This window comes from Oricola sp., assembly GCF_022763245.1.
Taxonomy (GTDB): domain Bacteria; phylum Pseudomonadota; class Alphaproteobacteria; order Rhizobiales; family Rhizobiaceae; genus Oricola.
On record NZ_JALEGV010000037.1, the window covers coordinates 1 to 111,510 of the forward strand.

A 111,510-nucleotide genomic window follows, 5' to 3' on the forward strand; every position below is an offset into this window, starting at 1 on the left:
AGCACGTCAATCCGAATGGCGGCGCGATCGCGCTGGGCCATCCGCTCGGCATGTCGGGCGCGCGCATCACCGGCACGGCGGCGCTGGAGCTGCAGGCCCGCGGCGCCAAACGCGCGCTCGCCACCATGTGCATCGGCGTCGGCCAAGGCATCGCAATCGCCATCGAGGCGGTGTGAGCGGGATTGCAGGTCCGGTGCCGGCGAGGCGAAGGGATTGAAAATCGCGCCTCGCGCTATAATATGATCAAAATACTCAACAATTAAAAGACGGGAATCTTGATCATGCAGAAAGCGACCGCCCGCTTCGAAACGGCCCATGGGCGAAAATACCTCGCCCAGCTCTGCAAGCACTTCGGCCACAAGACCGAGGTGGAATATTCCGAGGACGAGGGGCGCTGCGCCCTGTCGACGGGCCCGGCTGAGATGCATGCCGACGACGGCGGCATCACCTTCGACGTGCATGCCGAGGACGCGGCCGGCCTGGAGCGGGCCAAGGGGATCATCGTCAGCCACCTCGTTCGCTTCGCCTTTCGCGAAAACCTCGAGGAACTGGCCTGGTCCGAGGCTTGAGCCCTACAGCGCCATCCCGCCATCGACCAGCATCACCTGGCCGGTGATGTAGTCGGATTCCGGCGCGCAGAAGAGGTAGACGCCGTTGGCGGCTTCGTCCGGCGTGCCGGCGCGGCCGAGCGGAATGGAGGCCTTCACGCCCTCGATCACCTTGCTCGGAATGCCGACCGTGACTGTGTTGCCGTCGACGGTGACGGATCGCTTCTCGTCGGAGACCGCGGTCATGCGCGTCTCGATATAGCCGAAGGCGACGCAATTGACGTTGACCTTGTGGCGTCCCCACTCCTTGGCGAGCGTCTTCGTCAGGCCGATGAGGCCCGCCTTGGCCGAGGCGTAGTTGGCCTGGCCCATATTGCCATGCGTGCCCGACACCGAGGAGATGTTGACCACCTTGCGAAACACCTCGCGGCCGTCTCCGGCCTCGATCTCGGCGGCTTCGCGGATCGGCCCGGCGGCGGCACGCAGGATGCGGAACGGCGCCTTCAAATGGACGTCGAGCATCGCCTCGAACTGCTCGTCGCTCATCTTGTGGATCATCGCATCCCAGGTGTAGCCGGCATTGTTGACGATGATGTCGACGCCGCCGAAGGCGTCCATGCCCGCGGCGATGAAGCGGCCTGCGAAGGCGGGATCGGTCACGCTGCCGACCGCGGCCACGGCCTCGCCGCCGGCCGCCCTGATCGTCGCGACGACCTCGTCCGCGGGCCCGGCCTCCAGGTCGTTGACCACCACCTGCGCGCCTTCGGCCGCCAGCTTCAGCGCCACGGCGCGGCCGATCCCCCGTCCGGAACCGGTTACATAGGCGGTCTTGCCCGCGAGTTTCGCCATCGTGTTTCCCCCTCTGGCATGCCCGTTGCGCCGATTGCCGAGGTGCCCCCGGCATCCGGCCGAAGTCAAGGCGCAATTGCGGTCAACCTCGCCTCGCAAGGCCGCGGGCATAGCCGTTGCTGATCAGGCTCGTGAGCCGGTCGCGCTCGGCCTCAAGGAAGTCGTTGGCGATGAGCAGCGCGCGGATCGCGTCGCGTGGGTCGCCGCCGCACAGGACGATCGTCGCGTCGATGGCAGCCTCGATCTCGAGGACTTCGGCGGGGCGTTCCGGTTGGATCGGATCCTGGTCCATGGTCCTGTCCTGCTAATGAAAATTGCGGCCCTTGGGCAGCATGCGCACATTGCGCGGATGCCGCCACAGGCTGGGCGATTGGGTTCGGGTTGCGGCGGCGGGCGCCGACAGCGCCTCCATCAAATCGCCGGTCAGGTCGGTCAGGCGCTGGGCGACGACATGGGTCACGCCCTGTTCCTGCTGCAGCACGCCCTCGATCGCCACCATGCGCGCGCCCATCACGATGCGGCGATGTTTTTCGAAGACCTTCGGCCAGACGATGGCGTTGGCGATGCCGGTCTCGTCCTCCAGCGTCATGAAGATGACGCCGCTGGCGGTGCCGGGCCGCTGACGCACCAGCACCAGTCCCGCCACCTGCACCCGGCGGCGGTTGCCGTGATTGTCCAGCGCCTTGGCCGTGACGATGCCCCGACCGGATATCTGTTCGCGCAGGAAGGCGACGGGATGCGCCTTGAGCGACAGGCTGAGCGCCGAATAGTCCTCCACCACCTGTTCGCCGGGCTGGAGTTCCGGCAATTCGACATGCGCCTGTTCCTGCAGCAGCGCGGCGATGCCGTTGCTGTCGCGGGCAAAAAGCGGCAGGTCGTCCTCCCGGACCAGCCGGCCGGCCATGCCCGCAAGCCCCTTGATCTCCCACAGCGCCGCGCGCCGGTCGAGCCCGATGGAGCGGAAGGCGTCGGCATTGGCGAGTCGCTCCAGACTGCCCCGGTCGAGGCGCGTGCGCACATGAAAGTCGCGCATGGACGTGAAGGGGCCGTCGCGGGCGGCGATCAGGATCCGGGCCGCGTCCTCGCGCAGCCCGTCCACCTGCCGCAAGCCGAGCCGGATGGCGCAGGCATTGCCGCCGAGGCCGGTGGGCGCGGCCGGCCTGTCCAGCGGCTCCAGCGCATGGTCCCATAGACTGTGATTGACGTCGACGGGACGCACGACGCCCTCGTGCTCGCGAAAATCCCGGACGATGGAGGAGGCGGAATAGAACCCCATCGGCTGGGAATTGAGCAGCGCGCAGGCAAAGGCGTCGGGATAGTGGCATTTCAGCCAGGACGAGGCATAGGCGAGCAGCGCGAAACTGGCCGAATGGCTTTCCGGGAAACCGTAATCGGAAAAGCCGCGGATCTGGTCGAAACAGCGTTCGGAAAACTCCGGCGTGTAGCCATTGCCGATCATGCCCCTGACGAAATCGGTCTTGAACTGTTCCACCGTGCCGTGATTGCGGAACGAGGCCATGGCGCGGCGCAGCCGGTCGGCCTTTTCCGGCGGGAAGCCGGCGCCGACGATGGCGATCTTCATCGCCTGTTCCTGGAACAGCGGTACGCCCAGCGTCTTCTTCAACACCGCTTCGAGTTCGGTCGAGGGGTAGTCCACGCTTTCCAGCCCCTGCCGCCGCTTCAGATAGGGATGCACCATGCCGCCCTGGATCGGACCGGGCCGCACGATGGCGATCTCGATGACGAGGTCGTAGAAGTTTTGCGGTTTCAGCCGCGGCAGCATCGACATCTGGGCGCGGCTTTCGATCTGGAAGACGCCGACCGTGTCGGCCTTCTGGATCATCGCATAGGTCTCCGGATCCTCGCGTTGGATGTTCGCGAGCGTGATGTCGGCGCCGTAATGGTCGCGCACGAGGTCGAAACATTTGCGCAGGCAGGTCAGCATGCCGAGCGACAGCACGTCGACCTTGAGGATGTTGAGCGCGTCGAGATCGTCCTTATCCCACTCCACCACGGTGCGGTCCTCCATCGCCGCATTGGCGATGGGCACGACCTCGTCGAGGGGCGTGTCCGTGATGACGAAACCACCCACATGCTGCGACAGGTGGCGGGGAAAGCCGATCAGTTGCGTCACCAGCTTCAGCGTCTGCGTCACGCGGGCGTCCTGCGGGTCGAGGCCGGCCTGGGCGATGCTGTCGCGCGACGGTGCCGAGGACGACCAGCCCCACACCATGCCGTTGACCGCGTTGATGATGTCCGGCGACAGGCCCATCACCTTGCCGACGTCGCGCACGGCGCTGCGGCTGCGGTAGCGGATGACGGTGGCGGCGAGCCCGGCGCGGTGGCGGCCGTATTTTTCGTAGATGTGCTGGATCACCTCCTCGCGCCGCTCATGCTCGAAATCGACGTCGATATCCGGCGGCTCGCCCCGCGCCGCCGAGATGAAGCGCTCGAACAGGAGGTCGATCTCCGTCGGGTTCACCGAGGTGATGCCGAGGCAGAAGCAGACGACCGAATTGGCCGAGGAGCCGCGCCCCTGGCACAGGATCGGCGGCTTGAGGGACCGCGCGTAATCCACGATGCCGTGCACGGTGAGGAAGAAGGGTGCGAAATCCAGTTCGCCGATCAGCTTGAGTTCATGCGTGATCGCGGCGCGGACCGTGTCCGGCAGCCCGTCGGGAAACCGGTTCGCAGCGCCCAGCCAGGCAAGCCGTTCCAGTTCCTCCTGCGGCGTGGCGCTCTGGCCGGCGGTTTCCTTCGGATAGTCGTGTGACAATTCGTCGAGGCTGAATGTGCAGTCGCGCATGATCTCCGCCGTCCGCGCGACGGCGTGTTCGTATCCCGACAAGAGCCGGGTCATTTCGGCCGGCGCCTTCAGGTGGCGTTCGGCGTTCGGTTGCAGGCAGAAACCGGCGTCTTCGATTGTCAGATGGTTGCGGATGCAGGTGAGCACGTCCTGCAGCGGCCGGCGGTCCGGGATGTGGTAGAGCGCGTCATTGGTGGCGACCAGCGGTGTGCCGTGCCGGCGCGCGAGGACGTCGAGGGCGGCGAAACGCGCCTGGTCGTTCGAGCGATAGCGCGGCGCGAGCGCCAGCAGGGTCTGGCGCGCAAACAGCCCGGAAAGCCGCGCCAGCCCGTTCTTGAAGGCCGCGTCGATCTCGTAGGGCGGCATGGCGATCAGCCGCTGGCCGGCGCCGAGCAGCACTAGATCGTCGAAATCGAGATGGCATTCGCCCTTGGGTGCGCGCCGGCTGCCGACGGTCAGGAGCTTGGTCAGCCGGCCATAGGCGGCGCGATCGGTCGGATAGCAGATCACCTCGAAACCGTCGCGCAGCACCAGCCGCACCCCGACCAGCAGCCGGACGCCATGCGCCTTCGCCGCCACATGGGCGCGCACGATGCCGGCCAGCGTGTTGCGGTCGGCCACGCCGATGGCCGCCAAGCCGAGTTTCGCGGCCGTCTCCACGAATTCGCCGGCATGCGACCCGCCATGCAGGAAGCTGAAATTGCTGGTCACGGCCAGTTCGGCATAGGTGATGTCAGACGACGCCGGCATCACGAAAACATCCCGTGGATGAACCAGCGCGGCTGGTCGTTCGTCCGCTCGTAAAGCCCGTCGCGATAAAGCCAGAAGCGCCGGCCGGTCTCGTCCTCGACGCGGTAATAGTCGCGGGTCTGCCGGCTGACATTGCCGCGCAGCCACCATTCCGGCGCGATGCGTTCCGGCCCCTCGGCGCGGGTGATGCGATGCGAGACGCGTCGCCACTGGAACCGTGCCGGCGGCTTGTCGGGCATTTCCACGACGACGTCGACCGGCTCGGGCGTGTCGAACAGCAGCACCGGCCGGGCGAAGGCGGCGTCGTTCTGGCGCGCGCGCATATGGGCCAGCCAGTCGCGATCCGGCCGTGCGTCGAGCATGGAAACCCGCTCGAAGCCGCGTTCGGGCACATAGCTGGCGCGCGGCGCGAACCGCACCACGTTGCGCGGGCCGAAGCGGTTGGCCAGCCGGTCGATCAGGGGCGCGATGTCGCCTGCCTGCGTGTCCTCGCCGGGCATGGCCAGCCCGTGCTGGACGGCGTCGGCGTCCTCGACGTCGAAGGCGGCGAGCGTCGCCGTCTCGAAGCCGAAACCGGCATGGTCGCGGATGCGGTCGAGCCTTTCGCCGAGCAGGCGGGCCAGGTGGTCGGCGTCGCGGCTGAGGCTGGAGGTGCGGATCGCGAGCGTCTCGCGCCAGCCGTCGACCCGGTAGAGTGCCAGTTCGACGCGCCGCGCCGCCTTGCCGGCATGGTCGAGAACCCGCGTCAACTCGCCGCTGAGCCGGCCGATCGTCGTCTCCACGGCGTCCAGCGTGACGATCGGCTCGGCGAAGCGGCAGGCTGCCTGGTAGAAGGGCGGCGCGCAGAGGGGGCCGAAGCTCTCGTCCTCCGATCCGAGCGCCTGGTCGAGCCGCAGGACCGGCAGCGGGCCGAAGCGGGTGACGAGCGGCGCGCGCGGCTTGCCGATCAGCAGGCCGATCCGCTCGAGCCCCAGCCGCTTCAGCCCGGCGACCGTCTCCTCCGCCAGCCGCAGCCCGGCGACGGGCAGCGGCGCCAGTCGCGCGCCGGTCTCGCCGCGGGCGACATGGGTGATCTCCTCGGACCCGAACCGAGCGAGCGCCCAGCCGGCGCCGATGGTCGGCACGACGGCGAGCCGCGCGGTCAGGCCGAACCCCGCGAGCCGTCCGGCCAGGTCTTCGGCCAGCCTTTCCTCGCCGCCGAACAGATGCGCGCAGCCGTCGATGTCGAGGCACAGCCCGTCGGGGGCTTCCATGCGCACCAGCGGGCTGTAGCGCTGGCACCAGAAGGCCAGCCGCCGCAGCGCCTGCCTGTCGCCGGCCGCATCGGCGGCTTCGACGACGAGCGGCGGATGCATGGCGCGCGCGTCGGTCGTCGCCATGCCGGCAAAAAGCCCGAGCGCTTCGGCTGCGCCATTGGCGGCGGTGATGCGGGCGCCGCTTTCGGCCATGTCGGACAGGACGAGCGGGGTCGTCGCGTCAGCCGGCAGCGCGTTGCCCTGTGTGAAGGCCAAACGACCGCTGCGGCGTTCGATCGGCCAGCGGGGCAGCCAGACGGAAAGATAGCGTTTCATGGTTCCACTCGAGATGCCATTGCCCGCGTCCGCCCCTGCGGGATCTGAGAAGATGGACATGCCAGCGCGGCGCGGTGAGGCCCGGAACGGCCTGCCCGGCGCGGGGCGCTGCGATGCCCGGTTCTGCGGCGACCGACCAACGTGTCATCGCCGCGGTTGCCCCGCCCGCCTGCGGGTGCGTGGCGAAGACCAGTGCGGTCACGCCATGCCTTGCCGCCCCCAGCACCAGTCGCCGGCTGGGGGTGAAGTCGTAGAAACGGTCGTTTTCCGGCAGGATGCCGGTGACGACGGACACGGCCCTGTTGGCCAGCGCCTCCTCCAGCGCCCAGAGCATGGTCTGCGTCTTCGGCGCGCTGACATGGATCAGCCGGTCCGGATCGATGCCGAAGGCGGCGAGCCCGTCGGGGTGGAGCGCGCCATGGCTCGCCGTCTGATAGGCCGGCAGCACCCACAGCATGGGGCCGGGCCGCGTGTCGAGAATGCGCGCCGCCATGCCTAGGCCGAAGCCGAGCGCGGCGGGAAAGTCGGCATATGTCGCCGGCAGGACCTCATGCAGCGCGCCGGTGGCGAAGCCGCCTTCGGGCAGGCTCGCGTCGAAATCCGCCGCGCCGGAGCCGACGACCGGCCAACTCCGTTCGTCCGCACGCTCCGCCTGGCCGATCTTCTTGCGCAACTCGTCGAGGAGGGCAGGGTCGTTCATGCCGCGCCCCCGCCGGCAATGGCCCATGCGCGGCCCCATGCGCGCGCGAACCCGGCCATGGCGGGCCGTCCGTGAACGCGAAAAAGCCCGTTCCCGGGCGCAAGGGGCGAGATCGTCTGCATGATCTCATGAAAGAACAAAACAGGAACAAATGCAACAGGAGTCTGCGCCGGCAGGAGCGAAACCTGCCCAAGGGTCAGGGAGCGAAAAGCTGAAAGTCCCTAGAACTCCACCTCGAGTTCGATGATCTCGTCCGGCTCGGCCAGCGCGCCTTCCTCCCACGCCTTCATCAGCGGCCAGTCGAAGACATGGTCGCAATAGGCGGCGAGTTGCGGTTCCAGTTCGACGGCATAGGTGCGGAAGCGGGTGCAGACCGGCGCATACATGGCGTCGGCCACGGTCGGCGTCTCGCCGAACAGGAACGGCCCGCCATAGGTGTCGAGACATTCGCGCCAGATGGCCTTGATGCGCTCCACATCCGGGCGCGCGCCGGAAAATATCTTGAAGGATTTGTGCCGCGCCTTGATGTTCATCGGCAGCGCCGAGCGCAGATTGGCGAAGCCGGAATGCATCTCCCCGCAAAAGGCGCGGCAATGGGCGCGGGCGGCCATGTCGTTGGGCCACAGTCCCGCCTTCGGGCGGATCTCGGCGAGATATTCGGCGATCGCCAGCGTGTCCCAGACCGTCACGCCCTCATTGGTCAGGCGCGGAACCAGCACCGACGGCGACAGGAGCAGCAGTTCCTGGCGCATTTCCGGACTGTCCAGGTCGGCCATCGCCTCCTCGAAATCGAGGCCGGCCATGCGGCACAGAAGCCATCCGCGCAGCGACCAGGAGGAATAGTTCTTGGAGGAGATCGTCAGGATTGCCCGGGACATGCCGTCTTCGTCTCGTTGGTTTGGGTTGCCTCAGAAGACAATCTTCTCGCATTGCAAAAAAATTTGCACTAGCTTTTTGCAATGCACCTTGATCGTCGGTTTTCGGGGCCCCTTTGAATGCTGTACCACGCCTACCAGTTCCAGGACGATTTCATGACGCCGCTGCGCGATTTCGCGCGGATGATGATGGGCGGCGGCCTGCCTTTCCAGAACCTCCTGCCCGCCAATTCGGTACAGCGTCGCTTCGCCGCGGCATGGGAGATGATCTCGCGTTTCGAGCTCAGCCACGAGCGGCCGGATTTCCTGATCGACACGGTGACGGTCGGCAATCGCGAGGTGCCGGTGACGGAAGAGGTCGCGCTCGACCTGCCCTTCGGCACGCTCCTGAAATTCGCCAAGGACGTCGATGCGCCGCAGCCGCGGGTGCTCGTCGTCGCGCCGCTCTCGGGCCACTTCGCCACGCTCCTGCGCGGCACGGTCGCGACGCTGTCGCGCGATCACGAGGTCTACATCACCGACTGGAAGAACGCCCGCGACGTGCCGCTGGAGGCCGGTCAGTTCGGCGTGGAGGATTATGTCGCCTATCTCATCCGCTTTCTGGAGGAGATCGGACCGGGCGCGCACATCCTCGCCGTCTGCCAGCCCTGCGTGCAGGCGCTGGCCGCCGTCGCGGTCATGTCGCAGGAAAAGCACCCCGCCACGCCGCGTTCCATGACGCTGATGGCCGGCCCGATCGACGCGCGCGAAAGCCCGACCGAGGTCAACGAATTCGCGGTGTCGAAATCGCTGGAATGGTTCCAGAGCTCGGTCATCTCGAAAGTGCCGTCGCGCTATCCGGGCGGCGGCCGCGCCGTCTATCCGGGCTTCCTGCAGCTCGTCGCCTTCATGGCGATGAACCTCGAACGCCACAACAAGGCGCACCGCAGGCTCTACGACCACCTGGCCAAGGGCGAGACTGCGGAGGCCGAGAAGATCAAGACCTTCTACGACGAATATTTCGCCGTGCTCGACCTGACCGAGGAATTCTACATCGAGACGATCGACCGGATTTTCCAGAAGGCGGAGCTTGCCACCGGCGAGTTCACCTATCGCGGCAACAAGGTTGATCCGGGCGCCATCCGCCACACCGCGCTGCTGACGGTGGAAGGCGGCCGCGACGACATCTGCGCCCTCGGCCAGACCGCCGCCGCCCACGACCTGTGCCGCTCGCTGCGCCCGCATCTGAAGCGCCATCACCTGCAGGCCAATGTCGGCCATTACGGCGTCTTCGCCGGCAGGCGCTGGGAACGCGAGATCTATCCCGTCGTCCGTAACATGATCCTCGCGACCGAGTGAGCCGGGCCGAAACCCCGCCGCCATCCTCCCGCCACACCGTCACGTGATAGCGCGTGATCGATCACACATGGCTTTTCGCCGTGATTGCTTTAGTTTTCTGCCGAATCGCACCTTGATGCCGAGGACGTCCCGCCGTGTTCCAATCCTTCTTTCCCAAACCGAAGCTGTTTTTCCTGTCCGTGATCGTCTGGACCGCCGTCGCGATGATGGTCTGGTACGCGGGTGGCCATAACTGGGGCTCGTATCTGGGGCTTGGCCAGCCGACGCCGGAAGACGGACAGATTGTCGGCATCCATTATTTCTGGTCGCCGTCCTTCCTCTGGCTCTACGTCTATTACGTCCTCGCGGTGGCGATCTTCACCGCCTTCTGGTTCGTCTGGTCGCCGCATCCCTGGCAATGGTGGTCCATCGTCGGGTCCGCGGTGATCCTGTTCAACACCTATTTCGGCGTGCAGATATCGGTCGCGCTCAACAATTGGCGGCGTCCGTTCTTCGACCTTGTCCAGGGGGCGTTCAACAAGGATGCGGTCACCAACGGGGCCGATTTCTATAATCTGCTCTGGATCTTCGCGACGATCGCCTTCATGGCGATTTTCGTCTTCGTGGCGTCGCGCTTCCTCATCAGCCACTGGATCTTCCGCTGGCGCACGGCGATGAACGATTACTACATGGAGCGTTGGGACAAGCTGCGCCACATCGAAGGCGCCTCCCAGCGCGTGCAGGAAGACACGATGCGCTTCGCCGGCATCATGGAGGGGCTCGGCGTTCAGATGATCGATGCGGTCATGACGCTGGTCGCCTTCCTGCCGCTGCTCTGGTCGCTCTCGCAATATGTGACGGAGTTGCCGATCGTCGGCGCCATTCCGGCGCCGCTGTTCACGGCGGCGATCGTGTGGTCGCTGTTCGGCACGGTCCTGCTGGCCGCGGTGGGCGTCAAGCTTCCGGGGCTGGAGTTCCGCAACCAGCGCGTCGAGGCCGCCTACCGCAAGGAACTCGTCTACGGCGAGGACAATGCCGAGCGGGCGCAGCCGCCGACGGTGAAGGAGCTGTTCGGCCATGTGCGGAGGAACTATTTCCGCCTCTATTTCCACTACATGTATTTCAACGTGTTCCGGTCGCTGTATCTGCAGGCGGACAACATCTTCGCCACGGCCATACTGATCCCCACCATCCTCGTGGCGGGAGCGGTCGGCTTCACCTACGGCATCATGCAGCAGGTGCTGACCGCGTTCGGCCAGGTCTCCAGCTCGTTCCAGATTCTGGTCTATTCATGGACGACGATCGTCGATCTGCTGTCGATCTACAAACGCCTCAAGGCCTTTGAATCCGCGATCGGCGGCGAAGAGCTGCCGACCATCGACCAGGAATGGCTCGCCATCCATGGCGCGCCGGTCCCGGGCGACGATCCGTCCCAGCCGGTCGGCCCCGGCGTCTAGCCCGCACACCCCACGCACCGCGTCGCCATCGGATCGATGGCGAGGCGGCCGTCGGGGATTTCCTCGCCGCATTCCTCGCAATATCCGTAATCGCCGGAGGCGATGCGCCGTTCCGCCATCTCGATGCGCACCAGGTCGCGGGCGCGGGCCCGTTCCGCGGCTTCCGCCATCGCCTGCTGCTGCATCGCATCCATGCGCGACAGCCGGCCGACGGCCACCTGGTCGAGCTCGACCGGCGCCCGCGCCTCCGCGCTCATCGCCCGGTGCGTCCCGATTTCGGCACGCTTTTCCGCCAGGCGCCGTTTTGCCTTTTCCGCATCGATTGTCATATAGACAGGCTATTCCTCGGCGGCACACCGAACAAGGCACAAGGGTTTCCCATGATCTGGCTCATCGCAGGCATCGTCCTCTTTCTCGGTGTCCACTCGATCCGCGTCTTCGCGCCGGCCTTTCGTGACCGGATGATCGCCGAACGCGGCGAAAACGCCTGGAAGGGCGTCTATTCGCTCGTCGCCATCGTCGGCCTCGTGCTCCTGATCTGGGGCTATGGCCAAGCCCGGCCGGAAGCCGCCTTCTTCTACGAGCCGCCGGTCTTCGTGAAACACATCGTGACCGTGCTGATGCTCCTCGCGATGATCCTGCTGGTCTCCGCCTACGCGCCGGCGGGCCACATCAAGAAGCGCGTCAAGCATCCGATGATCACGGCGGTGAAGGTCTGGGCGCTTGCCCATATTCTCGCGAACGGCGACGCCGCGACCCTGCTTCTGGCGATCACCTTCCTCGCCTGGGCCGTGATCGTGCGCATTTCGGAGAAGCGGCGCGGCGATCCGGTCTTCGGGCCGGTTTCCATCGTCGGCGACGTCGTCGCGGTGGTTGTCGGCACGGCGCTGACCGTCTGGTTCATCATGCAGTTGCACGCCTTCCTGTTCGGCGTCTCGCCGATCTGAGGCAGGGGCTGCAGTCAGGCCCCTTTCTTTTGCCGCCAAATCCCGTAAAAGCGGCCCACGCATAAGTGACAGAACGACGGGACATCCATGTCTGACGACAGCTTTATCCGCGAGGTCGAAGAGGAACTCCGCTCCGATCGGATGAAAAGGATCTGGGATCGCTTCGGCCCCATCCTCATCGGGGCCGCGATCCTCATCGTGATCGCCACGGCCGGCTATCGCGGTTACCAGTATTACACCGACAGCCGCGCTTCGGCCTCCGGCGACCGGTTCCTGGTCGCGCTCAACCTGGCCAATGACGGCAAGCCGGACGAGGCGCTGGCTGCCCTTGAGGAATTGGAAGGCGACGGTTACGGCGCCTATCCGGTGCTGGCCCGCATGCGTGCTGCCACGGTGCTGCAGGAAAAGGGTGATTCCGCTGGCGCCGTCGCTGCCTTCGACGCGGTCGCCGCGGATTCGTCCGCGCCCGCTGCGGTACGCGACATGGCGAAGATCCGCGCCGCCTACATCCTGGTCGACACCGGCAGCGCGGCCGATGTCGCCGAGCGCGCCGAATCGCTGTCGTCCGACGAGAACCCGCTGCGCCACGCCGCGCGCGAGGCGTTGGGCCTTGCCGCGTGGAAGGAAGGCCGCCTTGGCGACGCGAAGGTCCTGTTCCAGCAGATCGTCGATGATCCGAGCGCGCCGCGCAACGCCCAGCAGCGCGCCGGCATCATGCTCGACCTGATCACGGCCTCCGGCGAGGTTTCGGAGGGGTGAGCTTCACCGTCGCCATTGTCGGACGTCCGAACGTCGGCAAGTCGACGCTGTTCAACCGGCTCGTCGGCCGGCGCCTCGCGCTGGTGGACGACACGCCGGGCGTGACCCGCGACCGTCGTCGTCACGCCGCCAAGCTCTACGACCTGACATTCGACGTCATCGACACCGCCGGCCTCGAAGTCGGCGATGCCGAAACGTTGCAGGGCCGCATGCGCGCCCAGACGTTGCGCGCCATCGACGAGGCCGATGTCGCGCTCTTCATCACGGACGCCAAGTCCGGCCTGACGCCGGACGACCGCACCTTCGCCGACATCCTGCGCAAGTCCGGCAAGCCGGTCGTCGTCGTCGCCAACAAGGCGGAAGCCCGTTGCGCCGAGGCCGGCCTCTACGAGACCTATGCGCTCGGACTGGGTGATCCGGTCGGCATTTCCGCCGAACACGGTCTCGGCCTTGCCGACCTGCGCGACGCCGTCGTCGCCGCCGTCGGCGAGGAGCGGGCGCTGGCCGAGGACGAGGAGGAGGTGGCCGACACCGCAGACGACCTCGTCGGCGAGGACGTCAACGACGAGACCGAGGAGGACATCCCGGCCTATGACGCGTCGAAGCCCCTGCGCATCGCCATTGTCGGGCGGCCGAATGCCGGCAAGTCGACGCTGATCAACCGGCTGATCGGCCAGGACCGGCTTCTGACCGGCCCGGAGGCCGGCATCACGCGCGATTCCATTTCCGTCGACTGGGAATGGAAGGGCCGCAAGATCAAGTTGTTCGACACCGCTGGCCTGCGCCGCAAGGCCCGTGTCCAGGAGAAGCTGGAAAAACTCTCCGTCGGCGACGCGCTGCGGGCCATCCGCTTCGCCGAAGTTGTCGTCATCGTGCTCGATTCGCAGATCCCGTTCGAGAAGCAGGATCTGCAGATCGCCGACCTGATCATCCGCGAGGGCAGGGCGCCGGTCATCGCCTTCAACAAGTGGGATACGGTCGAAAATCGCCAGGAATCGCTGGCGGATCTGCGCGAAAAGACCGAACGTCTGCTGCCGCAGGTGCGCGGCATCCGCGCGGTGCCGATCTCCGGCCAGACCGGCGCCGGCCTCGACAAGCTCATGCAGGAGATCGTCGGAACCCACGAAGTGTGGAACCGCCGCATCTCCACCGGCCGCCTGAACCGCTGGCTGGAGGGAGTTGTTCAACACCACCCGCCACCCGCCGTCGCCGGCCGCCGCCTCAAGCTCCGCTACATCACCCAGGTCAAGATGCGCCCGCCGGCCTTCGTCCTGTCCTGTTCGCGGCCGGACGCCATGCCTGCGTCATATTTGCGATATTTGACGAACACGCTGCGTCAGAATTTCGACCTGCCCGGCGTTCCGATCCGTCTGATGACGCGCACGAGCGACAACCCCTTCGCAGGCCGGGCCAAAAAGAAGAAATAGGGCTTCCCGTCCCGTTTCTGCACGGCCTCCCGCGCGCATTAACCGGCTGTCAAGGTTAATCAAGCACTGTGATCGGCATACTCGTATTGCGTGGCGTCGATTACGGAGAAGTGCATTGGGTGAAACGAAGTCCCGGACGGCTCGCAGCCTTGCGGCCCGCATGTCCGCCCCGGCGATTCTGGCGGCTGCGTTCTACATTGCCAGTCCCACGACCGTCGCGTTCCAGGACATCTCCGGCCTGCTGACCGGCGCCGACGGGAACGGCGCGCGCTGGCACACTTTCCTGGAGGATTCGGTCGCCGGATCCATCCACCAGGTCGAGGCCCGGTTCAATGTCGACCCGGTGGTGACCGGCTCCATCTCGTCCACCGGCATCGATGCGCCCGAACTGGGTCGGGTCGTCATGGCCCCGCTGAAGCCGGAGGTCGCTGACACGCCGGACGAGGCACGCGTCAATCGCGCCGAGAAGACGGGACGAATCATGTCTGTCGCGCCGACTGCGCCGCCGAAGGGCTTCTCGGCAGGCTCGGTGCTCGAGCGTCACAGCCGCATCATGGGGCCGGCCGTCGCCGACGACACGCTGATGGCCTTCGCCAAGCCGAGGATCGGCGGCAAGGAAATCCAGATCGCCACGGAGTTCCACAAGCGCGCCGATCCAACGCGCGACGCCCAGGTTCCGATCATGCTCGCCAGCCTTGTCACCAACGACAAGGCTGATTCGCTTGCGACGGCCTATGCGCCGGTTGGTCCCGACTTCGCGCGCGAATCGCCCTTTCGCAGCCTGTTGAAAGAGCCGGAGGTCGAACAACTCGGACGATTCATTCCGCCGGTCCCGAAGAGCGACCATCCCTGGGCCCGCACCCCGCTGCCACCTGTAGTCTTCAACGATCGGGAGCAGAAATGCCTCGCCGAGGGCGTCTATTTCGAGGCGCGCGGTGAAAAGGTGAAGGGACAGGCCGCGGTCGCCCAGGTGATTCTCAACCGTGTCCGCAATCCCGCCTTCCCCAACACCATTTGCGGCGTGGTCTATCAGAACGATCACTGGCGCAATCGCTGCCAGTTCTCCTTTGCCTGCGACGGCAAGAAGGAGCGCATCAATTCTCCCAAGCACTGGAAGACCGCGCAGGATGTCGCGATGGCCGTCACGGCCGGCAAGATCTGGCTCGACGAGGTCGGGTCCGCGACGCATTATCATGCCGTTTACGTGCGGCCGCGCTGGGCGCGCACCATGCAGCGCAAGGCCCGTATCGGTCTGCATATCTTCTACCGCACCTATGGCGGTGGCTGGACCTGAGCCTTCGTTCGGGCCGGTTCTTGTGGGCATGGTCGCGTATCGAGACTGCGACCATTTGCTAATCCCAGCATAACGCTCTGATTTTACTGCGAAAAATCAACCTTTTCGCAGGCGCAAACGCGCCTTGACTAGGCAACATGGCGAAACTATGTTGCGCGCGACTTCACCAAGGGTCTCCGTTTTCCGATGCTCCAGCCCAAACAGTCCGATGGCAGGCGATAAGTCGCCGCACAAGCCGGACGAAGAGGCTGGGAAGCGAGCGGAAGGCGGCGCTGGTGCGGTCGGCGATCTGGATTCCCGTCGCGCAGCGCTCAATGCGGCTTTGGCCGAGCGCAAGGCGGATGACGACGGGCAACCGAATCGCAGGACGGGCGGCGGAGCCGGTTTCGCCAACGCTTTGAGGCTGTCGAGCGAGTTTGTCGCCGGTGTGCTGGTCGGAGCGGGGATCGGCTACCTGATCGACCGCATCGCAGGCATTGCGCCGTGGGGCATGATCGTGTTTCTGCTCCTGGGCTTTGTGGCCGGCGTGTTGAACGTACTCAGGTCTGCCGGTCTCGTGGCGGCGCCGGAGGATAAATCAGGGTCCGGCCGCAAGTCGGACGGGGAACAGAATTAGCCGCGCGACGCGCGACAACTGAAGGGTTTTGCGGTGGCAAACGATCCGATCCACCAGTTCCAGATCAACAAGATCATTCCGATCGAGAATGTTGGTGGTCTCGACCTCTCCTTCACCAATGCGTCGCTGTTCATGGTTGTGACGGTGGCCGCGGTTTCCGGCTTCCTCTATCTGACGACCGCCAATCGCGGGCTGGTCCCGGGCCGCATGCAGTCGATCTCCGAGATGGCGTATGAATTCGTCGCCTCGATGCTGAGAGACGCGGCGGGAACGCAGGGGATGCGGTTCTTCCCGTTCGTCTTTTCTCTCTTCATGTTCGTGCTGGTCGCCAACCTGTTCGGCATGTTCCCCTATTTCTTCACCGTGACCTCGTCGATCATCGTCACCTTCGCCCTGTCGATCCTGGTGATCGGGACGGTCGTGGTCTACGGCTTCATGAAGCATGGCGCCAAGTTCCTCGGCCTTTTCGTGCCCGACGGCGTGCCCGGGCTTCTCGTTCCGCTGGTCGTGCTGATCGAAGTGATCTCCTTCCTGTCGCGTCCGATCAGCCTTTCGGTTCGTCTGTTCGCCAACATGCTGGCCGGCCACATCACGCTGAAGGTCTTCGCGGGCTTCGTGACGTCGCTCACCGCGATGGGCGCCATCGGCATCGGCGGCGCCATCCTGCCGCTGGCCATGACCGTGGCGCTCACCGGCCTGGAATTCCTCGTGGCCTTCCTTCAGGCCTACGTCTTCGCAGTGCTCACCTGCATGTATCTCAACGACGCATTGCATCCGAGCCACTGACCCGTTAACCGGCGGCCAGCCGCCAAGTTCATCCGCAAATTCTCATCCAAAGGAGTTCATCATGGAAGCGGAAGCAGCAAAGTTCATCGGTGCAGGTATTGCATGCCTCGGCATGGGCGGAGCCGGCATCGGCCTCGGCACCATCTTCGGCAACTACCTCTCCGGCGCCCTGCGCAATCCGTCCGCAGCAGACGGCCAGTTCGGCCGCCTGATCTTCGGCTTCGCCGTGACGGAAGCTCTGGGCATCTTCTCGCTGCTCGTCGCGCTCCTGCTGCTCTTCGCGGTCTGATCGCACGTGCATCGACACCGGCCGGGTCTCCCGGCCGGATCGCTCCAGGATAAAGCGCGGCACCGCCGCGCCATTCTCCGTTAGGGAACGCCCATGTTTGTAACCCAGGCAATTGCCGAAGAAGCCGCTCATGGCGCTGCAGAAACGGCGCACGCCGCCGCCGACGCGCATGGGGGCGGGGCGTTTCCGCCCTTCGATTCCTCGACCTTCGCCTCGCAGCTCTTCTGGCTCGCCCTGACTTTCGCCTTCCTCTACTGGTTCATGTCGAAGGTCATCGTGCCGCGCATTGGCGGCATCCTGGAAACCCGCCAGGATCGCATCGCCCAGGATCTCGACAAGGCGCATGAGCTCAAGGCCGAGGCCGACGAGGCGATCGCCGCCTACGAGCAGGAACTGGCTCAGGCCAAGGCATCCGCCAACGAAATCGGCAACAAGGCGCGCGACACAGCCAAGGCTGCGGCCGAGGCCGAGCGCCACAAGGTCGAAGCCAAGCTTGCTGAACAGCTCGCCGAAGCCGAAACCCGCATCGCATCGATCCGTGATCAGGCCATGGCCGATGTCGGATCGATTGCCAACGAGACCACGCAGGCCATCGTCGATCGTCTGATCGGCGCGCAGGTCAGCGAGGCCGAGGTGCAGAACGCCCTGGGAGGCGCCAATGGCTGACGCAACATTCTGGGCGCTGATCTCGCTTCTGATCTTCCTGGGCATCGTCCTCTATGTGAAGGTGCCGAGCACCATCGCCAACGCGCTTGACGATCGTGCGGACAAGATCCGCAACGAGCTGGAAGAAGCCCGTAAGCTGCGCGAGGAAGCGCAGGCCCTGCTGGCCGAATACCAGAAGAAGCGCAAGGAAGCAGAAAAGGAAGCCGCCGACATCGTCGACGCCGCCAAGCGCGAAGCCGACATGATCACGACGGAAGCCAAGCAGAAGACGGACGAATATGTCGCCCGTCGCACGGCGCTGGCCGAACAGAAGATTGCGCAGGCCGAAGCAGACGCGTTGAGCGAAGTGCGCGGTTCCGCCGTCGATATGGCGCTCGCCGCCGCGACGCGGATCATCGGCGAGAAAGTGTCTTCGGACACCGCCGGCGACCTGTTCCGCAAGTCGCTTGACGAGGTCAAGGCGCGCATGAACTGAGCCGGTTTTCGGCTGACACATATCAGGCCGGGCCGCCGCGAGGCGCCCGGCCTTTTTCATGGCTTCAGCGGGGAGAAGGTGAAGCGGTGCAGTCGGGCCACGCCGCCATGCGCCATGATCGCTTCGCGATGCACCTTGGAGCCATAGCCCATGTGCCGCTCCAGCCCGTATTGCGGGTGGGTCGGGCCGATCCGCATCATCATGCGGTCGCGGGTCACCTTGGCGATCACGGACGCTGCAGCGATCGACAAAGACCGGCTGTCGCCCTTGATCACGGCGCGAGGCGCAACTGCGAACGCAAGACCCGGCGGCACGTCGCGCCCGTCGAAAAGGGCGCTGGCCGGCGTCAGGGCCAGCCCCTCGACCGCGCGGCGCATCGCCGTCAGGCTGGCGCGCAGGATGTTGCTTTCATCGATCGAGACCGCGCACAGGCTGGCGACACTGACGGCCAAGGCGGCCTCCAGGATCTCGCCATGCAGGCGCTCGCGCACCCGCGCCGTCAGTTTCTTGGAATCGTTCAGCCCACGGGGCACCGCGTCAGGGTTCAAAATGACCGCGGCGGCGACGACCGGACCGGCGAGCGGGCCGCGTCCGGCCTCGTCGACACCCGCGACATGCTTGTACCCGGCCTGCCAATAGGCGCCTTCCAGACGGAAATCGGGACTTGCGGGAAGCTCCACGCCGTCGAGCGGCAGGAGCGGAGAATCGGGAGGCGTGTTCGTGGCTGTCATGGTGCGGCGCGACATACCACGAATTGCGGTCACGCGCTCCCGATTCTCCCTGGAGCGACCCCGGCCAAAGCGGGTTGAAGGGCAGGGCGGGCCATCAACGCGCAGTCGTCGGTCGGGGTCTTGCCAGCGGGCGGGCCGGAGGTCGGAAAGGGGATGCCCCAACCGCCCGCAGGTTCTCAAAGCCGCCCTACAGCAGGCTCAGCTGTTCGGTCTCCGGCTTCGGTGGCACGAACAGCTCGGTGCGCAGCTTAAGCCGGCTCGTATTGAGGCCGAGACGTTTCGTCGCCAGTTCGAAACGGCGCGCGATCTGCCAGGCATAAGGCCCGGTCCCGCGCATCCGCTTGCCCCATTCGGCGTCGTAATCCTTGCCGCCGCGCATCGAGCGGATCAGCGACAGGACGTGGCGGTAACGCTCCGGATAATGGCGCAGCAGCCACTCCTTGAAGACAGGCGCGACCTCCAGCGGCAGGCGCAGCAGCACATATCCCGCCTCACGCGCGCCCATGCCGGCAATCGCATCGAGGATCTTCTCGATCTCGTGTTCGTTGAGCCCCGGAATGATGGGCGCGACCATGCCCGAGGTTGGAACGCCGGCATCCGTCAGGATGCGTATCGCCTCCAGCCGCTTCGTCGGCGCAGAGGCGCGCGGCTCCATGGTCCGAGCCAGCCGCCGATCCATCGTCGTCACCGAAAGCGCCACCTTGGCGAGGCCCTTTTCGGCCATGCGCGCCAGAATGTCGATGTCGCGCGTCACCAGATGCGATTTGGTCACGATGCCTACCGGATGGTTGTGGCGTTCCAGCACCTCCAGAATGCCCCGCATCAGCTTCCATTCGCGCTCGATCGGTTGATAGGGGTCGGTGTTCGTGCCGATGGCGATCGAGCGCACCTGGTAGCCCGGCTTGGCGAGTTCGCGCTCCAGCAGCTTCGCCGCGTCCGGCTTGGCGAACAGCTTGGCCTCGAAGTCGATGCCCGCCGACAGCCCCATATAGGCATGGGTCGGGCGTGCGAAGCAGTAGACGCAGCCATGTTCGCAGCCGCGATAGGGGTTGATCGAACGGTCGAAAGAGATGTCCGGTGAACTGTTGCGCGTGATGATCGTGCGCGGTTGCTCGATCTGCACCTCGGTCTTGAAAGGCGGCAGGTCCTCGAAACTGTTCCAGCCGTCGTCGAAGACGCTGCGCGCAAACGGCTCGAAGCGTCCGGACGGATTGACGGCACTCGCACGACCGCGCGCGCGCTGCTCATGCATGCGCAGGCCGGATTGTGCGATCAGCGTATTGGCACACTCGGTTCCCTGTTCGGCCGAACCGGAAAATGCCATCCGGTCCGCTTCTGCGATCACGTCCATGCTGTCTGCCTCCGGTTCGCTGTGGAATCACTGCGGGGATGACTTTATTCCTATCTCTTGAATCGGAACATAGCAAGAACAAACTGTCGGCGCTTGCAATCCGGTGGGGCTCTGCTAGGCAGACCGACAGGGGGCGAAATGGTCACGATCCTGTTTTTCACACACAATCAGGCGATCCTCCTGGCACGTTCGCTCGCACCGTTGGTGCATGACGCCATCGAGGGGCACGTCGCCGAGGTCGTCGTGATCGACGCGGGTTCCACTGATTCGACGGCGTCGATCACCGATGCGGCCGGTTGCACCGTGGTCGCGGCCGGCTCGCCTTTGCGCGGTATCGTCGAAGCGGCCCGCGCGGACTGGCTGATGGTGCTGGAGCCAGGTGCCCGTTTGGCGGACGGTTGGCACGGCGCGGTAATGGACCACATCATGCGTCCCGATGCTGCGGCGGCCAAATTCAAGCCGAAGACCAACGGAAACTGGTTCACGCGCATCTTTCGGCCGGTCACGGCCGGCCGCGGACCGCTTGCGCCCGGTCTTCTCATTTCCCGGCGACAGGCGTTGGCCAATCTGTCCGCTGAAGCGGCCGGTGCCGAAGATCTGGTGCGCGGCCTGGCGGTGAATCCGCTCGACGCCGAAATCGAGATGGCGCCGAAAAGCTAGACCGCGCGTTGCGCAGTACTTCGCATGGATGGTGTCATTTGTACCTGACCCGACGGAAATTTTTCCCGAAGGGGCGCTAAACCAGCGGTTCTTTCTGCATTAGCCTGAAGGCATTCGACATGTCGGGGAGGGGCTGATGCTGACACTCTTTTTCCTGGGTTTCGTGTTCATGCTCGCAACGGTGGCGTTGTCGTTGCTGTCCTATGCCGTTGCGCGACGCCTCGGAGGAAAGGAACAGGCGAGCGACACCAAGGATCTCGCCGGCTCGGTCATCTTCAGGGTGTCGGCCCTTCACGGCCTCATCCTCGCGCTCGTCTTTGCGCAAGAGATGGTGGAGTACCAGCAACTCGACACCGAGGTCGCTCGTGAGACCAACGCGATCGCCGACCTGTTCTTCGACATGGAGCGTTACGGTCCAGGCAAGGATCCCGCGGTTCAGGTCGCGCTGAAGGACTATGTGGACATTGTCATCGACAAGGAGTGGCAGGAGCTTGGCGATACCGGCCGTCTGGATTCAACGGCATGGTTGCGGTGGGAGGATGCCTATCAGGGCGTGCTCGATCTCAACCCCGCGACCCCGCGCGAAGAAAGCCTGCGCACCCACATGCTCGACCGCATCCACAACATCGGCGAGACGCGCGACATGCGCGAGAACCATGCGGCGAACACCATTCAGGGCATGTTCTGGTTCGCCGCGATCGCCGGTGTGATCCTCATTTCGGTCGGCTACCACACCTTTCCGCCAAGGCGGCACAACATCGTGCTGCTGAGCATCTTCTCCGCCTTCACCGGGCTGATCCTGTTCTTCATCTACTCGTTTTCGAACCCCTACAGCGATCCGGGGGCGCTCAGGCCGCTCGCCTATGAACGCCTCTCGGCGGAACTCAAGGTGGCGCTCGACGGCGGAAGCTGATCGATCAGGCCGATCGGCCGCCGCCGCGTTTGAGATGCTCGTCGAGGCGTGGCATGATTTCCACGAAATTGCAGGGCATGTGCCTGTAGTCGAGCTGGGCCTTCAAAATGCCGTCCCAAGCGTCCTTGCAAGCGCCGGGAGAGCCCGGCAGCACGAAGACGAAGGTCTGGTGCATCAGGCCTGCCGTCGCACGCGACTGGATCGTCGAGGTGCCGATCTTGTCGTAGGAAATGCGGTGGAAGAGCGTGGAAAATCCGTCCATGCGCTTTTCGAACAGGGGCTCCAGCGCATCCGGGGTCACGTCACGCCCGGTAAACCCAGTCCCTCCGGTCGTGATGATCACCTCGATGTCGGCGCGATAGGCCCAATCGGACACATGCGCGGCGATCGCGTCGCGGTCGTCGGTCACGATGGCGCGTTCGACCAGCACATGACCGGCCTCCTCGATCCTGCCCGCCAGTGTCGCGCCGGACTTGTCGTCCTCCAGCGAGCGGGTGTCGGAAACGGTCAGCACGGCGATGCTCACGGGAATGAAGGATCGGCTCTCGTCCAGGCGGGTCATGCTCTCTCCATCGGCGACGGACCTGTCATGCATGCCTTGATCCACCAATCCGGGTGCTGCTGCAAGAGCGTCGCCGCCGCCGACGCTGCATCGGCTCCGCTCGCATAGACGCCGAAACAGGTCGCGCCGGAGCCCGACATGCGGACCATCAGCGCCGGAGTCGCGCGCAGGGCGTCAAGGCAGGCGCCGATTTCGGGTGCCAACTCGATAGATGGTGCTTCAAGATCGTTGCGGGTCTTCGCGGCCAGCCAGCCCGCCCACTCGCGCGGCGTGCGTAGCGACGCAGCGTCCTCGAGTGCCAGCGGCGGGTTGCGCTTCTGCGCAAGCGCGGAAAAGACGGCTGGCGTCGCGACATGCAGCCGCGGATTGGCAAGTATTATGTGCAGCGCCGGGACATTTCCCACCGCTTGAACGTCCTCGCCGATGCCACGTGCGACCAGCGGTCGCGAGAGGAGGCACATCGGCACGTCTGCGCCGAGCGTCACCGCCTGTTCCGCCACCGTCGCGGCAAGGCTTTCGCAGCTCCAGGCTGCCATCAGCGCGTGCAGGGTCGCGGCGGCATCCGCCGAGCCGCCGCCGATGCCGGCGCCGGCGGGCAGGGCCTTCTCCAGGGTCAGCGAAACCGGCGGCGCCTCCTTGCCGGCCCCGGTCGCGATCGCGCGCATCAGCTCGCGGGCGCGGATGACGAGATTGGTCTCTGGCGCCTCGTTGGCAAGAGCGGCCGCTTCAGGCCCCGTTACGGCGAAACAGTCGCTTGCAGCGGCTCTGACGCCGATCCGGTCGCCGATATCGGCGAAGACGGCGAGCGTCTCGATCAGGTGATAACCGTCATCGCGCTGGCCGGTCACATGCAGCGCGAGATTGATCTTGGCCGGCGCCTGCATCCAGCCGATCTTCATGTCAGACTGGATGCTCGTTGCGATATCGCGAAGCCCTGAAACCGGTCGGCCTCAGCCGCCATTGTTGGTTTCCGGCGAGGCGGCCGTCTTGTCGCCGTCGTCGATCTGGCTGACGGCCAGTTCCGGCACGCCGCCCGGCTTGTTGGAGGCGGCGAGTTTCGCCTCGATCTTGGCGGCGTCGGCCGGCTCGATCTCCATGCCCAGCGCCTGCGACCACTGATAGGTCGCTTCCAGTTTCCGCCCGACCCGCCAATAGGCGTCGCCCAGATGGTCGTTGATGATCGCGTCGCGCGGCCTGAGATCGGTCGCCTTCTCCAGCTCCAACACCGCTTCCTCGAAGCGGCCGAGGCGGTAATAGGCCCAGCCAAGTGAATCGACAATATAGCCATCCCGCGGCCGCCGACTGACAGCGTTGCGGATCATCTCCAGGCCTTCGTCCAGGTTGATGTTCATGTCGATCCAGGAGTAGCCGAGATAGTTCAGCACGTCCGGCTGGTTCGGCGAGAGCTCCAGGGCGCGCTTGAAGGCCGGTTCCGCCTTGTCCCATTGCTTGACGCGCTCATAGGCGATGCCCATGCGGTAGTAGAGGGGCCAGAAGGTGGCGTCGTTGGTGTCGATGTTGGCGATTGCGCTTTCGTAGATGGCCGCGGCCTCGGCATAGTCCTTCAGGGAGGCGAGCACGCCGCCGAGCGCCAGGTAGCCGCGATACTCCTCCGGATGGGTCTCGACCGCATGCGACAGGATCGCCTTCGCCTCGTCGTTCAGGTCGAGGTCGGCGAGGTTGAGGCCCTTCTGCAGTTCGGCCAGATGCCGGAACGACGAATCCTCGGAAATCCGGTCGTAATAGCTGATCGCCCGCTCGGCGAGGCCGAGCCGTTCGGCGATGCCACCCAGCTCGAACTGGATCTGCGCATTGTCCGGGGCGAGCGTGCGGGCCAGTTCCAGATACAGCGCCGCGAAGCTTTCGCCGCCGTCACGGTTGAGCGCGGTGCCGATGTTGAACAGGACCTCGGCCGCGCCATGCGCGGGATCGGCGACCCGGAGGGCCTTGGAAGCGAGCGCCTCGCCCTCTCCGGCAAGGGCCAGCAGGGCGGGATTGGCCGGCGCGACCTTGAGCGCCGCCGCGATCGTTTCGGTGGCCTGTTCGGTTTCGCCGCCGCGGGCGAGGAAGCCGGCATAGCTCTCCGCCATGCGGATATAGGTCCGGGGCGAGGCGCTGCCGCCGGCGGTGCTGTTCATGCCGACGGTGTAGCGGTTCTCGGCCTGCTGCCGCATCCCGGCCGCGTCGGCGATCAGCGCGCCGTGATAGGCGGTGAACAGCGTGTACCATTCCGGACCTTTGAGCGAATCCAGAAGCTCTAGCGCATAGTCGGTCTCGCCGCCGCCGAACCGCGCCCAGGCGCGCATGATGCCGGTCAGAAGGCGCTCCAGATCGCTCTCCTGCGTCAGGATGAGCGCGCTGTCGGCCTGAAGGTAGCGCCGGCCGCGAATGGCGTCGATGCCGAGCACGATCCGCGCCACGCGCTCGATCTGAGAGCCGTCCTGCAACTGCTCGGCAAGCGGCAGGGCGTCGTCGAACTGGCCGTTGGTCACGAGCGCCAGCAGCAACTCCTGCTGAAGCGCGATGTTGTCGGGATCGTAGCGCAGCGCCTCGGAATAATAGGTGACCGCGGCCTCGAAATCATTCTCGGCACGGGCCGTTTCCGCGGCAAGGAACGCGCCGGAGAGAGAATCGGCCGGCGTCAGGTTTTCGTCCGGTCCGCGCTCGGCAGACGCCGGCACCGCCGCAAGGCAGGCGGCGAGGAACAGGGCGGGAAGGACGAAAGATCGTTTCATGAAGGCACCAATCCGGGTTTGCGGTACGAAAGCGCAGAATCGCGGCGAAGACCACGCCCCGAGCATGGCCATTTTATGATGCCCGCGCAACGCCGCCCGCCGGCGGACCGGAAGGCAGGCGCCATGCGGATCAATTCACCCGCGAAATGCAGAATTCCACCACATCCAGCAGGGCGTCCTTCTGCGGCGACGGTTTCAGCGGCGCCAGCGCGTCCCGCGCGATCTCACCGAAATGCCGCGCACGCTGGATCGTGTCCGGCAGGGCGGCATATTTCAGCATCAGGCTGCGCGCCGTCTCCAGTTCGCGATTGCCGTTCTCGCCCTTCTCGATGCCGGCCTTCCAGAAGTCGCGCTCCGCGTCGGTGCCGCGCCGATAGGCCAGCACCACAGGCAGGGTAATCTTGCCCTCGCGGAAGTCGTCGCCGGTGTTCTTGCCGAGGTCCTTGGCGTTGCCGCCATAATCGAGCGCGTCATCGACGAGCTGGAAGGCGAGTCCGAGATTGAGGCCGTAGGAGCGAAGCGCCGCCCGTTCCGATTTCGAGGCGCCGGCGATGATCGGGCCGACTTCCGCTGCCGCCGAGAACAGCGCCGCGGTCTTGGCCTTGATGACGGCGAGATACTCGTCCTCGGTGGTTTCCAGGTTCTTGGCCGCGGCGAGCTGCATGACCTCGCCTTCGGCGATCACGGACGCGGCGGTCGACAGCACGTCCAGCGCGTCCAGCGAACCGACCTCGACCATCATCTTGAAGGCCTGACCGAGCAGGAAATCGCCCACCAGCACGCTTGCCTGGTTGCCCCAGATCATCCGCGCCGTCGGTTTGGAGCGGCGCATGTCGCTCTCGTCCACCACGTCGTCATGCAGCAGCGTTGCCGTGTGCATGAACTCCACGCTGGTGGCGAGCTTGACGTGGCCCTCGCCGCGATAGCCGAACATGTCGGCGGCGGCGAGCGTGATCATCGGGCGCAACCGCTTGCCGCCCGACGAAATGAGGTGATTGGCGACTTCCGGGATCATCTCCACATCGGAGCCTGCCTTGGAAAGGATCAGTTCGTTGACCCGCTCCATGCCGCTTTTGACGAGTGCGGAAAGCGCGGCGATGCTCGCGGCTTCCGGCTTGTTTTCACCGAGTGGTATGACGACGCCCAAGTCCTGGTCTCCAATTGCGGCGCCACATTAGAAACTCAGCCTTGGTCGGGCAAGCGGCGAATTGGCACGCAACGGACACGTCTTTTTGACTGTTCGTTGAAACTGCGGCTTGTTGACGGTCGGGCAGGGGCCTATCACAGGCGCATGGAAGAATTGATGCGCACAAATGATCCGGTGACGCTGTCCTTCGTGGAGTCGCTGATGCGCGAGGCCGGCATCGGATTTCTCGTGGCCGATCAGAACATGTCGATCCTCGACGGTTCGCTGGGCATCCTGCCGCGCCGTGTTCTGGTCGAAGCCGACCGCGTTCAGCAGGCACGGCGCATCCTGCGTGATGCGGGGCTTGAAGACGAACTGAAAGGCTGACCGTCATGGACGGGCCTCTCGTCATGGGCGTCGAGACCACCGTCGACGCCTTCCATCGCGGTGGCTTTTACCTTGTTCAGCCGGCCGAAGGCGCGCATCGGTCCGGCGTCGATGCAACGGTTCTCGCCGCCGCCGTGCCGGACGGCTTTGCAGGCATGCTGGCCGATCTCGGCGCCGGGGCAGGGGCAGCCGCGTTTTCCGTGCTCGACCGATGTCCGCAGGCCCGCGCCGTTCTCTATGAGACATCGCCGCTGATGGCGGCCTGCGCCCGCGCCGGGCTGGCGCTTGACGGCAACGGACATTTGAAAGATCGCGCGACGGTGGTCGAGGCGGATGTCGCGCTCGACGGCAGGGCGCGCGAGGAGGCCGGCCTTCCGCGCGATCATTTCGATTGGGTGATCGCCAATCCGCCGTTCAACGATCCGAAGGACCGCGCCACGCCCAAGGCGGAGAAGGCGGGTGCTCATGTCATGCAGGCGGATCTGTTTGCCCGCTGGATCAAGACGGCCTGCGCCATCGCCCGGCCGGGGGGCGGCCTGTCGGTGATCGCGCGCCCGAAATCCGTCGTCGAAATCCTGGAGGCGATGCGGGGCCGCTACGGCGCGATCGTGGTCCTGCCGGTCCATCCGCGACCGGGCAAGTCGGCTATCCGCATCGTCGTCACCGGCATCAAGGGCAGCCGCAAGCAGATGGAATTCGCGTCGCCGCTGTTTCTGCATGACGAGGATGGCGGCACGAAATTCTCCGCCCGCGCCCACGCCATCACCAACGGGCGTGCGACGCTCGAACGCTTTGACGGTTGCGGCGAAGCTTGATGTCAGGACATCTGTGAGACGCGCTAAACCTTGCCCTTGAGCGCGCGGGTCAGCGTCTCAAACGGGGCGCCGGTCACTTGCTGTAGAGGGCAAAGAGATCGGCGTTGGGGCAGAAGTCCGGCGCGGTGTCGCCCTTGCCTTCCAGCCAGTGCTGGCACTCTTCGCTTGCCCGGCACATCAGGCACCGCCGCGCCGCGCTTTCGAGGCCGTCGGCCGCGGCTTCCGTGTTCACGTCGAGCCGCTTCATCATCTCGCCCATCAGATGGGCCTGGCGATCCATTCTCTCGTTGATGCGGGCGAAAATCCCCATGACGCGATCCTTTCGAAATCTCGTGACGCGAGAAAGATCGCAGCTTTCCGGGAACAGTCTTTGATCCATGACAAGGAAATATGTAATTTCATATTTCTGGCCGCAGCTCCTTCCTATTGCCGCGGAAGCGCGGGCAGGGTGGTGTCGTCGAGCGTAAACGGGCTGTCCGATGAGAGCCCGCCGGGCAAGGCCGGAGGTTCGAACTCTTCAAACACGATATCGCCACCAAAGCCCGAAGGAAGGGCAGCGTCGGCATTGTCTTGAAATCTCAAATATTCGTTGTCGTAAGGACTGTACGGTTCGCCAGCGGAGTTGAGCAGAAGCTTGCCGTCCGCGTCGAGGCACAAAGCGTCGAAGTTGCCCGAAACCGTGCGGTCCATGCAGGTGCTCGTGACGGGATTGTAGAAAGCGCATAGGCCCCAATCGACGTCCCGCCCGTCATGATAGTAACCGACGAAGGTCTGCGTGCTGTCTATCACCGTCTCTGCAATGGCGGCTCCGGTTTGAACGGGGCACTCCGGCACTCCCTGTTCGTCGCTGCAGTCTCCGGTGTTGCCGGAACATGCTTCGTCGGGATTGATCGGGAGCACGTGGTTGGTGTCCGGCGCGCCATTCTCGTAGCCGCGCCATCCCTCCCGAGTGATGGCGGCAAGCTGCAGCGGAGTTGCCGGATCGGCGTCCAGCCGTGCATAGGGCTGCTCCTTGCCGGAAAGCGCGACGCTGACACGCACCCCCCGCGCATCGTCCGGAATGCCGCCCATGTCGACAACCTCGACGATCCACGCAGGGGCGGCCTTTCCGGCCTCGCCATGCAGCGGACGCGCGGTCCCGAATGTCAGGCCGTCGGCCTGGAAAAGCGGTGGCTCGAGGATGGGCCTCGAGAAGGTCGCGGTGAGAGACCACCGGCCGATCTTGTCGAAATCGTCGCGTGGAAGCGGTTGAGCGTCCGGCGCCAGCTTTTGGCGGCGCGGATTCGCCTCCTTCAGGGCCTCGAAACTGGCGCGCAACCTCGTCTTGAAGGCCCTGTCGTCCTCGAGCATCTGCCGTGCCGCCACCAGTTCGAAATAACGCGCCTTGTGGACGCCGGATTCGGCGGCGTGTTTCTGCATTTCGCGCGTCCATTGCCCGACCAGTTCGGAATGGATCGCGGTCGTGCCGATCTTCAGAAAGGTGGACACCACCGCCACCCCTGCCGCTGCGGCGCCACCGACCGTCTCCGCGCCGAGTTGCCCCGTGGTGCCCGTCGCGGCGGCTTTGGCCACCTGGTAGCTGTTGGTGAAGTCGTCGAAGCCGTTGGTCACGACGCTTTCCACCACGTCGTTGATGACGATGGGCGAATAGGTCACGGCCTTCTGGAAGGCGTCCTCTCCCGCCGCCCCCGTGATCAAGGCGGCCGACGCGTTCGTGACGTAGCCGGGCAATCCGTAATTCTGCCCCGCCGCATATGTCAGGCCCGCCTTCACCGGTCCCACCTCGGCGATGGCCTTGGCCAGATGCGACGCCGCGCGCTCGGCAAGCGCAGAATCGTAGCGCTGGAACACACTGCCGGCCAGATCCCTTGCGGTTTTCAGATAAGGCTTCTGTGACGCCGACCAGGTCGCCTCAATCAGTTCGGCGGCGATCTGCTTCGACCTGGCTCCCGCCTGTCGGAGAAGGGCGTCCATGCCCGCGCCGGCCGCTGCTTTCCTGGCGGCGCTCGACGACGCCGAGGCTGCCTGCCCCGCGAGCATGCCGATCATGCCGGGCGATGCGGCCGCCGACAGTCCCCCGGTCGCGAAGAAGGCGCCCGCCACGGCCGCGCCCTCGATCGCACCGTTCACGATCGCCAGATGAACGTCCGATTGCACGATGGTGTTGTCGAACTCCCGGGCGATCCGGTCTGCCGTCCGCCAGCCCTTGCCGACCGTGTCGAGCAATCGCGTCAGGTCGTCGATCTCGGCATCGAGCGTCGCGATGTCGTCGGTCAATTGCCCGATCGCCATCTCGTAGCCGCGCCGCATGGCTTCCGGCGTCTTGGCTCCTGGCGACGGGGACGCTTCCGCATCTGGCTGCCATTCGCCCACATACCAGTGCCTCTCGGGGTAGAGCGCTTCCAGCCGCACGAGTTGCGGTGGCTGCATTTGCAGCAGTTCCTTCAGATAGGTCTCCGAAACCGCGTTGAGCCGCTCGCGCGCGATCGCCAGTTCGCCCGCAAGCGGTCGTGCCGTGCCGTTGTTGGAGGCGGATGTCCTTTCGGACAGTAACTTGTTCCGCGCCGTCTCGATCTCGGACCAGAGCGGCTGATAGACATTGGGCGACCGCGCCTTGGTGCGCTTGTAGAGCGCCTCGTAGCGGGTCTGCAGCGATTTGACGTCTTGCTCGGCGTCCGCCACGCGGCGTTCCAGTTCCCGCTCGCGAAAACTGAGCGCCAGTTTCTTCGCGAATCGTGTCGCCTTGCCGATGTCGTCGGCGTCCCCCGGTCCGATGTCGCCGAAGCGCACGGCCTGCATTTCGTTGCGGGTCAGGCGCAGTTGAGCGCGGGCGTCGGCGAGGTTTGCGGTCTCCGCGCCCACCGCGTCGCGCAATCGCCGCAACTCGCCATGCATCGCGTCGATGTCATCGCCCATCGGAGCGCGTTCGCGGTCATAGAATTGCCAGTTGTTCGCCCATGCCGAGGCGGTCCGGTCCGCGCCCGTTCCGATGTTGGCCGCCTCGAAACGGTCCTGCAGCTCGTCGAAATAGGCGCGGAGCTTGAAATAGCTCGCCTCGGCCTGGGTGAAGCTGACCAGATCGGCCCGCACTGAGGCGGACGTGACAAGAAGGGCAAGAAAGGCGAAGGCTATCGCCGCAATACGATGCGTCATCAAATTCCCCAGACTGTCGCCCCTGCGGAATAGACAGCAAAATAGAACCGGTTTGCCAACCGCCGTATCGAGAAAACTTCTGTTTGATTTGCTCGGTCGAGGCTGCGTGCGGGTGCTAGGGACGGTTAGTCTCGCGTTCGATTTCCCGCCAGCCGATGTCCCTGCGGCAAAAGCCTTCCGGCCAGTCGACCATGTCGACGGCGCGATAGGCTTGTTCGAGCGCGTCCGTCACCGTGTCGCCCATCGCCGTCACGTTGAGGACGCGTCCGCCACTGGCGACGAGGTCGCCGTCCTTTTGAGCCGTGCCGGCCTGATAGATCGTGACGCCCTCCGGCAGGTCGGCCGCCTTCGGCAACCGGATCACGGACCCCTTCTCGGCCGATGCGGGATAGCCCGGCGCGCACATCACCACGGTGGCCGCGGCCTGGCGGCTCCAGTCGAGTGTCGATGTGACCAGGTTTCCGTCTGCCGCCGCCTTCGTCAGCGCCAGCAGATCGTCCTTCAGCCGCGGCATGATCACCTGGCATTCCGGATCGCCGAACCGGACATTGTATTCGATCAGCTTCGGCCCGTCGGCGGTCAGCATCAGGCCGGCATATAGCACGCCGGTGAACGGCATGCCCTGTTCCGCCATGCCGCGCATCGTCGGATCGATGATCTTCTCCATCACCTCCGCGATCAGCGCATCCGTCATGATGGAGGCCGGCGAATAGGCGCCCATGCCGCCGGTGTTCGGGCCGGTGTCGCCTTCGCCGACGCGCTTGTGGTCCTGCGCGGTGGTCAGGGGCAGGGCGGTCGTGCCGTCGCACAGGCAGAAGAACGACGCCTCCTCGCCCTCGAGAAATTCTTCGACCACGACCTCGGCGCCGGCCTCCCCGAACGCGCCCTCGAAACAGTCTTCGATCGCAGCGAGCGCCTCTTCCAGCGTCTGCGCGACGGTGACGCCTTTACCGGCGGCCAGTCCGTCGGCCTTGATGACGATTGGCGCGCCCTGTTGACGCACATAGGCCTTCGCCTTCGGTGCGTTGTTGAAGCGCCCATAGGCCGCGGTCGGGATGTCCATCCGGTCGCACAACGCCTTGGTGAAGCCTTTCGAGCCCTCCAGTTGCGCCGCAGCGGCACTCGGCCCGAAAACGGCGATGCCGGCGTCCTTCAGCGCATCCGCCAGCCCGTCGACGAGCGGCGCCTCCGGTCCGACGACAACGAGGCCGACGCCGTTGATCCGGCAGAAATCGATCAACTTGGCGTGGTCGGCGACGTCCACGACCACGCAGGTGGCGGTCTCGGCGATGCCCGGATTGCCCGGCGCGCAGAAGAGCGTTTCGAGAAGCGGCGAGCTCGCCAGTTTGACGGCCAGCGCGTGCTCGCGTCCGCCCGATCCGATCAGCAAAACATTCATGGCGCGCTCCATTGGAAGGTGCGGCTGCGGTACGACCCCGGTCGCCGGGGGTCAAGTCCAACCGGCCGGCCCTTGACCTTTGTCCGCTGCCTTGTCACCTGTGCAGCCATGCAGGACACCATCCAGTCACGCGAAGCTCAGGGCCGGGTCGCCGACGCGCCGTCGGGCCATTGGGTCTATCGCGCCCTTCCGCGCCGCCAGTGGCCCTACGCACAGCTTGCCCGCTGGGACCGGCCGATCGGCTGGTGGCTGCTGCTGTGGCCCTGCTGGCTGTCTGCGGCGCTCGCGGGCCTGGCGGGTGCGGGCGATCCGTCGCTCGCCTTCGCGCCCTGGCCGCATCCGTGGCATCTGGTCCTGTTCCTGATCGGCGCGGTCGCCATGCGCGGGGCAGGGTGCACCTATAACGATCTGGTCGACCAGAAGATCGACGAGAAGGTGGCACGCACCCGTTCTCGCCCTTTGCCCTCCGGTCAGGTGACGCGGCGCCAGGCCTGGGTGTTCCTCGTGCTTCAGGCGCTGGTCGGCTTTCTGGTGCTCATCCAGTTCAATCTCTTCGCGATCCTGTTCGGTATCGCATCGCTTGCCGTCGTGGCCGTCTATCCGTTCATGAAACGCATCACCGACTGGCCGCAACTCACCCTTGGCCTCGCCTTTTCCTGGGGCGCCTGGATGGGCTGGGCGGCGATCTTCGGCGAAGTCGGTTTGGCGCCGGCGCTGCTCTATGCAGGCGCGATCCTGTGGACGATCGGCTACGACACGATCTACGCCCATCAGGACAAGGAGGACGACGCGCTGGTCGGAGTGCGCTCCACCGCACTGCTGTTCGGCGCGAACACCAAGCCCTGGCTCTTCGGGCTCTATTCGGGCTGCCTGGTCTTGTTCGCGGGGGCGTGGTTCGCGGCCGGCGTTCCGGTCATGGCCTATTTCGGCCTCGCGGCCGCGGCGGTGCACATGCTGTGGCAGATCCGCGTGCTCGACATCGACGACGCGGATCAGTGCCTGAAGCTGTTCAAGGCCAATTCGTTTCTGGGCTGGCTGGTTTTCGCGGGCCTGCTGGCGGCCGCGCCGCTCGCCTGATCCCGCTCAGTCCCGCGCGATGATCTCGACGCCGTCGAGAACCATGCGGCAGCCGAGAGACCCCATGCGCCGGCGCGCCAGGAAGCGCGGACGCCGTTCGGCGAACATGGCGTGGTGGCGGCGCGGATGGCTGCGATCCTTGATCACGTTGCGGGCGCTTTCGTCGAGGGTGCGGGTGACCCCGTCTTCATCGACGATGAGCATTGGCAGACCCAGAAGCTCCGACCATTGCTGCCAGTCGCGGGCGATGCCTTCCAGATCGTGGCCGACATAGAGCGGCACGGTGAGTTCCGGATCCGAGTGCATCAGCTCCAGCGTGACGAGCACGCTTTCCGGCCCCGTATACATGGCCCGCGCGGCGACGCCCGAAAAGGCGTTGACCGGCAGGGCGATATTCAAGGGCAGGCCCGACACGTCGAGCTGCCGCTTGAGCACGCAACCATTCTGGTTGACCGTGATTTGCACGTCGCCCGCCTGGGTGCGGGTGGCGTAGATCAGTTTCTGCGGCAGCTTCGCCGGATCGAGCCTGAATTCCTGCCCGGCCCAGACCGGTTGTACGCCAGAAGCCATGTTGGACGCCTCACCTGTTCATCCCTGAGAGCTACGGGCGTTTTCGCCTCTGTCACTCTCGTCCCTGCATGCCGGCCTCTGTCTTTTTGTTTTTGGCGCCGGTGTGGATGTCACATTACGAGGTGTGCCCTGATGCCAGCCTAAGAAACAGCGTTAAAAAAGCCTGATCCGGGAAATGGTTAGCAAATCGGAACCGCGATCGGGCGTATTCGAGGCGAGTCCCGAAACGGGTCAATCGGGGACGATCACCTTGCCCGGATTCATGATGCCTGCAGGGTCGAAGGCGCGCTTGATGCGACGCATCAGGTCGAGCGCCACGGGCGGCTTCACCTCCGCCAATTCGTCGCGCTTCATCTGGCCGATTCCGTGCTCGGCCGAAATCGATCCGCCGAAATCGCCGACGATTCGATGCACCGCCGGTGTGATGACCTCGATCAGCGTCAGGAACACCGCCTTGTCGGCGCCGACTGGCTGGGAGATGTTGTAGTGTATGTTGCCGTCGCCCAGATGGCCGAAGGCGCAGATGCGCGAACCCGGTTCGATCGCGAGCACCGCCTTGTCCGCCGCGGCCAGAAAATCCGGCACGCGGTCCACGGGAACGGAAATGTCGTGCTTGATGGACCCGCCCTCGGGGATCTGGCTTTCCGACATGCCCTCGCGCAGCCGCCAGAAATCGGCGCGTTGCTGGAAGCTCTCAGCGATCACGCCGTCGAGCACCAGCCCGTGCTCCATGCCGTGTTCGAGCACGCTCTCCAGTGTCGCCCGCGCGTCCTCCTCCGACTGGCCTGAGGAGATTTCCATCAGCACGTACCAGGGATGATGGTCGGAGAGAGGATCGCGCACGCCGTCGACGTGGCGCACCGTGAATTCCACGCCAATGCGCGCCATCAGTTCGAAGGCGGTGAGGCCGTTGCCGGCCGCCTCGCGCGCCCGGCCGAACAGGGCCAGCGCTTCCGCCGGCGAGGGCAGGGCGATGAAGGCGGTCGCGAGCCCGGCCGGCTTCGGAAAAAGCTTCAAGACGGCGGCCGTGATGACGCCGAGCGTGCCTTCCGCCCCGATGAACAGGTCGCGCAGATCGTAGCCCGTATTGTCCTTCTTCAACTTGTTGAGCGCGTCGAGCACCTCGCCGGTGGGCAGCACGACTTCCAGCCCGATGCACAGGTCGCGCGCCACGCCATGGGCGAGTGCACCGGTGCCGCCGGCATTGGTGGAGAGGTTGCCACCGATCTGGCAGGAGCCCTGCGCGCCGAGCGACAGCGGGAACAGCCGGTTGTGCTCCATGGCCGCTTCCTGAACGGTCTGCAGCACCACGCCGGCCTCCACCGTGATCGTGTTGCCGGCCGGGTCGATCTCACGGATGCGATTGAGCCGCGACGTGGACAGGATCACCTGCCTGCCGCTCGCGTCGGGGATCTGGCCGCCGACGAGGCCGGTATTGCCGCCCTGCGGCACGATCGCCGTCCCCGTCTCGCTGGCCAGCTTCAGGATCGCGGCAACCTCCACCGTCGATCCCGGCCGGACCACGGCGGCCGTCTTGCCCGTCCAGCGGCCGCGCCATTCCTTCAGATAGGGCGCAGTGTCCGCCACTTCGGTCAGCACATTGGCCTCGCCGACGATGGCCGCGAATTGACCGACGATGTCGTTGTCCGGTGCGCTCATCCCTGCCTCATCCCTTTTCGCCGGTTTCCGGTCGCGGCGCGGCGGCGCGGGCCAGACGGTCGTTGATCGCTTCGCCCAGCCCGTCATGCGGGATCGGCTCGACGGCGATGCACGCCGCGCCATTGGCGTCCAGCCGCGCCATGTAGTCGAACAGCTTCGCCGCGGCCTCGACCGTGTCGCCCGCCTGCGACAGCACGAGCACGGCCGCCGCCTTGTCCGCGCCTTCGATCCGCTTCGGCCCGAAGCCGAGCAGCGCTTCGCCGGGTTCCACGCGATCGGCGTCGAGCCGCATGCGCGCCGTCGGGGCGTAATGCGAGGCGAGCATGCCCGGCGCCTGGATCGCGGCGCCCGTCTCGGCGCGCAGGAGCGTTTGGCCCGCGACGGCCTCGATCGCCTCGGCCGCCACGCCGCCGGGCCGCAACAGGCGAATTCTGTCGTCCTCGACCTTCACGATCGTCGATTCCACGCCGACCTGGGTCGCCCCGCCGTCGATGACCAGGGAAATCGCGTCACCGAGGCTGTCGGCGACGGCCTGCGCGCTGGTCGGGCTGATCCGGCCGGAGCGGTTGGCGCTGGGCGCGGCGAGAGGGCGGCCAAGGGCGGCGATCAGTTCCGCGCCGAACCCTTTTGGCGCCCGCACCGCGACCGTCTCCAGCCCCGCGGTGACCAGCGGATGGATCGCGTGGCCGGGCTTCAGCGGCAGGACCAGCGTCAGCGCGCCGGGCCAGAAGGCCTCGGCCAGGCGGCGCGACAGCGGATCGAACGTCGCGAAGGCTTCGGCCATGGCGATGTCCGTCACATGGCAGATCAGCGGGTTGAAGGACGGCCTTTGCTTGGCCGCGAAGATACGCGCCACCGCCTCGCCATTGGTCGCGTCGGCGGCAAGCCCGTAGACCGTCTCGGTCGGTATCGCGACGGCGTCGCCGGCCGCGAGCGCGGCCTTGGCCTGCGCCATGGCCTCCGGCTCGGCGGGCAGGATCCGGCATGGCTGCGCCTTCACGCTCTGCTCCAAAATTCACTCCAAACGCATGTTCCGGCGGCGATTGCTACACTTCGCTCCTCACCCGCGCAACGGCCCGGAGCGGCCCATAAAATTTGAGTGAAATCCAAAACGGCGTTGCAAGGCCCGCATGCTACCGTTTCGCCGGGTGATGAGAACATTCCGGGCGTCGAGCGCATTCCGGATTTGAGCATGTGGGGAACCGAACCATGACCAGACTTGGACTTGTTGCATCCGCGACCTGCGTTGCGGCCCTCTTGGCGAATGCGCCGGCGCGCGCGGACTACGTCATCGAGGAGGATCCGGCCTTTCCGTCGGTGATCTTCATCGAATTCGACCCGTCGAGCATGCCGAAGATCATCGTCGCGCCGCAGGCCGGCCAGTTCAACATGCCCTCGATCGGCGGACCCGGCCTGAGCCCGGACCAGAACTCGCCCGATCTGCAGAACGCCGACAAGCCGGACGACGACAGCGCGAGCGACGACCGGCAACAGGAGGAAGAGGACGCCGCGAAGGACGACGTGTCCGCTTCCGCCGACCAGCGCATCGAGCAGCGCCTGGAACAGCTTTCGGTCGACACGAGCCAGATCGAGGACGTCATCATCCAGAACGAGATCGACACCCGCATCCTGGAAAACGCTGACCTCCTGCGCTGACCGAAGCAGACGGTTTCAACACCTTGCGCCCGCGCTTGTCGCGGGCGTTTTTGCAAATAGAGATTCCGTTACGTAAGTATTATAAAATCTCGCGGGTTGATAAAGAAATGTAGAATCAATGCATTGCGAGCAAAATAAAGAATTGTTAGCCTTCGAGAAGGAGAATCAATTTCTGCTTATTTTTTGATCATTGAGGGGCATCATGTACAGAATCGTTTCCGCAATTTTCGCGTCCGCCGCTGCCGTCTGCGCTTTGACAGCGTCGGCCCAAGCCGAGCCGGTGGACTATGTCCAGGTTTGCAGCGAAATGGGAGCAGGCTGGGCCAGGATTCCAGGCACTGATCAGTGCGTCGATCTCGCCAGCCAGCCGGACATGAAGGCCGCCTACGACAATATCGCGATCTCCAATTCGCTTGAGGATCCCGATCTGCTGCCGGGCGAGAAGTTCGGCGTGCGGATCAACTGGGGAGCGGCCGGCGAGTCCCATGCTCTTGGCCTGACGGGCTCGGTGGTGCTCAACGAGGCCGCCGGCGGAACCCGCATCACGGCCTCCGGCGGCGTCGGCTTCGCCGGCGAGGAAGTCGGCGGCCGGGCAGGTCTGCAGTTCAGCTGGTAACGCGCGGGGAGCGGATGCCCGGGCCAGCCTCGGACGTTCGTATCCCTGACGTGCCGGCGTGACGCTCGAGGCCGGTTTTTCTCGATGACCGGCCTCGAGCGTGCATGCCGATGAGCGGAGGCGCGCAAGCGGGCCCCGCAGCAAAATCCGTGGTGCGCTTTCACCGGCCGTCACGGGGATCGTTCAGACGATCAGCCGTCCGTGACGGATTGCGCAATGGCCGATGACGGCATTTCCCCCCCGACGCATAGAAGCAATTCGGAAGTGACCGAATTCGCCGGTGCGACCCTTCGCGCGCTTTTCGCGACTTCACCGAAAGGGGCGCTGAACCCGGCGTCGGCCGAAGGGGAGAAAAGGCGAGGCGCGGACGCCTCAGCCAGCGATCTTCGAAAAATCCGCGAGTTTGCGTGTCGTGGCGCGCAGGGAGGAGAGGAGGCGCAGGCGGTTGGTGCGGATGGCGGGGTCGTCGGCGTTGACCATGACGGCGTCGAAGAAGGCATCGACGGCCGGGCGCAGTTCCGACAGGACCGTGAAGGCCTCGGGGTATTCTTCCCGTGTGATGTGGGCGTCGACATGGCCGGCGACGGTGTCGAGCACATTGGCGAGCTCGCGCTCGGCCGATTCGCTCAAAAGCGCCTTGTCGACCGCGCCGTCGAAGGCGCCTTCGCCGTCCTTCTTCTCTTCCGCCGCCAGGATGTTCAGTGCGCGTTTCGCGCCGGCCAACAGGTTCGCACCGGCATCGGTGTCGAGCATCGCGCCGAGCGCTTCGACCTTGCGCACGACGATCAGCAGGTCGTCGTCTTCCGGCGACAGGATCGCGTCGATCAGGTCGTGGCGGGCACCGGAATCGCGGAGCCAGACCTTCAGGCGGTCATGGAAGAAGGAGAGGAGGTCATTCAGAACCCTGCTGCGAACCTCGTCAGAGCGCTCAAATGTTTCGGCGGGTTGTGCGAGATCGCGCTCAATGACCTGATCCATAAGCGAATCTCCGCCAAGACTCGCTTCGAGTTCTCCTGCAATCTGAAATTCGCGATCGAGGCGAGGATCTCGAATGTGGTCCGCTACATCCTCTGCCGCGAAATCAAGAGTGGAGTTAATTGATAACCGCACCCCGTTCTCCAACAAGATCCGGATCACCCCCAACGCTGCCCTTCTGAGCGCATAGGGGTCCTTCGAGCCGGTCGGCTTCTCGTCGATGGCCCAGAAGCCGGTCAGCGTGTCGAGCTTGTCGGCGAGTGCGACGGCGATGGCGACCGGATCGGTCGGCACATCGTCGGTCGGGCCGAGCGGCTTGTAATGGTCCTCGACGGCGGTCGCGACGGCGACGTCTTCGCCCTGCAACTCGGCATAGATGCGGCCCATCGCCCCCTGCACCTCGGGAAACTCGCCGACCACCTCGGTCGTCAGGTCGGCCTTGGCGAGGACTGCGGCACGGCGGGCGTCGGCCGGTTTCGCGCCGACCTTCGGCGCCAGCTCCTCCGCCAGCTTGGCAATACGTTCCACGCGCTCGCCCTGAGTGCCGAGCTTGGCGTGGAAGGTGACGTTCAGCCGGTCGAGCTTGGCCATGCGCTGGTCGAGCGGCTTTGTCAGGTCGAGGCCGAATTTCTCAGCCGAGGCCTCCAACTCGCCGAGGTCGGGCAGGTCGGCCTGGTCAGTCTTCCAGAAATGCAGCGCGTCCGCCAGCCGCGCGCGCACCACCTTGCCGTTGCCGTGCACGATCTCCTTACCGCCGTCCTTCGCCTCGATATTGGCGACGAGGATGAAGCGGTTGGTCAGCTGGCGCGTTTCGGGATCGCGGCAGACGAAGCATTTCTGGTTGGTCTTGATGGTCAGCCGCACCACCTCGTCGGGGATTTCGAGGTAATCGGCCTCGAATTCGCCCATCAGCGCGACCGGCCATTCGACGAGGCCGGAGACCTCCTCCAGCAGGCCCTCGTCCTCGACCAGTTCCACGCCCTGCGCGAAGGCGAGGTTGCGCGCGTCGGTGGCGATGATGTCCTTGCGGCGCTCCGCGTCGAGCACGACCTTCGCCGCCTCCAGCTTGGCAACATAGTCGTCGAAGCGGCGCACCGTGATCGGCTCGGGCGCGTGGAAGCGGTGGCCGCGCGTCACGTTGCCGGAAACAATGCCGTCCACCTCGAAGGCGATGACCTTCGTCTCCTCGGTTTCGGGGCCGAAGGTGCACAGGATCGATTGCAGCGGCCGCACCCAACGCAGCGAGCCGGGCTCGCGCGAGGCCTTGCCCCAGCGCATGGATTTCGGCCACGGGAACGAGCGCACGATGCCGGGCATCGCCTCGGCGATGATCTCCTCGGCGTCGCGGCCGGGCTTGTTGATCACGGCGACGTAGAAATCGCCCTTCTTGGGGTCGGAGCGCAGTTCCGCCTCGTCGATGGAGGCGAGGCCCGCGCCGCGCAGGAAGCCGGCGATCGCCTTTTCCGGGGCGTCGGCGCGGGGGCCCTTGCGCTCCTCGGAGATGTCGGCAGAGCGGGCGGTCAGGCCGCGCAGGTCGAGCGTCAGCCGGCGCGGCGTCCAGTATTCGCGGGCGCCCTCATAGGTCAGGCCCGCATCCACCAGCGCGTCGGTGACGGCCTTCTTCAGGTCGCCCGCCGCCTTGCGCTGCATGCGGGCGGGGATTTCTTCGCAGAAGAGTTCGAGCAGGAGGTCAGGCATGGGAGGTCCGGTGCGGTCCGAGAGGTACAGTCTTGTCGCGGGGCGAATAGCAAGCCGGGGCGGTTCTGTCATCCCGCTTGCCGGCAAAAGCGGCTACCAGCCGCCGCCGCCACCCCCGCCGCCGCCACCGCCGGAAAAGCCGCCGCCGCCCGAAAAGCCTGACGAGGAGGATTTCGGCTTCGGCAGGGAGGCCGTGAAGCTGTTCGACATGGAGCCGGCGAGATTGCCCATCGTGTCGCCGATCCGATCGACGTCGATGCCGCGGCCGCGATACCAGCCGGGCCCGTGATAGGCGACGGCTGCCGCCGCGCCTGCCGCAACGGCGGTGGCGAGCCAGGCCTGGAAGGCCTTCGACCACTGCTTTTCCACGCCGAGCGCGACCGCATAGGGCAGCAGCGTCTCGAAATGCTGTGGCGACATCTGCGGCGCGCCGGCCATGTTCATCCGGTCCTTCTCGGCCACGGTCAGGTAGCGCTTCAGCCCTTCGATCTCGTCGGTCCGCTGGCGGCCGAGCCTCGTCGGCGCGCCCATCAGGAAGAAGAACAGCACGTTGACCATGGCGAGCGTGACCAGGGCGCCGATCACCATCGGGTCGCCGGTCATGTCGCGGACGCTCGTCCCGGCCAAGATGCCGGAATTGACCAGGATCGCGCCGAAGACGAAGAATGAGAAGACGAGCTGCAGCTTGCCGGCAAAGCCGTTGCGCAGCTGCTTGGCGATCGTGATCGAGATGATCGTGACGATGCCGCCGAAGACGGTCGCGAAGACGATCAGGCCGATCGTGTCGTCGCTCAGATTGCCGAGCGCCAGGGTCGCGATCGCCGTGACGGCAGACACGAAGACGCCCGGAATGATCCAGCCCATATTGGCCTTGTAGAAAACCGAGCGGTGCTCGCGCTCCATCGCGCTGCTGAAATTCGAGGCGAGCGACTTCACCTTGGTGCCGTTCGCCTTGTGAACGATCAGCGCCCCGCCATAGCTGGCGATCTTGTTCAGGAGCGCTGCTTCGCCGACGGGGAATTTCTCGCCGGTCAGCGGCTTGTCGGTGCGCTTGATGGTGATGGTGTCGCCGATGTCGCCAAGCTCAAGGTAGCCTTTCACGGCAAGGTTGATCGCCGCCGCCGAGATCGCCGGGAAGCCCTTGCGCTTAAGGCCCTTGTTCCAGATGTAATGCGTCAGCGCCGGCGAGACGCCCTTCGGCAGGTCCCAGCGCGGCACCATCACCCCGGCCGGCGGATCGCGGCCGACGCGCATCCAGGCGAAGAAATAGTAGAGCGTCACTAGCGTGACGCCGCCGACGGCGATCAGCGTGGCGATGTTGTCGCGAAGATACCAGGCGAATTTCTGCTCGTCCGACGGTTCGGCGATGACACCCTTCTGGAAGGCCACGGCCACGGTCAGTCCCTCGCGCGGTCCGAGCGCACGCGTCGTCTCGAAGGTGACGACATTGCCGCCCTGCGACAGGGTGGCGGTCGCGTTCTGCGCCTGCGATCCGTAACCGCCGGTATAGGCGACCGTGTCCTGCGCCGATCCGCCGTCCGGGAGGTCGATCACGGCAATCGCCTTGCGTATCGGGAAGATCCACTCCGTGCCGGTCGCGTTCCAGTAGACCTCGTCGTGATCGTCGAAAAAGCGGACCTGCCGGTCGGTGCGGTAGGTGAGTTGGTAGGAATAGACGCCCGGCGACAAGAACACGTCCTCCTTGCCGAGATAGACGCGCACCATGCTCTCGTTGCTGACGACGCGCGTCGTCTCCGGCCGGCCGTCGCGGGTCGCCGAGATCAGTTCGAAGCCGGCGCGGGCGGTGTTGCCGTTCTCGTCTTCGAACAGCACCGGGAAGTCGCGAAAGATGCCGCGGCGGATGTCGCGGCCCTCGGCGTTGACCCGGATCGTCTCGGTCACGAGATAGTCGCCATTCGCCCGCACGTCGACGTCGGAGCGAAACAGCAGGATTTCCTCGGCCGCAAGTGACGAGGCCGCCGAGGCGGCCAGCAGCAGGCAAGCGAGCAGGAAGGCAGGGATGCCGCGCAGCATGGAACGCTCAGTCCGTCAGGAGAACTTCACCTCGGGTCGCTCGCGGTCCGACGGATCCTCCAGTTCGAAGTAGTCCGCCCGCACGAAGCCGAAGCTGTTGGCGATCACGTTGGAGGGGAAGCTCTCCACCTTGACGTTCAGTTCGCGCGCCGAGCCGTTGTAATAGCGTCGCGCCATCTGGATCTCGCTTTCCAGCGTTTCCAGCGTGCCCTGCAGGTCGCGGAAATTCTCGTTCGCCTTCAGGTCCGGATAGGCCTCGGCGACCGCCATCAGCCGGCCGAGCGCCTGACTGAGCATGCCTTCCGCCGCCGCGCGGCCGGCAATGTCGCCGGCGGGCACCGACTGCGCACGCGTGCGCATCTCGGTCACCTTTTCCAGGGTTTCCTGCTCGTGGCCGGCATAGCCCTTCACCGTCTCGACGATGTTGGGGATCAGGTCGGCGCGGCGCTTCAACTGGACGTCGATGCCGCTCCATGCCTCCTGCACCATCTGGCGCACTCGCACCAGGCCGTTATAGGTGACGATGGCATAGCCCGCCACGGCGATGACGATGATCAGGATGATCAGGGTTGAGCTCATTTCGGGTCTCCGGATTCGCGCGCTGACGGAAGGTTAGCCGAACAATGTGAACGAATGAAGCGTCACGCCGGCATCAACGTCAATCAGTGGTGAACGCTGTCCATCCTGTCCGCCTGCTGGCGCCTACATCTGCGCGGGCGTCATCCAGCCGCAGGCCGAGCCGCTGGGCGACTGCACGATGGCGACGCGGCCCGTGCCGGGCACGTCGAACGGTTCGCGCAGGATCAGCGCGCCGACGTCCCTGGCCTTTTCCACCAGCGCATCGACGTCTTCGACCGCGAAATAGGTGAACCAGTGTTCCGGCACGGCGGCGAACATCGGATTGTCCATGGTGAAGATGCCGGCGACCGTCTCGCCGTCAGCGTTGCACAGATAGTAGGTCACGCCGCCGCCCATCGGCACGGCGTCGAAGGTCCAGCCCATCGTGTCGCCGTAAAACGCCATCGCCCGGTCGGCGTCGTGGGTGTTCAGTTCGGTCCAGTGGACCGTGCCGTGTGCGGTCATGAAAATTTCCTCCGATGGTTGTGTCGCAGGCTAGCAGATCGCCGCGCCGGACACGAATGACAATTTGGTTCGGGTGGCTCCGTAAGGGGTGAGCTGACGCTTCGCCGGACCAGACGCGAAAAAATCATTGAAACGTCACACCAGTGGCGGGGCTTCGGGATTAGGGACGCAAACATGCAACGCGACGGAGACACGATGCCCCGCCCCGAGATGTTCGAGCTGGAGGCCTTTGCCGCTTCCAACAATCCGCAACCGAATCGCTTCGTCGGTGTCCGGCTGAGCCGTGACGGCGTGTTCCTGCCCGAGGCGGGAAACACTGTAGTCTGCCACGTCGTGCCGGGTTCGAAGACGCAGGCCGCGCTGGCCGAGCTGCGCGAGCGGTTGCGCGGCCTGCCCTGGGGCCATCGCTTCGCCTTCACCGATCTGGAGAGCCTGCACATGACGCTCTTCCAGGGCGTGATCGAGACCCAGCGCGAGCCGCAATACTGGCCGCACGACCTGGCGGTGGACACGCCGATTGGCACCGTGACCGACTATTTCGCCGACAGGCTGGAGGATTTTTCGGGGCCGGGGCCGTTCGCCATGCGTATCGCCGAGGTGACGCCGCTCGGCCTGATGCTCACCGGTGCGACCGATGCTGACGAGGCGACCGCGCGTGCCTGGCGTGACGGCCTTGTCGGGCCTTTCGGCCACCGCACGCCCGGACATGACGCCTACACCTTCCACGTCACGCTGGCTTATGTCATCGACTGGCTGCCCGACGCGATGCTGCCCGATTACCGGCAAACGCTGGCCGAATTGACCGAGGAGTTCCAGCGCCGCATCCCGGTGCTGGAACTGGGCCCGCCCGCCTTTTGCACATTCTCCGACATGAACAGCTTTCCGCCGGTGATGACGCTGCCGGGATCGGGGCTCGCGCCGGTCTACGCCGCGCGGCGATAGGAGGGCGAGGCGCGTCGCGACTCAGGCGTCCTGCAGGGGGATCAGTTCCTCCGGACGCCAGCCGATGCGCGTGGCGTGCCGGCCGGTTTCGGTGCGGTCGGAATCGGTGAGCGCGATGATCTCGATGTCGCCCACCTTGATCAGCGACCGGGTCTGGCCGCCAAGATAGTTCTGCGTCTCGATGGAGCCCTCCACCGTGGCCATTGTCTCGTCGGGGCTGAAGACGACGGCTTCCTTGCGCAGCATGAATTTGCGTTTTCCGGCCGTCAGGTCGGACGCGTGGGCGAGCGGAACTTGGGTGCCGTCGGCAAACGTGCCGTGCCAGGTCTCGCCCGATCCCTGAACGTCGAGTTCGATGATGTTGGCGCCGCCCAGGAAGTCGGCGGCGAAGACGGTGCGCGGGCGGCTGTATATGTCCTCGGGGCTTCCCGCCTGCTCGATGCGGCCGCGATTCATCAGGATGACGCGGTCGGCGAGGCCGAGCGCTTCCGACTGGTCATGCGTCACGAAGATCGTGGTCAGGCCCAGGCTTTCATGCAGCCGCTTCAGTTCCACCTGCATGTCCTCGCGCAGGCGCGCGTCGAGGTTGGACAGCGGTTCGTCGAGCAGCAGCAGGTCGGGTTCGGCGACGATCGAGCGCGCCAGCGCCACGCGCTGCTGCTGGCCGCCGGAAAGCTGGCGCGGGAAGCGATCGGCGAGATGGTCGAGCTTGACGAGGGCGAGCGCCTCCAGCGCCTTCGCGCGCTGCGTCTCGCGATCGCCGCCGCCGCGCATGCGCAGCGGAAACCGCACATTCTCGATGACGGTCATGTGCGGCAGAAGCGCGTAGCTTTGGAACATCAGGGCGATGTTGCGGTGTTCGGGCGCCAGCCCGGTCACCGACCGGCCGGCGATGTGCAGGTCGCCGCCATTGGGCCGCTCCAGCCCGGCGATGATGCGCAGCAGCGTGGACTTGCCGCAGCCGCTGGGGCCGAGCAGGGCGATGAACTCGCCCTTGGCGACGTCGAGGTCGAACTTGTCGAGCACCACGAGGTCGCCGAAGCGTTTCACCACTGATTGGACGGACAATTGGGACATGGGACTCTCAGGCGATTCTGGACAGGCCGAAGACGCGGTTGAGCAGCACGACCAGAAGCATGGTCATGGCGATCATGACCGTGGACACGGCTGCGACCGACGGGTCGGGGCTGAATTCGAGCGTGGAATAAATGCGCATCGGCAGGGTTTCGACGCCCGGCGCGCGCATGAACAGCGCGATGACGGCGTCGTCGAAGGAGATGTTGAAGGCGAAGAAGGCGCCCGCCGCCATGCCGGTGCGGCACTGGGGCAGGATGACGAGCAGGTAGCGCTGCCACCAGCGCGCGCCCATGACCCGGGCCGCCTCGTCGAGATTGGGGTCGATGTCGGCGAGATTGGCCGACACGGTGCGGATCACATAGGGCATCGTGATCACGGTATGGCCGATCACCAGGCCGAGGAAGGACGGGCCGGCGGCGTAGCGGCTGAAGACGATGAGCAGGCCGATCGCGAAGATCAGAGACGGCAGGATCAGCGGCGACAGGAACACCGAGGCGATCGCGGCGCGGCCGGCAAAGCGGAAGCGCGTCAGTGCGATGGCAGCCGGCGTGCCGAGGGCAAGCGCCAGCACCACCGTTCCCAGCGCCAGTTTCAGGCTCGTCCAGCCGGCGTTGAGATAGGCGTCGGACCCCAGGATCTCGCCATACCAGCGCAGCGAAAGCCCCGGCGGCGGAAACACCAGGAATTCGCTGCTCGACAGCGAACTGGCGATGACGACGAGCAGCGGCACGAGCATGAAGAGGCCGACCGCGACGAGGAAGAAGGCCGTGGCGCCGAGCACCCAGCGAGGCGTTGCGCCGATCATGTGCGCCCCCCGACCCGGGAGGTGATGACCATGTAGGGCACGATGAGCATCAGCGTGATGACGAGCAGGATCACCGACAGCGCGGCGCCGAAGCCCCAGTCGAAGGAGCCGGTCATCTGCTGGTAGATGCTGCCCGCCATGACCTGCAGGCGCACTCCGCCGACGAGCGACGGCGTGATGAAGGAGCTGATCGACAGCGCGAAGACCAGCAGCGAACCGGAGGCGAGGCCGGGCACGGAAAGGGGCAATGTCACGTGATAGATGCTGCCGAAGAAGCCGGCGCCCATGGTTCGCGACGCTTCCTCGAGCGAGGCGGGGATCTGGCCGATGCTGCCGAGTGTCGTCAACACGAGGAAGGGCAGGAGCACCTGCACCATCGCCAGCACGACGCCGGTCTCGGTGTGCATCAGCGACATGCTCCGCTCGATCAGGCCGAGTTGTTGCAGGGTCCAGCTCAACACGCCGCCGGGCCCCAGAATGACGAGCCAGCCGAAGGTGCGGATGACGACGCTGGTCATCAGCGGCAGGATGATCAGCACGATGAGGATCGTGCGCAGCGTGGGGCCGGCGCGCGACATGACAACGGCGAGCGGAAAGCCGATCAAGAGGCAGAGCGCGGTGATGATGAGCGCGAGCCTGAAGGTGCGCAGCGCCACGCCGGCGTAGAAGTCGTCGACGACGACCTTGGCGTAATGCTCGAGCGTGAAGCGGCCGGCCTCGGCGCCGACGGTCAGGAAGCTCTGCGCGAGAAGCTGGATCGCGGGAAAGAAGAAGGCCAGCAGGAGGAAAAGCAGGCCCGGAGACAACAGGAGCGCGGGCTCGCGGCTCAGTCTCATGGTTCCTGTCGACATTCGTCAGTCCTTGCAGCCGCGACCGAAGGGCGTCGCGGGGAGAAAAAGGGGGAGCCGGCGGGCGGCTCCCCGAAGTGCATGGCCTATTTCGCGATCGCGCGAGACCAGGCTTCGTTCCAGGCGGAACGCTTGGCCGCGATCTCGTTGGCGTCGAACGTCACCAGCTTGGCGACGTCCTCTTCGCCATAGACCACCTGCGACGCCACCTCTTCGGACAGCTCCGCATTCTTGTTGGTCGGGGTGTAGCGCAGGGCCTCGGCCCAGCCCTTGGACGCTTCCGCCCGGATGGAGAAGTCGATGAACTTCAGGGCGAGGTCGCGCTTCTTGGTGCCCGCGACGAGGTTGACCGTGATCGGCGCCAGCACGCCGCCTTCATCCGGCTGAACGAACTTGACCGGCAGGCCGGCCTTGGTCAGCGTGTAGGCGTAGTCCTGCGCATAGGGCGCGATCCTGGCGTTGCCCTGCGCGAAGTTCTGCTGGATTTCCGGCGACTTCGACACGACGGTCGAGGTCGGCAGGATGCCCTTCACGAAGTCCAGGCCCGGCTCGATGTCGTCGAGGCTGCCGCCGGCGACCTGGTTCAGCATCAGGAAGCCGAGCAGGCCGTAGGTGTTGCTGGCAGCGTCGGTGATCAGGACGTGGTCGGCATAGGCCTCGTCGGCGATGTCCTTCCAGGAGGTCGGCGCCTCGGAGATCTCGTCGGTGTTGTAGAGAAGGCCGATGACCGCGGTTGAGTAGGTGGGGCCGATGCCCTTGTCGAGGCCGGCAACCGCGAAGGAATACATCTGGTCGTAGTTGGACAGTTCCGACGGCTCGATCGGCGACAGCAGGCCTTCGGCCGCGGCCGCATGCTCAAGTCCGCCGGAGAAGTGAACCACGTCGAATTGCGGGTTGTCCTTCTGGGCGCGGAGCTGCGCCAGCGTGTCGGCCGAATAGGCGGTCACCACCTCGACCTTGACGTTGTACATTTCCTCGAACGGCGTGATCACGAGATCCCGGTGGGTCTGCTCGTAGCTGCCGCCGAAGGAGTTGATGGTCAGGGTTTCCTGCGCCGAGGCGCCATGCGCGAGCGCGGCGAGCGTGACCGCTCCGATCGTGCTCATCAAAACGCTGGATCGTTTCATGCTTGTCGTCCTTCTCTGGATTGCGGTCGCGTTCGGGTTACGAAATACGGCCAATTTCTAGGGTCTTGATGCCCTCAACGCGGGTCATCCCGCAAGCCTTGGCGAATTCCTCCAGGCCCTCGGTTATCTTTCCGAACATGTTGCACGGTGTCCATCCGAGCGGGCCGTTGATGCGCGCGCCGGGGGCGTAGAAAATGCCGATTTCCCACAATTCGTCCGGAAGGCCCTTCATGGCGTTCTTGCCCTGGTAGAACCACAGGCATTCGCCGGCTTCCGGATAGCAGGTCTGGTTTTCGGCCGGCACTGCGGTCGGATCGAAGGTCTGGGCTTCCGCCGGCAGGCCCATCATGATTTCGGGCCCGGCGAACATCGCGTGGATCGCCGGCATGCGCACGGGCTTCTCCAGGGCTTCCCAGATGGTGCGACTGGTCTCAGGCGCACCGTCCTCATAGAGCGTGATGACGGCACGAGTGCCCGACTCGACGAATTCGGCATAGAGCTGCTTGGCTTGCGGCATGCGTGTTCTTGCGACCTCGAAACTGTGTTGGCTGGATGGGAAGAGTTGCACCGCCGTAATAAATTGTCTAATCAAAAAACCCATTTGATCGATAAAGAAAATTTATCATGAAAGCTCCGGCGCAAACTCCTGTCGAGGCGGGTGGCCTGACCATCAAGAACATGCGCACCTTCTTCTGGCTGGCGCGCCTGCGCAACTATCACGCCACCGCCAAGCAGCTCGGCGTGACCCAGCCGGCCGTGACGTCGCGCATCGCCAGCCTCGAGGACGAACTCGGCGTGCGCCTGTTCTCGCGTGACCGCCAGGTGGTCACGCTGACACCGGAAGGCCAGGATGCGCTCAGGCTCTGCGAAGGCGTTCTCGAAAGGGTCGACGACATCGTGATGCGTTTCTCGGGCACCGCCGAACAGGCCGGCGTCGTCCGCATCGGCGTCGTCGACACCGTCGCGCGAACCTGGCTGCCGGCCCTGCTCAACCGCGTGCAGGCGGAGTTCCCGAACATCGTTCTGGAGATCACCAACGAAAGCACCGTTGAACTGCATTCGATGCTGCGGTCCGGCGGCCTGTCGATGAGCATCACCATCGCGCCCTGTGACGAGGTCGATGTCGCCAACACCCAGATCGGTCGCTACGCGGTCGAATGGGTCGGCAGCGGCGAGCTCGTCGATGGCGACCGGGTCTATTCGGTGGAAGACCTGACGCGCCTGCCGCTGATCGGCTATCTCGCCAACAGTCCGCCGATGCAGCTCATGCAGCGATATTTCAAGGACGCGATTCCGCCGGGCGTCGTGCGCAACACGACCAACTCCATGTCCACCATGATCTGGCTGGCCGAGAACGGGCTCGGCATCGCGGCCATCCCGCCCCAGGCGATCCTGCAGCACCTGCGCGATCGCCGCCTGGTCATCATCAAGGCCGAACGCCGTTTCGATCCGATGCCCTTCTACCTGAATTGCCGGGTCCGGCCCTATTCGCCGGTCGTGCAGACGGTGGAGGCGCTTGTCCGCCAGGAAGCGGCGCGCTTCGCCGCCACGCAGTCCGACGGGCAGGGCACGTCGTCTTGAGGCGATCGCGGGCAGAACCGCATCGGGCTCGACCCCGTCACCGAAGCCCTTGGCCGGCGCGAAGGATCGACCTACGATCCGGCCGTCGAGAACACGGAGACGAGAAATGGAACTCAGTGCGGCCAAGGCCTCGTGTCGCGCCCGGATGCGCCTGTGCGCGCTGATCGCCGCCTGTGTTGCGCTCCCTTTCGGGCCGGTGCAGGCCGAGCCGGACGGCACATTCGTTTCCGGCGCGCGCGCCGGTGTGGTCGCGGGCGGCCATCTGGTCACGGCGGAACCCGACGGAAGCGGGGAGTTTTCCTTGGTCGTGCGCGAAACGGCGACGGGTGCGGAAACCGATCGTCTCGCCGCGCCGTCGCCGGAGTTCGACGCCTGGCCCGTGCTCGACGCGGTCGGCGACTGGATCACCTTCGGCGTGACGGATCCCGAAGTGCCCTGGCTGGAGGGCATGAGCCTCGATGGCGACGAGCGGCCGCGCGGCGGCGTTGCGCCATACCGCATCGGCCCCGACGGGCGCCTCGCGGCGCTGCCCCACCTTGCTCCGGACGATGGAGAGGGGTGCCTCTCGATGACCTTCGACACCGTCTCGACCCCGTCGGGCGCCCGGCTTGTGGCGCTCTGCCAGGAGGGCGGCGGTTCCGTGCTTCTTGTCGACGAGGGTGACGAGCGGGCGATGCGCCGCGTCGCCCGGATCGATCTTGCCGCCGAGACCCTGTTCGGCACTGTCGCCGTGCCCGACGAGGACGCGGATGCCTCGCCCGGGTCCGCCTATGTCGCGATCCGGGGCGCGGAAGGAGACGCCGCTGTCTGGAGCCTCGTCCAGGCGCGAGAGGGGCTCGACGCCCTGCCGATCATCACCGGAGACGACACGATACCGATCCGCGCCGTCGATGGCGGTGACGGTCCGGTGGACACGCTGATTCTGCCGGGCCATGGCGGTCTGGACGGCGCCTATGCTTTTGACCACGCGAGCGAAATCGCCTGGCGCTTCGCGCCGCCCGCCGATGGCTGGGCACCGCTTCTCGCCGCGGTGGACGATGCGGATGTCGTCATCGCATGGGCGCCGGAACCGCCCTCCGCGCCCTGGGTCGGGCAGATAGACGGCATGGCGCAGATTGCGTTCTACGCTGTCACGCCGCGTCCCGATCGGGGGCGCGAGACCTGGCTGGACCCGCGCAAGGTGTTGCAGATCGAGGCGCTCCGAAACCTGTGGCTCGGGCCGGACAGCCTCGTCGTCACGACGACGGACGGCGTGCGGCTGCTGCCCGTGGACTGACCGCCCCTCAACCCGCGAATTGCATGAAGAGCGGCCGCGCTTCCGGCCGCCGTGCTGTCCTGCAAATGGCGCAGCGCCACTCGTCCGCGGACGCGCAGTTTCCCTTGTGTACCTCAAGGTACAGACCCGCCTTTGTGCGGCTCCTAGGGTGTCCTCGTCAGTTCAACAGAGGACACATCCCATGGACAAGATGCGCATGTTCGTCGACACCCACGACCAGGCGAAGGGAACCTTTCCCGAGGGCCTGAGCGAGGCGGAATTCAGCCAGTTCTTCGTCACCTTCGAGGAAGCCTGCCGGCAGGAAGGGGTGGTCATCCTGTCGGCCAATGTCGGCCTTGCCGAAGGCCGCGCCTTCTGCATGACGCTCGCACCCAGCGAGGACGCCGTCCGCCGCGCGCATGAGTGCGTGGGCCTGCCCTACGATTCCATCACCGAGGTGGAGACCGCGACGCCAGGCTCGCTCTTCTTCAGGCCGCAGGCCGCCTGACCCTTCCGGACACTCCAGACAAACAGGACAAACCCATGAAAACCGCTTTCGCGCGCACTGCGCTTGCCGCCTTGACCGTCGCCGCCATGTCGTCCGGCGCGGCCGTCGCCGGCGATCTCAGCGACGCCAACATCCTCGCGATCTTCGACCAGGCCAACATGGCCGACATCCAGACCGCGCGCCTCGGCTACAAGAAGGGGCAGTCGCCGCAGGTGCGGGACCTCGCGATGATGGTCATGACGGATCACGAAGCCGTCCAGCAGATGGGACGCGATCTCGGGTCGAGCCTCGGCTTGGTCGAGGAGCCGATCGACAACGACACGGCGCTTGCCGCCCACGCCAAGGCCTATGACGCGCTGCAGGCCCTGTCGGGCGACGCCTTCGACACGGCCTATCTGAAGCACGAGATCGCCTTCCACACCGCCGTCATCGACGCGATCAACGCGGTGCTGCTGCCCTCCGTCGAGGCGCCCGAGCTCCGCGAACTTGTCGTCACGGTGCTGCCCGGCTTCGAGCACCATCTGGCCGAAACGAAGCGCGTCGCCGCCGAACTCGGCGTCGAATAGGCGCACGATCTGCGAGGAGCCGTCCCATGAATGGCAGCGCAATCCCTGTCGTGGCCTATGGCGCGCTCTTTCTCCTCGGCGGCCTCCTCGCGCTCGCCCTCATCGTGCGCGGCGACCTCGTTCCCGACCGCGTCGCCGGCGGAGGCGGGCGGTTGATGCTCGGCGCGGCGCTTGGCTTCGGACTGGTCTCGATCGCGGTCAAGCTGGCCGTGATCGTCGTCCTGGCGACGTTCCCGCGCCAATTCATCGACGGGCAATTGCCGACCGCCGGGGAGCGCCTGGAACGCGCCGCCCGGCAACACGCGCGATCAGCCTCGCCGCTGATTGTCGCGGCGGCGAAACCGGTGCCTGAAGCGCGCAAATGGTATCCGTTGCCGGCAACCGCGCCCGCACCGCCGGACAATCCGTCGATGCCGGCGAGGGTTGCCCTCGGTCGGCGCCTGTTCCACGACGCCAATCTCTCCGCCGATCGCACCGTCTCCTGCGCGTCCTGCCATGACGTGACCGCAGGCGCGGGCGGCGACGGCCGGCCGGTCGCGCTGGGCGTCGGCGGGCAGGCCGGAACCCGCAATGCGCCGACGGTCTACAACGCGGCGTTCCAGGCGCGCCTCTTCTGGGACGGCCGGGCCGGCTCGCTGGAAGAGCAGGCAAGCGGCCCGCTTCTCAACCCTGTCGAAATGGGCATGGCGTCGCCGGCCGACATCGAGGCGCGGGTGCGCGAGGACGAGGCCTACCGCCCCCTGTTCGACGCCGCCTTCGAGGCGGGCGCGCCCGTCACCATCGACGGGATCGTCAAGGCGATCGCAGCCTATGAGCGCACGCTGGTCTCCAACGACGCCCCCTATGACCGCTTCGTGGCCGGCGACGAGGACGCGCTGACATTCGCCCAGAAGCGAGGCATGGCGCTGTTCCTGTCGCTCGGCTGCAGGCAATGCCACGCCGGTCCGAATTTCAGCGGCGCGAGCCTTGTCGGCCCGAAGGCGGTTTACCGACCCTTCAGTGTCTCCCGCTCGCCGCGCGCCATCGCGTTCGGTCTGGGCGACGACAAGGGGAGGGCCGGCGCAGACGCGGCCTCCGGCGTGTGGCGGGTGCCGTCGCTGCGCAATGTCGCCCTGACTGCTCCCTATTTCCACAATGGCGCGGTGGACGATCTGGCCGGGGCCGTCCGCATCATGGCCGCGACGCAGTTGAACGCGCTTGTCGGCGAGGCAGGCGAGCCGCCGGAGATGGAACTGCGCTGGTCGGCGGCGACCCGGACGCTTGAGACGATCGAGCGCACACGCGTCACCGATCGCGACGTCGCCGACCTCGTCGCTTTCCTCGAAGCGCTCAGCGGCGATAGACTGGCCTCCCGCATGGGGGCGGACGGACAGGCCTATGGCGCAATCAAGTGATCCTTTTTCAAGACTGTCCGACGGCGGACGGCAGGCGGTGGCGCGCGGCGCGCGCAGCCGCGTCTTCGCGCGCGGCGCCGCCGTGATCGAAAAGGGCGATCCCGTCTCTGGCGCCTATGTCGTCACGCGCGGCAAGCTGCGCGTCTACACCATGACGCCGAGCGGCAAGGAGGCGACGCTCTACGAGATCGGCCCCGGCGAAACCTGCGTGCTGGCCATCAACGCGCTGTTCAATGACCTGCTCTATCCCGCCTGGGTGGAGGCCGAAGCGGAAACGGATGTCGCCGTGGTGCCTGGTGCGCTCTACCGCGCCCTCTTCGAGCGCGAGCCCGCCATCCAGCAGCTCACGGTTCACGCCCTGTCGAGCGTCGTGCTGCGCCTGATGACGGAACTGGAGGAGGTCCACTCCCACCGCGTCGATCAGCGGCTCGCCTCGTTTCTTCTCAATCAGGCGTCGTCGGAGGGTGTCGTGCGCAAGACCCAGCAGGAGATCGCCTCGCATATCGGCACGACGCGCGAGGTCGTCGCCAAGGCGGTCGGGGAGTTCGTGTCGAGACGCTGGATCGAAAGCGGCCGTGGCCGGGTGAAGCTCCTGCAGCCGCGCATGCTGGCCGCGCTCGTCAAGCGCAACGAATTGTCGTGATGTTGCGGGGCAGCACCAGGCCGCCCCGAAACGATGGCCTCAGTCCTTGAGCGTCGCCCCGCCGGCATCCGTCAGCAGGAAGGCCTCGCCGCACTGGCGCGACAGGTTGCGCACCTTCAGGATGTAGCTCTGCCGCTCGGTCACCGAGATGACGCCGCGCGCATCCAGAAGGTTGAAGACGTGCGACGCCTTGATGCACTGGTCATAGGCGGGCAGCACGCATTTGTGCAGCGTCTCGCCGGCATCCGCGTCGGGCGTTCCGGCCGCGAGCAGCGCCGCGCATTCCTTCTCGGCGTCCTTGAAATGCTGCTGGAGCATCGCGGTGTCGGCATATTCGAAATTGTGCCGCGAATATTCCTGCTCGGCCTGCAGGAAGACGTCGCCATAGGTGATGCGGTCTTCGCCGTCGAGGCCGTTGAAATTGATGTCCTTGAAGTTGTCGACGCCCTGCACATACATCGCGATGCGCTCCAGCCCGTAGGTCAGTTCGCCGGAAACGGGCGCGCATTCGATGCCGCAGACCTGCTGGAAATAGGTGAACTGCGACACTTCCATGCCGTCGCACCAGCACTCCCAGCCGAGACCCCATGCGCCGAGCGTCGGGCTTTCCCAGTCGTCCTCCACGAAGCGGATGTCGTGCAGCAGCGGGTCGATGCCGATCGCCTTCAGCGAGCCGAGATAGAGCTCCTGCAGGTCGGGCGGCGAGGGCTTCAGGATCACCTGGAACTGGTAATAGTGCTGATAGCGGTTCGGGTTCTCGCCGTAGCGGCCGTCCTTCGGCCGCCGCGACGGCTGCACATAGGCGGCCTTCCAGGGCCGCGGTCCGAGCGATCGCAACGTCGTCGCCGGATGGAAGGTGCCGGCGCCGACCTCCATGTCGTAGGGCTGCAGCACCACGCAACCCTGCGCGGCCCAGTATTTCTGCAGGGTCAGGATGAGGCCCTGGAAGGAACGGGTCGGGTCGAGCGGATCGATTGTGGCGTGCGCGGTCATGGCAATGAAACGGTTCGAAAACGGGGTTGCGGAGGGTCGGCGTTTCCGTGGCATGGCGCCGCGGATCGGTCAAGAGCGGCGAGGGCCCCGCACTGTGTCGGATGGCACTGAGGGGCCGCGCGATCGGGCGCAGGTTCGAGCCAGATTTCCGGCGGCTCCGAACCCTCGCTGAGATGGAAACGCCGGAAGTTCGGGGGGCAAAACCCGAACCGAAAGGAAAATGCCATGAAATACGCATTCACCAACCGAAAGATCCTCGGCGCAATGCTTCTCGTTCCGGCCCTCGCGCTGTCCGTCGTCACGATGGAAGGTGTCAGCGACCTGTCGGACGCCAAGGCCCAGCAGCTCTCGCGGTCTCCCAACAGTGTCGATCGCGGGCCCAATGGCGACAACAGCGACGGCCGGAACCCGGGCCGCACGCCGCGTCCTTGCCCACCCGGAACGGCAACCCTTGCAGCCATCGACTGCACGCCGTGGACGCCGCCGACCCACCTGGCTTCCTCGAAGGAGGACTGCTCCTGCCATGTCACCTACAAGACGGTGAACGGCCGCCGGATCGCGACCAAGGACTGCTATGTCCTGCTGCCCGACAACACGGTGCATTACTGCCAGAACCCGCATCTGGTGCCCTGATCCAGGGCGCAGCACTCACGGAAGGGCGGTCTTCGGGCCGCCCTTTTCGTTTGGCGGCAAGGAGGTGATTGACAATCTAGGACGTTTGACCTAATCCGTTTAGGACAATTGACCTAATTCAGAAACGGATGGTTGCCGCATGGGCGCCGGGGAGACACGGGATCGGATCGTCGCCACCGCCGACGAATTGTTCTACGCAAGCGGTTTCGACAGCACGTCATTCGCCGACATAGCCGATGCGGTGAAGATTTCGCGCGGAAATTTCTACTATCACTTCAAGACGAAGGACGAGATCCTCCATGCCGTGATCGCGAGGCGTGGGGCCGAGCGTCGCGCCATGATGGAACGCTGGGAAAGCGAGGGCGCGAACCCGCGCGACCGCATCGGGCGTTTCATCGACATCCTGATCGTCAACCAGCCGAAGATCATGGCGCATGGCTGCCCCATCGGCACGCTGTGCGCGGAACTGGCCAAGCTTGACCATGCCCAGCACGACGAGGCCGCGGGGCTTTTCACGCTGTTCCGCGACTGGCTTCGAACGCAGTTCGAGAAGGCCGGCTGCGGTGACGCCTCCGACGACCTTGCCATGCACCTGCTGATGCGCAGCCAGGGCGTCGCCTCACTCGTCAACGCTTTCGGCGATCAGGATTTCGTGCGCCGCGAGGTCGAGGCGATGCATGCCTGGCTCGATGCGCGCATCGGCGAAGCCGGATGATCCCGAAAAACAGGAGAAACCCATGTTTGTCGTTTTGCTGAGATTTTCCGCCAACAAGGCCAGGGCCGCCGAATTCATGCAGGGGCACAATGACTGGATCAGGCAGGGTTTCGACGATGGCGTGTTTCTGCTCGCGGGCAGCCTTCAGCCGGGCAAGGGCGGCACGGTGATCGCCCACAACACGTCGCTGGAGCTCTTGCAGGCCCGGGTCGATAGCGATCCGTTCGTCGTCGAGGACGTCGTCTCCCCGGAAATCCTGCAAATCGAGCCCGCACGCACCGACGGCAAGCTCGCCTTTCTCGCGGCCTGATCCGGCTCGGTCGCGCTACTCGTCCTTATCGAGCCGGTATTCGCCGGTCTTCTCGTCCTTGACCAGCGTGCCGGTCGCGCCGGTCTGCTGCTCCTTTTCGGCGCGTCGCACGCGCGCCGAAACGCGCTCGGCCTCCCTGACGAAGGCCCGGTAGCCGATCACGCCGACGGCGACCACGCCGGCCAGAAGAAGAAATTGCGGCATCGCGTTCCCCCTTGTTTGCGCTTGCCTAGAGACCGAAGCGGGACCACAGCGCGCGGTCTTCCAGCGCGCCGATCAGCCCGGTTCCGGCCGCCGAGGCGAGCGCCTGCGGATCCGCACCCAGACCGGGAGCGATGACGCCGGCGGCCTGCCTGCGGCCGAAAAAGTCGCGTTGCGGCTGCACCAGGCGCAGCTCCGTCTTCTTCCCGTAACGGTCCCTCAGGAAGGAGCGCATGTCGCCGATATGGTCGACGAGCCCGAGCTCCTTCGCCTTCTCGCCCGCCCAGAACGCCCCGGTGAAGAGCTCCGGATCGTCGGCGAGCTTGCTGCCGCGACGGGCCTTCACGAGGTCGATGAAGGTCTTGTGGATCTCGAGCTGCATCGATTTCAGCCGCTCGACATCCTCCTGCTTTTCGGGCTGGAACGGATCGAGCACCGACTTGTTCTTACCGGCCGTGTAGACCCGCCGCTCCACGCCGATCTTGCCGATCGCCTCGACGAAGCCGAATCCGGCCGAGATGACGCCGATCGAGCCGATGATGGAGGAGGGGTCCGCGATGATTTCGTCGCCTGCGACCGCGATCATGTAGCCGCCCGACGCGGCCACGTCCTCCGTGAACATGTAGACCTGCTTGTTCTTCTCGGCCGCGAGGTCGCGGATGCGCTTGTGGATCAGTCGCGACTGGGCCGGCGATCCGCCGGGCGAATTGACCGAGAAGGCGACGGCCGGCGCGCGCTTGTCGGCGAAGGCGCGCTCGATCACCGGTGCTGTGGAGGCGAGCGACAGGCGCGGATTCATCGGCGAACTGCCGGCGGCGATGACGCCTTGCAGACGCACCACTGGAATGACCGGGCCTTCGCCGCGGAAGCGTTTCGGGACGAGACGATTGACTTGCAGTTTCACGGGTCGCGGGCTCGCTTTTACGGTGTCGGGGCGGTTGTTCCTCTATGTAATGGCGCTTGGCGCCCGCGCAACACGGCCGTCGTCCATTGCAGACAGTGCTGCGTGGAAAATCCCCGATTATTGACGTTTACGTAAAAAGCTTCTAGCGCTGGCTGCTATGCTTGCTGATGCGCCGCGCCCGTTGCCGGCGCGTTTCTACGGGAGGTCACCATGTATCAGGCGCCGGTCGCGGAAATCGCACACACGCTGAAATCTGTCGCGGGGCTCGGCGAGGCGCTTCAGGCCGGCCGGTTCGGCGACCTGAGCGAGGATCTCGTCGACGCCATCCTGCAGGAAGCGGGCCGTTTCGCCGCCGAGGAGATCGCCCCGCTGCACGCGTCGGGCGACAAGCAGGGCGCGCGGCTGGCCGACGGCGTCGTCACCATGCCGGACGGCTATGTGGACCTCTACCGGAACTGGATTGCCGGCGGCTGGAACAGCCTGGCCGCCGATCCGGACTATGGCGGGCAGGGCCTGCCGGCCATGCTTTCCATGGCCGTGGCCGAGATGTGGAATTCCGGCTCCATGGGGTTCGGCCTCGCGCCGACGCTGACCATGGGCGCGATCGAGGCGCTGGAGGCGCACGCCTCCGACGAATTGAAGCAGACCTACCTTCCGAAGCTGGTCTCCGGCGAATGGACCGGCACGATGAACCTGACCGAGCCGCAGGCCGGCTCCGATGTCGGCGCGCTCAATGCGCGGGCCGAACCGGTCGGCGACGGTTCCTATCGCGTCTTCGGCCAGAAGATATTCATCACCTATGGCGAGCACGACATGACGGACAATATCGTCCATCTCGTCCTGGCGCGCCTGCCGGACGCGCCCGCCGGCACGCGCGGCATCTCGCTGTTCCTGGTGCCGAAATTCCTCGTCAATGCGGACGGTTCGCTCGGCGCCCGCAACGACGTGATCTGCCATTCCATCGAGCACAAGCTCGGCATCAACTGCTCGCCGACCTGCACGATGATCTATGGCGACGGCAAGCATGGCGACACGCCGGGCGCGATCGGCTGGCTGGTCGGTCAGGAGAACCGGGGCCTCGCTTGCATGTTCACGATGATGAACAGCGCCCGCCTGGCCGTCGGCATCGAGGGTGTGGCGGTCGCCGAGGCCGCCCGCCAGAAGGCGCTCGAATATGCCAATGAACGCCGGCAGGGCAAGGCGTCGGGCTGGTCGGGTAACGGCATGAGCCCGATCGTGCATCACCCCGACGTGCAGCGCGACCTGCTGACCATGACGGGCCTCACCCGCGCTGCCCGCTCGATCGCCTATGCCTGCGCCCACGCCATCGACATGGCGCGCGTCTCCGAAGGCGAAGATGCAAAGTTCTGGCATGAGCGCGCCAGCCTTCTGACCCCGGTCGCCAAGGCCTTCTCGACGGATGTCGGCTCGCAGGTCGCCTCCATCGGCGTGCAGGTGCATGGCGGCATGGGCTATATCGAGGAAACGGGCGCGGCGCTGTTCATGCGCGACGCGCGCATTGCGCAGATCTACGAGGGCACCAACGGCATCCAGGCGATCGACCTCGTGATGCGCAAGCTGCCGCAATCCGAAGGTGCATGTATCGTCGCCTATCTGGACGAGCTGGACGATGTCGTCGGCAGCCTCTCGGCCTCCAACGATCCCGCCTTCGGCGTCTCGGCAAAACGCCTGCAGGAGGCGATGGCCAATCTGCGCGCCGCGACCGAGGCTTTGGAAGCGATGCTCAAGGGCGGCGACATCGACGGCGCGCTGGCCGGCGCGACGCCTTATCTGCGCCTCTTCGGCCTGGCCGCCGGCGGCGTCTATCTGGCCAAGGCGGCGCTCGCCGACACTGAAAATGGCGAACGGGCCGCACTCTGCCGGTTCTTCGCCGAAAACCTGACCGGCGAAACGGTCGGCTTGCGCCACACGGTCGAGGCCGGATCGGCGAGCCTTCTGGCGGCCGGCGAATTCCTGGTCGCGTGAAGGGAAAGCAATGTCTGACGATCATATCCTCATCGAGCGCCGGGGCGCGGTCCAGGTCATCCGGCTGAACCGGCCGGACAAGAAGAACGCCATCACCCGGGCCATGTATGACCGCATGGCCGAGGCCTTGCGCAGCGGGGACGAGGACGCGGATGTCCGCGTGCATGTCTTCCTCGGCTCACCCGGCGCGTTCTCCTCGGGCAACGACCTTCAGGATTTCCTGGCGATCGCGATGGGCGGTGAGCACGGCTCCGACGTCTGGGCCTTCCTCAATGCGCTCGCAACAGCGCAAAAGCCCGTCGTCTCCGGCGTTGACGGCCTGGCGATCGGTATCGGCACGACGATCCAGCTGCATTGCGACCTGACCTTTGCCACGCCGGCCTCGCTGTTCAAGACGCCCTTCACCGATCTCGCTTTGGTTCCGGAAGCCGCCTCCAGCCTGCTTGCGCCGCAGGTCATGGGCCCTCAGCGCGCCTTCGCGCTGCTCGGCATGGGCGAAGGCTTCTCCGCCGAGGACGCACACGCCGCCGGCCTGATCTGGAAGATCGTCGAGGCCGACGCGCTGGAATCCGAGGTGATGGCGGCGGCCGAAACGCTCGCCGCCAAGCCGCCCGAAGCCTTGCGCCTCGCCAAGAAGCTGCTGAAAGGCCCGCGCGAACCCGTGCTGGACCGCCTCCGCGAGGAGGGAGCCCTGTTCCTGGAGCGGCTCAAGTCGGATGAGGCACGCGAAGCCTTCATGGCCTTCATGGCGCGCAAGAAATAAGCCGCGCGCACTTTCGCTCAGTCGTAGCGCATTCCAGCCCGGATCAGGCCGCGTCCTGCTGGCGCACCGCGTTGCTGAGCAGGTAGCGCGCAAACAGCGGCAGGCTCGCAGCGCCCATGACGCGCGCATTGGCGCCGATGGCGGCCGGCAGGATGTTGGGCGTCTCGATGCCCTGGAAGTCGATCGAGGCGAGGTGCTTCTGCGCCGCCGAGGCGATTCGCTCGCGCACCGAGGCCGGAAAGCCGCCGTCGATCAGCACGGCTTCGAAGTCGATCACCGAGCACACCGACACGGCGGCGATGGCCAGGCTCTCGCCGGTCATCTCGATCCAGTCGGTCAGGTGCGGCTCGAACCGGTCCCAGTCGTCGGGCAAGAGCCAGAGCGGCGACGGATCGATGCCGGCCTCCTTCAGCCGCGCTTCGAGAATGAAGATCGACGCGCAGTCGATCAGTTGCTCGCCCGGCCGGTCGCGATGGCGGATCGGCAGCGTGCCGAAGGCGCCCGCATTGCCGGTGCGGCCGGTGAAGATCGCGTCGTTGAGGACGAAACCGCCGCCGATGAACGTGCCGACGAAGAAATAGGCGAAGTCGGAGAATTCGCGCCCCCGGCCGAACACGTTCTCCGCGCCGCAGGCGCAGCTTGCGTCGTTTTCCACCTGCACGGGCAGGTCGGAGAATTCGCCGATCGCCTCCGCGAAGCTGAAGGCGCGCCACGCTTCCATCTCCACCGGCGGCGCGCCGAGGCGGTCGAGCCAGGCCCAGAGCTCGAAGGGTGCGGCGACGCCGATGCCTGCGACACGGTCCCATTGCGCGGGCGTCAGCGCGGTCCGCGCCTTGTTCAGCCCGTCGGCGAGAAACGCCATCAAGGTGGCGGGCAGGGGATATTGATAGGTGAGGTGCTGCTGGAAGCGGACCGCGCCGGTGAAGTCCATCAGCACCAGGTCGGCCATCCGCCGGCCGATCTTGAGGCCGATGGAGAATACGCCGTCGGGATCGAGCGCCATCGGCACCGAGGGCTGACCGATCCGCCCGCGCATCGGTTCGCCCCGCAGGACGAGCCCGTCGCGTTCCAGCGCGCGCATGATCACGGAAATCGTCTGCGCCGAAAGCCCGGTCATCCTGGTCAGGTCGGATTTCGCCAGCGCGCCGAAGCGCCTGAGAAGGGTGAGGATCAGCTTCTCGTTATAGGCGCGCATGCCGCTCTGGTTGGTGCCGCGCATCTGCGTGGCGCCCGGCTTGTTCACAGGCATGTCGCAGGCCTCCGGCTGGCCCATGGCGTCGTCCTTCCACTCATGCCTGACGACACTGACATACACAGATTCGATGTCACGCGCATACCTTTCCCTTGGGTCAGAGTGCGGTCCGGGCGCCTTGCTGTCAATAATTAAATCAAAGTGAATTACTTATTGACACGCCCTGGCGATTGGTATTCCCTAACGTCGGGTTCGGGTGGAGCCGCCGGCAAGGCGGGGCTTGCCCGCACCGAAGGCCGGATTGGGAAACCGGCCTCAAACTCAACCTGGGAGGAATACCGTGAAGAGAACACTGCTTTCTGCAACCGCCGCCGCGTTCGCGCTGAGCGCCGCCGCGATCGTGCCCGCCAGCGCGCAGGACAAGGTCGCCGCCTGCCTGATCACCAAGACGGACACCAATCCGTTCTTCGTGAAGATGAAGGAAGGCGCGACCGCCAAGGCCGAGGAACTTGGCATCGACCTCAAGAGCTTTGCCGGCAAGATCGACGGCGACCACGAAACCCAGGTCGCGGCGATCGAGACCTGCATCGCCGACGGCGCCAAGGGCATCCTGCTGACGGCGTCCGACACCTCCTCGATCGTCTCTTCGGTGCAGCAGGCCCGCGACGCCGGCATCCTGGTCATCGCGCTCGACACGCCGCTCGACCCGATCGACGCCGCCGACATGACTTTCGCCACCGACAATTTCCTGGCCGGCGAACTGATCGGCCAGTGGGCGAAGGCGAAGCTCGGCGACGACGCCGCGAACGCCAAGATCGGCATGCTCGACCTCGCCGTCAGCCAGCCGACCGTCGGGGTCCTGCGCGACCAGGGCTTCATGCAGGGCTTCGGCATCGATCTCGGCGATCCCAAGAAATGGGGCGACGAAAGCGATCCGCGCGTCGTCGGCCATGACGTCACCCAGGGCAACGAGGAAGGCGGCCGCAAGGCGATGGAGAACCTGCTCGCCACCGATCCGATGATCAACGTCGTCTACACGATCAACGAGCCCGCCGCCGCTGGCGCCTACGAGGCGCTGAAAGCCATCGGCCGCGAGAACGACGTGCTGATCGTCTCGGTCGACGGTGGCTGCCCGGGCGTCAAGAACGTCGCGGACGGCGTGATCGGGGCCACCTCGCAGCAATATCCGCTGCTGATGGCCTCCAAGGGCATCGAGGCGATCGCCGCATGGGCGAAAGACGGCACCAAGCCGCAGCCGACCGAAGGCAAGGACTTCTTCGACACCGGCGTGTCGCTGGTGACTGACCAGGCCGTCGATGGCGTGGAGTCCATCTCCGTCAAGGAAGGCATGGATCTCTGCTGGGGCTGACCGGCATTTCGTGCTTATTATGCAGGGGAGGGAGCCGTTCGCGGCTCTCTCCAACCAGAGGCGATGAACCGCCCCAGACGACATACCGCATGAATTGCGGCGCCACTTTCGGGGAGGGAAAATGGCACAGACACCGACATCCGGGCAGGATTTCGAAGCATCCCTCGCCCATAGCCCCACCGCAGTCGCCGAATTCGAGGATCATTCCTCCGGCAGCCTGATCGGCAAGGTGCAGAACGCGCTGCACCAGACGCCGTCGCTGGTGCCGCTGATCGTGCTGATCCTGTCGATCGTCGTGTTCGGCCTGCTCCTCGGTTCCAAGTTCTTCTCGCCCTTCGCACTGACCCTCATCCTTCAGCAGGTTCAGATCGTCGGCATTGTCGCCGCCGCGCAGAGCATCGTCATCCTGACCGCCGGCATCGACCTGTCGGTCGGCGCGATCATGGTCCTGAGCTCGGTTGTCATGGGCCAGTTCGCGTTCCGCTACGGCCTGCCACCGAGCATCGCGGTGTTCTGCGGCCTCGTCTGCGGCACCGCCTGCGGCTTCGTGAACGGCTACCTCGTTGCACGCGTCAAGCTGCCGCCCTTCATCGTCACGCTCGGCATGTGGCAGATCGTGCTCGCGACGAATTTCCTCTACTCGGCCAACGAGACCATCCGTGCCCAGGAGATCGAGGCGCAGGCGCCCCTGCTTCAGTTCTTCGGCAACAAACTCAATATAGGCGGCGCGATCTTCACCTACGGCGTCATCTTCATGATCCTGCTGGTGCTGGTGCTTGCCTATGTGCTGCGCCATACCGCCTGGGGCCGGCATGTCTATGCCGTCGGCGACGATCCCGAGGCGGCGGGCCTCTCCGGCGTCAACGTCGGGAAAACGCTGATTTCGGTCTACATGCTTTCCGGCCTGATCTGCGCCTTCGCCGGCTGGGCCCTGATCGGCCGCATCGGCTCGGTGTCGCCGACTTCCGGCCAGCTTGCCAATATCGAGAGCATCACCGCCGTGGTCATCGGCGGCATCTCGCTGTTCGGCGGCCGCGGCTCGATCCTCGGCACCCTGTTCGGCGCCCTGATCGTCGGCGTCTTCACCCTCGGCCTGAGGCTGCTCGGCGCCGACGCGCAATGGACCTACCTGCTCATCGGCGTGCTGATCATCGGCGCCGTCGCGGTCGACCAGTGGATCAGAAAGGTATCGGCATGAGCGAACCCATTCTCAAGGGCCGCAACCTGGTCAAGCGCTACGGCAAGGTCACCGCGCTCGATCATTGCGACTTCGACCTGATGCCCGGCGAGATCCTGGCGGTGATCGGCGACAACGGCGCCGGCAAGTCGACGCTGATCAAGGCGATTTCGGGCGCGGTCACGCCCGATGCCGGCGAGATCCACATGGACGGCAAGCGCCTGCAGTTCTCCTCGCCCAACGACGCCCGCGAGGCCGGTATCGAAACCGTCTACCAGACGCTCGCCATGTCGCCCGCCCTGTCGATTGCCGACAACATGTTCATGGGCCGCGAATTGCGAAAGTCCGGCATCATGGGCAAGGTCTTTCGCCAGTTGGACCGTCCGGCCATGGAGAAATTCGCCCGCGACAAGCTCTCTGAGCTCGGCCTGATGACGATCCAGAACATCAACCAGGCCGTCGAGACGCTGTCCGGCGGTCAGCGCCAGGGCGTCGCCGTGGCGCGGGCCGCGGCCTTCGGGTCGAAAGTGATCATCCTCGACGAGCCGACGGCCGCGCTCGGCGTCAAGGAATCGCGCCGCGTGCTGGAACTGATCCTCGACGTGAAATCGCGCGGCATCCCGATCATCCTGATCTCGCACAACATGCCGCATGTCTTCGAGGTCGCCGACCGCGTCCATGTCCACCGCCTCGGCAAGCGGCTCTGCGTCATAGATCCGAAGGCCTACACCATGTCCGACGCCGTCGCCTTCATGACCGGCGCGAAAGAACCGACGGCCGCGCAGGCCGCCTGATCCGCGCCGCCGCCCCGGTTGACGCCGAGCGCCGGAGACATATCCGCGCGCAAAGTGCGCCCATGCGCCTTTTCAGGAACGAATTCCGCGCCGGCTGGTTGAATAGCGGATACTTTTCCTTGGGTTAGCTGCTATGGTTGGCGGCGTGATTTCCGACAACCCGTCAGCAAGAAAGCCTGCATGCCATGGATTGGGCTGCCCTTACAAAGGAGCTCGTAACACTCTTCGTCGTGATCGACCCGGTCGGTTCAGTCCCCGTCTTCCTGTTCGCCGTCCAGAACGTGCCGCGCAAACTGCACCGGCGGTTCGCTTTGCGTGCGGTCGCGATCGCGGCGCTGGTCCTCGTGCTGTTCCTCGTCGGCGGGCAGTTCCTGCTCGAAACGCTGGGCCTGCGGCTCGGATCGTTCCAGATCGCCGGCGGGATCATCCTGTTCGTCTTCGCCATGACGATGATTTTCGGGGAATCCAAGCCCCTGCGTGAGATCGAGGAGGCGGAGCGCGACCATCTGGCCGGTGCGGTCTTTCCGCTCGCCATGCCGTCGATCGCCTCGCCCGGGGCAATGCTGGCGATCGTGATCCTGACCGACAATCACACCGAATCGGTCGTCGATCAGGCGATCACGGCGGGCCTGCTGATGGTCGTCATGGTCCTGACCCTGATCCTGCTGCTCGCCGCGAGCTTCGTGCACAAGTTCATCGGCAACACCGGAGCCAGCGTCATCAGCCGGGTGATGGGGATCGTGCTCGCCACGATCGCCGTCGATTCCGTGCTCGGCGGCCTGGATGCGCTCGACGTCCTTGAGATCGCCCCGCCGGCGGTCGAAAACCCGCTCACCCAGCCGGCCGGCGACTAGCGCCGGCCCGGCCGGATCACATGTCCGGATCACATGTCCGACCAGTGCCGTTTCTTGCCCCCTGCGCGTTCCAACAGGGCCACGGCTTCCAGATGCGGGGTCCAGATGAACTGGTCCACCGGCGTCACCGATTTCAGCGTGAAGCCCGCCTGGATCAGGATCGCGAGGTCGCGCGCCAGCGTTTCCGGATTGCAGGAGACGGCGGCGACGCGGCGGACGGGGGAGGCGGCGATTTCGCGGCACTGGGCTTCGGCGCCGGCGCGCGGCGGGTCGAAGACGAGACCGTCATGCGGCTTCAGTTCCTGCGCCGTCAGCGGCCGGCGGACGAGGTCGCGCCGTTCCACCGTGACCGGCTTGAGCTTCTTGCCGGAATTCTCGCGGAACCCTCGGTCGAGCGCGGCCAGCGCCGCGGCGTCGCCCTCCACCGCATGCACGGTGGAGGCTTTCGCCAGACGGAGCGCGAAGGTGCCGCAGCCGGCGAAGAGGTCGATGACGCGTTTCGACTTCGCCAGATGCTTGGCGACGAGACCGGCCATCACCGTCTCCATCGCCGGCACGGCCTGAAGGAAGGCGCCCGGCGGCGGCGACACCGTCACGTCGTCGAAGGCGACGAGCGGCCGCCTCGGCGCCAGGATGATCTCGCCATTGACCGTCAGCCGCGCGAAGCCCAGCGCACGCACCGCGTCGGCGGCAGAGCGCTTGCCGGCGTCGTCCAGCGTGATCTTGCCCTCCACGGCGAGGTCGAGGCCGGACTGCGTCTGGTTGACCGTGACATGAACGGTTCGGCCGGCCGGCAGGACGACCGCCATGAGGTCCTTGATCGTCGGCCGCGCCGCGTCGATCTCAGGCGTGATGACGTGGCATTCTTCAAGATCGACGACATGGTTGCTCGACGCCTGCTGGAAGCCCAGCAGCACGCCTTTTTCCGTCCGGATCGCCGAAAAGACGGCGCGCCGGCGCGACTGCGGTGCGCAGAAATGCGGCGCGGCGATGCAGTCCGTGTCGATGCCCTGCGCGGCCAGCGCCTTTTCCAGGAGCCCGACCTTCCAGCGCCGATAGGCGTCTGCGTCCATGTGCTGGAGCGAGCAGCCGCCGCAGGTCTCGAAATGGGTGCAGACCGGATCGATCCGATCGGGTGAGGGGGTGCGCACCGACAAAAGCGCGGCACGCTTGCCGTCGGCAATGGCCGTTACGGTCTCGCCGGCCAGCGTGTAGGGCACGAAGACGAGTCCCTTGCCGGTGCGGGCGACGCCGTCGCCGCGCGCGCCGAGTTCATCGATCGTCAGGGTTTCCGTCCGGCTCATCGTTCTTTGCTCATGCCTTGTGTCCTGCCAGCAGGAATTCGCCATTGCCGTCGCCGCCGGCAATCGGAGAAGAGCAGAGGCCAGTCACCTGCCAGCCGGGCAGGGCTGCAAGCCACGAGGCGAGATCCTCGGCGCATTCTGCCGCGTCCTCCGCGGTGACGAGTCCGCCCTTGCCGATCTTCGCCCGGCCGACTTCGAATTGCGGCTTGACCAGCAGCACGGCCAGCGCGCCGGGTGCGGCCAGATCCAGTGCCGGCGGCAGGGCGAGTTTCAACGAGATGAAGCTGACGTCGGACACGACGAAGTCCGGGCGGCGGCCGTCGAGATGGGCAAGCGTCAGGTCACGCGCATTCAGCCCCTCGATCGAGGTGACACGCGGATCGGCCGCGACCGTCGCGGCCATCTGCCCGTGGCCGACATCAATCGCGGTCACATGCGCTGCGCCGCCTTCCAGCAGCACTTGGGTGAAGCCGCCGGTCGACGCGCCGACATCGAGCGCGATCCGCCCTTCCAGCGTGAGGTCGAAACGGTCGAGCGCCGCCTTCAGCTTCAGCGCCGCCCGCGAGACATAAAGCTGCGCCGGGTCGTCCAGTTCGATGGCCGCATCGGGGGAGACCATCTGGCCGGGCTTCGCGATCGCGGCCCCGCCGACCCTGACCGTGCCGCGCAGGATCGCGTCTCGCGCCCGCGAGCGCGAGGCGAACGCACCGGTTTCGACCAGCAACTGGTCGAGCCTGACGCGGGGGGAACTGTCGGCTGCCTTCATCCGCGTTCAATGCCCGCTGACGCCGCGCAAGGCAATGCGTATTCGCCGTGCCGGCGCCGATCAGCCGACGAGATTGCGCTGGAGATAGACCGCCGCGAGGACGAGGCCGAACACGATCACGGCCGCGCGCAGCACGCGCTCGTTCACGCGTTTCGCGTAGCGTCCGCCGAGATACCCGCCGACCACGCTGCCGGCCATCATCACCAGCGCCTCCGGCCAGGCGATCAGCCCGCCGACGCCGAAGATCGCGATGCTGATCAGCGTGAACGCGGTCGCGAGCAGGTTCTTGAGCGCATTGGCCATGGCAAACGACGAGAAACCCGCCAGTTGCACGATGCCGAGGAGGATGATGCCGATTCCCGCGCCGAAATAGCCGCCATAGATGGAACACACGAACAGGCCGATATGCACATAGACCTGGCTCCGCTCCGCGCCGGCGAGCGATGTCAGCCGGCGGCGCAGGGCGTCGCCATAGGCGAAGAGCCCGGTCGCGAGCAGGATCAGAAGCGGCACGAGTTCGATGAACAGGTCCGGGTCGGAGACGGTCAGGAGCGCCGAGCCGGCGGCGGCGCCGAGGCCGGACACGATCAGCAGCGGTCGCAGCGCGCTGCCAGCCGCCTTCAGTTCCGCCCGATAGGCCGGCAGCGCCGCCGCATTGGCGGGCAGCAGCGCCAGGTAGTTGGTGGCGTTGGCCGCCAGCGGCGGCAACCCCGCCGCCATCAGCGCCGGAAAGGTGAACAGCGTTGCGCCGCCGGCGACCGCGTTCCACGCGCCGCCGAACACGCCGACGGCGAGGAGAAAGAGAGCGGTCTGAAATGTCATGTCATGCCTCCGGGTCGGATGGCCGAGTGATAGGGCATGCGTTGCGTTCGAAAAAATGAATAGTTAGCATCGATCCCATGAACAGTTTCGAACGCAATGCGCCCGGCGCGGACTTGCTCCGCGCGTTCCTGGCGATTTCGGAAACCGGAAACCTCACCCGCGCGGCCGAAACGCTCGGCCGAACGCAATCGGCGACGAGCGTGCAGTTGCGCCGGCTGGAGGAGATGCTGCGGGTCCGGCTCTTCGAGCGGCGCGCGCGCGGCATGGCGCTGACGGCGGACGGCGAACGCCTCCTGCCGGCCGCGCGTCGCGTCCTTTCGGAGCTCGAGCGGATCGGCACCCTGTTCGACGCGCCGCTTGCCGGCCGGATCCGCGTCGGCATTCCCGACGATTTCGACGACGCCGTGCTGGAGCGGGCGCTGGCCGATTTCGCCGCGCGCAATCCGATGGTCGAGGTCGTCGCCGCGTCGGGCTGCACTTCGCGCTATCCCGAACGCATCGGTCGTGGTGAACTGGATGTCGCGGTGTGTTCGGGCCCCGAACGGACCTCCGGAACCCCGCTGGCCGCGGAGCCGGTCGTCTGGACCTGCGCCGAGGCGGCCGTGATGGATCGTGACGCGCCGGTGCCGCTCGCGCTGCTCGACCGGGACTGCTGGTGGCGCGACATGCCGGTCGAAGCCCTCGACCGGGCCGGCCGCGCATGGCGGATCGCCTATCGCAGCAGCGGTTTTGCAAGCCTTCGCGCGGCGATCCGGGCCGGCCTCGCGGTCGGGCCGTTGCCCCGGGCAAGCGTCGGGCCGGGGCTGCGCGTGCTGGGCGAGGCCGACGGCATGCCGCCCCTGCCTTTCGCGCAACGCGAGATCATGGTCGCGCGCCAGGCGCCGCCGGCGCTCGTCAGCGCGATGACACAAGCCCTGCGCCGGGCGGTCACCTCAAGCGGCGGTCAGCCCGCATAGACGATGCGGATGTCCGTGCGCGGCAGCAGATGGCGCACGTCTTCCTCGATCGAGCTGGTCGTCGTGTCGTCGATCTGCGGCACGAAGGAGCGGATCTGGTGGATGACGGACGGATAGGCCGCATCCCTTGCGTCATCGGAAAGCTTCAGCCCGTCCATCGCATAGCCCTGGCGCAGCGCGCCCAGCGTGGCGGCCGCCTTGTCGGCGAGAAACGCCGCCAGCTTCCGGTCGAATTGCGGCTGCGCCTCGGCGTTCGAGAGCGGCGCCGCCACGACCGCAAACCCCACACACGCGCATGCAAGCGCGCCTTTCAGCGTGTTCTTGTAATACATGTCCCACCTTCCCCGTTATTGGAAGCAACCATAGGGAAGGCGGGTTAGTTCGGCGCAAAGAAACGCGGTCAATCTTGGGCAAACAAAACTGGTAAGCCGCAAGCAAACAAACAGGGTGGAGCAAAGGTTAAGCGTCACCGCTCCGGCAGCGGAATGAACTCCTCTTCATCGCCCGGCACGATGTCGAAGCGGCGCGACTTCCACTCTTCCTTGGCCTGCTCGATGCGTTCGCGCGACGAGGACACGAAGTTCCACCAGATGTAGCGCCGAGACCCGAGCGCCGCGCCGCCGAACAGCATGAAGGAGGCGCCGCGTTCTGAGCGCACGACGATCTGGTCGCCTGGCCGGAACACCAGCAACTGGTCGGGCGCGAACGTGTCGCCGGCGATCTCGATGACGCCCTCGGCGACGTAGATCGCCCGTTCCTCGGCGTCCGCCGTGATCTCGATCTCGCCCCCGGCCGGCAGCGTCACGTCGACATAGAGCGTGTCGGAATACTGGGCGACCGGCGAGGTCGCGCCGTGGAAGGAGCCGATCAGCACGCGCGCATGCGCCTTGCCGTCGTCGAGCACGCCCATCGCCGCGGCAGCGGTATTCTCGAAGGCGGGCGCCATTTCTTCCTTGTCGTTCGGCAGCGCAAGCCAGGTCTGCAGGCCGGACATGCGCCGCGCCGTCGAGCGCGTTTCCTCCGGCGAACGCTCCGAATGCACGATGCCGCGCCCCGCCGTCATCAGATTGATGTCGCCCGGCGCGATGACCATTTCGGTGCCGAGCGAATCGCGGTGGCGGATCGTGCCGTCATAGAGATAGGTGACGGTCGACAGGCCGATATGCGGGTGCGGCCGCACGTCGATCGCCTCGCCGGGCCTGAAGGTCGCCGGCCCCATCCGGTCGAAGAAGATGAACGGCCCGACCAGCTTGCGCTTCAGCGAGGGCAGGGCGCGCTTGACCTCGAAGCCGCCAATGTCGCTGACCTTGGGGATGATCAGAGTGTCGATCGCGTCGCAGGCAAAGGCGTCGCCCGCTTCGGGGTCGGTACCGGGAAAAAAGCTCATCGGTTCGGTCCTGTCGTGGTTTCTGCCCAGTATCTGGCCGGAGCGCAGCCGACATCAAGCGCCCGCCCGACGGCCGTCGCGAGACGGTGTGTTCAAGAAAGGCGATCGATGTCCCCGCGCCGATCGACGATGGCCGCCGGCCGGCCCCGTGCCCTCCGAGCCCTACCGGCCGTTGCTGTTGAACATGTCCCGGTAGATCTTCCAGGATCCGTCATCCTGGCGTTTCAGGATCGTCAGGAACTTGCCCGTCAGGCGCACGTCCTTGCCCTGCATCACCTGCACCATGTCGAAACTGCCGCGCGAATAGGCCCAGTCGCCGGCGACGACGGTTTCCTCCGGCTTGCTCGCCATCGCCTTGACCGGATAGGCGGCGAAGATCTCCGGGGCGGTGGCGGCAAGCTCGGCCTTGTCGCGCGCCGGTTCTCCGGGCGGCATCTGGATCGCTTCGTCATCCCACAGCGCCAGCCAGGCTTCGGCGTCGCCGGCCACGGTCGCGGCGCTGAAGGCCTCCCAAAGGGCGCCGATTGCCGCTTCGTCGTCGGCGGCCCTGGCGGTGCCGGCCATGTTCGGCACAAGAACAATCGCCAGCAGCACGACCGGCAAAGACAAGAACATTCGTCTGATCATCGTAATTTCCCCCTCTCGATGTTTCCACCAAAGCACGGAAAGCACAGCCTGACCAACCCGGAGCCGATATTTGTTGGCGATAGTGTCGCCCTGGTGCATCCGCCGCCTTGTGTCGGACGGGAAGGCCGGTATCGATCATGTTGACGGGAGGCCTGCACTGGTAAACTCTGCTTGCGGATCCATCCGGGGAGGTTGTGCCCATGAACATTCCAATCGGCCGCAAGGTATTCCTGCCGGTTCTGCTGCTGCTATTGCTTGGCGGTGGCCACGCGTTTGCCGCGTGCAGGGCAGGCACGACGAGCGCGACGCCCACCCATGCGCCCGGCTTCTCTGAGCAGGACGGATGGCTCTACGAGGTCAAGAAGATCCGCGAGATCGGTTTCCTGGCGGGCTTTGCCTTCGCCAATCCGAGAAGCGTCGAAGACTATCTGAGATCGCAGGGGGCGGACGGCTGCACCTATGTCTACATCGCGAATTTCACCAGCCATGGCGACTACGTGACACAGGCCTATAACGAGCTCGTCATCGCGGCGAGCTACTTCGTCTTCAAATGTCCCGCCTACAGGATGGACCCGCAGAAACTCGCGGAGATCACCTATTATTTCGACATTCTGGCGCTTGCCGACGGAAACGGGAACATTCCCCCTTACAAGCCCACCTCAAGGTCGGCCGCCAAGATCTCCGGCGGATACTGGATGCGCAAGAAACTGACATCCCAGGCCGAGTGCCGGAAGATGTACCAGGAGAGGTTTCGCCATGTTTACTTCGTTTCGTAGGCTGGCGCTGGCCGTCCTGATCGCCCTGGCGCCGCTCGCGGCGGCGGCCGACACGCTGGACGACTGGAACCGGCAGTTCACTCACGACGTCCAGAGTTACAATCAGAAGACATTCACCCGCTCCATCCGCGGCCGCGAATACACGCTTTCCGGCGTGATCAGCCGGGTCAGGGCGGCGTGGAAGACGCTGACGAACAGCGCCCGCAATCTCGAGAACGAGCTCGGCCGCGTGACCAAGCCGCCGAGGAGAAACAGCGGCTACATATTGGTGCCGGGCAGCAACAGCGCGGTCACGGTCTCGCAATAGGGGGGCGGAGACGCGGCGCGATCTCCTTGCGGTCGTCGGGAAGCGCCTGCCATGTGTCGCAGGCCGGACCTGCGCCTTGCCGTATAGCGGGTTTCCACGAGCGAGCGCTCCGATTGGACGATACGGTGCCCGGCCGTCATCAGGCGGATGGCGCCTTGCGCGATGACCGTCACGCTGCCGAGGCCGTAGCCTTGGCGGGCCGTGCGCTGTTGATGCATTCCACCATCTATGTTTGAATTTCTATTGAGGGGCAGGCGTCAGGCGCCAGAATTCACGCTTTCGCGGCCCGGTATGCTTTTGTGGATGCTTGCGGGTCTGGAGTATCGGCGTGGATTGCAAACTCGAATATTGTCTGAGGTCACACCATGGATGGATACTCAGGCAGGCCGTTCATTTGCTCGTCGCAGCAATCGCGCTCGCCCTTGGCACGGCGTCGTCACTGGCTGCGGACGAGGCCTGGATCCAGGTGATCGCGAAACCGTCGCTGGAGGACGCGACGGCCATCGGCCGCTCCTACACGGAACTCTTTCCGGGTGCTGCCGTCTACAGGAAGACCAATGGCTTGTACGCGGTGGTGGTCGAAGCCGTCGATCCGCAATACGCACATCAGAGGATGGACCAGCTCAAGGCGCGCAACCGCATTCCGCGCGACAGTTTCATTGCCGACGAGACCACTTTGAGCGAACTGGTCTGGTCCGCTCGCGGGGTCTCCTGGATACAGATCGCCGCCGACCGTGATCTGGAGGACGCGATATCGCTTGCCCGAAGGTACGGCGCCACACTCAAGGACGTCCGCGTCTACAAGAAAACGGGCCCGCTCTACGTCGTCGTGACGGGGAAAGGGCCGAGTCCCGTCGTCGAGAAACGGCTTGCCGAAATGAAACGCAGCCGTTTGGTCCCACCCGACAGCTTTCGTGTCTACGCCGAGTTTCTCCCGGCCATGCCGAGCTGGACCCCTGACGAGGATGCGGATGTGTCGGTCTTCTTCGCGGAGGAGGAGGATGTCTCCCTGCCGCCTTTCATGGGATCTGTCGATGAGGAATCCCGAGACGCCGACGCGGATCCGTCGATCATTTTTGAGGACAAGGGACAGGGCACTTTCGCAGATGATCGTCGCAAAGTTGCTCTGGTGATTGGCATTGGTGCCTACGAACACGCCCCGATGCTGGCGAATCCGCGCAACGACGCCAATGCGATGGCGGGCTTGCTGCAGCATCTGGGCTTCGAGGTCGTGTCGGGCGTGGACCTCGACAAGGACGCCATGGAGCGCAGGATTCGCAACTTCGTTCAGAAGGCGAGGGACGCGGATTTGAGCCTGTTCTTCTATGCCGGGCACGGCATCCAGGTCGCCGGGCAGAACTACCTCATACCGGTGGACGCAGAGGTCGCGGACAGAAGCGCGATCGATTTCGAACTCGTCAATGTCAGCAAGATCATCAACTACATGGGCGGCGGCGACAGGGTCGGTGTCGTGCTTCTCGACGCTTGCCGCAACAATCCGTTCGCGCGCTCGCTGGCGCGTTCACTGGGTGTTCGGTCATCGCCGGTGCAGAACGGACTTGCCAGACCAGAGACATCCGGGGGTGGCCTGCTGATCGGTTTCGCGACCGCACCGGACGATGTCGCCGACGACGGTCGTGGAATGCGCAACAGCCCCTTCACAACGGCGCTGTTGGAATATCTGTCGACACCGGGAATGGAAATCCAGCGGGTGATGACGCGGGTGAAACAGAAGGTCATCAGCCTGACCGATAACCGGCAGCGGCCCTGGCATAACAGTGATCTCGCGCGTGACGTCTTCCTCGTGCCGACGCCGGCGCAATGAAGCCGTTGCTAGAGCGCCGCTTTTCGCTATCGTGCAGGCCTGACGGCCCTTGGCGTTGGACACGTCACGTCTGATATTACCCGTCCAGCGGTTCCGTGCCGGCGGGCTTGCCGTCGCGGGTGAGCTTGATCTTCTCGATCTTGGCTTCGGCCGCCTTCAGAAGCGCGTCGCAGCGGTTGCGCAGGGCTTCGCCGCGTTCGTAGATCTCGATCGACTTGTCGAGCGGCACGTCGCCGCGCTCCAGCTGGTCGACGATGTCCTCGAGCTGCTTCAGCGCCGTCTCGAAGTTCATGTCCTTCACGTTGGCGTGGTTCGGGGCGTCGGCCATGGTCTATCCTCGCATCAGTCTCATCACGTGGGCGGCGGTCGATGACGCCAGCCCCTTCAGGTCGTAGCCGCCTTCCAGCAGGCTGACGAGCCGGTTGTCGCAGAACCGTCCGGCTGCGTCCATCAGCTTGCCGGTCGCCCAGTCGAAATCGTCTTCCACGAGGTTGATCTCGGCCAGCGGATCGCGGTGATGCGCGTCGAAACCGGCGGAGATGATGATCAGGTCGGGGCGGAAATCGTCGATCGCGGCCAGGATCCGTTCCTTGAACGCGGCGCGGAACTGGTCGCCGGTGTCCTGCGCGCTGAGCGGCGCATTGCAGATCGTGCCGTGCTCGCCTGTCTCGCCCTTCGCGCCGGTGCCGGGATAAAGCGGCATCTGGTGCGTCGAACAATACAGCACCGTCTCGTCGTCCCAGAAGATGTCCTGCGTGCCGTTGCCGTGATGGACGTCCCAATCGACGATGGCGACGCGCTCGGCGCCATGGGTCCTCTGGGCGTGTCGCGCGGCGATGGCCGCCGTGTTGAACAGGCAGAACCCCATCGCCGTGGTCTTCTCGGCGTGATGGCCCGGTGGCCGGGCTGCCACGAAGACGTTGGCGGCCGTGTCGGCGAAGACGTCGTCGACGGCGGCGTTCGCCGCGCCGATGGCATGCAGCGTCACTTCGTAGCTTTTCGGGCTGGCGCAGGTGTCGGCGTCGATGCGCGCGATTCCCTCTTCGGGGATCTGGGCGATGACGCGCTCGATATGGGTGTAGGGATGCGCGTAGAGGATCGTGTCGGGATCGCCTCTCGGCGCTTCGACCCGGTCGAGCGGCGCGAAGGCCTCGTGGTCGAGCACCGCGGCCACCGCCTTCATGCGGTCGGGCCGTTCGGGATGGCCGGGCGGCGTCAGGTGGTCGAGAAAGATGTCATGGGTGTAGAGGCGGGTGGTCATGGCGCAGTCTTAACATCAATGGAGCGCCATGCCATCCGCCTCCGGGCGGTCAATGTCAATGCGTGACGGGGCGGCCGCCGAAACCTTCCCGCGCCTTCTCGGTCAGTTCGCGGAACTTGCCCGAGGCGCCGGCCAGCTTGCGGTCCCATTCCGGGTCGGGTGACTGGCCCTCGATACGCGCGAAGAAGACCTGCATCAGCGCGGCGATGGCGAAGGGCTCCATGATCGCGGCCTTCACGGACCAGGCGAGCATGAAGGCGAAGACGAAGCCGTAGCCGCTGGCCGGTCCCGGCACGAGGTAGACGAAGAGGCTGGCGGGTGCGAGCGCGACGAGGAAGACCACGAGCGACAGCGCCCACATGATCAGCGTCAGCCAGACGGCGTTCTTGACCATATGCGTGCCGTTCTGCGCGTAGAGCACGAGGGCGTGGCGCGAGGTCTCCCACGGGTTCTGGCTCTGCATGCGGATGTTGTAGCCGAGGATGATCTCGTCGACATAGGTGAGCGACATCCGCACGACGCCGTTGAAGAAGCCGACAAGCGCGCTCAGGCCCGGGATCGGCAGGAAGGCGGCCACGCCGCCGAGCAGGCCGGTGATCGCCCGGATGATGCCCTTGATCAGCTGGTCGAGCGCGAACAGCACATTGGCTTCGCCGAAACGCTCCTGCACGGTCGCCTGCGCATGGGCGATCTGGCCCTGCGGCAGCGGCTCGCCGTCGATCAGTTCGACCATGACGGCGATATGGCCGGCCTTGACCATGTAGAGGATGTATTCGCGGATCCAGTAGACGATGGCTGAAACCACGCCGAAGCCGCCGATGCCGCCCCACAGCGCGAAGGAGGACGGATCCTCGCCGATCTGTCCGACGCCGTATCCGATGCCGGCGCCCGCGCCGATGGCGATGATGTAGGCGAACGTGATGCCGAAATAGACCGCCATTCTAAGCAGAATGAACGGCATGGTGCGGCCGAGAATGCCAAGCGTGTTGGCGACGGAGAAATCCCACATGACGGTGCCCTTCGGTTGGAGACGGCCGCAAGGCTAACCGCGGGGCGAAACCGCCGGGTGTGACGGATGTCACATCGCTGTCAGGGCGCGACCACCAGCAGCATGCCGTCCCTGGTCGCGGTGACGATCCGGCCGTTGACGATGACGATCGCATGGTCGATCCGGTCGGGCATGGCGATGTCGGGCATGTCCGACAGGGTAAAGCGCAGCCGCATGCGGTCCTGAGACGGCAGTACGAGATCGCTGGCGCCGTCGCCGTCGAAATCGCCGACCGCGGACATGCCGAGTTCGCGCGAGCCGATGACGTGGTTGGAGACGTTGCCGGCGATGTCGTTTTCCTCCGTCACCGTGCCGTTCTCGTAGGTCAGCGAGAACAGCCGCCCGCCGATATGCGGCGTGCGCACCGCATACACCGTCGCCGGACCTTCGCCATCATCAACGACACCCGCCACGCTCAGCCACCGCTTCCCCTGTCCATTTTCGCTGCTCGCGCCGAGTTCCATCAACTCGCCGGCGCGAATCCCGTAGAGCACCAGCGCTGAGCCGCCGGCCTGCGAGGAGCGTATCGTGATGATTTCATTGGTACCGTCGCCGTCGAGGTCGTAGATGCGCGGCGTGATGTCCTCGAATACCTGATCCTCCGGCAGCACGAACTCGCTCTTCTTGCCGTCCGCCGTCACCGCGACCAGCGAGCCGCCCTCGATGGCATCACCGAGCACGCCGTGGGCGTATCGGTCTGTCGGTTGTCCATACCAGGCGTTGCGGATGTCCCCGCTTTCAGCCATGGCGATGAACCCGTCGGGGAGTGCGTTGGAGGGAACATGGCGGCTGTAGCTGTCCCGCGGAATGGTCTGCAGGCAGACGCCGGCGGGCGTTTCGCAGGCTTCGAGCTTGAATTCGATCTCGCCCACCATGACGAAGGCGCCGTCGGCACCATCTCGCAGGCTCGAGACGGGTTGCGGAAGACCGATCTCGTACATCTCGACCGCAGCGGCCGGGCCCCCCGCCAGACCGGAAAATGCGATCGCAATCGCGATGACGTCAGATAATCTCGGTCGATGAAATCTGGATACCGAACCCCTCGAGCCCCACATAGTGCCGTTCCCTGGATGCATAAAGTTTAATCGACGATACGCCGAGATCCTTTAGAATTTGCGCCCCGAGCCCAATTTCGCGCCATTCGGCCTCACGATCTTGGGCTTCAACATGACCTTCTGCAAGTCTGCGGCCAGTCGTCTTGCCGACACCGACCGAGCCTTCGCGCAGATAGACGACCACGCCGCGGCCTTCCTTGTTCATCCTTCGCAGGATCGTCGAAATCACCTTCTCGCTGCCGAAGACATCGTCGACGACTGATTCCAGATGCAGTCGCACGGGAATATCGACGCCGTCGCGAATGTCGCCATATACGACCGCAAGGTGATGCATCGGGTCCCACGGCAGCGTGTAGGAATGCGCCTTCGCCGGGCCGGCGACCGTGTCCACATCGAACGTGTCGATCAGCTCGATCAGCGTTTCCTTGCGCTGGCGATAGTGGATGAGGTCTGCCACCGAGACCTGTTTCAGCCCGTGCTGTTCGGCAAAGGCCGTCACTTGCGGGCCGCGCATCACTGTGCCGTCGTCATTGACGAGTTCGCAGATCACGCCGACCGGTGGAAGGCCGGCGAGCTTGCACAGATCGACCGCCGCTTCGGTGTGGCCCGAACGCATCAACACGCCGCCTTCACGCGCGACCAGCGGAAAGACGTGGCCCGGCCGTACGAAATCGGTCGCGCCGGCATTCGGATTGGCGAGGTTGCGCACGGTCAGCGTGCGGTCCTCGGCCGAGATGCCTGTCGTGGTGCCGTGCTTGTAATCGACCGTGACGGTGAAAGCGGTTGTGTGAGGCGCGTCGTTCTCGGCGACCATCGGTCCCAGATTGAAGCGCTTCGCATCTTCGCGCGTCATCGGCGCGCAGACGATGCCGGAGGTGTGGCGCACGATGAATGCCATCTTTTCCGGGGTGGTGTGAACCGCAGCGACGATCAGGTCGCCCTCGTTTTCGCGACCGTCATCGTCCATGACGACGACGATTTCGCCGCGTTCGAAGGCGCGCAACGCCTCGATGACATTCTTCTGCTCGTAAACCATGAAAATCCTCAGATGCGCCCGGTCTGTCCCCGGTGGCGCAGATAGTGGTCTGCGATCGCGCAGGCGATCATCGCCTCGCCGATCGGGACGGCCCGGATGCCGACGCAAGGGTCGTGGCGGCCCTTGGTGACGACCTCCGTCTCCTCGCCGTCGGCGGTGATCGAGCGCGTCGGCGTCAGGATCGACGACGTCGGCTTGACGGCGAAGCGCGCGACGATCGGCTGGCCGGTGGAAATGCCGCCGAGGATCCCGCCGGCATTGTTGGAGAGGAAGGACGGATTGCCGTATTCATCCAGCCGGATCTCGTCGGCGTTGTCCTCGCCGCGGATGCGCGCCGCTTCGAAGCCGTTGCCGATCTCCACACCCTTGACCGCGTTGATTGACATCAGCCCGGCGGCGATGTCCTGGTCGAGCTTGGCGTAGATGGGCGCGCCCAGACCTGCCGGTACGCCCTCGGCGACCACCTCGACCACTGCGCCGACCGATGATCCGGCCTTGCGGATTTCGCCGAGGTAGTCGGCGAAGGTCTCGGCTGCGTCAGCGTCCGGCGTGAAGAACGGGTTGCGATCGATTTCTTCCCAGTCCCAGCGGCTGCGGTCGATTGCCTTGTCGCCCATCGAAACCAGGGCCGCGCGAACGGTCAGGCCGGGGACGATCTTGCGCGCTAGCGCGCCTGCAGCGACACGAGCTGCCGTTTCGCGCGCCGAGGAGCGCCCGCCGCCGCGATAGTCGCGGATACCGTATTTGGCGTCGTATGTGAAATCGGCATGGCCGGGCCGATAGCGCCGGGCGATATCCGAATAGTCTTTCGAGCGCTGGTCGGTGTTCTCGATCATCATGCAGACCGGTGTGCCGGTGGTGATGAGCGTCTCGCCGTCGTCCTGCGGCATCACGCCGGAGAGGACGCGCACGGCGTCGTCTTCGCGTCGTTGCGTGGTGAATTTCGACTGGCCGGGCTTGCGTTTGTCCAGATAGGTCTGGATCTCGGCTTCCGTGAAGGCGATGCCGGGCGGGCAGCCGTCAATCACGCAGCCAAGCGCTATGCCGTGGCTCTCGCCCCAGGTGGTCACGCGAAAAAGATGGCCGAACGTGTTGTGCGACATGATGAACTTCCGTCAGAAACCGCCCTCTTAAAGCGGTTTTCGGCGAAGTGGAAGGCGCTTTGCCGCTCGAATGCGCGACAAAACAGTCACTTGGACGCGTTGAGCCCGGATCGAGGCATGGAGAGCGGCCTTATCGACGGCCTCACCGACGATGTGGCCGTGTCATTTGACGTTGAGCGTGTAACGCATCGTCCGGGCCTTGGTGTAGCCCTGACCGCCTAGATACTGAGGGAATTCGAATGTTACGGCTGCGCTGTCCTTGCCGCGATAGCCGCGGTTTGGTGTGTAGTGGACCACCATGACGCCGCTCATCCGTCCAGCGCATTTGTTGTCGACGGATTCGGGAATGCGGCGCCTCTCGAAGGAAACGGTGACCTTGCCGTGCTTCGGCGCAGAGGCGATTCTGTGCTTGAGCTTGCCGGTATGATGGCAGTTCTGCTTGGCGTAGACCCAGAAACCGGCGATCGAGGATATCCGATTGGCGCGCACATTGATGGTCTCGGCTGCGGCAATCGACGGAAAAAGAACGAAAAGCGCAAGAAGTGAAGCGAAAAAGCCACGCATAAACAATATCCCCCATATAAACAGATGAGAATCTATTTGGGTGCTGCGTAATTTACAAGTGAAGTATTTGCGTCATTCGCTCCAAAAGGAGTGCGTACCATCATGGATGAACAGCCGATCCTGAGGAACCGGCGCATTGGCGAGCGACTGTGTGTCGGTTTCGCCCATCAGATACTGGACGGCTCTCAGTATCCCGCCATGGCAGACGACGACCGACGGCCCGTCGAGTTCGTCGAGGAATGCCTGGACACGATCGACAGCCTGGGCATAGCTTTCTCCGCCAGGGGGCACATGCTCCCATTTGTTGGCGTGTCGGCGGTCCATCTCTGCCGGATCCTCGACTTCGAGCTCGTCGAGGCGTTTGCGTTCCCAGTCGCCGAAGGTGATTTCGATCAGCCGGTCATCGACGGTGTAGTCGTCGGGCGTGAGACCCATCTCGGCGCGCAGGATCTCCATCGTCTCGCGCGCCCGTCCAAGGGGGCTGGAAAAAAAGCGCCATCCGCTCCAGCCGTGGCCGCGCGTGGCGAGGAACCGTCCGTTGTCGGCGGCCTGCCGGCGACCGAGCGCGTTGAGTGGAATGTCGACCTGCCCCTGGTAGCGTTTCTCACGGTTCCAGTCGGTCTCACCGTGGCGGATGATGTAGAAGGGCGGGCGTGGCTGTGTCGTCATCGCGACGTCCGTCTTTTCATGCAGATGAGGGGGGAGAGGCGGAGACGCTCAGTCCTTGGTGATGTCCGGTGCGTCTACGGCCTTCATGCCGATGACATGATAGCCGGAATCGACGTGATGCAGTTCGCCGGTGACGGCGCGCGACAAGTCGCTCAACAAATAAAGCGCTGCGTCGCCGACTTCTTCGGTCGTCACCGTCTTGCGCAGCGGCGAGTTGTACTCGTTCCACTTCAGGATGTAGCGGAAGTCGCCGATGCCGGAGGCGGCGAGCGTCTTGATCGGCCCCGCCGACAGTGCGTTGACACGAATGCCCTTGGGGCCGAGGTCGGTGGCGAGATAGCGCACGCTCGCTTCGAGCGCGGCCTTCGCTACACCCATGACATTGTAGTGCGGCATCACTTTTTCGGCGCCGTAATAGGTCAGCGTCAGGATCGAGCCGCCCTGCGACAACAACGGTTCGGCGCGCTTGGCGATCGCCGTCAGCGAATAGACGGAGATGTCCATCGTCCGGCCGAAATTCTCGCGCGTCGTATCGACATAGCGGCCGGTCAACTCCTCCTTGTCTGAGAAGGCGACGGCATGGACGACGAAATCGATCCGGCCCCACACCTTTTCCAGATGCGCGAAGACCGCCTCGATCGTCTCAGGTTCGGTAACGTCGAGGTGGCCGCACACGATGGCGCCAAGCTCGGCGGCAAGCGGATCGACGCGCTTCTTCAGAGCCTCGCCCTGATAGGTGAATGCAAGTTCCGCACCATGGTCCGAGCAGGACTTCGCAATCCCCCAGGCAATGGATTTGTTGTTTGCGAGGCCGATGATGAGGCCCCGCTTGCCTGTCATGAGGCCCGAACCGATGGTCATGGCATGTATCCCGAAAAGTCTGTCATCCCTGTCGGGCGCAGCATATCGCACGTTGCTTGGGCACCATCAAGCTGCAACGCACACAGCGGACCGTGTCGGGTGTCAGGCTTCGGTCTTCCTGAAAAGTGCTTCCAGCGCCTCGCGTTTTTCCTCGGGAAGCTGAATTTGCAGCACAACGAGCAGGTCGCCATGTCCGCCATCGGCGCGCGGCAGGCCCTTTCCTTTCAGGCGCATTGTCTGCCCCGATGAGGTCCACGCAGGAACCGTCAGTGCGACCTTCTTGCCGTCGCCCATCACCACCGCGACTTTGCCACCGACAATCGCCGTTTCAAGCGGAACATCGACGTCGGTAACGATGTTGGCACCTTCGATGCGCATGCCTTCGGCGGGTTTGATTCGAATCTTCGCCAGCAGGTCGCCGCGATGACCGGCGGGACCGGCCTGACCCTGTTCCTTCAGGCGGATAACCTGGCCATCGGTAGCGCCCTGAGGAATGGAGACGGCGACCGTTCGCCCGTCTGGCAGGGTGAGGCGGGCCTTCCGGTCGCCGAGCAGATCGGCCACGGTGACTGTCAGGTCAGCCTCGATATCTTTCCCACGGGTCGGCTTGGCGCGCGCCTGGCGGGGGCCATGTCCGGACGCAGCGTCGAAACCGCCGCGCCGTCCCCCGCCGAAAGCCGAGCCGAACAATTCGCTGATGATGTCTTCGGCGCCGGCGCCGCTGCGGAACTGGAAGCCGCCCGCGCCGCCGCGCGGGTCGAAGCCTTCATGCGCGGTATAGGGGTTTCCTCCCGCAAAGCCCTGGAATTTCTCCCGGCCCTCGGCATCGATCTCGCCGCGGTCGAATTGCTTGCGCTTGGTCTCGTCGCCGACGATCTCGTAGGCGCGCGAAATTTCGGAAAAGCGTTCCTGGGCCTTCGGATCGTCCTTGTTGGCGTCCGGATGGTACTTCTTGGCGAGCTTTCGGAACGCCGATTTGATGTCGGAAGCGCTGGCCGTCTTGGCGACGCCGAGCACTGCATACGGGTCTTTCATGGCACTCTTGCGCTGTTGAAACTGGAATTGGTGATCATATGGCGATGAAGCATCGCCGATTCCAGATGTATAGGTGAATTTGAAGCGACTTAGGCGTCTTTGCCTACGCGCAGCGGCGCCAGAATGCGGGTCCACCATCCGCTGCGCCGGTCAAGGCACAGGTCACCCTTGTAGAGCGTGACGCCGTTGTATGCTTCGCGGGTGGCGTTGAAGCTGCGGCAGGTCTGGCCAGCGAGGTCGCGCTGGGTGATGCCGGTGATGACGCCTTTCGAGCCGGTGGACTGGTTCGCCCAAGCGAGCGGCTCGGCCGCATTTTGGCGCAGATCGGCGGAAGTGACAGCGTTGCGGATCGTGTCCTCGTCGAGCAGGCGGTCGCGCTCGGTTCCCTCGGCGTCGGTCGCCGATTTGAAGGGATCCTTGCTCACGGCCATGGTCTCATCGGCAATCGCGCTGACACCAACGGCCGCCTCATCGAGACCCTTGCCCGTCATGGAGCATGCGGAAAGGGCGGTGGCGATGCCTATCGCCGCTGCAATCTTGACGCCGGACACAACACGCTCGTTCAAGCCTTGCGAAAAAGCTCCGATTGTGTCCAAAACCAATTGCATACTTCGTCCAAAACCCATCCGCGGCCATCGCCGCACGACCCGAATCTCAATATGGCGACCGTACAGTTAACAAATCCTGATTTCACTGCAAGAGGTGATCCATTTTCTTTGTTCGGAGATTGGCTCGCCGAGGCGAGTGAATCCGAAATCAACGACCCGACGGCCACTGCTCTTGCTACCGTCGATGAGGATGGCCTGCCCAATGTGCGCATGGTTCTGCTGAAGGACTATGACGAGAAGGGCTTCGTCTTCTACACCAATTTCGAGAGCCAGAAGGGCGTCGAAGTCCTGTCCGCGAAGAAGGCGGCGATGTGTTTCCACTGGAAGTCGCTGCGCCGCCAGGTGCGCATACGGGGCCCGGTTTCGATCGTCGACGACGCCGAGGCGGACGCCTATTTCGCCTCTCGCGCACGCGGAAGCCGCATCGGCGCCTGGGCGTCGAAACAGTCGCGCCCGCTAGAAAGCCGCTTCGCCTTGGAAAAGAAAGTGGCGAAATATACCGCCAAGTACCCTCTCGGCGACATCCCGCGGCCGTCCTACTGGTCGGGTTTTCGCATTTCGCCGGTCTATATCGAGTTCTGGAAAGACGGTGCCTTCCGCCTGCACGACCGGATCATCTTCCGGCGTGAGACCGAAGGCGAGGACTGGACCAAGACGCGTTTCTATCCGTGACACTCGCGCCCAGGCGTTGATCCTCACGCCTTGCCGATCACCTCGTCGACGAAGGCAGGTAGATTTTCGGTGGCGGGGGCGTGTCGGTGGTCGTCGAACAATTGTGTCGTTTCGGAGCGTTGGAGGTTGAGTTCCAGTGTCTCCGCGCCGGCGTCGGCGGCGAGTTCGACGAAGCCGGCGGCGGGGTAGACCGCGCCGCTCGTGCCGGCGGCGACGAACATGTCGCATCGCTCCAGCGCGTGCAGGATCTCGTCCATCCGGTAGGGCATCTCGCCGAACCAGACGATGTCCGGCCGCATGTGGCCCGCTTCGCCGCAGGCGGGGCAGGTGGTGGCGAGCGTAAGGTCCTCGTCCCATGCCATGCGGGTGTCGCAGGCGCGGCACCAGGCCCGGCGTAATTCGCCATGCATGTGCACCGCGTGACGCGATCCGCCGCGCTCGTGCAGGTCGTCGACATTCTGCGTGACGAGCGTGAGATCGTCGCCCAGCGCCCGTTCCAGCCGGGCGAGCGCGAAATGGGCGGCGTTCGGCTCCACTTCGCGCAACTGGGCGCGACGCGCGTTGTAGAAATTGTGCACCAGAACGGGATCGGCGGCGAAGCCCTCCGGCGTCGCCAGCTTCATCGGATCCGTCTGCATCCACTCGCCGTCGGGATCGCGAAAGGTGGACAGCCCGCTTTCGGCGGAAATGCCCGCGCCGGTGAGGACGACGATTTTCATGGGCAAGCTCCCGGCGGCCTGTTTGCCCGAGGGTTGCCGATTGCATTGTCTGGGTCAATCGGCGAAAGCTGCGGCCGTTTGTTGGGGAGGCATCATGGACATCGAACGCTACCTGCACCGCATCGGGCTCAAGAGCGTGCCGGCCACCGCCGAGGGGCTGCGCGCGCTGCAGACGGCGCAGATGCAGGCCATCACCTTCGAGGACATCGATCCGCTGCTGGGCGTCGTCCCCGACGTCACGCTGGAGGGCATTTACGAGAAGACCGTCGTGCAGGGCCGCGGCGGTTATTGTTTTGAACTGAACTCGCTGTTCGGCGCGGCGCTCGCCGCGCTCGGCTTTCAGGCGCGCCGCGTCATGGCCCGTGTGAGAAACGGCGCGCCGCAGGGCGCGCAGCGCAGCCATCTCGCCTGGCTGGTCGATGTCGAGGGCGAGGAATGGCTCGCCGACACGGGCTTCGGCGGGTCCGGCGCGTCCGTCCCGCTGCGCACCGCCGAGCGCGACACGCAGGCGGCACCCTCCGGCGACTACCGCCTGCGCGAGGACGAGGCGGCCGGCGAGCTGGTGCTGGAACGCGGGACGCCCGAGGGCTGGCTCTCGCTCTACGGCTTCGACCGGGTACCGGTTCTCGACGCCGACATCGCGGCGGCCAATTTCGTCTGCGCGCGCTGGGAGAGGGCGCCGTTTTCGGGCAATCTGATGCTGAGCCGGCATCGCGCCGACGGCCGCGTCAGCCTGCTCAACACCGCGCTCAGGGTGGAAAACCGGGAGGGCGTGACAAGAAGCGTCGTCGCGTCCCCCGGGGCGCTGCATGAAGCGATGACGGAGCTCTTCGCGCTGCCGCTCGATCGTGCCACGACCGACGCGATCTGGGCCCGTCTCGAAGCGCTCGGGCACCTTGCCGACGCCGACGGCGGCACGGCGGGCGGTTGATCCCGGCCGCGCCGAACATAGGTTAGAGGCTCCCCGCGGCGGCAGCCCGCCCGTCTCGCATCTGAAGGCACGCGCCATGATCCCGATTTCGGTCCTTGACCTTTCTCCCATTCCGGAAGGCTTTGCGGCCGCCGACGCCCTGCGCAACACGCTCGATCTCGCCCGACATGCCGAAGGCTGGGGCTACGGCCGGTTCTGGCTGGCCGAGCACCACAATTCGCAGGGCATCGCCAGCGCGGCGACCTCGGTCCTGATCGGCCATGTCGCGGGCGGCACGAAGACGATACGCGTCGGCGCCGGCGGCGTCATGCTGCCCAACCACGCGCCGTTGGTGATCGCCGAGCAGTTCGGCACGCTCGCCACGCTCTATCCCGACCGCATCGATCTCGGCCTCGGCCGCGCGCCGGGAACCGACATGGCGACGGCCCGGGCCCTTCGCCGCGGCCTCGACCAGGCCGACGGTTTTCCCAACGATGTCGTCGAACTGCTCGGCTATTTCGAGGAGGATGACGAACCGGGACGCAAGGTGCGGGCGATCCCCGGTGTCGGCACGCGCGTTCCGATCTGGATCCTCGGATCGAGCCTCTACGGCGCGCAGCTCGCGGCCCATCTGGGCCTGCCTTACGCCTTCGCCTCGCATTTCGCGCCGGCGGCGCTCGATACGGCGGTGGAGATCTATCGCAGCACCTTCCGGCCGTCTCCCTATCTGGACCGGCCGCATTTCATGCTGGCGGTCAACGTCTTCGCCGCGCCGACCGAGGCGGAAGGCAAATATCTGCGCACGTCGATGCAGCTCGGCTTCGCCCGGCTCAGGACCGGTCAGCCGGGCCAGTTGCCGCGACCCGTCGACGATCTGGAGGCGCATATCGCGCCGGCGATCCGCGAGATGGTCGACGAGGCCCTTTCGGTGACGGCGGTCGGCTCGCCCGACAGCGTGCGCGCCGCGCTCACCGGCTTCAACGAACGCTATCGGCCCGACGAACTGATCCTCACCGGCCAGATCCACGATCATGCGGCGCGGTTGAAATCCTTCGAGATCGCCGCCGAGCTGGCCGCGTCGCTGCCGGCGGCGGCTTGACGCAGGTCACTTTCCATGGCGGTCTGCCAGTGCTAACCCGTCGCCAGTACGACAAACCAAGGCACCAAGACATGGCGTTTGAAGGCATCATCACCCGGCTCAACCTGCTGTTCGCCGACATGGAGAATCAGCCGGAAGACGAGCACGAATTGCTCGAACAGATCCACATGGAGCTGAGCCAGATGAAGGCGACCGGCCAGCCGCTGCCACAGGACCTGCTTGACCTCGAAGAGCGCCTGAACGCGGAGTTCGACAAGCGGGGCCGCACCCCGCCGGCGACGCCGGCCGGCTGAGTTCGGCATCCGGGGGGGCTGGCGCGATGGCACAGGACTACACGCTTCCCGGTGACATCGAGGCTTTCAGGGCGCTGCGGACGCGGCTGAACGATCTCTACAAACGGGTCTTTCCCGATCCGCTGCTGCCGCGCACCGTCCTGATCGTCCCGAGCCTGACCGTCGACGCGGAAGTGCTCGCCAAGATATCCGGCGTGCCGCATTACGAGGAGCGCATGCTGTGCCTGCTCCTGCTTTTGCGCATGCCGCAGACCCGCGTCATCTATGTCTCCAGCGCGCCGATCGCCGAAGCGACGATCGACTATTACCTGCACCTGCTGGAGGGCGTGCCGCATCGCCACGCGCGTGAGCGCCTGACCATCCTCAACTGCCAGGATTCCTCCGACCGGCCCTTGACGGAGAAGATCCTCGACCGGCCGCGCCTGATGGATCGCATCCGGCAGGCGCTGGGCGATCGCTCGCTGGCGCATATGGCCTGCTACACCGTGACGCCGGTCGAGCGCCGGCTGGCGATCGAACTCGACCTGCCGGTCTATGGCTGCGACCCGGACCTGTCGCCGGTCGGATCCAAGAGTGGAGGCCGGAAGATGTTCCGCGAGGCCGGCGTGCCGGTGCCGGACGGCTTCGAGGACCTGCGGGACGAAGATGACATCGCCGAAGCCCTGGCCGAACTGAAGCGCCGCAATCCGAAATTGCGCCGTGCCGTCGTCAAGCTCAATGAAGGGTTTTCCGGCGAGGGCAACGCGACATTCCGCTTCGACGGATCGCCGGACGGAGAAGGGCTGGACGGCTGGGTGCGCGAGCGCGTGCCGCAGATGGAGTTCGAGGCGCACGAGATGCAGTGGGACGCGTTCCACGCCAAGTTCCAGGAAATGGGCGGCATCGTCGAGGCCTTCGTCGACGGCGAGGACAAGCGCTCGCCATCGGCGCAGTTCCGCATCGATCCGGCCGGCTATGTCGAGGCGGTCTCAACCCATGACCAGGTGCTGGGCGGACAGACTGGGCAGGAATTCCTCGGCGCGCTGTTTCCCGCCGACGAGGCCTATCGCCTGGAGATCCAGGCCGAGGGCATGAAGGCGGCGCAACTGCTGGGAGAGAAGGGAGTCCTCGGCCGCTTCGCCGTCGACTTCATCTCGGTGCACGAGGCGACGGGCTGGAAGCACTTCGCCATCGAGGTCAACCTGCGCAAGGGCGGCACCACGCATCCCTTCCTCATGCTGCAATATCTGACCGACGGGGCCTATGATTCGGCGACCGGCCTGTTCAACACGCCGGCCGGAGAGCCGCGCTACTATTACGCGACCGACAATCTGGAATCGGACTGCTATCGCGGGCTGCTGGCCGAAGACCTGATCGACATCGCGGTGCGCAACGGCATCCATTTTCACGGCGCGACCCAGACCGGCGTGGTCTTCCACCTGATCGGCGCATTGTCGCAGCACGGCAAGCTCGGCGCCGTCTGCGTCGGGCGCAGCCTCGCCGACGCCGAAGAACTCTACCGTGCGACGGTCGCGATCCTCGATCGCGAATGCAGAGCCGGGCGCGACGGACGCCCGGCCTAGAGGCTGATCAGCGCGGCTCGCTGTGCAGGCCCTTCAGGATCGCGAAGCAGGCGAGCAGCAGCACGATGGTGAAGGGAAAGCCCGTCGATACCGCCATCGCCTGTAGCGCGCCGAGCCCGCCGCCGAGCAGGAGCGCGATGGCGACCAGTCCCTCGAAGCTCGCCCAGAACACGCGCTGGGGCACGGGGGCGTCCACCTTGCCGCCGGCGGTGATCGTGTCGATCACCAGCGAGCCGGAATCCGACGAGGTGACGAAGAACACGATCACCAGCACGATCGCGATGAAGGAGGTGATGGTCTGCAGCGGCAGGGCCTCGAGCATCGCGAACAGCTTCAGTTCCAGCGGCGCGTCGGCGACCGCCTGGTAGCCGTCATTGACGATCTGGCTGATCGCCGTGCCGCCGAAGGTCGTCATCCAGAAGACCGACACGACCGATGGGATGATCAGCACGCAGATGATGAATTCACGCACCGTGCGGCCGCGTGACACCCGCGCGATGAACATGCCGACGAAGGGCGACCAGGAAATCCACCAGGCCCAGTAGAAGGACGTCCAGCCCTGGCGGAAATTGTCGTCCGCGCGCCCGAACGGATTGGAGAGTTCGGGCAGGTAGCGGGCATATTCCCACAGATTGGTGAAGAAGCCGGTGATGATCGCCAGCGTCGGACCGACGATGAGCACGAAGGCGAGAAGCAGCGCCGCGAGCACCATGTTGATCTCGGACAGGCGCTTGACGCCCGCATCGAGGCCCGCAACGACCGACAGCAGCGCCACGCCGGTGATCGCCACGATCAGCACCACCTTGGAGACGTCACTGACCGGTATGCCGAAAATGTGGTTCAGGCCGGCATTGGCCTGTTCGGCGCCGAAGCCGAGCGACGTGGCGAGTCCGAACAGCGTGGCGAAGACCGCCAGCGTGTCGATGATGTGGCCGGTCCAGCCCCAGACGCGCTCGCCGAAGATCGGATAGAAGACCGAGCGCATGGTGAGCGGCAGGCCCTTGTTGTAGGAAAACAGGGCGAGCGCCAGCGCCACGACGGCATAAATCGCCCAAGGATGCAGGCCCCAGTGGAAGATCGTCGCCGCCATGCCGAGATGGCGCGCTTCCGTCTCGTTTCCGGGCGCGCCGGCCAGCGGAGCCCAGCTTTCCGGTGTGCCGGCGTTCTCGGCGAAGGATGACGAGAAATGCGAGATCGGCTCGGACACGCCGTAGAACATCAGGCCGATGCCCATGCCGGCGGCGAACAGCATCGCGAACCAGCCGGAATAGGAATAGTCCGGCGTGGCGTCCTTGCCGCCGATCCTGACCTTCCCGTAAGGCGAGACGATCAGGAACAGGCACAGCAGCACGAAGATGTTCGCCGACAGGAGGAAGAACCAGTCGAAGGTGGATGTCAGCCAGACGCGCAGGTCGTTGAACATCGTGCCCGCGCCTTCCTGGAAGGCGAGCGTCACAAGCACGAAGGCGATGATGGCCAGCCCCGAGATGGCGAAGACCGGATTGTGGATGTCGAGGCCGAACGGCCCGATGCGGGTCGAGATGTTGTCCTGCCCGATCTGGTATTCCGTCTCGATGAGGTCTGCGGGGCCCTCAGGCGCCGGAATACCCTGTCCGCTGGTATCGCTCATGGCGTTCTCCCGTTTTTTCTGTGTTCTGGACGCGTGAAGCCGGCTGGCCGGGCTAGCCGCGCACGAGGAAGACGGAGGCGTCGGTGTGGGTGGCCACCCGGCCGCCGTTCGACGGCCAGAAATGGTCGGCGACATTGGGAATGTGCGTCGCCATGACGACGAGATCGGATGCGGTCTCGTGCACCGTCTTCACCAGCGCGTCGTCGAGGTCGACCGCCGGATCGTGGGTGACGACCATGCGCGCGTCGGTCTGGATGCCGTGCGTCTCGCCCTGTGCGGCGGCGAAGGCCTTCAGCTTCTGTTCGTATTCGCCCGGATTGTGCCCGAGCGGGCCGGGCGTCGCCGCCGTCACGCCGACATAGGTCACAGGCGCGCCATAGAGTTTTGCTAGATTTGCCGCCGTGTCGAGAGCAAGCGCCAGCTTGTCGGCATGCGCCAGGTCCACGGGAACCATGATTTTCCGGTACATTGGCTCTCCCCCGTCTGCTGTTCGGCCTGGTCGAGCCGGGCCATTGTCGTACCGTCATCAGGCTGACGGGCATGCCCGGCGACCGCTGTTCCCAGAACGATGCAGGACGTCCCGATAACGACGCAACGGCTCGGCGTTCGGCGGCGAGAATGCAATGAACGGGGGTGGAGCGGCTGGGGGGCCTGTGCAGGTCTTCACGCGCGCGGACAGCGAATCCGCGCTGCTTATCCCCTGATTTTCAGCAGCAATTGGCCGTTCTGCGTCTCCTTGAGGACGCAGACCTGGCCTTGCTGGTCGCTGCAGTCGTTCATGTCCGGGGTTTCGACCAGCAATTCGCAATAGCCGAGGTCGAGGGCCGCCTGCGTGCAGATATAGACGTTCGCAACGCCGAGTTCCATGAGGGCGGGGGCCAGCCGCAGCGGCAGGGACAGGGGTTCGATTTGCGGCGGCCAGTCAGGCGCGACGCGGTTGACGACGGCCTCGAAGGCATCGAAGTCGCGGACATCGACGAAGGCCGCCGTGTATGCGTTCCCCGGTTTCGGCATGGCCTGCCGGAACACCTCGAGCCGGGCCTGGGTTTGCAGGCGGAACCAGTGGGTGATCTCGTAGTCGGACAAGAGGGAAGGGATGCCGATCGTGAGCGCCGCCGCCACGACCACCAGCCGCTTCGGCGCGATGCAGGCGAGCGACAGGAACATGACGGCCCCGCCGACATAGAGCGGCCACACGGTGCGCAGCTGGACGATGATCCCGATCGGCAGCGTCAGGACGTAATGGGCGATCCCGATCGCCGCGCCCGTCAGGCAGACAAGGCCGAGGGCGAGCAGGCTGCGCGGCGTCGCGCCTGGTCGGAGGAAGGCGGCGAAGATGGCGACGAAGGCCGCCAGCGCCAGCCAGCCGGCGGGAAAGAGAGACCGGATATGGCCGTCCAGGAAGTCCACGTTGCGGTCGATGTTCTCCATCAGCGCCGGCAGCGAATCGGCCTTGTGCGGCTGCCGCCAGTCGTGGATCTGCATCACGTCGCCGCTGAGCAGGTAGACGATCGCCTGCGACACCGCATAGGCCAGGACGAAGGCGAGCGCCCAATAGGCCAGGATCTTCAGGGTCCAGACCAACCGGTCGCGCCAGCTGCCCGAGACCATCCGGTCGACATAGAGAAGCGGCAGCACGTAGACGAAGGACTGGATGACGGCGAAGCTCAGGATCGAGGCGATCGTCAACGTCGCCAGCGCGCCGACCCTGCGGCTGAGCCAGTACGCGAACAGCAGAACGATGGCGCCGGGCAAGGTGATCGCCGGCCAGTGCAACTGCGCGATGAAGCCGGTCGACGCACTGAGGACCATCGCGATCGCGGCGGCCTCGGACCGGTCGAAGCCGAGCTGTCTTGCGATCAGGTGAAAGAACAGCCCCGTCAGGCCGAAACAGAGCGCCCAGGCAACGAAGGGCGGCACGAGTTTCAACAGCGGGAAGAGCAGGTAGAGCACCCACCGGCTGTCATAGATGAGCCCGTTTTCAAAGGAGCTTACGTAGCGGATGGCGTCGTGGCGCCAGAAGCCGTAGCGCATGGCTTCGAACGCGACTGCCGCGAGCAGGCCGGCCATGACGACCAGCACCACGGGCAGCGCAACGCGGTTCGCCGCGCCTGCCAGCCGCTGGGCCAAGCCGGTGTCGCCGACCGTGCGGGAAGCGCTCATCTCAGGGTTTTCCTGCGGATGCGGCCGTGAACACGAAGGCCCTCGACGCGAGGTAGAAGGTTGCCGTGTAGACGACCATCGACACGATCTGCGCCGCCGTGGGCTGCCAGTCGAAAAGGTGCAGGAGCACCGAGAAGACGACGAGGTTTGCCGCGTAGGCGACCGCGAAGGCGCCGATGAAGCGGATGAAGGCGCGCCCCGACAGGCGGTCCTGGCCGAAGGTGAACCGGCTGTTCAGCACATAGGAAAGCGACACGCCGACGACGTAGCTGGCGGCATTGGCGGCGGTCGGATCGATCGCGAGGAGCCTCACCAGCGCCTCGAACACGGCCAGGCCCACGGCGGTGTTCGCCACACCGACGGCGGCGAAGCGGAGGACGCGGGCGAACTCGTTCATGTTTGCGACCCTGCGGAGCGCACATCCTCCGGCGCGACCGGGCCGGCATATCCGTTCGTGTCGGTGACGTCGCCGCTCACGATCTCGTCGATGAAATAGAGCGGCCGCCTTTTGCTTTCGGCGACGACCCGACCGAGATAGGCGCCCAGAATGCCGAGCACGAAGAGCTGGATCGCGCCGAGCAGGAGGACGACGACCATCAGGCTGGTCCAGCCGGAGACGGTGTTGGTCTCGTACCAGCTGTAGAGCGCATAGAGGATGCCGGCGAAGGCCAGCAGCGAGAACATGATGCCGAGATGCGACGCGATGCGAAGCGGCTGTGTGGAGAAACCCGTGATGGCGTCGAATGCAAGCCGGACCATCTTCGTCACCGGATATTTGGTCTCGCCGGCGAAGCGCGGATCGCGGTCGTAATCGAGCGGAACCTGGGTCAGGCCGATCCATGTGACCATGCCACGCACGAAACGGTGCCGTTCCGGCATGTGCCGCAGCATGTTCAGGGCCTTCCGGCTCATCAGCCTGAAGTCGCCCGCGTCCGCCGGGATCTCGATTTCGACGAGACGGTTCAAGAGCCGGTAGAAGGCCGACGCCGTGACGCGCTTGAAACCGCTTTCGCTGCTTCGCGAGCGCCGGCGGCCATAGACGACCTGCGCGCCCGCATCCATCAGGCGCATCATGTCCGGAAGCAGTTCCGGCGGGTCCTGCAGATCCGCGTCGAGAATGAGAACCCGCTCGCCGCGGCAGATGTCGAGACCGGCGCTGAGCGCAAGCTGGTGGCCGTGATTGCGCGAGAGGCGGACGAGGACGACGCGCGGATCCGTTCCGGCGATGCGCCTGAGCACCGACCAGCTCTCGTCGGTGGACCCGTCGTCGACGATGACGATCTCATGGCCCGAAGCGCAGTCTTCGCAGACGCGCGACACCCGTCGATGCAGTTCCTCGATCGAGCCTGCCTCGTTGAAGCAGGGGACGACCACTGAAATCTGGAGACGATCGCGTTCCACGAGGTTCTCTTCGCCACGTCCTTCTGGAGAAACCCTTGCGCCGTTGGGGCAGGCCTGTCCGGCATAAGATCTGGCGGGGCGGAGAACAAGGGCAATCGTCGGAACAACTGCCGCAGGCCGCATGGCGCGGAGCGGAGGCGAAGGCCGATCAGCCTACGGTCGATAAATCGACGGCATTGTGAAACGCATGACAATCTCCGCCGCCGTGGCGTTGAACAATTTTCACCTGCCATGAGCGGAACATGGCGACCAAAGAGGATGTCTCGAAACATGGCGGTTGGCGGATCATGACCGTGGACGTGCAGGGCGGCGAAGCGCCCGTGAAGGGCTGCTGTGTCGCCGCCGGTGAGCGCAAAGAGGCCGTTGCCACGACCCTTGAACCGGGCGCTTCGCGCGCGCTGCGCGACGCGCTCGCCGCATCGATGATGCCTGTTCCGGGCGGGTTCTTCGACATGGGCGCGCGCAAACCGCGATACCCCACCGATTTCGAGGGGCCGCGCCGAAAGGTCTTCGTTTCGCCTTTCCGTATCGCCCGCACCTCGGTGACGAACGCCATGTTCGCGCGGTTCGTCGAAGAAAGCGGGTATCGCACGATCGCCGAGACCGAGGGCTGGTCCTACGTCTTCCATTTGTTTCTCGATCGGCCCGCCGATTTCCCGCATTCGCCACCGGGAACGCCGTGGTGGCGGCAGGTGCATGGGGCAGATTGGTCGGCGCCGGAAGGGCCCGGTTCCAGCATCGAGGGGCGCGAAAACCATCCTGTGGTGCATGTCACCTGGTTCGATGCCGTCGCGTTTTGCAGTTTCACCGGATTGCGCCTGCCGACGGAGGCCGAGTGGGAGAAGGCCGCGCGCGGCGGCCTGGCGCACAAGAAGTTCCCGTGGGGCAATGAGCTGGAACCCGCAGGCGGCCATCGGCACAATGTCTGGCAGGGCGCATTTCCAGATTTGAACACGCGCGAAGACGGTTTCGCGGGGACATGTCCCGCTGACGCCTTTCCGCCCAACGGCTACGGCCTGCACAACATGACGGGCAATGTCTGGGAATGGTGTTGGGACCGGTTCGGACAGGCGCCGGAAAGCCGCCTGCCGCTTCGAGATCCCAAAGGCCCCGATACCGGCGAGGAAAGGGTTCTCAAGGGAGGGTCGCATCTCTGCCACGCCTCCTATTGCGAGCGCTATCACGTGCATTCGCGCATCCGCAACACGCCCGACAGTTCGACCGGGCATACGGGCTTTCGCGTCGTGGCAGACGCCTGAGGTCGACAAATCCTGATTGGAAGACCGGCGCCAGTGGGTGGCGCGGCCAGGTCGGACCTTGTGAGATCCGGAAGACACTGGCGCCTTCACAAGGGTTGAAAGGCGCCAGCCGTTTGCATTGTCGAAGGGTGAACCGGGCGTGTTCGCCAGTTCAGACCGAGCCTTCCGTCCCTTCGCCGACGATGCCGTCGTTCAGCGCGGATGCCAGCCGGTCGTCGTCCCAACCCAGAACCTCCGTCAGGATCGAGCGGGTGTGCTGGCCTAGAAGCGGCGGCGCGGCCGGCTCCGCCACCGGGGTGCCGGACATGACGAACGGGCTCGCCACCGCCTGCATCTCGCCGATGACCGGGTGGGGAAGGGTCACGACCGCGCCTCGCGCCGTTGTCTCGGGGGCGCGGAACGCCTGCGAGACCGTATTGACCCTTCCGACCGGAATGCCCGCCGCGTCCATGGCCGCCATCAGGTCGGCGGATGTGCGCGAGGCGAAAGCCCGGGAGAGCGTCTCGATCAGGACCGTTCGGTTGGCGACGCGATCCACATTCGTCGCGAAACGGGGGTCGCCGGCCAGAACGTCGTCGCTCAGCACGTCTGCGCAGAGCCTGCGGAATTGGCCGTCATTGCCGACAGCCAATGCGATCGGGTCGTCGGCGGTGTCGAACAACTGATAGGGCGCGATCGAGGGGTGCGCGTTGCCGTAGCGATGCGGCTCCGTGCCCATGTTGAGATGGCCGGACGCGACATTGGCCAGGAGGTAGAGCCCGCTATGGTGCAAGGCAATGTCGAGATACTGGCCTTCGCCCGTCTCCCGGCGCGCATAAAGGGCGGCGAGGATGGCGGATGTGGCGTTCATGCCCGTGACCAAGTCGATGAAGGCGACGCCCAGCCGCATCGGGTTGCCTTCGACCTCGCCGGTAATCGACATGAAGCCCGTTTCGGCCTGCAGAACGAAATCGTAGCCCGGCCGGCTCGCATATTCGCTGCCGCGGCCATAGCCAGAAATCGAACAATGGATGATGCGCGGATTGACCGCCTTCAGCGACTCGTAGGTCAGCCCCAGCTTCGCGAGGCTCGACGGCCGGAAGTTCTCGACGACCACGTCGGCCTTTCGGGCGAGGTCCAGCACGATTTCGCGACCCCGCTCGCTGCCGAGATCGACCGCGATGCTCTTCTTGTTGCGGTTGGCGCTCATATAGTAGGTCGTGACGCCGTTCTTGGCCGGCGGTGCCCAACTGCGGGTGTCGTCCCCGCCGACGGGATGTTCCACCTTCCAGACCTCGGCGCCGAGATCGGCAAGCGATTGTGTCGCCCACGGCCCTGCCAGAATGCGAGACAGGTCCAGGACCTTGATGCCGTCGAGAGCGGTTGCCATGAAGTGTCCTCCTGGTTCGATTTCAGGCAAAGAAAAGCCGGCGCGAAGCGCCGGCCTCGAATTCCGTTGTGATCGCTTATTTCATGTTTTCTGCGATCGCACCTTCGATCGCGGCGTGGACGTCCGGATCGCCGAACATCTCTTTCATCTGCGCCAGGTTCTTCCTGACGTCTTCCGCACCGATCGAAGCGGGCACCGGCGTGCCGGTGTCGGTCAATTGCTTGATGTAGTCGGGATCGGCGTAGCCCTTGAGGATGGCGTCGCTCCACACCGAGACATATTCCTCGGGGGTGTTCGGCGGCAGGACGAAAACGTGCTGGATCGACATGGCGACATGGATCGCCTCCCAGGCCTTGTATTCGGGCGTGTCCAGCGTCTCGGGCGAATTCTTGCGCCACAGCTCGTCGAGAACGGGAATGTCCTCGAAGCCGGCCTGGGCGACGATCCTGCCGTCCTTGTACTCGCCCATCTGGGCAAGCGGCGTGATCTTGCCGTCGCCGAGGATCGCCTCGCGGTTCGGGCCGAAGAAGGCGTCATTGGCCTGCGACATGTCCGATTCGCCGGCACGGATGGCGGCAAGCATCTTGCCCATCGTCTGGTAGCCGCTGATGACCTGGAATTCCTTCACCCCGAGCACGTTGAACAGCATCCGCAAACGCGCGACAACGTGGTTGTCGGGGCTGTTCGTCGAAAAGAAGATCGGCTTGTCCCAGCCCGGCAGGGTGTCGAAGGTGAGACCCGATTCCGTGGACACCTGGATGATCTGGTTGATGCTGCGGCCCGCGACATAAGGCAGGTCGCCGGTGCCTTCCGGCACTTGCTGCATGCCGAGTGCCCAGCGGATCGCCGTACCGGAGAAATAGCCGATATGCATCCCGTCGGGCGCGACGGAATCGATCAGGTAGTCGATCGCCGCCGTGCCGCCGGCACCGGCCCGGTTGGTGACGATGACGTTCGGTTCGCCCGGCAGATATTTGACGACATAGGGCGCCAGCATGCGAACGGCCGTGTCGGTGGCGCCGCCGGCGGTGAAGTTGACCATGATCTCGACGGTCTGGCCTTCAAAGGTGATGTCGTCCGACATCGCAGTCTGCGCGGACGCGACGGACAATCCCGCCACTGCGCCGGCGATCGTCAGACTGCGAAACATGCGCTTGATGATCTTCATCTCTGTTCCTCCCAAAAAAGAATGGCACCGCACGTAGCCTCGACTGTCGCGCCATCCGGCGGCGACACGCCCCGTTTGCCTCGTGCAAATTCAATCTAGGTTCGGCAGGCCGGCAGATTTGTCATCTCTGCGACAATTGTCGGAGGGGCAGTCAAGGTCGGCCGGAGGAGGTGTTCCGGCGGCCACGCTTGTCAGCGGACGAACGGAGTTTCGCCGGGTCGCGCAGAACTGCGAACCGCTGAGGGAGGGTGATGCCGATGAAGCGGTGAGTGGGGCCGGACCTTCTACAGGTAGTAGACCGCCTCGTCCTCGATCTCCGCCTGCAGGGCGCGCATGTTCACGATGCGGATGCGGCCGTATCCGACCTCGATCATGCCCGCGCGCTCCAGGTCCTTCAGCACCTTGTTGATCGTCGGGCGCGTGCATTGCACGAAATTGCCGAGCGCTTCCTGGGTGATCGCGATGTCCGCGGGCTTTTCTCCGCCATATCGCGGATCGCCGGCCAGCATGACGAGCGTCCGGCGCACCCGGTTCTCCAGGTTCTGCAGCGTCGCGTTGGAGATGAGGGAGAAGGACTTCTTCAGCCGATAGTTCAGCGCCTTGGCAACCAGGAGCGCGATTTCGGGATGGTGCGCAAACGATGCGCGGATGTCGGAACAGTAGAGGGCCACGAGTTCCGTCTTCGCGACCGCCGCGCAATCCCAGTGGGATTTGGTCGGCTCCGGAATGCCCATGATGCCGAAGAACGAGCCGCGCCGAACGACGGAGGAGGAGGCTTCGCAGCCTTCGATGCTGGTGATCGACGAGCGTATGCCGCCGCTGAGAACGACGCCCGCATAGCGGATTTCATCGCCGCGCGCGACAACGCGTTCGCCCGCGTCGAATGTGACCAGGCGCGCCTTGCGGACGAGGTAATCGAGAGACGGATCCGAAAGTTCCGCGAACAGGGGGCTGAGGAGCAATCCACGGCGATAGGCCGTCATTCGGTCCTCCGACCTGTCAGCCACTTTCAGTCTCGCGCCTTTGAAGACGCCGTCCTGTGTGACGTTGCCGCCGACCGGCGGCCTGTCGTCGAATACCGATTCCGAACCTCGCTTCAACATATCCAATCCTCCCACCCGGCGGCTTGGCGATCGCGACCGAGGCCACGGATTTATCCGCCAATTCGGCGATGAATTCAATCGTGAGCCTCTTCGGGCAACTGTCACCTCGCTGACACTCTTTTTCGAACGGCACGTTCAGCATTCGCGCTCAACGACAAATGACGGGTGCTAGGCATGAGTATTTTGGGTGGGGCCGCAGGCGCGGCGATCGATGGTCGGATGCTGATCGGACGCAACTGGTCGGCTTCGGAAAGCCAGGATGTCATCGAGGTGGTCAACCCCGCGGACCTGTCGCTGGTCGGCACCGTGCCGAACGCCACGCCGAAGGACGCGGAGCAGGCGGTCGCCGCCGCCTACGCCGCGCAGGCCGGATGGGCGGGCCGCCTGGCCGGCGAACGCGCCCGCCTGTTGCGCGGCTGGGCCGACCTGGTACGTGCGAACCGCGTGGAACTGGCGCGGCTGCTGACGACGGAACAGGGCAAGCCCCTCGCCGAGTCGCTGGGCGAAGCCGACGTGACCGCAGACTTCATCGACTGGTTCGCCGAGGAGGGCCGTCGCGCCTACGGCCAGGTGATCCCCGAATTCGCCGCCGGAAAGCAGTTGGTCGTCACTCGTGAGCCGGTTGGCGTGGCGGTCGCGATCACGCCCTGGAATTTCCCGTTGTCGATGGTCGCACGCAAGATCGCGCCGGCGATCGCGGCGGGCTGCGCCACGGTGCTGAAGCCGTCCGAGGACGCGCCCTTCACCTCGCTTGCGCTGGCCGAACTCGCGCATGAGGCGGGGATTCCCGACGGCGTCGTCAACGTCATCACCTGTTCGCGGGAAAATGCGGTCGAGACCGTCAAGGCGCTGCTCGCCGACACGCGCGTGCGCAAGCTCTCCTTCACCGGATCGACGGTGGTCGGCAAGATCCTGCTCGCGCTTGCGGCGGGCACGGTGAAACGGGTCTCGATGGAGCTCGGCGGCAACGCGCCGTTCGTCGTGTTCGACGACGCCGACCTCGACAAGGCGCTTGCCGGCTTCATGGCGGCGAAGTTCCGCAATGCCGGACAGGTCTGCATCGCGCCGAACCGGCTGCTGGTTCAGGATGCGGTCCATGACAGTTTCGTCGACCAGCTCGCCGAACGCGTCAAGGCGCTGAATGTCGGGCCGGGGCTGGAAGAGGGGACGCAGATCGGTCCGCTGATCAACCGTCGCGGCATGGAAAAGGCGCTCGGCCTCGTGCGCGATGCGGTGCGCGACGGCGCCGAGCTCGTCACCGGAGGCGAAGTCCATGCGCGAGGCGGCAGTTTCCTGCAGCCGACCATCCTGACGGGCGTCAATTCGCAGATGCGCATCTTCCGCGAGGAGGCCTTCGGGCCGGTCGTTCCGGTGGTCCGGTTTTCCGGGGAAGACGAAGCCATCGCGCTCGCAAACGACACGGACGCCGGTCTTGCCGCCTATTTCTATTCGCGTGACGTGAACCGCGTCTGGCGCGTGTCCAAGGCGATCGAGTCGGGCATGATCGGGGTCAATGACGGCGTCATTTCCACACCCGTCGCACCGTTCGGCGGCGTCAAGGAAAGCGGCCTCGGCCGCGAAGGCGGTCAGTCCGGAATCATGGAATATCTGGAAGAGAAGTACCTGTGCATGGGCATCGACAAATGATGCCGGATTTGTAAACCGAAAGACAATGGCGGGTGTCCTGCCCGCCTAGGATTGCGCTCGCCGCCCGGAGCGGCGGGAGGGATCGCGCCTGTCGCTTGCCGGCCATGCCGCCGGACGGTGCGCACGCAACACGACGGAGCAGCGTTTCCGTTTCAGCGGAGGAAGGGTTTGAATGCTCGACGTATTGAACGGTAGCTGGGAAGGCCTGCTATTCGTGTTCCACTGGAAGACCTTCATGTTCATGATGATGGGTATTTCAGTCGGCATGATCTTCGGCCTCATCCCGGGGCTGAGCGGCCTGACGGGCATGAGCCTGCTCCTGCCGATCGCCATCACCCAGCCGCCGGAAACGGCGGTCGCGTTCCTCCTCGGCATGTATTCGGTCACGACGCAGACCGACGCCATCCCGGCCGTCCTGATTGGTGTGCCGGGCACCGCCGCCGCCCAGGCCACCTATCTCGACGGCTATCCGATGGCAAAGCGGGGCGAGGCGGGCAGGGCGCTCAGCGCGTCCTACTTCGCCAGCGTCTGGGGCACGCTCGTCTCCACCGTGGTCATCATCCTGTTCCTGCCGGTGCTGCGCAATGTGATCGACAATTTCGCCTCGCCGGAATTTTTCATGACGTCGCTGTTCGGCCTCGTCCTGGCGTCGTCGCTCGTCGGCACGTCGGTCGCGCGCGGATTGATCGTCGCGTTTCTCGGCCTCTTGCTCTCGACCATCGGCTTTGCGGAATATGCGCGTCAATCCCGCTTCACGATGGACATTCCCTACCTGGAAGCCGGCATCCCGATTGTGCCGATCGCGCTCGGCCTCTTTGCGCTTCCCGAAGTGCTGGACATGCTGCTCAAGCGCAGCTCGATCGCCGGAGACGGCAACGACCTCGATCCGAAGACCGGCGCGCTTGCAGGCTTCCGCGACACGATGCGCAACCGCTGGCTGGTGCTTCGCACCGGGCTGATCGGCTGCGTCTCCGGGATGATCCCCGGTCTCGGAGGCACTGTCGCCGAGTGGCTGAGCTACGGCCATGCCGTGCAATCGGCCAAGGATTCGTCGATGTTCGGAAAGGGGGACATCCGTGGCGTGATCGCGCCTGAATCCGGAACCGCGGCGCAAAAGCCTGGCGCCCTCGTTCCCACGCTGGCGCTTGGCATTCCGGGCAACGCCTCGATGGCGGTCATGATGGGCGCGCTGCTCATCGTCGGTATCCGTCCGGGTCCGTCCATGCTCTTCGAGAACCTGCCGCTGACCTTCCAGATGACGTGGACCGTCGTGATCTCGAACCTGATCGTCGCTTTCCTCTGCCTCTGGCTGCAGCGCTATCTCATCAAGATCTGCTTCGTGCGCGCCGACATCATCGCGCCGACCATCTTCTGCTTCATGATCGTCGGCGCGATGCTCTCGACCAACGGCATCGGCGACATCGTCCTGTTCGGGATTTTCGGAGTGGTCGGCTACATCTTCAAGCACTCCGACTGGCCGCGCGTTCCGCTGATCATCGGTTTCGTTCTCGGCGGACTTCTCGAGAACAATCTCTGGATCACGACGCGCCGCTACGACGCCGCCTTCCTGTGGGAGCGCCCCATCGTCATCGTCCTGGAGATCATGATCGTGGCGATCGTCTCGAGCGTGCTGTTCGCCCGGATGCGCAAGCAGCGCGTCCAGGTGGCGCAAAGCGAACAATCCTTCGAGGACTGAGGAGCACCTTCATGGCGATCGTTCGCAAAAAACCGGCGGGTTCCGTCACCTGGTGGCTCGGGGTGGTCCTGTTCATCCTCGCCGCTTGCGCGTTGTACATCGGTCGCGGTTACGGCCGTGCCGGCGTCATGCCGAGCCTGACCGCGATCGCGATCATGGTCATCGCCGGGCTCCACACGGTCTCGGGCCTGATGTTCGGCGTTTTCGCCAATGACGACGAGTGGCACTCCGACGACGAGCGCAGGGCGTTCGCACGACGTCGGCGCATCTATGCGTCGATCGGACTGGCCGTGGCGGTCTTCATCTGGCTGGTCGGCTTCCACATCACGTTGCCGATCTTCCTGTTTCTGTTCGTCGGGTTGTCGACGCGCCGCTGGCTGACCGCGGGCGTTCTCGGGATTGCGATATGGGCCTTCACCTATGTCCTGCTCAACAAGGTGATGCACATCGCCTTCCCGGCGTCCGTTCTGCAGAATTTTCTTGTCGCGCGCGGATACTACTGACCGCGCGCAACCGGTTGAGTGAAAGGGAGAGAGATGGCCAAGAGGTCGAATATTGTATTCATCATGCCCGACCAGCAGCGCGCGGACATGATGGGGTCCTATGGCGACCCGTCGGCGAAAACGCCGAACACCGACAGGCTGGCCGCCGAGGGGATCCAGTTTGAGAACTGCATCTGCCAGGCGCCCTTGTGCATGCCGTCGCGGGCATCGATGCTGAGCGAGCGCTACGTGCGCGACCACGGCGTCTTCCAGAACAGCTCCGTCGTCCAGCCCACGGTGCCCACCTTCGTCCAGGCGCTGCGTGACGCCGGGTATCACACGGTGCAGACCGGCAAGACCCACCTCTACACGCATCTGCCCTGGAGCGCCGACGAGCACATGAACTCGCGCGCGCACATCCTGAAGGATTACGGCTTCGCCGAGACGCACGAGATCGCGGGCAAGGAGGCGACCCTCCGCGTCGATTCGATCTACACGGACTATCTCAGGAAACGTGGCCTGCTCGACGATTACCGGACATATCTCGCCAGCCGCAACAAGCACACGCTGGAAGAGGATCCGAACCTCAAGCCGGCCACGGCCTGGAACGCCGATCCGCTGCCGCTTCCGCTGGAGGCGCATATGGACGTCTGGCTCGGCGATTACACGGCCGACTGGATCCGGTCCTACGATCGCGACGAGCCGTTCTTCCTGCAGGTCGGGTTCGGCGGCCCGCACGATCCCTGGGATGCGCCGGTCGAGGCGCTGGAGGCTTACGGCGACCCGGAGATCACGATGCCGGGCAGCTTCGAGCCGCCGGAGATCCCGGAGGACGGACCGCTCTCCGTCTTCCTGTCGGTCTTCACCGAATATTGCGACACCGACACGATGACGCTGGAGGCGATCCGCAAGGCGCGCCGCGCCTACTACGCCAACATGATGATGATCGACGAGTCCATCGGCAAGATCATCGCCGCGCTGGAGGAGAAGGGCGAACTGGACAACACCTGGTTCGTCTACGTTTCCGACCATGGCGAGATGATGGGCGAGCACCGGATGGTCAAGAAGATGGTCTTCTACGAGCCCTCGGTGCGCGTGCCCATGATCATCCGTCCGCCGGGCGGCATGGAAGGCAAGCAGGTCGAAGACCTCGTCGATCTGTTCGACATTTCGGCGACGTTCCGCGCGATCGCCGGCGCGCAGATGCCGTCCTCGCATGCCCAGTCGCTTCTGCCGGCCCTTGAAGGGGAATCGGTCGCCCGCGAGGTCGCGATCTCCGAGGCCTACGGGGTGGCGATGTTCCGAACCGCAACCGAGAAGCTCGTGGTTTACGAGGACACGGGCGAAGCGATGCAGTTCTTCGATCTCGTCGCCGATCCGCTGGAGAACGACAACCTTGTCGGCAAGGGTGTCGCGGACGACCGGATCGAGGCTCTGCAGGCCCGCTATGCCCGGCCGTTCCTGTCGATCCGGCCCGTGCGGCCGCATCGCTCGATGGTCGAGCGCAAGGTGCTCGCCAAGAACACGTTCTTCCTGCCGGAAGCCGTTTTTTCCGAGTGAACCGGATCGCTTTTTCGAGAATGTCCGGGCGGTGACAATCCTGCCCGGACCAAGGCCCTAGAGTTCCCGCATCAAGGCATACGGCCGCGACGCCGGCGCGTGTGCCGACATTTCACAAAGACAGGGAGAAGGGCATGTTGACTGCCGACAAATTGCTTGCACGCGGACATCTTGCGCTCGATTGGGCGGCATCGCTGGTCGATGACGAGGTGGGCTTTCGCGACGCCGGCAACATCATCAACGGCTATTACAAATCGGTGGTCGCCTTCACCACCGGCGGTCGTGTCAGCGAGGCCCGGCGGATCGCGAACTACATCGAAAAAACGTTCCTTGTGAATGGCGACATCAATGCGCTCGAGGGCGATCCGACGGGCCCCGGCTTCTCCAACTATCGCAACGCATGGCTGGGACGCGGCGTGCATGTGCTCGGCCGCTATGACCTTTCCCGTGCTCTGGGCGACTTCATCGAGGGGCAGATCGACCCGTTGACCGGCGGTCTGTTTGCCGACCCGCACGCGCCGGCCGAAAAGCGCGAAACCTGCTGGGGCTCCACCGGGTCCGGTGTCCTGGCTCTGATCGCCATGGGGCGCCTGGCCGCGGCCCAGCGGGCGGGTGACTACATGATCGCCATGATGGACGATCAGCCCGACGCCAAGGGCAAGCTCTATCTGCGCCGCGACGCCAGCGGCAAGATCATCGACAAGGACATCCGCGAAGGCCTGGCCCTTGTTTACAGCATCGAGATGGGGACACCCGGCCAGGTCTACTGGTACGTCGGCATGGCGATGAACGCCTGTGCGAACCTCTATCTGGCCACTGGCGACCGCAAGTGGATCGACGGCGGCTACAAGGCGTTCGAATATTTCAAGAATTGCCACGAGGAGATCTACCAGATCATCTCCAACGGCAAGGTCGCCTGGGGTCTGGCCGCCATGTACGCGGTGACGGGCGATGCCCAGTTCAAGAAACACGCGCTCGACGCTTGGCAATGGCACTACGATGTGCAGTCGCCGGACGGTCGATGGCTGCGCGTCGGCCAGATCGCGTCGCTTGAGGAGCAGCCGGTCCACATCACGCTGGACACGACGCTGGAGCGCGCGTTCTACATGTTCGAGCTGTCGCGCACGCTGGACATCTGAGGCCAGAGGGGGGAGACGAAATCCATGACAAAGCCATCGAACATTCTGCTTATCCAGGTCGATGAACTCGCGCCGCAGGCCATGCGCACGCATGGCAACACCGTCGCGAAGACGCCGCATCTCGACGCGCTTGCGGAGCGATCGGTCGTTTTCGACGCCGCCTACTGCAACTATCCGCTCTGCTCGCCTTCGCGCGCGTCCATGCATGCCGGACGCCTGCCATTCGCCATCCGGCAGTGGGACAACGGAGCGGAGTTTTCCGCCGACATTCCGACCTTCGCCCATCACCTGCGAAGCCTCGGATACTCGACGAGCCTGTGCGGCAAGATGCATTTCATCGGGCCGGACCAGTATCACGGCTACGAAGAGCGTCTGACCACGGATGTCTATCCGTCGGATTTCTCCTGGACGTCCAACTGGAACGAGAGGATCCGCAAGGGCGGCGGCATTCGCATTCGCAACGTGACCGATGCGGGTCCGTCGGTGCGCAACCTGCAGCAGGATTTCGATGACGAGGTGGCGTTCTGGGGGCTGCAGAAGCTCTTCGACCTGGCAAGGGACCCGGAAGACCGGCCGTTCCTGCTGACGATTTCGTTCACCCAGCCGCATCCGCCTTTCGTGGCGCCCCAGGAATATTGGGACCGTTATTCGGAAGACGAGATCGACATGCCGCGGGTGCCCCCGGTTCCCTACGAGGAACTCGATCCCTTCAATCAGAAGAAGCACATCGCTCAAGGCCTGCATCTCTACGACATGACCGAAGAGCGCGTACGCAAATCGCGTCACGCCTACTATGCGATGATGTCGTATATCGATGACCGGGTTGGCCAGTTGATGGCCGCCCTCAAGTCGACCGGACTGGACGACAACACGGTCGTCATCTTCACCTCGGACCATGGCGAGATGCTCGGCGAGCGCGGCATGTGGATGAAGGACTGCTTCTTCGAGTGGTCCGCGCGGGTGCCGCTGCTCGTCAGCGGTCCCGGCATCGAGCCGGGGCGGTCCGACAAGGTCGTCTCCCTCGTCGATCTCATGCCGACGATGGTCGACATCGCCGGCGGGACGCTCCCCATCGAGACGGGGCAGGACGGCGACAGCCTCGTGCCGCTTCTGAAGGGCGACGAGGCCGGCTGGAAGGACGAGATGATCTGCGAATATTCCGCGTCGGGCCATCAGGCGCCTTCGCGCATGGTCCGCCGCGGCCGATACAAATATTGGGTCCATCACGGGCTCGAACCGATGATGTTCGATGTCGTCGCCGATCCGGACGAACTCAACGGCCTTGCCGGCAACCCGGATTACGCCGAAATCCAGGCCGAACTGCATGCGCGGTTGATGGATGGCTGGGAGCCCGAAGAGATCAGGCTTGCCTGTATCGAAAGCCAGAGACGACGGCTGTTCCTGCGCGATCTGACGGAGCGGACCCCGAAATACTCCAACTGGTCGCCGGAAATCTCGCACAATGACGCAAACCGGTATGTGAGGGGCCGACAGGCGGCTTTTCACCGAAAGGCGATGCAGCGCTTCCCCTTCTACGAATCGCCGCCGGTCGATTTCGAGCCCGAGGACGAGAACCTGAAGCCGTAACGGCTGCGACTTCGGGATCTATCGATGACGGAAGCCGTGCCCGGTCCTGACACTGAGAAATCATCACCGGTCTCGCCGGGCCGGACATGGCTGCGCAGCGCCGCCGCGCTCCTGATCGGCGTCGCCGGCGCGCTTGTGGCACGGCAGGTCATGATGCCGATGCCATGGCTGCTCGGAGCGATGATCGCAACGATGGTCGCTTCGGTGGCCGGCGCGCCGATCTCCGCGCCGGTCGCTTTGCGGCCTCTCTTCGTTCCTGTGCTGGGCGTCATGCTGGGATCGGGCTTCAGCACCGCCGTCTTCGCGAATGCCGGGAGCTGGCTGCTGACGCTGGCCCTCATGCCCGTCTACATCACGTGCACCGGGGTCGTCGCCTATGTCTATCTTCGCAAGGTCGCGCGGTATGACCGGGTGACGGCCTTTTTCAGCGCGATGCCGGGAGGCATCAACGAACTGCTCCACATGGGCGAGGACGCCGGCGGCGACGGGCGGGTGATCGGCCTGAGCCATGCCACGCGCATCCTGATCGTCGTTCTCACGGTGGTGCTGTCCTACGGGTTCTTCCTGGATGTCCAGGTTGGCGGGCAGCGATCGTTCACGTCGTTTTCGTCGCTGGCCCTTTCGGATGTTGGCTGGTTGCTCACATGCGGGGTGGTCGGCGCGGTGGTCGCCCCGCGGCTGCGCTTGCCGGCCGCGCTGCTGACGGGGCCGCTGATCTGCAGCGCCATCGCCCACACAGCAGGCGTCGTTGAGGTTCCGCCGCCGACCATCCTGTCCTGGGCGGCGCAGCTTGTGATCGGCGCGATCGTCGGCGCCCGTTTCGTCGGCGTCTCGGTAGCCGAGATCTTCCGCTACCTGGCCGTCGGCATCGTCGCAACCATGCTGATCCTCGTGGTGTCGGTGATCTTCGCGGGCATCGTCTCGATGTTCTCGCCGACCGAGATGGCACAATCCTTTCTTGCGTTCTCGCCGGGCGGCGCCACCGAGATGAGCCTGCTCGCGCTGGCGATGGGGCAGGACATGGTGTTCATTTCCTTCGCCCATATCGCCCGCGTCGCGATGGTGGTCGCGCTGACGCCGATCGGCTTTCGGCTGTTCCGCCGCTTTCTCGCGTGAAGCCGACATTCCACCCCGATTGTAGGAGCGCGAACAAACTGAATTCCGCACCCCCGCTATCCCGGTAGCAGAAGAAGCCGGCGAACGTCCGCCGGCGCCGTAAATTCGGAGAGGCGGATGCCAACTACTCGTTATGATTTCATCGTTGCCGGCGCCGGCTCTGCCGGTGCTGCCGCTGCCGTTCGCCTCGCCGAGGACGGGCGGCACAAGGTGCTGCTGCTCGAGGCCGGCCCCGACGATCGCTGGATTTGGACCAGCATCCCCGCCGGAGTGTATTACCTGGTGCGCAGCGAGCGCAGCATGTGGCGCTTCTTCACCGAGCCCGAAAGCCACATGAAGGGACGCCGCCTGTTCTGGCCGCGCGGCCGCAATCTCGGCGGTTCATCGACGGTCAACGGCATGATCTGGGTCCATGGCGATCCGGCGGAATACGACCGCTGGCGCGACGAATTCGCGCTTCCGGGATGGGGCGGCGACGATTTGAAGCCCTATTTCCGCAAGATCGAAACCTATGCCAGCGGATCCGGCCCCGACCGCGGCAGCGACGGACCGGTGACGGTCACGAATTTCTCGGCCCGCAAGCCGTTGATGGATTCGTTCCGCGCCGGGTGCGAGGCCGTCGGCATCCCGTCGACCGACGACTACAACAGCGGCGAATATGAAGGCGTCGGATACCTGCAATTCAACACAAAGCGCGGCTGGCGACAGGGGACGCGCGAGGCCTATCTGAAGAAGGGCCGTGCGCTGCCGAACCTCGACATTCGCACCGGCGCGATGGTTCGCAAGGTGATCTTCGAGGGCCGGCGCGCGGTGGGCGTCGAGATCGATACTGCCGGCAAGATCGAAACGGTGCGTTGCGGGCGGGAGGTCATCCTGTCGGCGGGCGCGGTGCAGACGCCGCAAATCCTCGAACTGTCCGGCATCGGTCAGGCCGACCGGCTCAAGGAGATCGGCATCGACGTGATGCAGGATTCGCGCAATGTCGGCGAGAACCTGCACGACCACCTGCATACGCGCCTGAGCTTCTCGTGTGACAACGTGATCACGATGAACCAGATCATTCGCAATCCCATTCGCAAGGGATTGATGGGCGCGCGGTTCGTTTTCTTCGGCACCGGTCTGATGACCTGCAGCGGACAGTGCCTGCACGCGCTCGTGAGGAACAATCCGGATGATCCCCAGGCCGACATGAAGATCCAGCTCCACTGGATGTCGAGCGCTGACGCGCGCGATCCCAACAAGCTCGTGCTCGACGATTTCCCCGGCGTCTCGATTGGTACGTTTCCGCTGCGGCCGAAGTCGCGCGGCTGGGTGCACGTCAAGTCGAAGGACGCGCGGGAGCATCCGCTGATCAGCGCCAACTATCTCGCTCATCCCGACGACCAGAAGGTGACGGTCGATGCCATGCGCCTGGCGCGCCGCATCGCCGATACGCCGGCGATGCAGGCCTTCGGGCTGGTGGAAACCCGCCCGGGCGGCGATGCGACAACGGATGACGAGCTTCTCGACTATGCGCGCTCGACGTCTCAGACCTCCTATCACCCCGTGGGCTCCTGCCGGATGGGGGGCGACGAGGCCTCGGTGGTCGATCCGACCCTGAAGGTGCGTGGCGTGTCCGGGCTGCGCGTCGCCGACGCTTCCGTCTTCCCGACCATGTGCTCGTCGAACACCAACGCGCCCGCGATCGTCGTGGGCGAGAAGGCCGCCGAGATGGTCCTGGCGGACAATCGCTGACCGCCGTCACCGCTTTGCAGTGACGTGAAACGGGCGCTCCGGCCGGATCTTGCCGGCCGGAAACCAGGCGCAAGTCGACAGATCATCTCAATTCGCGGGCGCCGGATTGTTTCGGCGCATGATGGTCGCGACTTTGGGCCGCTTCGCCGGATCGCTGTTCCCGGCCGCTTTATCCCACAACCAATTCAGCCTTGTGCCGACGCTTGCGCCACGGATTCTGTTTCAGCTTGTCTGGACAGATAGAGGGCGCTTGAAGCCCATCACGCGGGGATCGGACCGTCGAGGATCAAGGCGTTGCCGGCCTTGCGCCGATCACGACGTTCCCGAACGCGACAGGCTGGTGATGCCAATCAAGGGGCCGAAGACACCGTCGGGGACTTCAGGCGCGTCCGGCCGCGCTTCGCCATGCGAACAGGGCCAGGGTGTGAAGACGGAAATAACGGTGTAACCGGGGCACCGCCGCGAGCCGACCGCGCCGGCCGGGTGACCGGATGGCGCGGGGCTCTTGGGCTTGGGAGGCATCAGCGGTTGAGGATGGTGACGTGGCCCTTTGCGGGGTCCACGCGGACGTGATCGCCGGTGCGGATCAGCGTCGTGACGTCGCCGTCCGCAAAGCGGTCGCACATCGTGAGATCGGCGAGGGCCGCGCCCTGCGCCAGGATGGTGTTGGCCGTGTTGAACAGGATCGCCGCGGGGATGATGCCGCGCGACTTCATCTCGTGCAGCATCCAGGCAGAGGCGACACCGCCCTTCGCCGTGTCCAGCACGAGGACCTTTCCGACGTAGGATTCACCGGCCAGCGCGTGCTGCGGGCGCGAGAACACGCCCTTGACCCTGTCGAGGTCATAGCGCGCCGAGAAGCCGTCTTTGGCAACCAGCGCCTCGCCTTCCACGGTGGGGCCGATTCCAGGATGGCAAAGGAGTTCAATCACTGGACGATCCTTCCGGTACAGGCTGATTCAATGCAATGTTCCATCGAGGCGAGTGCCGGCTGATATCCGTAGCCGCCCAGGATGTTGACGATCTTCGCCGAATTCGACAGCAGCCGTTTCCAGCCATTGGCTTCGCCGATCTCCCGCGCATACTGGTTGTAGAAGCAGGTTCCCTCGAGCACCTTGGCGCCGGTCGCCTCGATCCGGCCGACGAGGCCGAGCCGGAGCGCGTCCGCGAAGACGGAAGGCGACGTGCAGACGATCATCGCGGTATCCGGATGAAGGCTCCT

General features: G+C 65.2%; 113 protein-coding genes and 1 pseudogene (1 of these 114 only partly in view). 54 read left to right on the plus strand and 60 right to left on the minus strand.

The genetic code is table 11. The features are described 5' to 3' along the window. Nucleotides 1–176 (plus strand): annotated as a pseudogene (locus MRY80_RS16545) (3-oxoadipyl-CoA thiolase); the annotation flags it as partial. A gap of 105 nt (nt 177–281) precedes the next feature. Continuing rightward, nucleotides 282–569: a DUF2218 domain-containing protein gene (locus MRY80_RS16550; protein ID WP_293292161.1), complete on the plus strand. Its 288-nt coding sequence runs from the start codon at nt 282–284 to the stop codon at nt 567–569. 3 nt (nt 570–572) lie between these two features. Here MRY80_RS16550 and MRY80_RS16555 read toward each other — a convergent pair whose 3' ends face one another. The 6 genes from MRY80_RS16555 to MRY80_RS16580 all read right to left on the minus strand — a co-directional run bounded on the left by MRY80_RS16555 (nt 573) and on the right by MRY80_RS16580 (nt 8,102). Continuing rightward, a complete protein-coding gene (locus tag MRY80_RS16555) occupies nt 573–1,397 on the minus strand; it encodes an SDR family oxidoreductase (RefSeq protein WP_293292162.1) in 825 nt (274 codons plus the stop codon). Nucleotides 1,398–1,479: 82 nt separating this feature from the next. Next, a complete protein-coding gene (locus MRY80_RS16560; RefSeq protein WP_293292163.1) occupies nt 1,480–1,689 on the minus strand; it encodes a hypothetical protein in 210 nt (69 codons plus the stop codon). A 12-nt stretch (nt 1,690–1,701) separates the two neighbouring features. Continuing rightward, nucleotides 1,702–4,953, minus strand: a complete 3,252-nt coding sequence (locus tag MRY80_RS16565; protein ID WP_293292164.1) for an error-prone DNA polymerase — start codon at nt 4,951–4,953, stop codon at nt 1,702–1,704. Next, nucleotides 4,953–6,524: a DNA polymerase Y family protein gene (locus tag MRY80_RS16570; RefSeq protein ID WP_293292165.1), complete on the minus strand. Its 1,572-nt coding sequence runs from the start codon at nt 6,522–6,524 to the stop codon at nt 4,953–4,955. The genes MRY80_RS16565 and MRY80_RS16570 overlap by 1 nt, the downstream gene beginning before the upstream one ends. Further along, nucleotides 6,430–7,224 (minus strand): inducible mutagenesis protein A, encoded by a 795-nt coding sequence (locus MRY80_RS16575; RefSeq protein WP_293292166.1) that lies wholly within the window; start codon nt 7,222–7,224, stop codon nt 6,430–6,432. The genes MRY80_RS16570 and MRY80_RS16575 overlap by 95 nt, the downstream gene beginning before the upstream one ends. Nucleotides 7,225–7,445: 221 nt before the next feature. Next, nucleotides 7,446–8,102 (minus strand): glutathione S-transferase, encoded by a 657-nt coding sequence (locus MRY80_RS16580; RefSeq protein ID WP_293292167.1) that lies wholly within the window; start codon nt 8,100–8,102, stop codon nt 7,446–7,448. 117 nt (nt 8,103–8,219) lie between these two features. Between MRY80_RS16580 and phaZ the strand changes: the two genes are divergently transcribed. Together phaZ and sbmA are read left to right on the plus strand one after the other, a co-directional pair. Beyond that, on the plus strand, nt 8,220–9,437 hold the full coding sequence (gene phaZ / locus MRY80_RS16585) for a polyhydroxyalkanoate depolymerase (protein WP_293292168.1): 1,218 nt from the start codon (nt 8,220–8,222) through the stop codon (nt 9,435–9,437). A gap of 134 nt (nt 9,438–9,571) precedes the next feature. Next, the gene (gene sbmA, locus MRY80_RS16590) at nt 9,572–10,873 is read left to right on the plus strand and encodes a peptide antibiotic transporter SbmA (RefSeq protein ID WP_293292169.1); all 1,302 of its coding nucleotides are present in this window, start codon (nt 9,572–9,574) and stop codon (nt 10,871–10,873) included. Here the strand turns inward: sbmA and MRY80_RS16595 are convergent. Next, nucleotides 10,870–11,202 (minus strand): TraR/DksA C4-type zinc finger protein, encoded by a 333-nt coding sequence (locus MRY80_RS16595; protein ID WP_293292170.1) that lies wholly within the window; start codon nt 11,200–11,202, stop codon nt 10,870–10,872. The genes sbmA and MRY80_RS16595 overlap by 4 nt on opposite strands. 51 nt (nt 11,203–11,253) lie before the next feature. Here MRY80_RS16595 and MRY80_RS16600 point away from each other — a divergent pair, with 51 nt between their 5' ends. The 9 genes from MRY80_RS16600 (at nt 11,254) to MRY80_RS16640 (ending at nt 18,132) form a co-directional block, all read left to right on the plus strand. Beyond that, a complete protein-coding gene (locus tag MRY80_RS16600) occupies nt 11,254–11,820 on the plus strand; it encodes an NnrU family protein (RefSeq protein WP_293292171.1) in 567 nt (188 codons plus the stop codon). A gap of 87 nt (nt 11,821–11,907) precedes the next feature. Continuing rightward, nucleotides 11,908–12,579, plus strand: coding sequence for a tetratricopeptide repeat protein (locus tag MRY80_RS16605; RefSeq protein WP_293292172.1), 672 nt, complete (start codon nt 11,908–11,910; stop codon nt 12,577–12,579). After that, nucleotides 12,576–14,006, plus strand: a complete 1,431-nt coding sequence (gene der / locus MRY80_RS16610; RefSeq protein ID WP_293292173.1) for a ribosome biogenesis GTPase Der — start codon at nt 12,576–12,578, stop codon at nt 14,004–14,006. The genes MRY80_RS16605 and der overlap by 4 nt, the downstream gene beginning before the upstream one ends. A 160-nt stretch (nt 14,007–14,166) precedes the next feature. After that, on the plus strand, nt 14,167–15,300 hold the full coding sequence (locus MRY80_RS16615) for a cell wall hydrolase (RefSeq protein WP_293292325.1): 1,134 nt from the start codon (nt 14,167–14,169) through the stop codon (nt 15,298–15,300). Nucleotides 15,301–15,508: 208 nt separating this feature from the next. Further along, nucleotides 15,509–15,916 carry an AtpZ/AtpI family protein gene (locus tag MRY80_RS16620; RefSeq protein WP_293292174.1) on the plus strand — a complete coding sequence of 136 codons (408 nt, stop codon included), beginning with the start codon at nt 15,509–15,511 and terminating at the stop codon, nt 15,914–15,916. Nucleotides 15,917–15,949: 33 nt separating this feature from the next. After that, a complete protein-coding gene (locus tag MRY80_RS16625; protein ID WP_293292175.1) occupies nt 15,950–16,702 on the plus strand; it encodes a F0F1 ATP synthase subunit A in 753 nt (250 codons plus the stop codon). A 61-nt stretch (nt 16,703–16,763) separates the two neighbouring features. Then, entirely contained in the window at nt 16,764–16,991 is a 228-nt protein-coding gene (locus MRY80_RS16630; RefSeq protein WP_133283461.1) for a F0F1 ATP synthase subunit C, read from the plus strand. Nucleotides 16,992–17,084: 93 nt separating this feature from the next. After that, complete coding sequence (locus MRY80_RS16635) at nt 17,085–17,657, plus strand: F0F1 ATP synthase subunit B (protein WP_293292176.1); 573 nt, start codon at nt 17,085–17,087, stop codon at nt 17,655–17,657. After that, complete coding sequence (locus MRY80_RS16640) at nt 17,650–18,132, plus strand: F0F1 ATP synthase subunit B (protein ID WP_293292177.1); 483 nt, start codon at nt 17,650–17,652, stop codon at nt 18,130–18,132. Before MRY80_RS16635 ends, MRY80_RS16640 begins: the two co-directional genes overlap by 8 nt. A gap of 56 nt (nt 18,133–18,188) precedes the next feature. Here MRY80_RS16640 and MRY80_RS16645 read toward each other — a convergent pair whose 3' ends face one another. Then, complete coding sequence (locus MRY80_RS16645) at nt 18,189–18,863, minus strand: ribonuclease HII (protein WP_293292178.1); 675 nt, start codon at nt 18,861–18,863, stop codon at nt 18,189–18,191. Between the two features lie 187 nt (nt 18,864–19,050). Then, nucleotides 19,051–20,214, minus strand: coding sequence for a PA0069 family radical SAM protein (locus tag MRY80_RS16650; protein WP_293292179.1), 1,164 nt, complete (start codon nt 20,212–20,214; stop codon nt 19,051–19,053). Nucleotides 20,215–20,352: 138 nt separating this feature from the next. On the opposite strand from MRY80_RS16650, the gene MRY80_RS16655 reads away from it, so the two are divergent. Further along, on the plus strand, nt 20,353–20,874 hold the full coding sequence (locus MRY80_RS16655) for a glycosyl transferase family 2 (RefSeq protein ID WP_293292180.1): 522 nt from the start codon (nt 20,353–20,355) through the stop codon (nt 20,872–20,874). Nucleotides 20,875–21,010: 136 nt separating this feature from the next. Further along, nucleotides 21,011–21,787: a hypothetical protein gene (locus tag MRY80_RS16660; RefSeq protein ID WP_293292181.1), complete on the plus strand. Its 777-nt coding sequence runs from the start codon at nt 21,011–21,013 to the stop codon at nt 21,785–21,787. Nucleotides 21,788–21,791: 4 nt separating this feature from the next. Here MRY80_RS16660 and moaB read toward each other — a convergent pair whose 3' ends face one another. The 4 genes from moaB to MRY80_RS16680 all read right to left on the minus strand — a co-directional run bounded on the left by moaB (nt 21,792) and on the right by MRY80_RS16680 (nt 26,231). After that, entirely contained in the window at nt 21,792–22,349 is a 558-nt protein-coding gene (gene moaB, locus MRY80_RS16665) for a molybdenum cofactor biosynthesis protein B (RefSeq protein WP_293292182.1), read from the minus strand. Further along, nucleotides 22,346–23,248, minus strand: a complete 903-nt coding sequence (locus MRY80_RS16670; protein ID WP_293292183.1) for a 4-(cytidine 5'-diphospho)-2-C-methyl-D-erythritol kinase — start codon at nt 23,246–23,248, stop codon at nt 22,346–22,348. Before MRY80_RS16670 ends, moaB begins: the two co-directional genes overlap by 4 nt. Nucleotides 23,249–23,299: 51 nt before the next feature. After that, complete coding sequence (locus MRY80_RS16675) at nt 23,300–25,084, minus strand: tetratricopeptide repeat protein (protein ID WP_293292184.1); 1,785 nt, start codon at nt 25,082–25,084, stop codon at nt 23,300–23,302. A 130-nt stretch (nt 25,085–25,214) separates the two neighbouring features. Next, a complete protein-coding gene (locus MRY80_RS16680; protein ID WP_293292185.1) occupies nt 25,215–26,231 on the minus strand; it encodes a polyprenyl synthetase family protein in 1,017 nt (338 codons plus the stop codon). A 144-nt stretch (nt 26,232–26,375) separates the two neighbouring features. On the opposite strand from MRY80_RS16680, the gene MRY80_RS16685 reads away from it, so the two are divergent. Together MRY80_RS16685 and MRY80_RS16690 are read left to right on the plus strand one after the other, a co-directional pair. After that, on the plus strand, nt 26,376–26,597 hold the full coding sequence (locus tag MRY80_RS16685; RefSeq protein ID WP_293292186.1) for a DUF2007 domain-containing protein: 222 nt from the start codon (nt 26,376–26,378) through the stop codon (nt 26,595–26,597). Nucleotides 26,598–26,602: 5 nt separating this feature from the next. Continuing rightward, the gene (locus tag MRY80_RS16690; protein WP_293292187.1) at nt 26,603–27,412 is read left to right on the plus strand and encodes a methyltransferase; all 810 of its coding nucleotides are present in this window, start codon (nt 26,603–26,605) and stop codon (nt 27,410–27,412) included. A 73-nt stretch (nt 27,413–27,485) separates the two neighbouring features. On the opposite strand, the gene MRY80_RS16695 is transcribed toward MRY80_RS16690, so the two are convergent. The 3 genes from MRY80_RS16695 to purD all read right to left on the minus strand — a co-directional run bounded on the left by MRY80_RS16695 (nt 27,486) and on the right by purD (nt 31,964). After that, entirely contained in the window at nt 27,486–27,722 is a 237-nt protein-coding gene (locus MRY80_RS16695; protein WP_293292188.1) for a DUF6455 family protein, read from the minus strand. Nucleotides 27,723–27,835: 113 nt separating this feature from the next. Then, entirely contained in the window at nt 27,836–30,565 is a 2,730-nt protein-coding gene (locus MRY80_RS16700; RefSeq protein ID WP_293292189.1) for a hypothetical protein, read from the minus strand. Nucleotides 30,566–30,680: 115 nt separating this feature from the next. After that, nucleotides 30,681–31,964: a phosphoribosylamine--glycine ligase gene (gene purD / locus MRY80_RS16705; protein WP_293292190.1), complete on the minus strand. Its 1,284-nt coding sequence runs from the start codon at nt 31,962–31,964 to the stop codon at nt 30,681–30,683. A gap of 108 nt (nt 31,965–32,072) precedes the next feature. Between purD and ubiA the strand changes: the two genes are divergently transcribed. Continuing rightward, entirely contained in the window at nt 32,073–33,041 is a 969-nt protein-coding gene (gene ubiA / locus MRY80_RS16710) for a 4-hydroxybenzoate octaprenyltransferase (RefSeq protein WP_293292191.1), read from the plus strand. Between the two features lie 6 nt (nt 33,042–33,047). On the opposite strand, the gene MRY80_RS16715 is transcribed toward ubiA, so the two are convergent. The 3 genes from MRY80_RS16715 to MRY80_RS16725 all read right to left on the minus strand — a co-directional run bounded on the left by MRY80_RS16715 (nt 33,048) and on the right by MRY80_RS16725 (nt 36,225). Continuing rightward, nucleotides 33,048–33,611 (minus strand): DUF6101 family protein, encoded by a 564-nt coding sequence (locus MRY80_RS16715; RefSeq protein WP_293292192.1) that lies wholly within the window; start codon nt 33,609–33,611, stop codon nt 33,048–33,050. A 231-nt stretch (nt 33,612–33,842) separates the two neighbouring features. Next, a complete protein-coding gene (locus MRY80_RS16720) occupies nt 33,843–35,270 on the minus strand; it encodes an FAD-binding oxidoreductase (RefSeq protein ID WP_293292193.1) in 1,428 nt (475 codons plus the stop codon). Between the two features lie 7 nt (nt 35,271–35,277). Beyond that, nucleotides 35,278–36,225, minus strand: a complete 948-nt coding sequence (locus MRY80_RS16725) for an L-threonylcarbamoyladenylate synthase (protein WP_293292326.1) — start codon at nt 36,223–36,225, stop codon at nt 35,278–35,280. 254 nt (nt 36,226–36,479) lie between these two features. On the opposite strand from MRY80_RS16725, the gene MRY80_RS16730 reads away from it, so the two are divergent. Continuing rightward, nucleotides 36,480–36,926, plus strand: a complete 447-nt coding sequence (locus MRY80_RS16730) for a hypothetical protein (protein WP_293292194.1) — start codon at nt 36,480–36,482, stop codon at nt 36,924–36,926. Between the two features lie 202 nt (nt 36,927–37,128). Beyond that, a complete protein-coding gene (locus tag MRY80_RS16735) occupies nt 37,129–37,542 on the plus strand; it encodes a porin (protein ID WP_293292195.1) in 414 nt (137 codons plus the stop codon). A 372-nt stretch (nt 37,543–37,914) separates the two neighbouring features. On the opposite strand, the gene glyS is transcribed toward MRY80_RS16735, so the two are convergent. The 4 genes from glyS to MRY80_RS16755 all read right to left on the minus strand — a co-directional run bounded on the left by glyS (nt 37,915) and on the right by MRY80_RS16755 (nt 43,332). Next, a complete protein-coding gene (gene glyS / locus MRY80_RS16740; protein ID WP_293292196.1) occupies nt 37,915–40,215 on the minus strand; it encodes a glycine--tRNA ligase subunit beta in 2,301 nt (766 codons plus the stop codon). 93 nt (nt 40,216–40,308) lie between these two features. Further along, the gene (locus MRY80_RS16745) at nt 40,309–42,249 is read right to left on the minus strand and encodes a DUF2207 domain-containing protein (RefSeq protein WP_293292197.1); all 1,941 of its coding nucleotides are present in this window, start codon (nt 42,247–42,249) and stop codon (nt 40,309–40,311) included. A gap of 15 nt (nt 42,250–42,264) precedes the next feature. Then, nucleotides 42,265–42,828 (minus strand): LemA family protein, encoded by a 564-nt coding sequence (locus MRY80_RS16750; RefSeq protein ID WP_293292198.1) that lies wholly within the window; start codon nt 42,826–42,828, stop codon nt 42,265–42,267. A 123-nt stretch (nt 42,829–42,951) separates the two neighbouring features. After that, complete coding sequence (locus MRY80_RS16755; RefSeq protein ID WP_293292199.1) at nt 42,952–43,332, minus strand: VOC family protein; 381 nt, start codon at nt 43,330–43,332, stop codon at nt 42,952–42,954. Between the two features lie 174 nt (nt 43,333–43,506). On the opposite strand from MRY80_RS16755, the gene MRY80_RS16760 reads away from it, so the two are divergent. Continuing rightward, nucleotides 43,507–44,274, plus strand: coding sequence for a DUF1868 domain-containing protein (locus MRY80_RS16760; RefSeq protein WP_293292200.1), 768 nt, complete (start codon nt 43,507–43,509; stop codon nt 44,272–44,274). Between the two features lie 21 nt (nt 44,275–44,295). Here the strand turns inward: MRY80_RS16760 and MRY80_RS16765 are convergent, their stop codons facing one another. From MRY80_RS16765 to MRY80_RS16785, 5 genes are all read right to left on the minus strand, one after another. Continuing rightward, entirely contained in the window at nt 44,296–45,351 is a 1,056-nt protein-coding gene (locus MRY80_RS16765) for an ABC transporter ATP-binding protein (protein WP_293292201.1), read from the minus strand. A gap of 7 nt (nt 45,352–45,358) precedes the next feature. Next, nucleotides 45,359–46,156: an ABC transporter permease gene (locus MRY80_RS16770; RefSeq protein ID WP_293292202.1), complete on the minus strand. Its 798-nt coding sequence runs from the start codon at nt 46,154–46,156 to the stop codon at nt 45,359–45,361. Beyond that, entirely contained in the window at nt 46,153–47,007 is an 855-nt protein-coding gene (locus MRY80_RS16775; RefSeq protein WP_293292203.1) for an ABC transporter permease, read from the minus strand. Before MRY80_RS16775 ends, MRY80_RS16770 begins: the two co-directional genes overlap by 4 nt. Nucleotides 47,008–47,090: 83 nt before the next feature. Then, nucleotides 47,091–48,131: an ABC transporter substrate-binding protein gene (locus MRY80_RS16780; protein ID WP_293292204.1), complete on the minus strand. Its 1,041-nt coding sequence runs from the start codon at nt 48,129–48,131 to the stop codon at nt 47,091–47,093. 37 nt (nt 48,132–48,168) lie between these two features. Continuing rightward, on the minus strand, nt 48,169–48,648 hold the full coding sequence (locus MRY80_RS16785) for a DUF3830 family protein (protein ID WP_293292205.1): 480 nt from the start codon (nt 48,646–48,648) through the stop codon (nt 48,169–48,171). A 107-nt stretch (nt 48,649–48,755) separates the two neighbouring features. On the opposite strand from MRY80_RS16785, the gene MRY80_RS16790 reads away from it, so the two are divergent. The 6 genes from MRY80_RS16790 (at nt 48,756) to MRY80_RS16815 (ending at nt 54,078) form a co-directional block, all read left to right on the plus strand. After that, nucleotides 48,756–49,712: a LysR family transcriptional regulator gene (locus MRY80_RS16790; protein ID WP_293292206.1), complete on the plus strand. Its 957-nt coding sequence runs from the start codon at nt 48,756–48,758 to the stop codon at nt 49,710–49,712. A 106-nt stretch (nt 49,713–49,818) separates the two neighbouring features. After that, nucleotides 49,819–50,988 (plus strand): hypothetical protein, encoded by a 1,170-nt coding sequence (locus tag MRY80_RS16795; protein WP_293292207.1) that lies wholly within the window; start codon nt 49,819–49,821, stop codon nt 50,986–50,988. A gap of 181 nt (nt 50,989–51,169) precedes the next feature. Further along, complete coding sequence (locus MRY80_RS16800; protein ID WP_293292208.1) at nt 51,170–51,475, plus strand: nickel-binding protein; 306 nt, start codon at nt 51,170–51,172, stop codon at nt 51,473–51,475. A gap of 35 nt (nt 51,476–51,510) precedes the next feature. Continuing rightward, nucleotides 51,511–52,041, plus strand: a complete 531-nt coding sequence (locus MRY80_RS16805) for a DUF4142 domain-containing protein (RefSeq protein ID WP_293292209.1) — start codon at nt 51,511–51,513, stop codon at nt 52,039–52,041. Between the two features lie 26 nt (nt 52,042–52,067). Continuing rightward, the gene (locus MRY80_RS16810; protein ID WP_293292210.1) at nt 52,068–53,435 is read left to right on the plus strand and encodes a cytochrome c peroxidase; all 1,368 of its coding nucleotides are present in this window, start codon (nt 52,068–52,070) and stop codon (nt 53,433–53,435) included. After that, the gene (locus MRY80_RS16815) at nt 53,419–54,078 is read left to right on the plus strand and encodes a Crp/Fnr family transcriptional regulator (RefSeq protein ID WP_293292211.1); all 660 of its coding nucleotides are present in this window, start codon (nt 53,419–53,421) and stop codon (nt 54,076–54,078) included. Before MRY80_RS16810 ends, MRY80_RS16815 begins: the two co-directional genes overlap by 17 nt. Nucleotides 54,079–54,117: 39 nt before the next feature. Here the strand turns inward: MRY80_RS16815 and MRY80_RS16820 are convergent, their stop codons facing one another. Beyond that, nucleotides 54,118–55,071 carry a glycine--tRNA ligase subunit alpha gene (locus MRY80_RS16820; RefSeq protein WP_293292212.1) on the minus strand — a complete coding sequence of 318 codons (954 nt, stop codon included), beginning with the start codon at nt 55,069–55,071 and terminating at the stop codon, nt 54,118–54,120. 225 nt (nt 55,072–55,296) lie between these two features. Between MRY80_RS16820 and MRY80_RS16825 the strand changes: the two genes are divergently transcribed. The 3 genes from MRY80_RS16825 to MRY80_RS16835 all read left to right on the plus strand — a co-directional run bounded on the left by MRY80_RS16825 (nt 55,297) and on the right by MRY80_RS16835 (nt 56,729). Next, nucleotides 55,297–55,704 (plus strand): hypothetical protein, encoded by a 408-nt coding sequence (locus MRY80_RS16825; RefSeq protein WP_293292213.1) that lies wholly within the window; start codon nt 55,297–55,299, stop codon nt 55,702–55,704. Between the two features lie 139 nt (nt 55,705–55,843). Further along, the gene (locus MRY80_RS16830) at nt 55,844–56,419 is read left to right on the plus strand and encodes a TetR/AcrR family transcriptional regulator (protein WP_293292214.1); all 576 of its coding nucleotides are present in this window, start codon (nt 55,844–55,846) and stop codon (nt 56,417–56,419) included. A 22-nt stretch (nt 56,420–56,441) separates the two neighbouring features. Then, entirely contained in the window at nt 56,442–56,729 is a 288-nt protein-coding gene (locus tag MRY80_RS16835) for a YciI family protein (protein WP_293292215.1), read from the plus strand. Nucleotides 56,730–56,744: 15 nt separating this feature from the next. Here MRY80_RS16835 and MRY80_RS16840 read toward each other — a convergent pair whose 3' ends face one another. Next, on the minus strand, nt 56,745–56,933 hold the full coding sequence (locus MRY80_RS16840; RefSeq protein ID WP_293292216.1) for a hypothetical protein: 189 nt from the start codon (nt 56,931–56,933) through the stop codon (nt 56,745–56,747). Nucleotides 56,934–56,958: 25 nt separating this feature from the next. Further along, nucleotides 56,959–57,834: a S49 family peptidase gene (locus MRY80_RS16845; protein WP_293292217.1), complete on the minus strand. Its 876-nt coding sequence runs from the start codon at nt 57,832–57,834 to the stop codon at nt 56,959–56,961. A 210-nt stretch (nt 57,835–58,044) separates the two neighbouring features. Between MRY80_RS16845 and MRY80_RS16850 the strand changes: the two genes are divergently transcribed. Together MRY80_RS16850 and MRY80_RS16855 are read left to right on the plus strand one after the other, a co-directional pair. Beyond that, nucleotides 58,045–59,820: an acyl-CoA dehydrogenase gene (locus MRY80_RS16850; protein WP_293292218.1), complete on the plus strand. Its 1,776-nt coding sequence runs from the start codon at nt 58,045–58,047 to the stop codon at nt 59,818–59,820. A 10-nt stretch (nt 59,821–59,830) separates the two neighbouring features. Next, nucleotides 59,831–60,583 (plus strand): crotonase/enoyl-CoA hydratase family protein, encoded by a 753-nt coding sequence (locus tag MRY80_RS16855; RefSeq protein ID WP_293292219.1) that lies wholly within the window; start codon nt 59,831–59,833, stop codon nt 60,581–60,583. Nucleotides 60,584–60,626: 43 nt separating this feature from the next. Here the strand turns inward: MRY80_RS16855 and MRY80_RS16860 are convergent, their stop codons facing one another. Continuing rightward, on the minus strand, nt 60,627–61,856 hold the full coding sequence (locus tag MRY80_RS16860) for an ROK family transcriptional regulator (protein WP_293292220.1): 1,230 nt from the start codon (nt 61,854–61,856) through the stop codon (nt 60,627–60,629). 259 nt (nt 61,857–62,115) lie between these two features. On the opposite strand from MRY80_RS16860, the gene MRY80_RS16865 reads away from it, so the two are divergent. The 4 genes from MRY80_RS16865 (at nt 62,116) to MRY80_RS16880 (ending at nt 65,969) form a co-directional block, all read left to right on the plus strand. Then, complete coding sequence (locus MRY80_RS16865; protein WP_293292221.1) at nt 62,116–63,144, plus strand: sugar ABC transporter substrate-binding protein; 1,029 nt, start codon at nt 62,116–62,118, stop codon at nt 63,142–63,144. A 121-nt stretch (nt 63,145–63,265) separates the two neighbouring features. Then, complete coding sequence (locus MRY80_RS16870) at nt 63,266–64,342, plus strand: ABC transporter permease (protein ID WP_293292222.1); 1,077 nt, start codon at nt 63,266–63,268, stop codon at nt 64,340–64,342. Beyond that, nucleotides 64,339–65,115 (plus strand): ATP-binding cassette domain-containing protein, encoded by a 777-nt coding sequence (locus MRY80_RS16875; RefSeq protein ID WP_293292223.1) that lies wholly within the window; start codon nt 64,339–64,341, stop codon nt 65,113–65,115. The genes MRY80_RS16870 and MRY80_RS16875 overlap by 4 nt, the downstream gene beginning before the upstream one ends. Before the next feature lie 185 nt (nt 65,116–65,300). Further along, on the plus strand, nt 65,301–65,969 hold the full coding sequence (locus MRY80_RS16880) for a MarC family protein (RefSeq protein WP_293292224.1): 669 nt from the start codon (nt 65,301–65,303) through the stop codon (nt 65,967–65,969). A gap of 29 nt (nt 65,970–65,998) precedes the next feature. Here MRY80_RS16880 and MRY80_RS16885 read toward each other — a convergent pair whose 3' ends face one another. From MRY80_RS16885 to MRY80_RS16895, 3 genes are read right to left on the minus strand one after another with little or no spacing between them, the layout of a single operon-like run. Next, entirely contained in the window at nt 65,999–67,273 is a 1,275-nt protein-coding gene (locus MRY80_RS16885; RefSeq protein ID WP_293292225.1) for a class I SAM-dependent RNA methyltransferase, read from the minus strand. Between the two features lie 10 nt (nt 67,274–67,283). Beyond that, entirely contained in the window at nt 67,284–68,039 is a 756-nt protein-coding gene (locus MRY80_RS16890) for a TlyA family RNA methyltransferase (RefSeq protein ID WP_293292226.1), read from the minus strand. Nucleotides 68,040–68,099: 60 nt separating this feature from the next. Continuing rightward, nucleotides 68,100–68,861 (minus strand): sulfite exporter TauE/SafE family protein, encoded by a 762-nt coding sequence (locus MRY80_RS16895; protein WP_293292227.1) that lies wholly within the window; start codon nt 68,859–68,861, stop codon nt 68,100–68,102. 77 nt (nt 68,862–68,938) lie between these two features. Between MRY80_RS16895 and MRY80_RS16900 the strand changes: the two genes are divergently transcribed. After that, the gene (locus MRY80_RS16900; RefSeq protein WP_293292228.1) at nt 68,939–69,817 is read left to right on the plus strand and encodes a LysR substrate-binding domain-containing protein; all 879 of its coding nucleotides are present in this window, start codon (nt 68,939–68,941) and stop codon (nt 69,815–69,817) included. Here the strand turns inward: MRY80_RS16900 and MRY80_RS16905 are convergent. From MRY80_RS16905 to MRY80_RS16915, 3 genes are all read right to left on the minus strand, one after another. Further along, the gene (locus MRY80_RS16905; protein ID WP_293292229.1) at nt 69,805–70,149 is read right to left on the minus strand and encodes a hypothetical protein; all 345 of its coding nucleotides are present in this window, start codon (nt 70,147–70,149) and stop codon (nt 69,805–69,807) included. The two genes, MRY80_RS16900 and MRY80_RS16905, sit on opposite strands and share 13 nt — an antisense overlap. A gap of 134 nt (nt 70,150–70,283) precedes the next feature. Then, nucleotides 70,284–71,204 (minus strand): pirin family protein, encoded by a 921-nt coding sequence (locus tag MRY80_RS16910; protein ID WP_293292230.1) that lies wholly within the window; start codon nt 71,202–71,204, stop codon nt 70,284–70,286. Nucleotides 71,205–71,366: 162 nt separating this feature from the next. After that, the gene (locus tag MRY80_RS16915; protein WP_293292231.1) at nt 71,367–71,831 is read right to left on the minus strand and encodes a nuclear transport factor 2 family protein; all 465 of its coding nucleotides are present in this window, start codon (nt 71,829–71,831) and stop codon (nt 71,367–71,369) included. A 200-nt stretch (nt 71,832–72,031) separates the two neighbouring features. Here MRY80_RS16915 and MRY80_RS16920 point away from each other — a divergent pair, with 200 nt between their 5' ends. The 3 genes from MRY80_RS16920 (at nt 72,032) to MRY80_RS16930 (ending at nt 74,739) form a co-directional block, all read left to right on the plus strand. Beyond that, complete coding sequence (locus MRY80_RS16920; RefSeq protein WP_293292232.1) at nt 72,032–72,607, plus strand: hypothetical protein; 576 nt, start codon at nt 72,032–72,034, stop codon at nt 72,605–72,607. Next, complete coding sequence (locus tag MRY80_RS16925; RefSeq protein ID WP_293292233.1) at nt 72,588–72,914, plus strand: hypothetical protein; 327 nt, start codon at nt 72,588–72,590, stop codon at nt 72,912–72,914. The genes MRY80_RS16920 and MRY80_RS16925 overlap by 20 nt, the downstream gene beginning before the upstream one ends. Before the next feature lie 394 nt (nt 72,915–73,308). After that, nucleotides 73,309–74,739, plus strand: coding sequence for a caspase domain-containing protein (locus tag MRY80_RS16930; protein WP_293292234.1), 1,431 nt, complete (start codon nt 73,309–73,311; stop codon nt 74,737–74,739). A 76-nt stretch (nt 74,740–74,815) separates the two neighbouring features. Here the strand turns inward: MRY80_RS16930 and MRY80_RS16935 are convergent, their stop codons facing one another. From MRY80_RS16935 to MRY80_RS16985, 11 genes are all read right to left on the minus strand, one after another. Next, nucleotides 74,816–75,067 (minus strand): exodeoxyribonuclease VII small subunit, encoded by a 252-nt coding sequence (locus MRY80_RS16935; RefSeq protein WP_293292235.1) that lies wholly within the window; start codon nt 75,065–75,067, stop codon nt 74,816–74,818. A 3-nt stretch (nt 75,068–75,070) separates the two neighbouring features. After that, nucleotides 75,071–76,000: a histone deacetylase family protein gene (locus MRY80_RS16940; RefSeq protein ID WP_293292236.1), complete on the minus strand. Its 930-nt coding sequence runs from the start codon at nt 75,998–76,000 to the stop codon at nt 75,071–75,073. Between the two features lie 55 nt (nt 76,001–76,055). Further along, on the minus strand, nt 76,056–77,009 hold the full coding sequence (locus MRY80_RS16945; protein ID WP_293292237.1) for a hypothetical protein: 954 nt from the start codon (nt 77,007–77,009) through the stop codon (nt 76,056–76,058). An 80-nt stretch (nt 77,010–77,089) separates the two neighbouring features. Then, complete coding sequence (locus MRY80_RS16950) at nt 77,090–77,989, minus strand: hypothetical protein (RefSeq protein WP_293292238.1); 900 nt, start codon at nt 77,987–77,989, stop codon at nt 77,090–77,092. A 61-nt stretch (nt 77,990–78,050) separates the two neighbouring features. After that, on the minus strand, nt 78,051–79,139 hold the full coding sequence (gene ribB / locus MRY80_RS16955; RefSeq protein ID WP_293292239.1) for a 3,4-dihydroxy-2-butanone-4-phosphate synthase: 1,089 nt from the start codon (nt 79,137–79,139) through the stop codon (nt 78,051–78,053). 8 nt (nt 79,140–79,147) lie between these two features. Then, nucleotides 79,148–80,242 (minus strand): chorismate synthase, encoded by a 1,095-nt coding sequence (aroC, locus tag MRY80_RS16960; protein WP_293292240.1) that lies wholly within the window; start codon nt 80,240–80,242, stop codon nt 79,148–79,150. 162 nt (nt 80,243–80,404) lie between these two features. Continuing rightward, nucleotides 80,405–80,812 carry a hypothetical protein gene (locus MRY80_RS16965; protein ID WP_293292241.1) on the minus strand — a complete coding sequence of 136 codons (408 nt, stop codon included), beginning with the start codon at nt 80,810–80,812 and terminating at the stop codon, nt 80,405–80,407. Nucleotides 80,813–80,878: 66 nt separating this feature from the next. After that, on the minus strand, nt 80,879–81,475 hold the full coding sequence (locus MRY80_RS16970) for a histidine phosphatase family protein (protein WP_293292242.1): 597 nt from the start codon (nt 81,473–81,475) through the stop codon (nt 80,879–80,881). Between the two features lie 48 nt (nt 81,476–81,523). Then, nucleotides 81,524–82,336: an enoyl-ACP reductase FabI gene (gene fabI / locus MRY80_RS16975; RefSeq protein WP_293292243.1), complete on the minus strand. Its 813-nt coding sequence runs from the start codon at nt 82,334–82,336 to the stop codon at nt 81,524–81,526. A 102-nt stretch (nt 82,337–82,438) separates the two neighbouring features. After that, complete coding sequence (locus MRY80_RS16980; protein ID WP_293292327.1) at nt 82,439–83,371, minus strand: DnaJ C-terminal domain-containing protein; 933 nt, start codon at nt 83,369–83,371, stop codon at nt 82,439–82,441. A gap of 89 nt (nt 83,372–83,460) precedes the next feature. Continuing rightward, complete coding sequence (locus MRY80_RS16985; protein ID WP_293292244.1) at nt 83,461–83,979, minus strand: RT0821/Lpp0805 family surface protein; 519 nt, start codon at nt 83,977–83,979, stop codon at nt 83,461–83,463. Nucleotides 83,980–84,030: 51 nt separating this feature from the next. On the opposite strand from MRY80_RS16985, the gene pdxH reads away from it, so the two are divergent. Continuing rightward, nucleotides 84,031–84,651 carry a pyridoxamine 5'-phosphate oxidase gene (pdxH, locus tag MRY80_RS16990; protein ID WP_293292245.1) on the plus strand — a complete coding sequence of 207 codons (621 nt, stop codon included), beginning with the start codon at nt 84,031–84,033 and terminating at the stop codon, nt 84,649–84,651. 23 nt (nt 84,652–84,674) lie between these two features. On the opposite strand, the gene MRY80_RS16995 is transcribed toward pdxH, so the two are convergent. After that, nucleotides 84,675–85,370 carry an NAD-dependent deacylase gene (locus MRY80_RS16995; protein WP_293292246.1) on the minus strand — a complete coding sequence of 232 codons (696 nt, stop codon included), beginning with the start codon at nt 85,368–85,370 and terminating at the stop codon, nt 84,675–84,677. Nucleotides 85,371–85,464: 94 nt separating this feature from the next. Here MRY80_RS16995 and MRY80_RS17000 point away from each other — a divergent pair, with 94 nt between their 5' ends. From MRY80_RS17000 to MRY80_RS17015, 4 genes are all read left to right on the plus strand, one after another. Continuing rightward, nucleotides 85,465–86,301, plus strand: coding sequence for an arylamine N-acetyltransferase (locus tag MRY80_RS17000; RefSeq protein ID WP_293292247.1), 837 nt, complete (start codon nt 85,465–85,467; stop codon nt 86,299–86,301). Between the two features lie 76 nt (nt 86,302–86,377). Next, nucleotides 86,378–87,379 (plus strand): LLM class flavin-dependent oxidoreductase, encoded by a 1,002-nt coding sequence (locus MRY80_RS17005; RefSeq protein ID WP_293292248.1) that lies wholly within the window; start codon nt 86,378–86,380, stop codon nt 87,377–87,379. Between the two features lie 71 nt (nt 87,380–87,450). Next, nucleotides 87,451–87,672, plus strand: a complete 222-nt coding sequence (locus MRY80_RS17010) for a hypothetical protein (protein ID WP_293292249.1) — start codon at nt 87,451–87,453, stop codon at nt 87,670–87,672. A gap of 26 nt (nt 87,673–87,698) precedes the next feature. Further along, on the plus strand, nt 87,699–89,234 hold the full coding sequence (locus tag MRY80_RS17015) for a peptide ligase PGM1-related protein (RefSeq protein WP_293292250.1): 1,536 nt from the start codon (nt 87,699–87,701) through the stop codon (nt 89,232–89,234). Between the two features lie 7 nt (nt 89,235–89,241). On the opposite strand, the gene MRY80_RS17020 is transcribed toward MRY80_RS17015, so the two are convergent. From MRY80_RS17020 to MRY80_RS17040, 5 genes are all read right to left on the minus strand, one after another. Then, nucleotides 89,242–90,864, minus strand: coding sequence for a BCCT family transporter (locus MRY80_RS17020; RefSeq protein ID WP_293292251.1), 1,623 nt, complete (start codon nt 90,862–90,864; stop codon nt 89,242–89,244). 52 nt (nt 90,865–90,916) lie between these two features. Then, the gene (locus tag MRY80_RS17025; RefSeq protein ID WP_293292252.1) at nt 90,917–91,333 is read right to left on the minus strand and encodes a universal stress protein; all 417 of its coding nucleotides are present in this window, start codon (nt 91,331–91,333) and stop codon (nt 90,917–90,919) included. 224 nt (nt 91,334–91,557) lie between these two features. Continuing rightward, on the minus strand, nt 91,558–93,027 hold the full coding sequence (locus tag MRY80_RS17030; RefSeq protein ID WP_293292253.1) for a hypothetical protein: 1,470 nt from the start codon (nt 93,025–93,027) through the stop codon (nt 91,558–91,560). A gap of 1 nt (nt 93,028) precedes the next feature. Further along, on the minus strand, nt 93,029–93,424 hold the full coding sequence (locus MRY80_RS17035) for a GtrA family protein (RefSeq protein ID WP_293292254.1): 396 nt from the start codon (nt 93,422–93,424) through the stop codon (nt 93,029–93,031). Beyond that, nucleotides 93,421–94,428 (minus strand): glycosyltransferase family 2 protein, encoded by a 1,008-nt coding sequence (locus MRY80_RS17040; RefSeq protein ID WP_293292255.1) that lies wholly within the window; start codon nt 94,426–94,428, stop codon nt 93,421–93,423. The genes MRY80_RS17035 and MRY80_RS17040 overlap by 4 nt, the downstream gene beginning before the upstream one ends. Before the next feature lie 242 nt (nt 94,429–94,670). Here MRY80_RS17040 and MRY80_RS17045 point away from each other — a divergent pair, with 242 nt between their 5' ends. After that, the gene (locus MRY80_RS17045; RefSeq protein WP_293292256.1) at nt 94,671–95,687 is read left to right on the plus strand and encodes a formylglycine-generating enzyme family protein; all 1,017 of its coding nucleotides are present in this window, start codon (nt 94,671–94,673) and stop codon (nt 95,685–95,687) included. A 151-nt stretch (nt 95,688–95,838) separates the two neighbouring features. Here MRY80_RS17045 and MRY80_RS17050 read toward each other — a convergent pair whose 3' ends face one another. The 3 genes from MRY80_RS17050 to MRY80_RS17060 all read right to left on the minus strand — a co-directional run bounded on the left by MRY80_RS17050 (nt 95,839) and on the right by MRY80_RS17060 (nt 99,207). Next, on the minus strand, nt 95,839–97,056 hold the full coding sequence (locus tag MRY80_RS17050) for a CaiB/BaiF CoA-transferase family protein (RefSeq protein WP_293292257.1): 1,218 nt from the start codon (nt 97,054–97,056) through the stop codon (nt 95,839–95,841). Between the two features lie 76 nt (nt 97,057–97,132). Beyond that, on the minus strand, nt 97,133–98,224 hold the full coding sequence (locus tag MRY80_RS17055) for a hypothetical protein (protein ID WP_293292258.1): 1,092 nt from the start codon (nt 98,222–98,224) through the stop codon (nt 97,133–97,135). Nucleotides 98,225–98,508: 284 nt separating this feature from the next. After that, a complete protein-coding gene (locus tag MRY80_RS17060; protein WP_293292259.1) occupies nt 98,509–99,207 on the minus strand; it encodes a Crp/Fnr family transcriptional regulator in 699 nt (232 codons plus the stop codon). A gap of 294 nt (nt 99,208–99,501) precedes the next feature. On the opposite strand from MRY80_RS17060, the gene MRY80_RS17065 reads away from it, so the two are divergent. The 8 genes from MRY80_RS17065 to MRY80_RS17100 all read left to right on the plus strand — a co-directional run bounded on the left by MRY80_RS17065 (nt 99,502) and on the right by MRY80_RS17100 (nt 110,288). Beyond that, nucleotides 99,502–100,974, plus strand: coding sequence for an NAD-dependent succinate-semialdehyde dehydrogenase (locus tag MRY80_RS17065; protein WP_293292260.1), 1,473 nt, complete (start codon nt 99,502–99,504; stop codon nt 100,972–100,974). A gap of 172 nt (nt 100,975–101,146) precedes the next feature. Continuing rightward, nucleotides 101,147–102,670, plus strand: coding sequence for a tripartite tricarboxylate transporter permease (locus MRY80_RS17070; RefSeq protein ID WP_293292261.1), 1,524 nt, complete (start codon nt 101,147–101,149; stop codon nt 102,668–102,670). Between the two features lie 11 nt (nt 102,671–102,681). Further along, nucleotides 102,682–103,173 (plus strand): tripartite tricarboxylate transporter TctB family protein, encoded by a 492-nt coding sequence (locus tag MRY80_RS17075; RefSeq protein ID WP_293292262.1) that lies wholly within the window; start codon nt 102,682–102,684, stop codon nt 103,171–103,173. A 33-nt stretch (nt 103,174–103,206) separates the two neighbouring features. Next, nucleotides 103,207–104,712: a sulfatase-like hydrolase/transferase gene (locus MRY80_RS17080; RefSeq protein WP_293292263.1), complete on the plus strand. Its 1,506-nt coding sequence runs from the start codon at nt 103,207–103,209 to the stop codon at nt 104,710–104,712. A 134-nt stretch (nt 104,713–104,846) separates the two neighbouring features. Then, on the plus strand, nt 104,847–105,851 hold the full coding sequence (locus tag MRY80_RS17085; RefSeq protein ID WP_293292264.1) for a hypothetical protein: 1,005 nt from the start codon (nt 104,847–104,849) through the stop codon (nt 105,849–105,851). A gap of 24 nt (nt 105,852–105,875) precedes the next feature. Next, nucleotides 105,876–107,438, plus strand: a complete 1,563-nt coding sequence (betC, locus tag MRY80_RS17090) for a choline-sulfatase (RefSeq protein WP_293292265.1) — start codon at nt 105,876–105,878, stop codon at nt 107,436–107,438. A 24-nt stretch (nt 107,439–107,462) separates the two neighbouring features. Further along, complete coding sequence (locus MRY80_RS17095; RefSeq protein WP_293292266.1) at nt 107,463–108,554, plus strand: AbrB family transcriptional regulator; 1,092 nt, start codon at nt 107,463–107,465, stop codon at nt 108,552–108,554. 117 nt (nt 108,555–108,671) lie between these two features. Next, entirely contained in the window at nt 108,672–110,288 is a 1,617-nt protein-coding gene (locus MRY80_RS17100) for a GMC family oxidoreductase N-terminal domain-containing protein (protein WP_293292267.1), read from the plus strand. 521 nt (nt 110,289–110,809) lie between these two features. Here MRY80_RS17100 and MRY80_RS17105 read toward each other — a convergent pair. Together MRY80_RS17105 and MRY80_RS17110 are read right to left on the minus strand one after the other, a co-directional pair. Then, nucleotides 110,810–111,220 (minus strand): DUF126 domain-containing protein, encoded by a 411-nt coding sequence (locus MRY80_RS17105; protein WP_293292268.1) that lies wholly within the window; start codon nt 111,218–111,220, stop codon nt 110,810–110,812. Next, nucleotides 111,217–111,510, minus strand: the 3' end of a protein-coding gene (locus MRY80_RS17110; RefSeq protein WP_293292269.1) for an aconitase X catalytic domain-containing protein. Its footprint extends 951 nt past the window's final position; the window shows 294 of its 1,245 coding nt (coding positions 952–1,245); its start codon lies beyond the right edge, outside the window — the gene reads right to left on this strand; it ends in the stop codon at nt 111,217–111,219. Before MRY80_RS17110 ends, MRY80_RS17105 begins: the two co-directional genes overlap by 4 nt.

Coding starts and splice junctions, on each gene's coding strand:
- moaB (WP_293292182.1), bottom strand. CDS start 22,349: ATGACCCGCCTGGACGAGAGCCGATCCTTCATTCCCGTGAGCATCGCC.
- MRY80_RS16885 (WP_293292225.1), bottom strand. CDS start 67,273: ATGAGCCGGACGGAAACCCTGACGATCGATGAACTCGGCGCGCGCGGC.
- MRY80_RS16755 (WP_293292199.1), bottom strand. CDS start 43,332: ATGACCGCACACGGCACGGTCCACTGGACCGAACTGAACACCCACGAC.
- MRY80_RS17025 (WP_293292252.1), bottom strand. CDS start 91,333: ATGTACCGGAAAATCATGGTTCCCGTGGACCTGGCGCATGCCGACAAG.
- MRY80_RS16595 (WP_293292170.1), bottom strand. CDS start 11,202: ATGACAATCGATGCGGAAAAGGCAAAACGGCGCCTGGCGGAAAAGCGT.
- MRY80_RS16695 (WP_293292188.1), bottom strand. CDS start 27,722: ATGGGGATTTTCGCCCGCATCAACGAGAGAATGGATCGCCAGGCCCAT.
- MRY80_RS16840 (WP_293292216.1), bottom strand. CDS start 56,933: ATGCCGCAATTTCTTCTTCTGGCCGGCGTGGTCGCCGTCGGCGTGATC.
- MRY80_RS16985 (WP_293292244.1), bottom strand. CDS start 83,979: ATGCAATTGGTTTTGGACACAATCGGAGCTTTTTCGCAAGGCTTGAAC.
- MRY80_RS16600 (WP_293292171.1), top strand. CDS start 11,254: ATGATCTGGCTCATCGCAGGCATCGTCCTCTTTCTCGGTGTCCACTCG.
- MRY80_RS16775 (WP_293292203.1), bottom strand. CDS start 47,007: ATGTCGACAGGAACCATGAGACTGAGCCGCGAGCCCGCGCTCCTGTTG.
- MRY80_RS16875 (WP_293292223.1), top strand. CDS start 64,339: ATGAGCGAACCCATTCTCAAGGGCCGCAACCTGGTCAAGCGCTACGGC.
- MRY80_RS16900 (WP_293292228.1), top strand. CDS start 68,939: ATGAACAGTTTCGAACGCAATGCGCCCGGCGCGGACTTGCTCCGCGCG.
- MRY80_RS17065 (WP_293292260.1), top strand. CDS start 99,502: ATGAGTATTTTGGGTGGGGCCGCAGGCGCGGCGATCGATGGTCGGATG.
- betC (WP_293292265.1), top strand. CDS start 105,876: ATGACAAAGCCATCGAACATTCTGCTTATCCAGGTCGATGAACTCGCG.
- MRY80_RS16730 (WP_293292194.1), top strand. CDS start 36,480: ATGACCAGACTTGGACTTGTTGCATCCGCGACCTGCGTTGCGGCCCTC.
- MRY80_RS16895 (WP_293292227.1), bottom strand. CDS start 68,861: ATGACATTTCAGACCGCTCTCTTTCTCCTCGCCGTCGGCGTGTTCGGC.
- MRY80_RS16805 (WP_293292209.1), top strand. CDS start 51,511: ATGAAAACCGCTTTCGCGCGCACTGCGCTTGCCGCCTTGACCGTCGCC.
- MRY80_RS16640 (WP_293292177.1), top strand. CDS start 17,650: ATGGCTGACGCAACATTCTGGGCGCTGATCTCGCTTCTGATCTTCCTG.
- MRY80_RS17015 (WP_293292250.1), top strand. CDS start 87,699: ATGGCACAGGACTACACGCTTCCCGGTGACATCGAGGCTTTCAGGGCG.
- MRY80_RS16715 (WP_293292192.1), bottom strand. CDS start 33,611: ATGGCTTCTGGCGTACAACCGGTCTGGGCCGGGCAGGAATTCAGGCTC.
- MRY80_RS16795 (WP_293292207.1), top strand. CDS start 49,819: ATGGAACTCAGTGCGGCCAAGGCCTCGTGTCGCGCCCGGATGCGCCTG.
- ribB (WP_293292239.1), bottom strand. CDS start 79,139: ATGGTTTACGAGCAGAAGAATGTCATCGAGGCGTTGCGCGCCTTCGAA.
- MRY80_RS16685 (WP_293292186.1), top strand. CDS start 26,376: ATGGAAGAATTGATGCGCACAAATGATCCGGTGACGCTGTCCTTCGTG.
- MRY80_RS17100 (WP_293292267.1), top strand. CDS start 108,672: ATGCCAACTACTCGTTATGATTTCATCGTTGCCGGCGCCGGCTCTGCC.
- MRY80_RS17060 (WP_293292259.1), bottom strand. CDS start 99,207: ATGACGGCCTATCGCCGTGGATTGCTCCTCAGCCCCCTGTTCGCGGAA.
- MRY80_RS16550 (WP_293292161.1), top strand. CDS start 282: ATGCAGAAAGCGACCGCCCGCTTCGAAACGGCCCATGGGCGAAAATAC.
- MRY80_RS16825 (WP_293292213.1), top strand. CDS start 55,297: ATGAAATACGCATTCACCAACCGAAAGATCCTCGGCGCAATGCTTCTC.
- MRY80_RS16605 (WP_293292172.1), top strand. CDS start 11,908: ATGTCTGACGACAGCTTTATCCGCGAGGTCGAAGAGGAACTCCGCTCC.
- MRY80_RS16725 (WP_293292326.1), bottom strand. CDS start 36,225: ATGGCGCAGGCCAAGGCCGCGCTCGCGGCCGGCGACGCCGTCGCGATA.
- MRY80_RS16615 (WP_293292325.1), top strand. CDS start 14,167: ATGTCCGCCCCGGCGATTCTGGCGGCTGCGTTCTACATTGCCAGTCCC.
- MRY80_RS16870 (WP_293292222.1), top strand. CDS start 63,266: ATGGCACAGACACCGACATCCGGGCAGGATTTCGAAGCATCCCTCGCC.
- MRY80_RS17095 (WP_293292266.1), top strand. CDS start 107,463: ATGACGGAAGCCGTGCCCGGTCCTGACACTGAGAAATCATCACCGGTC.
- MRY80_RS17080 (WP_293292263.1), top strand. CDS start 103,207: ATGGCCAAGAGGTCGAATATTGTATTCATCATGCCCGACCAGCAGCGC.
- MRY80_RS16690 (WP_293292187.1), top strand. CDS start 26,603: ATGGACGGGCCTCTCGTCATGGGCGTCGAGACCACCGTCGACGCCTTC.
- MRY80_RS16940 (WP_293292236.1), bottom strand. CDS start 76,000: ATGACCACCCGCCTCTACACCCATGACATCTTTCTCGACCACCTGACG.
- MRY80_RS16945 (WP_293292237.1), bottom strand. CDS start 77,009: ATGTGGGATTTCTCCGTCGCCAACACGCTTGGCATTCTCGGCCGCACC.
- MRY80_RS16970 (WP_293292242.1), bottom strand. CDS start 81,475: ATGACGACACAGCCACGCCCGCCCTTCTACATCATCCGCCACGGTGAG.
- MRY80_RS17020 (WP_293292251.1), bottom strand. CDS start 90,864: ATGAGCGATACCAGCGGACAGGGTATTCCGGCGCCTGAGGGCCCCGCA.
- MRY80_RS17035 (WP_293292254.1), bottom strand. CDS start 93,424: ATGAACGAGTTCGCCCGCGTCCTCCGCTTCGCCGCCGTCGGTGTGGCG.
- MRY80_RS16760 (WP_293292200.1), top strand. CDS start 43,507: ATGCAACGCGACGGAGACACGATGCCCCGCCCCGAGATGTTCGAGCTG.
- MRY80_RS16780 (WP_293292204.1), bottom strand. CDS start 48,131: ATGAAACGATCCAGCGTTTTGATGAGCACGATCGGAGCGGTCACGCTC.
- MRY80_RS16620 (WP_293292174.1), top strand. CDS start 15,509: ATGGCAGGCGATAAGTCGCCGCACAAGCCGGACGAAGAGGCTGGGAAG.
- MRY80_RS16890 (WP_293292226.1), bottom strand. CDS start 68,039: ATGAAGGCAGCCGACAGTTCCCCCCGCGTCAGGCTCGACCAGTTGCTG.
- MRY80_RS16570 (WP_293292165.1), bottom strand. CDS start 6,524: ATGAAACGCTATCTTTCCGTCTGGCTGCCCCGCTGGCCGATCGAACGC.
- MRY80_RS16810 (WP_293292210.1), top strand. CDS start 52,068: ATGAATGGCAGCGCAATCCCTGTCGTGGCCTATGGCGCGCTCTTTCTC.
- MRY80_RS16785 (WP_293292205.1), bottom strand. CDS start 48,648: ATGCCGCAAGCCAAGCAGCTCTATGCCGAATTCGTCGAGTCGGGCACT.
- MRY80_RS17000 (WP_293292247.1), top strand. CDS start 85,465: ATGGACATCGAACGCTACCTGCACCGCATCGGGCTCAAGAGCGTGCCG.
- MRY80_RS16635 (WP_293292176.1), top strand. CDS start 17,085: ATGTTTGTAACCCAGGCAATTGCCGAAGAAGCCGCTCATGGCGCTGCA.
- MRY80_RS16915 (WP_293292231.1), bottom strand. CDS start 71,831: ATGATCAGACGAATGTTCTTGTCTTTGCCGGTCGTGCTGCTGGCGATT.
- MRY80_RS17070 (WP_293292261.1), top strand. CDS start 101,147: ATGCTCGACGTATTGAACGGTAGCTGGGAAGGCCTGCTATTCGTGTTC.
- MRY80_RS16800 (WP_293292208.1), top strand. CDS start 51,170: ATGGACAAGATGCGCATGTTCGTCGACACCCACGACCAGGCGAAGGGA.
- purD (WP_293292190.1), bottom strand. CDS start 31,964: ATGAATGTTTTGCTGATCGGATCGGGCGGACGCGAGCACGCGCTGGCC.
- MRY80_RS16950 (WP_293292238.1), bottom strand. CDS start 77,989: ATGTACGAGATCGGTCTTCCGCAACCCGTCTCGAGCCTGCGAGATGGT.
- MRY80_RS16835 (WP_293292215.1), top strand. CDS start 56,442: ATGTTTGTCGTTTTGCTGAGATTTTCCGCCAACAAGGCCAGGGCCGCC.
- MRY80_RS16905 (WP_293292229.1), bottom strand. CDS start 70,149: ATGTATTACAAGAACACGCTGAAAGGCGCGCTTGCATGCGCGTGTGTG.
- ubiA (WP_293292191.1), top strand. CDS start 32,073: ATGCAGGACACCATCCAGTCACGCGAAGCTCAGGGCCGGGTCGCCGAC.
- MRY80_RS16735 (WP_293292195.1), top strand. CDS start 37,129: ATGTACAGAATCGTTTCCGCAATTTTCGCGTCCGCCGCTGCCGTCTGC.
- MRY80_RS17075 (WP_293292262.1), top strand. CDS start 102,682: ATGGCGATCGTTCGCAAAAAACCGGCGGGTTCCGTCACCTGGTGGCTC.
- MRY80_RS16720 (WP_293292193.1), bottom strand. CDS start 35,270: ATGAGCGCACCGGACAACGACATCGTCGGTCAATTCGCGGCCATCGTC.
- MRY80_RS16910 (WP_293292230.1), bottom strand. CDS start 71,204: ATGAGCTTTTTTCCCGGTACCGACCCCGAAGCGGGCGACGCCTTTGCC.
- MRY80_RS16660 (WP_293292181.1), top strand. CDS start 21,011: ATGCTGACACTCTTTTTCCTGGGTTTCGTGTTCATGCTCGCAACGGTG.
- glyS (WP_293292196.1), bottom strand. CDS start 40,215: ATGCCTGACCTCCTGCTCGAACTCTTCTGCGAAGAAATCCCCGCCCGC.
- MRY80_RS16555 (WP_293292162.1), bottom strand. CDS start 1,397: ATGGCGAAACTCGCGGGCAAGACCGCCTATGTAACCGGTTCCGGACGG.
- MRY80_RS16880 (WP_293292224.1), top strand. CDS start 65,301: ATGGATTGGGCTGCCCTTACAAAGGAGCTCGTAACACTCTTCGTCGTG.
- MRY80_RS16815 (WP_293292211.1), top strand. CDS start 53,419: ATGGCGCAATCAAGTGATCCTTTTTCAAGACTGTCCGACGGCGGACGG.
- MRY80_RS16645 (WP_293292178.1), bottom strand. CDS start 18,863: ATGACAGCCACGAACACGCCTCCCGATTCTCCGCTCCTGCCGCTCGAC.
- MRY80_RS17085 (WP_293292264.1), top strand. CDS start 104,847: ATGTTGACTGCCGACAAATTGCTTGCACGCGGACATCTTGCGCTCGAT.
- MRY80_RS16745 (WP_293292197.1), bottom strand. CDS start 42,249: ATGCTGCGCGGCATCCCTGCCTTCCTGCTCGCTTGCCTGCTGCTGGCC.
- MRY80_RS16700 (WP_293292189.1), bottom strand. CDS start 30,565: ATGACGCATCGTATTGCGGCGATAGCCTTCGCCTTTCTTGCCCTTCTT.
- MRY80_RS16565 (WP_293292164.1), bottom strand. CDS start 4,953: ATGCCGGCGTCGTCTGACATCACCTATGCCGAACTGGCCGTGACCAGC.
- MRY80_RS16650 (WP_293292179.1), bottom strand. CDS start 20,214: ATGGACGTGATCGCAGAAGCGGACCGGATGGCATTTTCCGGTTCGGCC.
- MRY80_RS16770 (WP_293292202.1), bottom strand. CDS start 46,156: ATGATCGGCGCAACGCCTCGCTGGGTGCTCGGCGCCACGGCCTTCTTC.
- MRY80_RS16850 (WP_293292218.1), top strand. CDS start 58,045: ATGTATCAGGCGCCGGTCGCGGAAATCGCACACACGCTGAAATCTGTC.
- MRY80_RS16920 (WP_293292232.1), top strand. CDS start 72,032: ATGAACATTCCAATCGGCCGCAAGGTATTCCTGCCGGTTCTGCTGCTG.
- MRY80_RS16860 (WP_293292220.1), bottom strand. CDS start 61,856: ATGGGCCAGCCGGAGGCCTGCGACATGCCTGTGAACAAGCCGGGCGCC.
- MRY80_RS16855 (WP_293292219.1), top strand. CDS start 59,831: ATGTCTGACGATCATATCCTCATCGAGCGCCGGGGCGCGGTCCAGGTC.
- MRY80_RS16655 (WP_293292180.1), top strand. CDS start 20,353: ATGGTCACGATCCTGTTTTTCACACACAATCAGGCGATCCTCCTGGCA.
- MRY80_RS17050 (WP_293292257.1), bottom strand. CDS start 97,056: ATGGCAACCGCTCTCGACGGCATCAAGGTCCTGGACCTGTCTCGCATT.
- MRY80_RS16580 (WP_293292167.1), bottom strand. CDS start 8,102: ATGTCCCGGGCAATCCTGACGATCTCCTCCAAGAACTATTCCTCCTGG.
- MRY80_RS16630 (WP_133283461.1), top strand. CDS start 16,764: ATGGAAGCGGAAGCAGCAAAGTTCATCGGTGCAGGTATTGCATGCCTC.
- pdxH (WP_293292245.1), top strand. CDS start 84,031: ATGGCGACCGTACAGTTAACAAATCCTGATTTCACTGCAAGAGGTGAT.
- MRY80_RS17030 (WP_293292253.1), bottom strand. CDS start 93,027: ATGAGCGCTTCCCGCACGGTCGGCGACACCGGCTTGGCCCAGCGGCTG.
- MRY80_RS17045 (WP_293292256.1), top strand. CDS start 94,671: ATGGCGACCAAAGAGGATGTCTCGAAACATGGCGGTTGGCGGATCATG.
- MRY80_RS16560 (WP_293292163.1), bottom strand. CDS start 1,689: ATGGACCAGGATCCGATCCAACCGGAACGCCCCGCCGAAGTCCTCGAG.
- fabI (WP_293292243.1), bottom strand. CDS start 82,336: ATGACCATCGGTTCGGGCCTCATGACAGGCAAGCGGGGCCTCATCATC.
- MRY80_RS16675 (WP_293292184.1), bottom strand. CDS start 25,084: ATGAAACGATCTTTCGTCCTTCCCGCCCTGTTCCTCGCCGCCTGCCTT.
- MRY80_RS16995 (WP_293292246.1), bottom strand. CDS start 85,370: ATGAAAATCGTCGTCCTCACCGGCGCGGGCATTTCCGCCGAAAGCGGG.
- MRY80_RS16670 (WP_293292183.1), bottom strand. CDS start 23,248: ATGAAGATCGGCTGGATGCAGGCGCCGGCCAAGATCAATCTCGCGCTG.
- MRY80_RS17005 (WP_293292248.1), top strand. CDS start 86,378: ATGATCCCGATTTCGGTCCTTGACCTTTCTCCCATTCCGGAAGGCTTT.
- MRY80_RS16925 (WP_293292233.1), top strand. CDS start 72,588: ATGTTTACTTCGTTTCGTAGGCTGGCGCTGGCCGTCCTGATCGCCCTG.
- MRY80_RS16750 (WP_293292198.1), bottom strand. CDS start 42,828: ATGAGCTCAACCCTGATCATCCTGATCATCGTCATCGCCGTGGCGGGC.
- MRY80_RS16830 (WP_293292214.1), top strand. CDS start 55,844: ATGGGCGCCGGGGAGACACGGGATCGGATCGTCGCCACCGCCGACGAA.
- MRY80_RS16575 (WP_293292166.1), bottom strand. CDS start 7,224: ATGAACGACCCTGCCCTCCTCGACGAGTTGCGCAAGAAGATCGGCCAG.
- MRY80_RS16935 (WP_293292235.1), bottom strand. CDS start 75,067: ATGGCCGACGCCCCGAACCACGCCAACGTGAAGGACATGAACTTCGAG.
- MRY80_RS16765 (WP_293292201.1), bottom strand. CDS start 45,351: ATGTCCCAATTGTCCGTCCAATCAGTGGTGAAACGCTTCGGCGACCTC.
- MRY80_RS16790 (WP_293292206.1), top strand. CDS start 48,756: ATGAAAGCTCCGGCGCAAACTCCTGTCGAGGCGGGTGGCCTGACCATC.
- MRY80_RS16820 (WP_293292212.1), bottom strand. CDS start 55,071: ATGACCGCGCACGCCACAATCGATCCGCTCGACCCGACCCGTTCCTTC.
- MRY80_RS16980 (WP_293292327.1), bottom strand. CDS start 83,371: ATGAAAGACCCGTATGCAGTGCTCGGCGTCGCCAAGACGGCCAGCGCT.
- MRY80_RS17010 (WP_293292249.1), top strand. CDS start 87,451: ATGGCGTTTGAAGGCATCATCACCCGGCTCAACCTGCTGTTCGCCGAC.
- aroC (WP_293292240.1), bottom strand. CDS start 80,242: ATGTCGCACAACACGTTCGGCCATCTTTTTCGCGTGACCACCTGGGGC.
- phaZ (WP_293292168.1), top strand. CDS start 8,220: ATGCTGTACCACGCCTACCAGTTCCAGGACGATTTCATGACGCCGCTG.
- MRY80_RS17055 (WP_293292258.1), bottom strand. CDS start 98,224: ATGAAGATCATCAAGCGCATGTTTCGCAGTCTGACGATCGCCGGCGCA.